The 115,343-nt window shown below is 32.3% G+C and carries 95 protein-coding genes, 6 tRNA genes, 1 pseudogene and 1 CRISPR repeat array (2 of these 103 only partly in view); of the genes and pseudogenes, 46 read left to right on the forward strand and 56 right to left on the reverse strand.

Annotated features, from left to right (window positions below):
• From IMCC3317_RS11635 to IMCC3317_RS11665, 7 genes are all read right to left on the reverse strand, one after another.
• Window positions 1-1,880, reverse strand: partial view of a peptidylprolyl isomerase gene (locus IMCC3317_RS11635; RefSeq protein WP_160129670.1) — the 5' portion only. It extends 223 nt beyond the left edge of the window; the window shows 1,880 of its 2,103 coding nt (coding positions 1-1,880); the start codon lies at window positions 1,878-1,880; the stop codon falls past the left edge of the window.
• 97 nt (window positions 1,881-1,977) lie between these two features.
• Window positions 1,978-3,252, reverse strand: a complete 1,275-nt coding sequence (locus tag IMCC3317_RS11640; protein ID WP_160129671.1) for a hemolysin family protein — start codon at window positions 3,250-3,252, stop codon at window positions 1,978-1,980.
• Window positions 3,253-3,444, reverse strand: a complete 192-nt coding sequence (locus IMCC3317_RS11645) for a hypothetical protein (RefSeq protein ID WP_160129672.1) — start codon at window positions 3,442-3,444, stop codon at window positions 3,253-3,255. It abuts the gene before it with no gap.
• Window positions 3,445-3,475: 31 nt separating this feature from the next.
• On the reverse strand, window positions 3,476-4,048 hold the full coding sequence (lptC, locus tag IMCC3317_RS11650; protein ID WP_160129673.1) for an LPS export ABC transporter periplasmic protein LptC: 573 nt from the start codon (window positions 4,046-4,048) through the stop codon (window positions 3,476-3,478).
• Between the two features lies 1 nt (window position 4,049).
• Complete coding sequence (locus tag IMCC3317_RS11655; protein WP_160129674.1) at window positions 4,050-5,432, reverse strand: hypothetical protein; 1,383 nt, start codon at window positions 5,430-5,432, stop codon at window positions 4,050-4,052.
• Window positions 5,433-5,451: 19 nt separating this feature from the next.
• The gene (locus tag IMCC3317_RS11660; protein ID WP_160129675.1) at window positions 5,452-6,765 is read right to left on the reverse strand and encodes an outer membrane protein transport protein; all 1,314 of its coding nucleotides are present in this window, start codon (window positions 6,763-6,765) and stop codon (window positions 5,452-5,454) included.
• On the reverse strand, window positions 6,758-7,495 hold the full coding sequence (locus tag IMCC3317_RS11665) for a type III pantothenate kinase (protein WP_160129676.1): 738 nt from the start codon (window positions 7,493-7,495) through the stop codon (window positions 6,758-6,760). Before IMCC3317_RS11665 ends, IMCC3317_RS11660 begins: the two co-directional genes overlap by 8 nt.
• A gap of 98 nt (window positions 7,496-7,593) precedes the next feature.
• Here IMCC3317_RS11665 and IMCC3317_RS11670 point away from each other — a divergent pair.
• A tRNA-Phe gene (locus IMCC3317_RS11670) sits at window positions 7,594-7,666 on the forward strand.
• 99 nt (window positions 7,667-7,765) lie between these two features.
• Here IMCC3317_RS11670 and IMCC3317_RS11675 read toward each other — a convergent pair.
• The 4 genes from IMCC3317_RS11675 to IMCC3317_RS11690 form a co-directional block, all read right to left on the reverse strand.
• Window positions 7,766-8,518, reverse strand: a complete 753-nt coding sequence (locus IMCC3317_RS11675; protein ID WP_160129677.1) for a LytR/AlgR family response regulator transcription factor — start codon at window positions 8,516-8,518, stop codon at window positions 7,766-7,768.
• Between the two features lie 25 nt (window positions 8,519-8,543).
• Window positions 8,544-10,493 carry a tetratricopeptide repeat-containing sensor histidine kinase gene (locus IMCC3317_RS11680; protein ID WP_160129678.1) on the reverse strand — a complete coding sequence of 650 codons (1,950 nt, stop codon included), beginning with the start codon at window positions 10,491-10,493 and terminating at the stop codon, window positions 8,544-8,546.
• Window positions 10,494-10,736: 243 nt separating this feature from the next.
• Window positions 10,737-12,932 (reverse strand): T9SS type A sorting domain-containing protein, encoded by a 2,196-nt coding sequence (locus IMCC3317_RS11685; RefSeq protein ID WP_160129679.1) that lies wholly within the window; start codon window positions 12,930-12,932, stop codon window positions 10,737-10,739.
• Between the two features lie 294 nt (window positions 12,933-13,226).
• On the reverse strand, window positions 13,227-14,240 hold the full coding sequence (locus tag IMCC3317_RS11690; RefSeq protein ID WP_160129680.1) for a helix-turn-helix transcriptional regulator: 1,014 nt from the start codon (window positions 14,238-14,240) through the stop codon (window positions 13,227-13,229).
• Window positions 14,241-14,405: 165 nt separating this feature from the next.
• Between IMCC3317_RS11690 and IMCC3317_RS11695 the strand changes: the two genes are divergently transcribed.
• The 21 genes from IMCC3317_RS11695 to IMCC3317_RS11795 all read left to right on the forward strand — a co-directional run bounded on the left by IMCC3317_RS11695 (window position 14,406) and on the right by IMCC3317_RS11795 (window position 33,319).
• Entirely contained in the window at window positions 14,406-14,702 is a 297-nt protein-coding gene (locus IMCC3317_RS11695) for a phage repressor protein (RefSeq protein ID WP_160129681.1), read from the forward strand.
• A 283-nt stretch (window positions 14,703-14,985) separates the two neighbouring features.
• Window positions 14,986-16,389 carry an RtcB family protein gene (locus IMCC3317_RS11700; protein WP_174805953.1) on the forward strand — a complete coding sequence of 468 codons (1,404 nt, stop codon included), beginning with the start codon at window positions 14,986-14,988 and terminating at the stop codon, window positions 16,387-16,389.
• Between the two features lie 203 nt (window positions 16,390-16,592).
• Window positions 16,593-16,865, forward strand: a complete 273-nt coding sequence (locus IMCC3317_RS11705; protein WP_160129682.1) for a hypothetical protein — start codon at window positions 16,593-16,595, stop codon at window positions 16,863-16,865.
• A gap of 80 nt (window positions 16,866-16,945) precedes the next feature.
• Window positions 16,946-17,656, forward strand: coding sequence for a hypothetical protein (locus IMCC3317_RS11710; protein WP_160129683.1), 711 nt, complete (start codon window positions 16,946-16,948; stop codon window positions 17,654-17,656).
• On the forward strand, window positions 17,643-19,010 hold the full coding sequence (locus IMCC3317_RS11715; RefSeq protein ID WP_160129684.1) for an SDR family oxidoreductase: 1,368 nt from the start codon (window positions 17,643-17,645) through the stop codon (window positions 19,008-19,010). The genes IMCC3317_RS11710 and IMCC3317_RS11715 overlap by 14 nt, the downstream gene beginning before the upstream one ends.
• Window positions 19,011-19,039: 29 nt before the next feature.
• A tRNA-Met gene (locus IMCC3317_RS11720) sits at window positions 19,040-19,110 on the forward strand.
• Window positions 19,111-19,128: 18 nt separating this feature from the next.
• Window positions 19,129-19,201, forward strand: a tRNA-Asp gene (locus IMCC3317_RS11725).
• Between the two features lie 749 nt (window positions 19,202-19,950).
• A tRNA-Cys gene (locus IMCC3317_RS11730) sits at window positions 19,951-20,023 on the forward strand.
• 59 nt (window positions 20,024-20,082) lie between these two features.
• A tRNA-Asp gene (locus IMCC3317_RS11735) sits at window positions 20,083-20,154 on the forward strand.
• Window positions 20,155-20,304: 150 nt separating this feature from the next.
• Window positions 20,305-20,378: transfer RNA gene (locus IMCC3317_RS11740), tRNA-Leu, on the forward strand.
• A gap of 634 nt (window positions 20,379-21,012) precedes the next feature.
• The gene (locus IMCC3317_RS11745; RefSeq protein ID WP_160129685.1) at window positions 21,013-23,583 is read left to right on the forward strand and encodes a T9SS sorting signal type C domain-containing protein; all 2,571 of its coding nucleotides are present in this window, start codon (window positions 21,013-21,015) and stop codon (window positions 23,581-23,583) included.
• Between the two features lie 415 nt (window positions 23,584-23,998).
• Window positions 23,999-24,334 (forward strand): arsenosugar biosynthesis-associated peroxidase-like protein, encoded by a 336-nt coding sequence (locus IMCC3317_RS11750; protein ID WP_160129686.1) that lies wholly within the window; start codon window positions 23,999-24,001, stop codon window positions 24,332-24,334.
• Between the two features lie 141 nt (window positions 24,335-24,475).
• Entirely contained in the window at window positions 24,476-25,531 is a 1,056-nt protein-coding gene (gene arsS / locus IMCC3317_RS11755; RefSeq protein WP_160129687.1) for an arsenosugar biosynthesis radical SAM (seleno)protein ArsS, read from the forward strand.
• 178 nt (window positions 25,532-25,709) lie between these two features.
• Entirely contained in the window at window positions 25,710-26,231 is a 522-nt protein-coding gene (locus IMCC3317_RS11760) for a rhodanese-like domain-containing protein (RefSeq protein WP_160129688.1), read from the forward strand.
• Window positions 26,232-26,233: 2 nt separating this feature from the next.
• Window positions 26,234-26,848: a TIGR04282 family arsenosugar biosynthesis glycosyltransferase gene (locus tag IMCC3317_RS11765; RefSeq protein ID WP_160129689.1), complete on the forward strand. Its 615-nt coding sequence runs from the start codon at window positions 26,234-26,236 to the stop codon at window positions 26,846-26,848.
• Window positions 26,849-26,869: 21 nt separating this feature from the next.
• A complete protein-coding gene (locus IMCC3317_RS11770; RefSeq protein ID WP_160129690.1) occupies window positions 26,870-27,682 on the forward strand; it encodes a purine-nucleoside phosphorylase in 813 nt (270 codons plus the stop codon).
• Between the two features lie 337 nt (window positions 27,683-28,019).
• The gene (gene arsM / locus IMCC3317_RS11775; protein WP_160129691.1) at window positions 28,020-28,988 is read left to right on the forward strand and encodes an arsenosugar biosynthesis arsenite methyltransferase ArsM; all 969 of its coding nucleotides are present in this window, start codon (window positions 28,020-28,022) and stop codon (window positions 28,986-28,988) included.
• A gap of 319 nt (window positions 28,989-29,307) precedes the next feature.
• Complete coding sequence (locus IMCC3317_RS11780) at window positions 29,308-30,735, forward strand: hypothetical protein (RefSeq protein ID WP_160129692.1); 1,428 nt, start codon at window positions 29,308-29,310, stop codon at window positions 30,733-30,735.
• 3 nt (window positions 30,736-30,738) lie between these two features.
• Window positions 30,739-31,617 carry a sterol desaturase family protein gene (locus IMCC3317_RS11785; protein ID WP_160129693.1) on the forward strand — a complete coding sequence of 293 codons (879 nt, stop codon included), beginning with the start codon at window positions 30,739-30,741 and terminating at the stop codon, window positions 31,615-31,617.
• Between the two features lie 7 nt (window positions 31,618-31,624).
• Window positions 31,625-32,440, forward strand: coding sequence for a DUF547 domain-containing protein (locus tag IMCC3317_RS11790; RefSeq protein ID WP_160129694.1), 816 nt, complete (start codon window positions 31,625-31,627; stop codon window positions 32,438-32,440).
• Window positions 32,441-32,542: 102 nt separating this feature from the next.
• Window positions 32,543-33,319, forward strand: coding sequence for a TIGR04283 family arsenosugar biosynthesis glycosyltransferase (locus IMCC3317_RS11795; protein WP_160129695.1), 777 nt, complete (start codon window positions 32,543-32,545; stop codon window positions 33,317-33,319).
• A gap of 230 nt (window positions 33,320-33,549) precedes the next feature.
• On the opposite strand, the gene IMCC3317_RS11800 is transcribed toward IMCC3317_RS11795, so the two are convergent.
• The 7 genes from IMCC3317_RS11800 to IMCC3317_RS11830 all read right to left on the reverse strand — a co-directional run bounded on the left by IMCC3317_RS11800 (window position 33,550) and on the right by IMCC3317_RS11830 (window position 39,884).
• Window positions 33,550-34,173: a hypothetical protein gene (locus IMCC3317_RS11800; protein WP_160129696.1), complete on the reverse strand. Its 624-nt coding sequence runs from the start codon at window positions 34,171-34,173 to the stop codon at window positions 33,550-33,552.
• Window positions 34,163-34,666, reverse strand: a complete 504-nt coding sequence (locus IMCC3317_RS11805) for an RNA polymerase sigma factor (protein ID WP_160129697.1) — start codon at window positions 34,664-34,666, stop codon at window positions 34,163-34,165. The genes IMCC3317_RS11800 and IMCC3317_RS11805 overlap by 11 nt, the downstream gene beginning before the upstream one ends.
• A gap of 282 nt (window positions 34,667-34,948) precedes the next feature.
• Complete coding sequence (locus tag IMCC3317_RS11810; RefSeq protein ID WP_160129698.1) at window positions 34,949-35,800, reverse strand: TraB/GumN family protein; 852 nt, start codon at window positions 35,798-35,800, stop codon at window positions 34,949-34,951.
• A 184-nt stretch (window positions 35,801-35,984) separates the two neighbouring features.
• Window positions 35,985-36,425: a RidA family protein gene (locus IMCC3317_RS11815; RefSeq protein WP_160129699.1), complete on the reverse strand. Its 441-nt coding sequence runs from the start codon at window positions 36,423-36,425 to the stop codon at window positions 35,985-35,987.
• Window positions 36,426-36,657: 232 nt separating this feature from the next.
• Window positions 36,658-37,917: a BamA/TamA family outer membrane protein gene (locus IMCC3317_RS11820; RefSeq protein WP_160129700.1), complete on the reverse strand. Its 1,260-nt coding sequence runs from the start codon at window positions 37,915-37,917 to the stop codon at window positions 36,658-36,660.
• Window positions 37,918-37,921: 4 nt separating this feature from the next.
• Window positions 37,922-38,926, reverse strand: a complete 1,005-nt coding sequence (locus tag IMCC3317_RS11825; protein WP_160129701.1) for a glycoside hydrolase family 113 — start codon at window positions 38,924-38,926, stop codon at window positions 37,922-37,924.
• 37 nt (window positions 38,927-38,963) lie between these two features.
• Complete coding sequence (locus IMCC3317_RS11830) at window positions 38,964-39,884, reverse strand: hypothetical protein (protein ID WP_160129702.1); 921 nt, start codon at window positions 39,882-39,884, stop codon at window positions 38,964-38,966.
• 379 nt (window positions 39,885-40,263) lie between these two features.
• Here IMCC3317_RS11830 and IMCC3317_RS11835 point away from each other — a divergent pair, with 379 nt between their 5' ends.
• From IMCC3317_RS11835 to IMCC3317_RS11860, 6 genes are all read left to right on the forward strand, one after another.
• Window positions 40,264-41,604 (forward strand): NAD(P)/FAD-dependent oxidoreductase, encoded by a 1,341-nt coding sequence (locus tag IMCC3317_RS11835; protein ID WP_160129703.1) that lies wholly within the window; start codon window positions 40,264-40,266, stop codon window positions 41,602-41,604.
• 24 nt (window positions 41,605-41,628) lie between these two features.
• Entirely contained in the window at window positions 41,629-43,485 is a 1,857-nt protein-coding gene (locus IMCC3317_RS11840) for a 4Fe-4S binding protein (RefSeq protein ID WP_160129704.1), read from the forward strand.
• Window positions 43,486-43,709: 224 nt separating this feature from the next.
• On the forward strand, window positions 43,710-44,396 hold the full coding sequence (locus IMCC3317_RS11845) for a glycosyltransferase family 2 protein (RefSeq protein ID WP_160129705.1): 687 nt from the start codon (window positions 43,710-43,712) through the stop codon (window positions 44,394-44,396).
• The gene (locus IMCC3317_RS11850) at window positions 44,397-45,902 is read left to right on the forward strand and encodes a cellulose synthase family protein (RefSeq protein ID WP_160129706.1); all 1,506 of its coding nucleotides are present in this window, start codon (window positions 44,397-44,399) and stop codon (window positions 45,900-45,902) included. It begins immediately after the preceding gene.
• Window positions 45,903-45,943: 41 nt separating this feature from the next.
• A complete protein-coding gene (locus tag IMCC3317_RS11855; protein ID WP_228054784.1) occupies window positions 45,944-47,299 on the forward strand; it encodes a mannosyltransferase in 1,356 nt (451 codons plus the stop codon).
• A 93-nt stretch (window positions 47,300-47,392) separates the two neighbouring features.
• Window positions 47,393-48,112 carry a hypothetical protein gene (locus IMCC3317_RS11860; RefSeq protein WP_160129708.1) on the forward strand — a complete coding sequence of 240 codons (720 nt, stop codon included), beginning with the start codon at window positions 47,393-47,395 and terminating at the stop codon, window positions 48,110-48,112.
• On the opposite strand, the gene yidD is transcribed toward IMCC3317_RS11860, so the two are convergent.
• From yidD to IMCC3317_RS11885, 5 genes are all read right to left on the reverse strand, one after another.
• A complete protein-coding gene (gene yidD / locus IMCC3317_RS11865; protein ID WP_160129709.1) occupies window positions 48,107-48,388 on the reverse strand; it encodes a membrane protein insertion efficiency factor YidD in 282 nt (93 codons plus the stop codon). The two genes, IMCC3317_RS11860 and yidD, sit on opposite strands and share 6 nt — an antisense overlap.
• Window positions 48,388-48,618, reverse strand: a complete 231-nt coding sequence (locus IMCC3317_RS11870; RefSeq protein WP_160129710.1) for a hypothetical protein — start codon at window positions 48,616-48,618, stop codon at window positions 48,388-48,390. Before IMCC3317_RS11870 ends, yidD begins: the two co-directional genes overlap by 1 nt.
• Before the next feature lie 200 nt (window positions 48,619-48,818).
• Window positions 48,819-49,484, reverse strand: a complete 666-nt coding sequence (locus IMCC3317_RS11875) for a DNA-binding response regulator (RefSeq protein WP_160129711.1) — start codon at window positions 49,482-49,484, stop codon at window positions 48,819-48,821.
• 10 nt (window positions 49,485-49,494) lie between these two features.
• Complete coding sequence (locus IMCC3317_RS11880) at window positions 49,495-51,330, reverse strand: ATP-binding protein (protein WP_160129712.1); 1,836 nt, start codon at window positions 51,328-51,330, stop codon at window positions 49,495-49,497.
• A 151-nt stretch (window positions 51,331-51,481) separates the two neighbouring features.
• Entirely contained in the window at window positions 51,482-51,646 is a 165-nt protein-coding gene (locus tag IMCC3317_RS11885) for a hypothetical protein (protein ID WP_160129713.1), read from the reverse strand.
• A 385-nt stretch (window positions 51,647-52,031) separates the two neighbouring features.
• Between IMCC3317_RS11885 and IMCC3317_RS11890 the strand changes: the two genes are divergently transcribed.
• Complete coding sequence (locus IMCC3317_RS11890; RefSeq protein ID WP_160129714.1) at window positions 52,032-52,490, forward strand: hypothetical protein; 459 nt, start codon at window positions 52,032-52,034, stop codon at window positions 52,488-52,490.
• Between the two features lie 219 nt (window positions 52,491-52,709).
• Here IMCC3317_RS11890 and IMCC3317_RS11895 read toward each other — a convergent pair whose 3' ends face one another.
• From IMCC3317_RS11895 to IMCC3317_RS11920, 6 genes are all read right to left on the reverse strand, one after another.
• The gene (locus IMCC3317_RS11895) at window positions 52,710-53,696 is read right to left on the reverse strand and encodes a pseudouridine synthase (protein ID WP_160129715.1); all 987 of its coding nucleotides are present in this window, start codon (window positions 53,694-53,696) and stop codon (window positions 52,710-52,712) included.
• A gap of 277 nt (window positions 53,697-53,973) precedes the next feature.
• Window positions 53,974-54,930, reverse strand: coding sequence for a carbon-nitrogen hydrolase family protein (locus IMCC3317_RS11900; RefSeq protein WP_160129716.1), 957 nt, complete (start codon window positions 54,928-54,930; stop codon window positions 53,974-53,976).
• A 91-nt stretch (window positions 54,931-55,021) separates the two neighbouring features.
• Window positions 55,022-55,936: a geranylgeranylglycerol-phosphate geranylgeranyltransferase gene (locus tag IMCC3317_RS11905; protein ID WP_160129717.1), complete on the reverse strand. Its 915-nt coding sequence runs from the start codon at window positions 55,934-55,936 to the stop codon at window positions 55,022-55,024.
• Between the two features lie 13 nt (window positions 55,937-55,949).
• The gene (locus IMCC3317_RS11910; protein ID WP_160129718.1) at window positions 55,950-56,879 is read right to left on the reverse strand and encodes a mevalonate kinase family protein; all 930 of its coding nucleotides are present in this window, start codon (window positions 56,877-56,879) and stop codon (window positions 55,950-55,952) included.
• 47 nt (window positions 56,880-56,926) lie between these two features.
• A complete protein-coding gene (locus IMCC3317_RS11915; RefSeq protein WP_160129719.1) occupies window positions 56,927-58,009 on the reverse strand; it encodes a diphosphomevalonate/mevalonate 3,5-bisphosphate decarboxylase family protein in 1,083 nt (360 codons plus the stop codon).
• Window positions 58,010-58,364: 355 nt separating this feature from the next.
• A complete protein-coding gene (locus tag IMCC3317_RS11920; protein ID WP_160129720.1) occupies window positions 58,365-59,576 on the reverse strand; it encodes a BaiN/RdsA family NAD(P)/FAD-dependent oxidoreductase in 1,212 nt (403 codons plus the stop codon).
• A gap of 267 nt (window positions 59,577-59,843) precedes the next feature.
• Between IMCC3317_RS11920 and IMCC3317_RS11925 the strand changes: the two genes are divergently transcribed.
• The 4 genes from IMCC3317_RS11925 (at window position 59,844) to IMCC3317_RS11940 (ending at window position 62,530) form a co-directional block, all read left to right on the forward strand.
• On the forward strand, window positions 59,844-60,701 hold the full coding sequence (locus IMCC3317_RS11925; RefSeq protein WP_228054786.1) for a hypothetical protein: 858 nt from the start codon (window positions 59,844-59,846) through the stop codon (window positions 60,699-60,701).
• A gap of 76 nt (window positions 60,702-60,777) precedes the next feature.
• Window positions 60,778-61,416 carry a GH25 family lysozyme gene (locus IMCC3317_RS11930; protein WP_160129721.1) on the forward strand — a complete coding sequence of 213 codons (639 nt, stop codon included), beginning with the start codon at window positions 60,778-60,780 and terminating at the stop codon, window positions 61,414-61,416.
• A 57-nt stretch (window positions 61,417-61,473) separates the two neighbouring features.
• Entirely contained in the window at window positions 61,474-62,214 is a 741-nt protein-coding gene (gene rluF, locus IMCC3317_RS11935; RefSeq protein ID WP_160129722.1) for a 23S rRNA pseudouridine(2604) synthase RluF, read from the forward strand.
• A gap of 103 nt (window positions 62,215-62,317) precedes the next feature.
• Window positions 62,318-62,530 carry a hypothetical protein gene (locus tag IMCC3317_RS11940; protein ID WP_160129723.1) on the forward strand — a complete coding sequence of 71 codons (213 nt, stop codon included), beginning with the start codon at window positions 62,318-62,320 and terminating at the stop codon, window positions 62,528-62,530.
• Between the two features lie 51 nt (window positions 62,531-62,581).
• Here the strand turns inward: IMCC3317_RS11940 and IMCC3317_RS11945 are convergent, their stop codons facing one another.
• From IMCC3317_RS11945 to IMCC3317_RS12020, 17 genes are all read right to left on the reverse strand, one after another.
• Entirely contained in the window at window positions 62,582-63,304 is a 723-nt protein-coding gene (locus tag IMCC3317_RS11945; RefSeq protein WP_160129724.1) for a LytR/AlgR family response regulator transcription factor, read from the reverse strand.
• 12 nt (window positions 63,305-63,316) lie between these two features.
• Window positions 63,317-64,378 carry a sensor histidine kinase gene (locus IMCC3317_RS11950; RefSeq protein ID WP_160129725.1) on the reverse strand — a complete coding sequence of 354 codons (1,062 nt, stop codon included), beginning with the start codon at window positions 64,376-64,378 and terminating at the stop codon, window positions 63,317-63,319.
• A gap of 79 nt (window positions 64,379-64,457) precedes the next feature.
• Window positions 64,458-65,858 (reverse strand): alpha/beta hydrolase family protein, encoded by a 1,401-nt coding sequence (locus IMCC3317_RS11955; protein ID WP_160129726.1) that lies wholly within the window; start codon window positions 65,856-65,858, stop codon window positions 64,458-64,460.
• 267 nt (window positions 65,859-66,125) lie between these two features.
• A complete protein-coding gene (locus IMCC3317_RS11960) occupies window positions 66,126-67,475 on the reverse strand; it encodes a tyrosine-type recombinase/integrase (RefSeq protein ID WP_160129727.1) in 1,350 nt (449 codons plus the stop codon).
• Window positions 67,476-68,701: 1,226 nt separating this feature from the next.
• A CRISPR array of direct repeats spans window positions 68,702-71,549; the repeat unit is 46 nt; unit sequence GTTGTGAATTGCTTTCAAATTGTATTTTTACGTGAGGAATCACAAG.
• A gap of 110 nt (window positions 71,550-71,659) precedes the next feature.
• Window positions 71,660-72,004, reverse strand: a complete 345-nt coding sequence (gene cas2, locus IMCC3317_RS11965; RefSeq protein WP_160129728.1) for a CRISPR-associated endonuclease Cas2 — start codon at window positions 72,002-72,004, stop codon at window positions 71,660-71,662.
• A gap of 12 nt (window positions 72,005-72,016) precedes the next feature.
• Window positions 72,017-72,907, reverse strand: a complete 891-nt coding sequence (cas1, locus tag IMCC3317_RS11970) for a type II CRISPR-associated endonuclease Cas1 (RefSeq protein ID WP_160129729.1) — start codon at window positions 72,905-72,907, stop codon at window positions 72,017-72,019.
• A gap of 11 nt (window positions 72,908-72,918) precedes the next feature.
• The gene (gene cas9 / locus IMCC3317_RS11975; protein ID WP_160129730.1) at window positions 72,919-77,316 is read right to left on the reverse strand and encodes a type II CRISPR RNA-guided endonuclease Cas9; all 4,398 of its coding nucleotides are present in this window, start codon (window positions 77,314-77,316) and stop codon (window positions 72,919-72,921) included.
• A gap of 685 nt (window positions 77,317-78,001) precedes the next feature.
• Window positions 78,002-78,151: a hypothetical protein gene (locus IMCC3317_RS23205; protein WP_170293848.1), complete on the reverse strand. Its 150-nt coding sequence runs from the start codon at window positions 78,149-78,151 to the stop codon at window positions 78,002-78,004.
• A 95-nt stretch (window positions 78,152-78,246) separates the two neighbouring features.
• Window positions 78,247-79,152 (reverse strand): hypothetical protein, encoded by a 906-nt coding sequence (locus tag IMCC3317_RS11980; protein WP_160129731.1) that lies wholly within the window; start codon window positions 79,150-79,152, stop codon window positions 78,247-78,249.
• Between the two features lie 4 nt (window positions 79,153-79,156).
• Window positions 79,157-80,422 carry an ABC transporter permease gene (locus IMCC3317_RS11985; RefSeq protein ID WP_160129732.1) on the reverse strand — a complete coding sequence of 422 codons (1,266 nt, stop codon included), beginning with the start codon at window positions 80,420-80,422 and terminating at the stop codon, window positions 79,157-79,159.
• 3 nt (window positions 80,423-80,425) lie between these two features.
• Entirely contained in the window at window positions 80,426-80,818 is a 393-nt protein-coding gene (locus tag IMCC3317_RS11990) for a hypothetical protein (RefSeq protein WP_160129733.1), read from the reverse strand.
• 260 nt (window positions 80,819-81,078) lie between these two features.
• The gene (locus tag IMCC3317_RS11995; RefSeq protein ID WP_160129734.1) at window positions 81,079-81,456 is read right to left on the reverse strand and encodes a hypothetical protein; all 378 of its coding nucleotides are present in this window, start codon (window positions 81,454-81,456) and stop codon (window positions 81,079-81,081) included.
• 38 nt (window positions 81,457-81,494) lie between these two features.
• Window positions 81,495-82,049 carry a hypothetical protein gene (locus tag IMCC3317_RS12000; RefSeq protein WP_160129735.1) on the reverse strand — a complete coding sequence of 185 codons (555 nt, stop codon included), beginning with the start codon at window positions 82,047-82,049 and terminating at the stop codon, window positions 81,495-81,497.
• Between the two features lie 10 nt (window positions 82,050-82,059).
• Window positions 82,060-82,266 carry a hypothetical protein gene (locus IMCC3317_RS12005; protein WP_160129736.1) on the reverse strand — a complete coding sequence of 69 codons (207 nt, stop codon included), beginning with the start codon at window positions 82,264-82,266 and terminating at the stop codon, window positions 82,060-82,062.
• 97 nt (window positions 82,267-82,363) lie between these two features.
• On the reverse strand, window positions 82,364-83,032 hold the full coding sequence (locus IMCC3317_RS12010) for a helix-turn-helix domain-containing protein (protein ID WP_160129737.1): 669 nt from the start codon (window positions 83,030-83,032) through the stop codon (window positions 82,364-82,366).
• 10 nt (window positions 83,033-83,042) lie between these two features.
• Window positions 83,043-84,725: a tetratricopeptide repeat-containing sensor histidine kinase gene (locus IMCC3317_RS12015; RefSeq protein ID WP_160129738.1), complete on the reverse strand. Its 1,683-nt coding sequence runs from the start codon at window positions 84,723-84,725 to the stop codon at window positions 83,043-83,045.
• Window positions 84,726-84,756: 31 nt separating this feature from the next.
• Window positions 84,757-84,933, reverse strand: a complete 177-nt coding sequence (locus IMCC3317_RS12020) for a hypothetical protein (protein ID WP_160129739.1) — start codon at window positions 84,931-84,933, stop codon at window positions 84,757-84,759.
• A gap of 371 nt (window positions 84,934-85,304) precedes the next feature.
• On the opposite strand from IMCC3317_RS12020, the gene IMCC3317_RS12025 reads away from it, so the two are divergent.
• Window positions 85,305-86,030 carry a hypothetical protein gene (locus tag IMCC3317_RS12025; protein WP_160129740.1) on the forward strand — a complete coding sequence of 242 codons (726 nt, stop codon included), beginning with the start codon at window positions 85,305-85,307 and terminating at the stop codon, window positions 86,028-86,030.
• A gap of 17 nt (window positions 86,031-86,047) precedes the next feature.
• Window positions 86,048-86,941, forward strand: a complete 894-nt coding sequence (locus IMCC3317_RS12030) for a tetratricopeptide repeat protein (protein ID WP_160129741.1) — start codon at window positions 86,048-86,050, stop codon at window positions 86,939-86,941.
• 1,067 nt (window positions 86,942-88,008) lie between these two features.
• On the opposite strand, the gene IMCC3317_RS12035 is transcribed toward IMCC3317_RS12030, so the two are convergent.
• From IMCC3317_RS12035 to IMCC3317_RS12045, 3 genes are all read right to left on the reverse strand, one after another.
• Window positions 88,009-88,755, reverse strand: coding sequence for a helix-turn-helix domain-containing protein (locus tag IMCC3317_RS12035; protein WP_160129742.1), 747 nt, complete (start codon window positions 88,753-88,755; stop codon window positions 88,009-88,011).
• Between the two features lie 758 nt (window positions 88,756-89,513).
• Window positions 89,514-91,412 (reverse strand): hypothetical protein, encoded by a 1,899-nt coding sequence (locus IMCC3317_RS12040; protein ID WP_160129743.1) that lies wholly within the window; start codon window positions 91,410-91,412, stop codon window positions 89,514-89,516.
• Window positions 91,413-91,629: 217 nt separating this feature from the next.
• A complete protein-coding gene (locus IMCC3317_RS12045) occupies window positions 91,630-91,917 on the reverse strand; it encodes a hypothetical protein (RefSeq protein ID WP_160129744.1) in 288 nt (95 codons plus the stop codon).
• A 278-nt stretch (window positions 91,918-92,195) separates the two neighbouring features.
• On the opposite strand from IMCC3317_RS12045, the gene IMCC3317_RS12050 reads away from it, so the two are divergent.
• From IMCC3317_RS12050 to IMCC3317_RS12080, 7 genes and pseudogenes are all read left to right on the forward strand, one after another.
• Window positions 92,196-93,896 (forward strand): helix-turn-helix domain-containing protein, encoded by a 1,701-nt coding sequence (locus tag IMCC3317_RS12050; protein WP_160129745.1) that lies wholly within the window; start codon window positions 92,196-92,198, stop codon window positions 93,894-93,896.
• A 136-nt stretch (window positions 93,897-94,032) separates the two neighbouring features.
• Window positions 94,033-94,224, forward strand: a complete 192-nt coding sequence (locus IMCC3317_RS12055) for a hypothetical protein (RefSeq protein ID WP_160129746.1) — start codon at window positions 94,033-94,035, stop codon at window positions 94,222-94,224.
• 17 nt (window positions 94,225-94,241) lie between these two features.
• A complete protein-coding gene (locus tag IMCC3317_RS12060) occupies window positions 94,242-95,906 on the forward strand; it encodes a S8 family serine peptidase (protein ID WP_160129747.1) in 1,665 nt (554 codons plus the stop codon).
• Window positions 95,907-95,910: 4 nt separating this feature from the next.
• Window positions 95,911-96,711, forward strand: coding sequence for a M23 family metallopeptidase (locus tag IMCC3317_RS12065; RefSeq protein ID WP_160129748.1), 801 nt, complete (start codon window positions 95,911-95,913; stop codon window positions 96,709-96,711).
• Window positions 96,712-96,760: 49 nt separating this feature from the next.
• Complete coding sequence (locus IMCC3317_RS12070) at window positions 96,761-97,069, forward strand: hypothetical protein (RefSeq protein WP_160129749.1); 309 nt, start codon at window positions 96,761-96,763, stop codon at window positions 97,067-97,069.
• Window positions 97,070-97,113: 44 nt separating this feature from the next.
• Window positions 97,114-98,004 (forward strand): annotated as a pseudogene (locus tag IMCC3317_RS12075) (IS256 family transposase, variant Zn-binding type); the annotation flags it as partial.
• Window positions 98,005-99,604: 1,600 nt separating this feature from the next.
• Window positions 99,605-102,262 (forward strand): N-6 DNA methylase, encoded by a 2,658-nt coding sequence (locus tag IMCC3317_RS12080; protein ID WP_160129750.1) that lies wholly within the window; start codon window positions 99,605-99,607, stop codon window positions 102,260-102,262.
• Window positions 102,263-102,264: 2 nt separating this feature from the next.
• On the opposite strand, the gene IMCC3317_RS12085 is transcribed toward IMCC3317_RS12080, so the two are convergent.
• From IMCC3317_RS12085 to IMCC3317_RS12100, 4 genes are all read right to left on the reverse strand, one after another.
• Window positions 102,265-102,504 carry a hypothetical protein gene (locus tag IMCC3317_RS12085; protein WP_160129751.1) on the reverse strand — a complete coding sequence of 80 codons (240 nt, stop codon included), beginning with the start codon at window positions 102,502-102,504 and terminating at the stop codon, window positions 102,265-102,267.
• A gap of 306 nt (window positions 102,505-102,810) precedes the next feature.
• The gene (locus IMCC3317_RS12090; RefSeq protein WP_160129752.1) at window positions 102,811-103,491 is read right to left on the reverse strand and encodes a DUF6090 family protein; all 681 of its coding nucleotides are present in this window, start codon (window positions 103,489-103,491) and stop codon (window positions 102,811-102,813) included.
• 42 nt (window positions 103,492-103,533) lie between these two features.
• Entirely contained in the window at window positions 103,534-107,223 is a 3,690-nt protein-coding gene (locus tag IMCC3317_RS12095) for a metallophosphoesterase (RefSeq protein ID WP_160129753.1), read from the reverse strand.
• A 318-nt stretch (window positions 107,224-107,541) separates the two neighbouring features.
• Window positions 107,542-107,799 (reverse strand): glutaredoxin family protein, encoded by a 258-nt coding sequence (locus tag IMCC3317_RS12100; protein ID WP_160129754.1) that lies wholly within the window; start codon window positions 107,797-107,799, stop codon window positions 107,542-107,544.
• A 147-nt stretch (window positions 107,800-107,946) separates the two neighbouring features.
• Between IMCC3317_RS12100 and IMCC3317_RS12105 the strand changes: the two genes are divergently transcribed.
• Entirely contained in the window at window positions 107,947-109,176 is a 1,230-nt protein-coding gene (locus IMCC3317_RS12105) for a Pycsar system effector family protein (RefSeq protein WP_160129755.1), read from the forward strand.
• Between the two features lie 97 nt (window positions 109,177-109,273).
• Here the strand turns inward: IMCC3317_RS12105 and IMCC3317_RS12110 are convergent, their stop codons facing one another.
• Entirely contained in the window at window positions 109,274-111,649 is a 2,376-nt protein-coding gene (locus IMCC3317_RS12110; RefSeq protein ID WP_160129756.1) for a GAF domain-containing protein, read from the reverse strand.
• 130 nt (window positions 111,650-111,779) lie between these two features.
• Here IMCC3317_RS12110 and IMCC3317_RS12115 point away from each other — a divergent pair, with 130 nt between their 5' ends.
• The 3 genes from IMCC3317_RS12115 to IMCC3317_RS12125 all read left to right on the forward strand — a co-directional run bounded on the left by IMCC3317_RS12115 (window position 111,780) and on the right by IMCC3317_RS12125 (window position 114,147).
• Entirely contained in the window at window positions 111,780-112,682 is a 903-nt protein-coding gene (locus IMCC3317_RS12115; protein ID WP_160129757.1) for a metallophosphoesterase family protein, read from the forward strand.
• Window positions 112,683-113,217: 535 nt separating this feature from the next.
• Entirely contained in the window at window positions 113,218-113,439 is a 222-nt protein-coding gene (locus tag IMCC3317_RS12120) for a hypothetical protein (RefSeq protein WP_160129758.1), read from the forward strand.
• 87 nt (window positions 113,440-113,526) lie between these two features.
• Window positions 113,527-114,147, forward strand: coding sequence for a hypothetical protein (locus IMCC3317_RS12125; protein WP_160129759.1), 621 nt, complete (start codon window positions 113,527-113,529; stop codon window positions 114,145-114,147).
• Between the two features lie 3 nt (window positions 114,148-114,150).
• Here the strand turns inward: IMCC3317_RS12125 and IMCC3317_RS12130 are convergent, their stop codons facing one another.
• Together IMCC3317_RS12130 and IMCC3317_RS12135 are read right to left on the reverse strand one after the other, a co-directional pair.
• Window positions 114,151-114,486 carry a 2Fe-2S iron-sulfur cluster-binding protein gene (locus IMCC3317_RS12130; protein WP_160129760.1) on the reverse strand — a complete coding sequence of 112 codons (336 nt, stop codon included), beginning with the start codon at window positions 114,484-114,486 and terminating at the stop codon, window positions 114,151-114,153.
• 434 nt (window positions 114,487-114,920) lie between these two features.
• A protein-coding gene (locus IMCC3317_RS12135) for an NAD(P)/FAD-dependent oxidoreductase (protein ID WP_160129761.1) crosses the window boundary here: on the reverse strand, window positions 114,921-115,343 show its 3' end. It continues 633 nt past the right edge of the window; 423 of the gene's 1,056 nt are visible here — the last part of the coding sequence; its start codon lies off the right edge, out of view — the gene reads right to left on this strand; the stop codon is at window positions 114,921-114,923.

Raw genomic sequence — 115,343 nt, forward strand, 5'->3', positions numbered from 1 at the left:
GCTCCAACTACTTTTCGCTCTTCACCTGCTCCAGGAATAATTGGCGCTACCATTGATAATGAAGTCGCTTGTTGTGCCGTTTTACCATTTGCTGCTGCAAGTGCATCTAATGTAGTTGCTGAGTTGTTAGCTTTAATCATTTCAGCTTTTTTCTCGTTTCTTAGAATCGAAATTACTGTTCCTGATGCTTCTTCTACTGATATTGTTCCTGCCGCATGTTTTGCAGTTATTTGTACGATGATGAATCCACTTCCTACTGGGAAACGTCTGATGTCACCAACTTTGGTATCTTCTTCAAATGTCCAACGTACAACTTGACGCTGTTCTTGCAAACCAGAGATTCCTGTATCCAATTCTTTCATTTTGAATACTGGATTTACTTTGTAGTTGTTTGTTGTTGCTACTTCTACAAATGCGTCATCAGATTTTCCTGCTTCAGATTCAAATTTTGAAGAAGTTGTAAATAAGTCATCTATTGTTTGAGCAGTTATTTCTACTTCTTTATTGATTGTTGCAAGTTTTACTACTTTTTGCTGATTTTTTTGTTCTTGAATTTCAATAACGTGGAATCCAAAAGGAGATTCTACAACGCCTATTGCGCCAACTTCTTTTTCGAATACGAAATCTTTGAATGTTGGTGTTAATCCTGTATTGCTATTAAACCAACCTAAATCTCCACCTTTATCTTTAGAAGTGTCATCAGACATTACTTTTGCGATATCAGCAAATTTAGATTTGCTTCTTTTTATAATCGTTAAGATACTATCCGCTTGTTTTTTTGCTTGTTCTTTTGTTTTTGCTAAACTTGGGTCAGATCCTGCTGAACCTGCAAAACGAATCAAAATGTGTCTGCTTTTTACAGAATCTGGTAATTGTTTCGTTTCAACCAATTTAGAAATTTTGTATTGATTCCCAACTTTATAAGGTCCAAATACATCTCCAACTTCCATTCCCATTACATTTTCTGCAATTTCTGCAGGCAATTGGCTTTTGTATGTAAACTTTACAACTTCGGTTGTTTCTGTGTTTTCATTTACGAATGCAGTAGCATCTTCAGCTTCTGCAAATCCTTCTTTGAAATTGTTCACAGTTTTTTTCACTTCGTCTTCGTCAGATTTTGAAGGCGTTTCTGGAAAGTATACATATTGAATGTCTCTTGATTCTTTTACTGCAAATCTTGATTTGTGATTGTCAATATATTTTTGAACATCACTTTTTCTGATTTCAACCAATGAATCTACAATTGAAGTATATGGAATTTGCACATATTTGAACGTTACTTTGTCGTTCTCTGCACGATATGCCAATTCACCTTCTTTCACGGTTGCTATTGAACCTGCTTGCACTAAATTATAATACAAAGCTTTTTTAGCTTCTCTAATTACATACTGTTCTGTAGCGATCCAATTTTGATATTCAGCTTTTTTAGCATCATCATTATTTTTGGTAGCTTCAAGATTGTTGATATATTCTCTCAACTTTCCTTCAACAAAAACACCCGATTCATCTTTGAATTGTTCGCTGTTTATAATTTGAGGACTTGTAATAAGGATATTCCAGATTTGATCTTTTTCTATCGTAATCCCTAATTCGTCTAATTGTTGTGTAATTAGTACGTTTCGCACTTCTTCATCCCAAATAGTATTTGCTACTTGCATCGTAGTTTGACTACCTCTAGAAATTGCCATACCACGTTCTACTTGGTTTTGGAAGTTTCTTAAAGGAATACTCTCTCCGTTTACAGTTCCTATTTCGTTTGGTAATTTTTGTCCACTATCGTTGTTATTAAATACATCCGAAATTACGAAAGCAAATAAAGCCAATCCAATGATTAGGATAAGGACTAATGTACGTTGTCTAATTTTTGCAAGAATTGCCATTTATGTTCTAATTTTATGAAATTCAGTGGGCGAAAGTACAATTTCCTGTCAAATAATAAAAGAAGAACCACGTATTAATTCGTTTATTTTAGGGATTTTAATCTTCTGATAGAATTTCTAATTGAATCGTATCTATTTTTGTGTTAGAAACTTCAACAATTGTAAACTTTAAATTGTCAATGATAATAACCTCATCTTTTTCAGGAATTTCCTCCGTTACGCCTACTATTAAACCACCTAAAGTCTCGTAGTTTTCACTATTAATAAGGTTGAGTTTGTAGGTTTCATTGATATAATCTACTTCTAATCGCGCAGAAAATAAATATTCGTTTTCGCTAATGCGTTTTTCGAGTAATGCAGTCACATCATGTTCGTCTTCTATTTCTCCAAATAATTCTTCTACAATGTCTTCTACGGTCACAATTCCGGAAGTTCCGCCATATTCATCCAACACAACTGCAATACTTTTATGCTTTTTTGTCAATACGTTTAATACGTCATTAGCCAACATTGCTTCTGGCACAAATACAACAGGTAATACAATGCTACGAATGGTTTTTGGTTTTTTGAAGAGTTCAAACGAATGTACATATCCGATAATATCGTCAATGTTCGTTTTGTAAACCAATACTTTAGAATATCCTGTTTCGGAGAAGAGTTTGGCTAAGCTTTTAGTAGTTTCTCGAAGTTCTATGGCAACGATTTCCGTTCTTGGAATCATTACTTCACGCGTTTTTACGGCGGAAAATTCAAGTGCATTTTGAAATATTTGAATTTCTGAGTCTATATCTTCATCTTGGTGTTTGGCTTCCATTTGCTCGGTAATATAATCACCAAGTTCTATTTTACTGAATTCCAATTGCACTTCATCTCCTTCTGTTTTGAAAAATTTTCGCAGCACAACATTCGAAATCCACATTACAAATTCTGAGATCACCCAAAATAGTTGATAGAAAATGTAAGCAGGCAATGCCAAAAACTTGAGCAGTTTGTTTGCGTATATCTGAAAGAATACTTTTGGCAAAAATTCTGCCGTAAATAATATTACCAACGTTGAAATGATGGTTTGAAAAAGCAATTCATAGTCGGACGTAATGTATTGATTTAGCCAAGTTTCATGAACCCAATTTACGACCAATTCGCCCATAAAAAAACCATAGATTACTAATGCGACATTGTTTCCAACAAGCATTGTTGCAATGAATTTAGAAGGCCTTAAGGTAAGTCGTTTTAAGATTTTAGCAAGAATTCCATCTTGCTTTTTCTCTAATTCGATGTGAATTTTGTTCGCGGAAACGTACGCAATTTCCATTCCGGAGAAGAAAGCTGAAAACAGTAATGCCGTTATAATAATAAGCAACTGTGCGTCCATTTATTCTTGTTTTTTTCGCTCTTCAAATTTTTTACCGTAATGTCTTCTAAAGAAAAACATAAATAGTGAAACTACGGCAAACCCGATAAATATGTAAGATTCTGTCCCATCATTCCACAATTCTATTATTTTATAAATAGATAATGCAGCTATAATGAGGTATACGTATTGTGTATAGCTTAAAATTTTCACAGCTTTTGATTTTGTTAGTTTGTGTTACTTTTTATTTGTCTTTTTCCTCAATTGGAATTGTACTGTCATAGATTTCATGTGCATCTATTATGGTCAAATTCTTATTGAAATCGATTCCGTTGGTTCCTTGTAATAATACGCCGTGTTCGTTACTCCACTTGAATTCTCTTTCAGTAAAAATCCATTCTTTGTCTTGATCCCAATACAATTGTGGCGCTTCTAAGACGTTTCCGTCATGCGTGGTTAATACCACATTTCCTTGTAAATCTACTAATCTTGTGTCACTATACAAAATTGCATAGTCTGAAGTTACAACACTTTTGTTATTATTCTCGTCAAAAAAGTTTAAAATTATTCCATTTGGAAATTCCATGAATGGAAATTTTTGATTCGAAAAATCTTTATTGTAAGGACTTCTAAGCGTAGATTTTACTTTTCCAGAGTCCGTATATACTAAAAACATATTTTCAGCTTCACCAACAGGAAAACGCTTTGTATATGAAAGCTTTTGGATTTCACTATAGTTGTCCTGACATGAAAAAATCATTGTCACAGCAAACGCTATGACAATGATTTGTAAAATATGTTTTGTATGTTGTTTCATTTTATAAACTTGGAACTCGAACGCTTCCACCAATCCAACAGTTCAATGGAATTGATTCTCCTCCTTTGTATCCTTTAGTAAAGATTTGAGACTTGCTTGGCGCAGATTGCATGTACGAACTTACCGTTCTGTTTGCAATACTACTTAATGATGGATCAACTTGTCCAGCTTTTCTTGCCATTTCAGCAGCTTTCCAATAACCAGCTCTTTTTGTGAACTCATCATTTCCACATTGGTTTACACTTGAAGCGTATAGTTGTGCAATTTTTAAGTACGCACTTCCTAATGATGGATTGTTTTGAACAGCTTCTAAATAATATTGTCTTGCTTTTGATTTCTGACCACTTTTCTTAGCCTTGTCAGCAATTTTATATAGTAACTTTCCTTTTCTAATAGGATCAGTTTCCATACTCAAAGATAATTTTAAGTACTCATCAGCTTTCGCTGTATTTCCTTTTTTTGCATAGATTCCAGACAAGTATCTTTTAGAGTTTGCAGATGGCTCTAAAGCATCAACTGCTTCTACTAATTCTACGAATAATGGATCTTCATCACATCCTTTAGAATCTAATCTTCCTGCTGCTCTTTTTAACCAAAGTGAATTGTTTCTATTTTGGTCAAAGTTTTTTCTAAATAATGGAATTAAGGTTTCACAAGTAGATTCTCTTTCTATTAAAGATTCCATATTTCCTGAGAAGATGGCAATTGCGTTTATGTTTGTATCTGCAATTCTTTCACTTCTTTTTTCTTTAGAAGATAATTCTTCACCAGCATCTATTTTCTTGATGATTTCATTTTTCGTAATAGCCAATCTTTCACTTTCAGATTCAAACTTTTCAGTTAATTCTTCGTACTTCTCAATTAAGTTTTCCAATTGTATTCCTTTGTTTCCTGATTTATACATATTATAGTATAATTCAAAATACAAGTATAATGATTTTGGATTATTGAAGTTTACTAAGTCTGTTTTGAAAGCTTTATCAAATACATCATATTGTTCTTTTTCAGAACCAATTTTGTATTCAATCATTAAGTTTCCAATATCAGATAAGATATCACCGTCTTTCGTTTTGTCAGGAACATTTGCCAATCTATCTTTATATAATTGGATTAATTCTTGAGCTTCTGCTTTTTTTGCAGCTTCTGTAGTTGCGTTTTTTATGTTGTCTTTATAGATTCTTTCTCCATATGCATAAATTGCGGAGTTAATCGTTGGACAATTCTTTCTCAATTCAGCAAGTTGTGGTGCTGCATCTTTATAATTTTTCGCCTTTACATTTTCTGCAAATAAAGACAATTTTGTTTGACAGTCTTGAGCATTTAAAGTTGTGAAACTCGTCATTGCAAACAATCCAGCAATAAATAATGTAATTGTATTCTTCATGTCTTTAGTATTTTATTGTTTAATTATATTTTCTTTTAATAAACCATTTATCATTCAGTGATAAACTTAAGTGGAAGTTTGCATAATTTTCTTTGATCAGTCCTGAGTCAGTAGTTCCTCTTTTTCCGAACTCAAAACCAACATTCAAATTTGATAATGATCGTCCCACAGGTAATCCTAGTCCAAAAGATATGCCAAAGTCGTTTATGTTTTCGTTACGCACCATTATTCCTGAGTCTTCATATCGAATTCCTGCTCTATATGTAACTCGTTCCCAATAACTTGTGAAAGAATTGTATTTTGGAATATAAAATCCTCCAATTGCTAATTTTGATCCGTTATCGTAGTTTACGTTTTCAATAGTTGTGAAATCATTTCCGAAATCACTATTATGTAGCAGCGTATATTCTAATCCTGCAAACCACTTGTTTTTTTGCCCTAGTCCAGCTCCAAAAGCTAATTTTGTTGGAAGTGCAAGTTCTGTTTTTCTTTTATCTCCTAATTCAATCTCGTCTATTTGTCCTGAGCTAATAATTGCGCCGCCAGTTCCAGAAATGTTTAATGCTGATAATTGACGTGAGTTTGTTGAATTAATATTAGATTTTGGCGAAAACGTAAGTGATGTTGTCAACGATAGTTTTTCGTTAAATTTTGTTTTGTAGTAAGCACCTAAGTTAAAACTAAGTCCGCTAAGTTTAGATTCATCATTAGAACGTGTTCCATAATTTAATGTTCTTACAAACTGACCTTCGTCATTTAATTCACCTAAAAATTCTGTGTTTTGATTTTTAATGTTACCAAAGTTGTAGTTTGCTGTGGCTCCAAGAGAGAATTTTTTGGTTATTTTATATCCTAATGATAGGAATACGGAGTTCAATCCGCCTTCTCCTTCGTATTGTGCAAATTTGTTTGGCGCAGAAGCAATTCCTGTCTCGCCAATTCCTTCAAAATTATATCCTACCGAACTGAAAGGCAACACTCCAAACCCAATACCCATTTTTTTAGAAATTGGAAATCCTATCGCTAAATAGTCTAAAGCAGACGACGAACCTTTGTCAGTTCCTGCTGAACTTTTCAACTTTAGTTGGCTATAACTTGCTCCAAGCGTATACGTTGTGAATTTTAAATTTCCAAACGCCGCTGGATTCTGTAGGTTTAAATGAATACTATCTGAATAGACACTCATTCCTGCCATACTTCGGTTTTCTGATGTTCCTTTGAACTTCAAGTCTCCAATTCCTAAGAACGAATACGGGGAAGATGTTCCTTGCTGTGCAATACTTATTTGACAGAAAAACAACAAAATTGATACTCCTAAAAACTTTCTAATCATTATATCTATTATATTCTAAAATATTATTCAATCCTTCTAACAAGAATTTCGAATTGGCAAATATGGTATTTTTTAACCTTTTAGCCAAGAAATTAGTGTCGCCGCCTGTTAAAATAACTGTTAAATGTGCAAATTGTCCTTTATATCGCTCAATTACGCCATCAATTTCGGTAATTACACCTAAAGTTACTCCGGAGTGAATTGCATTTTCAGTTGAGTTTCCAATGTAATTTTCCGGCATTTTTGGTTCCAATAAGGGAAGATTTGCCGTTAAAAGGTTCAAAGTTTTGTATCTAAGTTGTATTCCTGGCGAAATTGCGCCACCTAAATATGTTTCGTCGCTGGTTTTAAAATCGTATGTAATGCAAGTTCCTGCATCAATGACAAGCACATTGGTTTTTGGATATTGTGTTACCGCGGCAACAACTAATGCAATACGATCTACACCTAAAGTTTCTGGCGTAGCATACTTATTCTCAAAAGGCACGTTGGTTTCATGCGTAAGCTTCCTAACTTTTATTGCTAAGTTTTCTAAAAATTGTTGTGTATCATCAGACAGCTTTGTTACTGAAGAAGTGATGATTTGATCAATTTCTGGGAACGTTTCCAAACTTTTTTTAATTTTTTTTTGAAATACTTCTTTCTTGAAGCTTTCATGAGACAGCATTTTATCTCCCTGAAAAACAGCAACTTTTACATATGTATTTCCTGCATCTACAATTAAATTCATACTATATTTTAAACATTGCAAAAGTAAGAAACGTTTTTTTTGCAAAATAGTTTTGTGAAGTTTAAAAAACGCTTATATTTGCATCCGCATTTGGCAATGGTGCCTTAGCTCAGTTGGTAGAGCAAAGGACTGAAAATCCTTGTGTCCCTGGTTCGATTCCTGGAGGCACCACTAAAAAAATGTTAACCCTTGATAGACACTGTCTTTTCAAGGGTTTTTTGTTTTGTAGTTTTTTTTTAGAAAAGTTATTTTAAAGAAGTTCAATCTATTTCAAAAGAAACTTCCAATAAGTGCTAAAAATTCTTCTTTTTTATCTCTGGCAATAGGAATCGTTTTATTATTGTCTAAAACTACATGCAAACCATCTTTTTTTACAACTTCACTCATGAATTTCAGATTGATTAAATAGGAACGATGCGTTCGATAAAAAATAGGCTTATCTTCTAATTGTTGCGCAAAATACTTGAGTGTTTTACTTATAAGTCGCGGTTTGCTGTTTTTTAAATATACTTTCGTATACACGCCATCTGCTTCAAAAAATATGATATCATCATACGAAACAAACATAATTCCTTTTGGAACTTCAAGCGCAATTTTGTTTAAGGAAATCTGATTGAATATTTTTTCAATTCCATTCAATTTTTCGACAATATTGTTCTTTTTAATAGCGGTTTGCGCTTTTGAAACTGCATTTTTTAATTCCGCATCATCAATTGGTTTTAATAAATAATCAATAGCTTCAATTTTAAAAGCTTCAATTGCATATTTGTTGTATGCAGTTGTAAAAATAATTTGAAATGTGATGTTTTCTTTTTTGAAGAAATGCAGTATTTCCAATCCTGAATATTCAGGCATTTCAATGTCTAGAAATACAATATCTGGTTTACATCTTTTAATAATTTCTACGCCTGATAGTAAATCAGCAGCTTCTTGAATTTCCGTAATTTCCGGACATTCTTCTACCAATAACGTTCGCAATACGTTTCTTGCCTTCTTTTCATCATCAATCAATATAGCTTTCATACGTGTTTTCTTTTATTTCTAGAAATCAAACTGTCAACGGAATTTTAATGCAAACAATTGTTCCTACTACTTCCTTATCAACACTTAAAATATCGTTTATTTGCAGTTCTATTGGATGATTTCTCGTTTTGTTGAGCAATTCAATCCGTTTGTCATTCGCTTCACTAGAAAACGATTTTGGCTTGAATAGTTTTCTGCTATTGATTTCCGCAGAAGCTTCTCGCCCAATTCCGTTGTCTTTTATCGTGCAAAGTAAAAATTTTCCTGTTGCATCTAACTCAAATGAAATGTGTAATTGTTTGTTTTCTTTTCGATGTAATAAACCATGTTTTATAGCATTTTCTACGTACGGCTGCACTAAAAATGATGGCAACTGAATCGTTTCTGCATTTGTAATATCTGCGGATTCAATTTCATATGTAAATGAATCTTCAAAACGTGCTTTTTCGAGTTCTAAATAGAGTTCTAACGCTGTTAATTCTTCCATTAAACTTACACTATCTTGCTGACTGTGTTCTAAATACATTCGAATTAATCGTGAAAATTTGACTAAATACGTTCTTGCCAATTTTTGTTCATTCTGAATGATATAATCTTGAATCGAATTCAACGCATTGAAGATAAAATGCGGATTCATTTGACTCCGCAAGGTTTTGATTTCAGATTTTCGATATTGCTTTTCTAAGGTCAATCGCTTTTGTGTTTCTTGCAATTCTAACGCTAATAATTCTTCTTTCTTTTTCACTTTCATTCTACTGTAATATAAAAGTGCCGCCGCAATTAATAAGAATAAAGCAATGACAGAAAAGATTAATAAATAGGAGTTTCGCTGACTTGTTAAGTTGCTTATTTCTAGTTTTTTCTCTAATAGTTCTCTATCATTTTTTAATTGATTTACTTTGTATTTTGCATCTAAATCTTTGATGACTTGCGCTTCTTCATTTTCAGCGAGTTTTTCTTTCAATCCATTGAAAAGCTCTAAATATTCCAATGCTTTTTTGGAGTTTCCTAAATCTCTATGTATTTGATACATATAATTATACGTCTCCATTTCTTTCTTTTCAAAAGCATTTTCTTTGGTGTACGCAATAGCTTTCTCTCCTTGCGCAATAGCTTTTGCAAAATCTCCTTGTTTGTAATAGTTATTTGTTAAATTAGAAAACACATCTGCTTTAATACTTGGAATATTGAGTTTCTCTAATAATTCTAATGTTTTTAAATAATTTATATTAGAAGTTTCATAATCATCAATGTCAGAATACACATGTCCTAATCCCGAATAGTTGACCAATTCTACATGCAAATAATTGGCTTGTTCAGCATATGCTATACTTTTTTTATGTGCACTAATTGATTTTTCAGAATCTTTCAAAGCTGAATAACTACTCCCAATATTGTTATATACCAATGCTAAATTCCGAATGTCTTTTTTCTTTTCCAATAACGGAATTACCTCTAAAAAATAACTAAGTGCTGGCTCAAAATTTTCATCATTGAAAAAAGCACCACCTAAGGTTACTGTAATTTTCCAAGTAAGATCGTCCAATTGTAATCTTTTAGAAATTTCAAGTGCTTTTTCACCATAAATAGCCGTAGAATCTGCCAACATCTGAGTCGCATATATTCCACTATAACCAGCGTACGCTTGCGCAATGACTGTATCGTTTTTTAAATTTTGTCCTAAAAGCAATAATTCAGCGGAATATATTTTTGCTTTTTTAAAATCAGATTTCAACCGATTTGCCGTCGCAAGATTATTTAGTGGTGCTACATAATCACGCTCATTTTTTGTCACCTTATAAATACTGCACGATTTCACAAAAAGCAGAATTGCTTCGTCTGGTTTTCCTTGACAAAGTAAGTTTCTCCCAAGCACATTAGTTGCATACGCTTCTATATTTACATCGTTTAAAAGTTTGGATTTTTGCAAAAGAATGTTCGCAATAGAATCAGAAGCACTGATGGACCTGCACATATATTTTGTGGCAAGTTTTTGTAAGCTATCTGTTGAAACTTCTTGCTGTTGCGAAAAAAGGATTTGCACACTCAAAAAACAAAAAAGGGAAAGAAAAAATGTTCTCATAAACTGGTTGATTATTGGCTTAATTTTGTTAAATATATCTTTTCTTTTGGAAACAATATAACTTTCAATACGAAAGTCATGTAAAGCCAAACTACTTACAATAGTTTGGCTTTGATTGGTGTGATATAATATATATTATTGCTTTAAGAAACGTTTTACACCAACTTCTCCATTTTCTTTATAGAGCTTTAAAATGTACATTCCGCTAGCCAAATGATGTGTGTCAATTTGATTTTGAGAAGACTCCATTACTTTCTGCCCAACATAATTATAAACTTCTATATTTTTAATTTCACCTTCAATTTTAATATGCAATTGGTTTTTTACAGGATTTGGATAGATTGTAAACGAAGCCAAATTATATGCTTCTTGAACACCTAATATTGAAGAACCAAATTCGTAAACACCCATATCAACATCGGTATTGAATATACGCTGATTTCCTAAAAAATCTTCTGTTATTTCGGCAGGCACTTTTATATTATCTCCAGTATTTATTGCTGGCGAACCAGTTTGAAGCGTTAAATCGTTATTTGCTGCATCTGTAAATAAAGGATCTGCATCTGAAACGGCTACTTTATCTGCGGCAGCAATATTTGAAAAATTATCTTCTCCGATAGAATTGTAAACTTTCCTAATATTTGGTACCGGATCTGAGTTTACTCTTCCCAAAGAAAGCGGCGCAGTACTTGTATTTGATGTATTGTTATAAAATATACTGTTTGAAACTTCTATTCTCACATCAATTCCTCTGAATTTACTAACGCCCAAAACAGCTCTTTCTGTAATAGCTCCTGTTGCTGTTAATTGATTGTTTGCAAAGGTAGAATTGATTACTTTTGTGTTAAATCGTGCGCCATACGTAATACCACGCAACCAAACAACTCCTGCCAATCCTGTACTTGAACCGTTATCTTTTACTTGATCGCCATCAAATATGCAATTGATAATGTTTAATCGAACCCATTTTGTGTAATTTGCTCTCGCATAAATTGAAGAACCATAACGTGATACATTTTCTTGAAAACGTGTGTTTGTAAATTCCATCAAACTATTGAGCGTTGTCATATTAAGATTTATAACTCCAGCGCCACCATTTACAGCTGCATTTTTTTCAATAATACATTTATCAATATACAATTCCGTCACTTCTCTATCTACAAAAATTCCGCCGCCAACTGCATTTTCTCCAGTACTTGCATCTGCTTGTCCTGAAGTTATAGTAATTCCATCCAAACGTACTTTATTTCCTAAAACTTCTACAACATGATATACATTTTCAGTTCTATTAAATCCTGAAAAATCAACTCCAGTATCATCTTGATTTACATCGCCTGAAAATATTGTTGGATATAAATTAACATCACGATCCGCTAAATTTGTTTCAGTTCCTTGAAAACCTCCGTAAATTTTTGCTCCGCTAGGAATTTGAAAAGAATCATTTCTTGAAACACCTGGAATATAGGTTCCTTGCGCTACCCAAATATCTCCAAAAGTAAAATTGTCCATTGCTGTTGACAAATTTGTATACGCATTTGCCCAAGTGGTTCCATCGTTTGCGCCTGTAGCATTTGCATTTACGTAGGTTCTTTTCTCCGTGTATTCTGTTGCTAGTGCGTCAATTTCGCCCGAAGTTAATGATCTTTCATAAAAACGAACGTCATCAATATAGTTAAGATATTTTGTAGTAGTTGGAGCAATAACCAAACTTGCGCCATTAAAAAATTGAGGAACAGTTCCGGAAGCTGCCATTGTTCCTGACATCGCTGTAAGTAGTTCACCATCAAGATAAAAATTAATTTCTAAATTGTTATTTGTTGTATTGAGTTCGCCCGTAATTAAAATATGATGCCAACCGCCATCAAAATAATGGTTTACAAGTTCTTGTCTATTTATATCAACATTAAAACCATTTGTGGTGTTTTGACCTCGCGCATCAAACTTTAATAATCCTGAATTTCCATCGGTACTTTGTGTCAAACGAAAACCGCGTCCGCCAGCGCCATACATTTGTAAAACGGCTCTATTTGCGCCAGCTGCATTTGGAGATTTTATCCAAAAACTCAATCCGAAATCTGTTAAGTTTGAAGCTGGTGTTTGTCCGCCAGTGTATTGAATTCCATTAAGTTTTACAGCAGCAGTTGCAAAAGCGTCTCTGTCCGCTTCTTGGGTAACGCCGCTTCCCGATTGTGCCAAATCTCCAGTTCCTGGATTCGCTTCATTTATAACGCTTCCATTCGTAAAAAGGTAACGCATTGTTTCGTCGGTAGGGATTTGTGCTGATATAAAAGAAAACACAAAAAGAGATGCAATAAGTAATTTTGACTTCATAATAATTTGTTGTTAGTTTACAAAGACAAAACTGCTCATTATCAACACACAACAAGGCTTTTACTTAGTGAATGGTTGGAAAATCTTAGTGAACTGTAAATTTTAGACAACCTGTTATACCAAATAAACTTCAGAATGACTGATTAAATTCGTTTCTATTTCCTTTATATTTCAATATGAAATATAACCGTAACGAATGCTATGCTTATATTTTGTATTTCATCTAAAGAAAATATAATTCAAATTTCTTATCAATCATCTTAAAATTCATTTGGTATTACTAAAAACAAAAAGCTATTCTTCATACTTTTTTACAGCATCTTGCAACTTTCGCCGAATGCGTTTGCGCAATATTCTAGGTTTTAACACTTCAATTGCGTCGCCAAAACCGAGAATTAAACGTTCCAATTCAAAATTAATATGAACACATAATTTTATAGTTACGCTTCCGTCTTTGGCAGTTTCTAAAACTTCTTGCGTAGTATGAAAAGGTTTCGTAGTTACATATGGCGCGTTACTTCTTTCTATCTTTAAGATAACTTCTTGAATGTGTTTTTCGTCCAAAACAGTTACACCAATAGTATTTTTATAAAAATCATCGCCGTTAAAATTTTCATTTCTGTATGGAATATCTAAATCGTAATCTACTTTATGAATTCGATCTAAAGCAAAAGTGGAAATGTGCGGTTTATTTCCAGTTACGCCAACTAAAAACCAACGATTATTAAATTCTTTCAAAATAAACGGATGAAAAACAATTTGGGAAGCATTTCTCGCTTTAAATGATTTATAGGTAATTCGCAATACAATTTTCTTCAAAATGGCTTGATACAACAAATCTAAATGCTCCAATCCTTTTAAATTTTCATTTTTGTCTAAATGAATAATGGAAGCTTGATGCGTTTTTTCCGTATACACTTTATCTTCCAATCGCTGAATAATGCCGCCTAATTCAGAAAACAGCGAGAAATCCTTGAACTGTTTTAGCATTTCTACGGTTTCCGACAATACGTTCATGTCGTTTTCCGTCAGCGGAATATCTGTAATCGAAAAATCTTCATCTTCGTATTTATAAAACTTCCGATCGTATACAATAATTGGCGCATTGTAACCCAATTTATCACTTCGCATCATTTGAATATCTAACTGAATTGTTCTGCGACTTACGTTAATTTCGCGTCCTTCATATTCGTGCAAAACGTCTGAACACGCTTCAATCAAATCGTTCAATGTCCATTGTCTGTAGTTATTTTGCAAACATTTGTCAATGGTTTTATAACGAATTAATGCGTTTTTATTAATTGCCATTTTTTTGTATTTGGTGTGAAAATAGAAAAAATTCATCAAGTGCGTAAAAAGATTGCGCACTTCTTTTCTTTATTTGGAAAAGTTCATTGAAAATACTTTTGAAAGAAGTTTTAAAAAAATATGTGTGTCAATAATGATGCACATAATTTTTATAAACAATATATTATGAATTGGAAAATTCAAAAACTACTTGATGGAGAAACCATCATTTCAAAAGAACCTGGCAATTCTATGTTGCCACTTTTAAAATCGAAGCAACCTGTAAAGTTGCAACCTATTTCTTGGGAAGATTGTGAAGTTGGAGATATCGTTTTTTGTAAAGTTCGCAGCAATGTATTTACACATTTAGTGAAAGGAAAAAACGAAAAACGCGGATTACAAATTGGAAACAATCGCGGTAGAATTAACGGATGGACAAAAAATGTATATGGGAAAGTAATAGAGATATTACCGATGTCATAGACATTCTTCACTTTATAAAAAATCACATATTCAACGGTATAAAACGTCATTCTGAACTTGATTCAGAATCTCATTATCAGTAGCTTTTTGTGTGAAGCTGAATCAAGTTCAGCTTGACGAAAAAATAACCTAAAAAAATAAATAATTTAACTACGCAAAATGATTGCGCAGCACCATAACATATTTGTATCGGAATCATAAATAAGTCATTTGATAATGACAAAAAAAAGTACTCCGCTGAATATTGAAGTCAGCGGAGTTCGATTTAAAAAACAAAGAAATCATGAAAGAACAAATTCAAATCACTGGACATACATTAATCGAATTAGGTTTTAAACCTAAAAAATGGTTTAAAGATGCAATCATTTATATCAATGAAAATCAATTGCAACATAATGAAATGCTTACGTATTTGGAACAATTCAAATTGGATCCTGAAATAGAATTACACTCAACTCCAGTTGCGTTTGCCATCAACATAAAAGCTGAAAATGAAGTGGAAGAAAAAAATGTAGGTGACGTTATTAAAACAATGGAAACGTTAATGAAAACGCCAACATTAGTCAACGGATCTATTATGCCAGATGCGTGTCCAACAGGCGGAAACGGTGTCATTCCTGTTGGCGGAGTTGCCGTTGCAAAAAATGCGATTCATCCAGGAATGCACAGCGCAGATATTTGTTGTTCTGTAATGTTGACCGATTTCGGAAATGCAAATCCGCAAGAAGTTTTAGACGCCGCGCATAGTATTACACATTTTGGTCCTGGCGGAAGAGATAGAGATACACAATTTAGATTTCCAATGGATTTATTAGCCGAAATAGAAGCAAATAAATTCTTAAACGATCAAAAATGTATTTCGGCAGCGCGTTCTCATTTAGGAACGCAAGGCGATGGAAATCATTTTTTATTCATCGGAACGTCTAAAAAAACTGGAAATACGATGATGGTTACACATCACGGAAGTAGAGGTTTTGGCGCGAATTTATATAAAAAAGGAATGAAAGTAGCGGAACAATTCAGACAAGAATTATCGCCACAAACCTTAAAACATAATGCTTGGATTCCTTTTGATACAGAAGAAGGACAAAATTATTGGGAAGCATTGCAAATTGTGCGTAAATGGACTAAGAAAAACCATGAATGTATTCACGATGCAACCTTAGAAAAGTTAGGAATTGAAAAAGAAAACAGATACTGGAACGAACATAACTTTGTATTCAAAGATGGCGATTTATTTTACCATGCAAAAGGTGCAACGCCGTTAGATAAAAAGTTTATGCCCGATATTACTGGACCACGATTAATTCCGTTAAACATGTCCGAACCTGTATTAATTGTAGAAGGAAAAACAACCGAATCTAATTTAGGTTTTGCACCACATGGAGCTGGAAGAAACGTAAGCAGAACGCAACATAGAAAAAGCAAAAAAGGAACAATTAAAGAAATATTTGATGAAGAAACCAAAGGTTTAGATGTTCGTTTTTTCTCTGAAGCAATTGACATTACCGAATTGCCTTCTGCCTATAAAAATGCCGAAACGGTTAGAAATCAAATGACCGAATTCGGTTTGGGAGAAGTTATTGATGAAGTCATGCCTTTTGGTTGTATTATGGCTGGGAATGTTGGAAAAAATCCACCTTGGAGGCGTAGAAAAAAGAATAGAAACAATGAAAATTCTAAATAATTTAGGAGCTATTACAGTGGTTATTTTACTTTTAGTATTGGTATCTCCAATCTTAATTGGTTTAATAATCATATTTGTTCCTTTTGCGATAATTGGTGGTTTTCTTTTACAGAAGAAAATGCAAACGAGAATTCAAATATGCTTTAGAAATTAACAATGGAAAAATTTTCTTTCTATATGGCGAATATCATGAATTTGACTTCTTGACTTATTTCGAAACACATCATTCAGAAATTATCTGTTTGCAGATTCCAAATCGTTCTATTGATGATTTATTTATAGATCATTTGATGCAAGGTAGAAAGCCGAAAAGTTTACCTAAATTGGTGAAAATAGATGGCAATAATTTACTTGTAAAAGAACATTACAATTCGTTCAAGCATTGTATTAGAAGAACAAATAATACGAATCGCTTTTTTGAATTGATAGAAAGTTCTATTCAAAATTTAGAAAAACCACCTTATAAAGAGGTGTGATATGGTAAGACACATTGTAAACAAACATATTCCACAAAAAAATGTAATTTACTCAACTATTAGTTAATCATACCAAACTTGTGAACACATTACAAAACATAGCATATTCCTGTAAAAACTACCTTTCTGACGATTGGAAAGCGAAATATGGCACGTTTTTACAAAATGAACATTTGTCTTTGCTTGCGCGAAATGTCTCAGCATTATATGAAAATGATGTGGAGAAATTTCATGGGAAGCCTAACTTTGAAGAAGAAATAATTCCAGATATTAAAGAAGCGTTTTCTATCTTTAAAGAACAATTTCGAGTATTTAAAAAGTATTATTTTGAAGAGAATCACTTAACGCGAAAAGCATTTGCAACTGCGTTGGAAAAAACATCGTTTGCAAACATTTTGATACTTTCTGGACAACGATTAACCTCAGCAAGTATGCAAGATGAAAACGCAATTCCGCCATTGCGACACGATTTACTAAAACATAGTTTTGAATTGCACAATGCCCAAATTTCTAAAGCGGTTCGTGCTTGGGAAAAACATGCGCAACGCTCTTCGGAAAGTTTTTGGGGAACGGTAAAAGGAAATGCTGAAGACAAGGAAGTTAAAGTCAAAAAACTTATTGAACACATTCTAAAACATAAAACATGGTGGAATGTTTTTACACATTATAAACACGATTTAGTGTATGAAATTCGAATTCCAAGCGGTCACGGAATTCGTTGGAAAAAAGAAAATTTAGAACTCATTGGATTTTTAGAACCTTTTGAAGAGTACGATTATGGAAGAAAATGAATCAACATACACGTTTACAAAAGAAGAATGGGAAACTTGCCTAAAGGTTTTGCATGCATTGAAAGAAAATCCGTTGGAGAATCCAGATAATCAACAATTTGGAACGTTGATTACGAAGATTTCTAAAAAGGCGAAAAAATCGAATCGAAAAGATTCTTTTTCGACAAAAAAACAAGAAGATTTAAAGACAATTCTGAATAGTGAAATTTCTAAAAAGGCATTGGAAAATACAACAGTTTATCAAGATGCTACAGAAACTTCACAATCGTTTACAAAATTGAATGTTCCTAGAAATTGTTATTGCTGTAATACTTCATATTCGTTTGCGCATTCGTTCTATAACCGATTGTGTCCAAAATGCGCAGAACTCAATTACGCAAACCGTTTCAAAGAAATTGATTTAACAAATCGCAACATAATTTTAACTGGCGGACGCGTAAAAATTGGTTATGCAACTGCGTTAAAAATGTTACGAGCAAACGCACATGTAACAGTTACAACACGTTTTCCTGCAAGCGCATTAGATTTGTTTCGTCAAGAAAAAGATTATGCAACCTGGAAAGATAATTTAGTCATTTATGGATTAGATTTACGAAATTTAAAAGCCGTTGAAAATTTCATTACGTATTATAAAAACACACATACAACACTCGATATTCTCATCAATAATGCAGCGCAAACCATAAAATATACCGATCAATATTATACGCCATTAATTGCAAAAGAGCAACAATTAGCATTTGGCTTTTCGGAACAAAAAAACTTATTTACAAACGAAACGCCTGTGGCAACTGTGAACTTATTAGAAAATCATGTTGAGAAAAGCTATTTAGAACTCAATCGATTTGGGCAACCAATTGACAATCGAACTAAAAATAGTTGGAATGCTACGTTGGAAGAAATTTCGATGCAAGAATTAATTGAAGTTAACTTAATCAATCAGATTTCTCCATATTTTTTGATTAAAGAATTGTTGCCATTATTGAAAAAATCAACATTCAAGAATAAGCATATTATCAATGTTACTTCTTCCGAAGGACAATTTAGTTACGACAATAAAACCATGTTTCATCCGCATACAAATATGACCAAAGCAGCATTGAACATGATGACATTAACATCGGCTAAAACTTTTGAAAAAGATCATATTTACATGAATGCCGTTGATGTTGGTTGGGTTTCGACTGGCGCGCGCGAAACCTTGCGAAAAAAGCAGTTTGAAAAAGGGTACATTCCGCCACTTGATCCTGTTGATGGTGCTTCGAGAATTGTACATCCGATTTATGAAATTGAAAAAAACAATACTATATTTACAGGAAAGTTGCTTAAAAACTACGCTGTTGTAGATTGGTAAACAGCTATATATAAAATATTGAAAAGCAAAGATTGATGGTTTAACTGGAAGAACACCTGGATCATCTCTGGAAGTGTGAGTTCGAATCTCGCTCAGTCTTTGCTCAAAAAAAACGGCAACAGTAGTAGCTCAATTGGAAGAGTGCCTGCCTGTCACGCAGGAAGTTGCGGGTTCGAATCTCGCTTACTGTTGCTTATTTTGATTAGAACAATTATAAATAAACCCTCATATTTGGAAGGAACCTATTAAAAATTACATATTTGCCACACTAATGATAAAAAGTTATGTACATATAGCTGCTATTTGTCTGCAAAGTCAAGACAAAAATCGCGAAATGGTTGAACCGTTTTTGCGAAACAGGATGCTTTATGTATATTTTTATGAGTGAGTTTTAATATGAAATAACACAAAAACTATAAATACAACAAGCGTCCAAGAAATTGGGCGCTTTTTTTATGAAATAAATTTAAAAAATGATCAACGCATAATCAAATAGAAAAATAAAAGATTGAAACGAAAAACAATTGAGAGACAGACAGTTGGTGAAAAGTTCAGTATCCGTAAGAAACGGACAGGAATTCCTATGTCTAAAAATAAATATAACTAGTTGATTATCAATAATTTAAATTAAAAAAAGATTTGTGTATTCAAAAAATAGTTTTCATATTTGCAACGTCAAAAATAATAAAAGAGACATCATGAAATATAGTATACATCACATATCTGATCTAACCAGTTGCCTTCGTTCGCCGAAGCGTTGGAACCAGTTTTTACAAGAACTGACAGGAGCTATTGTGTATATATACAAACGGGAGAATTATAAAGATATGTTACGCTAATCGTAACTATGAACACACTTTATAAAAGCATCTCCCGAAAACGAGATGCTTTTTTTGTGGTTTATATTTTGGTGGCTCAAGAAGCTGTTAAATATCGCAATGACAAGGTGGCTGAATGGTGAAGGCAACAGTCTGCAAAACTGTTTTCTATGAGTTCGAATCTCATCCTTGTCTCAATGATTGTATAGTATCAAACTTGTTTGAATTGTATATAATCCAATTTACCACAAAATAGTATCGTGACTCAATGGTAGAGTGCTCGACTGTCTCTCGAGAAGTTGCGGGTTCAAATCCCGTCGGTACTGCAAAACTGAGAAGATAAAATAGAAAAATTAAAGCTTTTTCTATACATAAATTAAAAATGCTCCGTTCGTCTAACGGCTAGGACACCTGCCTTTCGAGCAAAAGATAAAGGTTGGTCCGAGGCATGCTCGGAATCTTACGGAGTACAAATTGCAGGAATGGCGGAACTGGTATACGCGGCTGTCTTAGAAACAGTCTTTTGAGAGTTCGAATCTCTCTTCCTGTACAAAATGCAATCTTGAAAGGAGTGCAATAAGTTTATGGTGTAATGGATAGCACATTGGTTTACGAAGCCAAGAGTATAGAGCCTGTGCTGAACTTGATTCAGTATTCGAATCCTATTAGACTTGCAAAAGAAAAGAAACATAGTTTAATTTTTAAAATAGTGGATTTTTATTCCAAAGATGCAAGTGAGAATCTTGCTGTTTCTGAAACTTTTTAAAAATAAAAAATAAGCATTCAAAATACATATCACTATGTTTTTAAATCCGGTCTCATTATCGTTATACCAAAACGGTTTTGAGACTATTTAATTTAAAATATCACGTATAAAAATCGCATCATTAATTTTTTTTATATATCTATTTGCGAAAAATGATGAACTTGAAAAATACTACAATTGACATCAATCAAGGTTTTCAGGATTTAAAAGGGAAATGATATTGAATTTTCAGGAAATCAAATGTCAACTCTAAACAAACAAATTTGGTTGAACTTCTTTAAAATAGACTAAAAACTAATTACGGTTTTCTCGTTAATCGCCCATTATTAGTATAATGAGTAGTATGTGAGTAGTGTTTTTTCATTTAATGTGATATTCCTTGTTTTATATTTACTTAAAATTAATTTAAAATTTTAGCATGAAAAAAATCTACTTAATTACATTCCTGTTAGTCTCAGCAGTTATGTATTCACAATCAAAAATTGATTGGACAAAAATGAATGATAACCCAGACGCTACTTTTTATCAAGTACAAGAAAACTTCAATAATTACTGGGAAAATAAAACACCCGAAAGAGGTAAAGGTTATAAACCTTTTAAACGCTGGGAAGATTATATGGCACCAAGAGTGTATCCTTCTGGAGATATGTCTTTACCTACCACAACTTACGATAACTATATGAGGTGGCAATTAACCAACGCTAATTCAATTCAGAAATCTTCTGCAGCAGTAACAAGTAACTGGGCACAGCTTGGCCCAATAGGTCCAGCAGCGGGTCCTTCTCCTTATACAACTACTGGAGCAGGGCGTGTAAATTTTTTATACTTTGATCCAACAAATACAAATACAATGTATGTGGGCGCACCAGATGGAGGTTTATGGAAATCAACCAATGGCGGAACATCTTGGACAACAAACACTGATTTTTTAACAATTATTGGATGTTCCAGTTTGGCAATTGATCCTACCAATACACAAATAATGTATTTGGCAACTGGTGACTTAGAAGGAAATAGAAATAGTATTGGTATATTAAAATCTATAGATGGAGGTGCTACTTGGAATCCTACTGGTTTAGTAATAGATGCATCTAGCAGTTGGAAACTATCTAAGTTATTAATGGATCCAAGTGATTCTTCAAGAATGATTGTTGCTAGTAACGTAGGTATATGGAGAACTTCAGATGGATGGGCAACGAGCACATTTTCTAGTTTAAATGGTGATTTCCCAGTTTTAAAAGATATGGAATTTAAGCCTGGACTATTAAATGCTAATACCGTATATGCTTCTGGTGATAAATTATATAAATCAACTGATTTTGGAGTAAATTGGTCACAAATTACAACAGGTATACCGACCTCCGGAGTTTCACGTATTGCACTAGCAGTAACTGCCGGAAATGATGCGTATGTATATGCGATTATTGGTAAGTCAAGTGACCAATCTTATATGGGAACTTATCGTTCTACAGATAGTGGTGATACTTTTTCAACGATGTCTACAACACCTAACTTATTAGCTTATGCAGCAGATGGTTCAGATACTGGAGGACAAGCGTCATATGACTTATCAATTGTAGCATCACCTACAGATGCTGACAATATAACCATTGGTGGTGTAAATCACTGGAGATCTTTTAATGGAGGTGCAACATGGCAAAATACATCCGTATGGGATTCTGGTGAGATTCATGCAGATATACATGAAATTACATATTTACCAGGTAGTTCTTCAACAATGTTTTCTTGTAACGATGGTGGTTTGTTTAGATCTGTTGATAACGGAAATGCTTGGACAGACATTAGCGGAAATTTAGCCATTGGGCAAGTTGTAAAGTTAGGATTGTCTAGTAATAATCCAAATGGAATTGTAGCAGGTGAGCAAGATAATGGTACTATACTAAATACAACAACCATTAATGATTGGTATGCTATCAATGGTGGTGATGGTGGTGAATGTTTTATCGATTATACGAATAACGATATAGTGTATGTGCAATATGTTGAAGGTAAATATGGTCGTACATTAGATGGTGGACTGTCGGCAACTACTCCAATTCAAACAGGACTTCCAACTGGTATAGATTTCTATAGCCCTTTTAAAATGCATCCTACAGTTAACACAACAATTTATTCTGGTGGTACACCAACGTTATATACTTCTACTAACCAAGGAGACAATTGGTCAGCATTAGGAACTTCATCGGGTACAGGAAGTGTTAAAGATTTTGTTGTAGCTCCAAGTGACCCAACGGTTATTTATACAGTTCAAACAGATGCTATCTCTAAATCAACTGATTCTGGAACTTCATTCTCAAATGTTACAGGAACACTACCAACAACAGTTGCGTTTTCTAGTATAACAGTTTCTACTACAGATGCTAATAAAGTTTGGATTACCTATTCTGGTTATAATGCTCCTAATAAAGTATTCAAATCTACAGATGGTGGTTCATCATGGACTAATATTTCAACAGGATTACCAAACTTACCAATGAATACTCTTGTATATAGAAATGGAGGAATTGCTGATGAAATCTATGTTGGAGCAGATGTTGGTGTGTTTATTATTAACAATAATGCAACCTCATGGCAACCATATATGACAAATTTACCGCATGCAGCTGTAAGAGATTTAGAGATTTTTTACGGAACAACACCAGCTTTATTAAGAGCAGGAACATATGGTAGAGGAGTTTGGGAAACTGAAGTTAATTCTCAAACTTTAGGAATAGATGACATAGTTAGTGTTAGTAATGATAATGAAGTATTGATTTCTATAAACAATGAATCTTTAGAAATAAAATCTTCTATTCACAACATAGAAAAAGTTGTTGTATACGATGTACTAGGTAAGAAAGTGTTTGAAAAAAAGGCAATCAATGCTACTACATTACATATGACATCTCTATATAGAAGTCAGCGCATTTTATTTGTGAAAACTTTACTGTCTGATGGTGGTATTGTTGTAAAGAAAATTCTGTTTTAATATTTTTTAAGCATTTATTAATAATCAAGTCCTAATGCGTAAGTGTTAGGACTTTTTTTATATCGTTAGTTTGAAAAACACAATTCCTACAATCAAAACTTCATAACAAGGGTTATTTCCCCTTTTAAATCTAAGGTATTCCCTAGTATACACTATTATAGAAACGTTTAATTTTATTCCTTAAAAGTTCGAGGAAAATAATCTGATTATAAATGTGTTTATGAATAGAGGTTGTAGTCATTCGTAATTAATCAAACACATGGAATCTTCGAACTTCCAAAAATCCTGAGTCTAGCACTCGGGATTTTTATATTTCTTCTATTTCTATGTAAAGTTTTGGAAAAATTCTCGTCTGAATGCAGACTGTTTGTTTTTACGTATTTTTGCAAATCTCAAACACAAACAAGCTTATAACATGGACAAATCATATTACGACCCAAGAGACTTAAAAAAATTCGGATCTATCACAGATTGGAGTGAAGAACTTGGGAATAAATTCTTTGACTATTACGGTAAAGTCTTTGAAGAAGGCGCTTTAACACCACGCGAAAAATCATTAATTGCATTGGCAGTTGCACATACCGAACAATGTCCGTATTGCATTGATGCCTACACAAAAGATGGCTTACAACGCGGAATTACTAAAGAAGAAATGATGGAAGCAATTCATGTTGGTGCTGCCATAAAAAGTGGCGCAACATTGGTACATGGCGTGCAAATGATGAATAAAGTGAATAAGTTGGAAATGTGAGCAGGCTGTTGGTTTTGCTATGCAAAACCTTACAGATCGCTTATCCTGAGCGGAGTCGAAGGATCTATTAAATGTTTATTTCTTTAATCTTAAAAAAATTGTAAATCCTATCATATTATTAGGAAAAAATAAAAACAATACATGGCGACAAAGTCCCTACAAAAAAGAGAAAGTGAACTTGCAAATAGTAACCGACAATTGGAAATTCTGTCAAACGGAATCTTTCAAAGTGGCGAATTACCAACGTTTGCAAACAAAATAAAAGAGACAAATCAATTTCCCCTTAAACCCAAAACGATTGAAATATTACAAATCAATTTGGGCTATATGTGCAATCAAGTTTGTTCACATTGTCATGTAGATGCTGGTCCGGATAGAAAGGAAATCATGACGCGCGAAACGATGCAGCAATGTTTGGATGTAATTAAAAAAACTGGCGCACATACACTCGATCTGACTGGCGGAGCTCCAGAAATGAATCCAGATTTTCGTTGGTTTGTGGAAGAAGCTTCCAAAGTTGGTGTAAAAGATTTCATTGTTCGATCAAACTTAACAATCATTCGTGCAAACAAAAAATATTACGACTTGCCTGAATTTTTTAAAAAACACAACGTTCATGTCGTTTCTTCCATGCCGCATTGGACACGTGGAAAAACAGACAAACAACGTGGCGACGGAGTTTTTGACAAATCAATAAAAGCATTACAAGAACTCAACGCCGTTGGTTACGGAATTCCAGGAAGTTCATTACGTTTGGACTTAGTGTACAATCCGTCAGGAGCATTTTTGCCAGGCGATCAAGTTGCGATGGAAAAAGAGTTTAAAAAAGCATTATTTGACGATTTTGACATTCAATTTCACAACCTATTTGCCATTACGAATTTGCCAATAAGTCGTTTCTTGGATTACCTTATTGCTTCTGAAAACTACGAAGATTACATGTATTCGTTGGTAGAAGCATTCAATCCTGGCGCGGTTGCAAATGTTATGTGTACCAACACAATTTCTGTAAGTTGGGACGGTTGGTTATACGATTGCGATTTCAATCAAATGCTCGATTTAAAAGTCGCTAGCAAATCGCAACACATCTCAGAATACAACGAAGAAGAATTAAGCAAAAGAACTATAATTATCTCACAACATTGTTACGGTTGTACGGCTGGCGCAGGAAGCAGTTGTCAAGGAACAGTTGCTTAAATATCAATAGTACAAATTAGACATTGTAGAATTACTCAATCTCGATACAAAATTCTTTCAGAATTCCACTCGATCTGACGCAATTCTAAATCAAAAAACGTCAATTCGAGTGTTTTTTTATCAAAAAAAATGTATCGAGAATAGTTTTTTGAATGCTTTAAATTTAATTCGAAATTAAATGAAAAACATATTCTATATCATCATTCTTTTATGTTTCGCTTTCGCGAATGGACAATCGGCGTTAGACAGTCTATTACTAAAAGAAAACAAACAATCCGTTCCATATATCACAGTTGCCGAACTGGTAAAAAAGAAAAATTTCGTACTGCTTGATAGTCGTGAAAAAGTAGAATTTGAAACAAGCCACATTAAAAATGCAAGTTTTGTTGGCTATGACAAATTCAAACTGAAAAAAATAAAAAACCTACTTCCAAAAGATAAAAATGAACCAATTGTTGTGTATTGTTCCTTAGGAATTCGCTCTGAAGATATTGCCGAAAAGCTTCAAAAAGCAGGTTATACCAACGTATACAATCTATACGGCGGAATTTTCGAATGGAAAAACAAAGACAATCCAGTTATTGATACCAAAGGAAACGAGACCGAAAATGTTCACACTTTTGATGAAAATTGGAGCATTTGGCTCAAAAAAGGTATCAAAATCTACGAAAAAGAAAAATCTAAAAAAGACAAGCAATAAACATGCGAAAAAATTCAACGCTTCTCATGACGTTTACACGAAATCCTGAACTCGGAAAAGTAAAAACGCGCTTGGCAAAAGGTATTGGCGAAAAAGCTGCTTTAGAAGTTTACATCAAACTTTTAGAACATACCGAAAGCGTACTTCGAAAAATAAAAACAGACAAATGTATTTGGTATTCGGTATCGGTTAGAGAAAATGATCTTTGGAGTGATAAATCGTATCAAAAAAAGAAACAAATTGGTACTGATTTAGGAGAACGAATGTTACATGCATTTCAAGATGCTTTCCAAAACAACTACGAAAAAGTAATTATCATTGGAAGCGATTTATTCGATTTACAACCTAAACACATTGAACAAGCGATTGAAGCTTTAGACACTAACGATGTTGTAATTGGTCCTGCACAAGATGGCGGATACTATTTATTAGGCATGAAAACATTGCACGAAAAAGCGTTTGTACCTAAAAATTGGGGAACTGAAACGGTTTTGGCAGACACGCTAAACGATTTAGACAACCAAACAATTCACTTACTAGAAACATTAAACGATATAGATCACGCAGAAGATTTAGTACCTTACGAAACATTTAAAAAATACCTACATAAAAAGTAGACCTAATAAATTGAAACATTCATGTTAAAACACATCACAGAAACTACAGAATATTTAGTAAATAAAGGATTTGACAAACCAGAAATCGGGATTGTTCTCGGAACTGGTTTAGGAAAACTCATTGATGATATCGAAATCATTGCGGAAGTACATTATAACAATATTCCACATTTTCCATTGGCAACCGTAGAATTCCACACAGGAAAACTCGTTTATGGAATGTTGGCTGGAAAAAAAGTAATTGTCATGCAAGGGCGTTTTCATTTATATGAAGGTTACGATTTTATAGACATTACGTATCCAATTCGCATCATGCACAAATTAGGAATCAAAAATCTTTTGGTTTCAAATGCTGCTGGCGCAATTAATTTAGATTACAAAAAAGGTGACATTATGATTATTGACGATCATATCAACTTACAAGGCGGATCGCCATTAGCATTCAAAGGCGTTAGTCAATTTGGCGAACGTTTTGCAGATATGAGCGCGCCGTATGACGCAGAAATGATTGCAAAAGTGGAAGAAATTGCCGCAGATAAAAATATCAAAATACAAAAAGGAGTCTACGCAAGTGTTGTAGGTCCACAATTGGAAACACGTGCAGAATATAGAATGCTCAAAATAATTGGCGCAGATGCTGTCGGAATGAGTACAGTTCCTGAGGTTATTGTAGCAAATCATTTAAACGTTCCTTGTTTGGCGGTTTCTGTCTTAACAGACGAATGCGATCCTGAGAATTTAGCGCCTGTAAATATTGCCGAAATCATAGAAATTGCAGGACAAACAGAACCAAAAATGATTACACTTTTTAGTGAATTGATTAAAACATTGTAAATTATTTGGGCGTGTCCTCCGAAAAAAATCGGAGGTCGCGCCTTCGCTAGTCGCTTTTGCTCGCGCACTCACAAAGAGCTCCAACAATAGCTCAGTCACTCACGCAAAAAATAGTATTGAGATATTAGTATTGAGAATTGAGAATTGAGAAAATAAAAGTTTAGGAGTTTATAAGTTGAAGAGTTTAATAAAAAAACGAATCAACAAAAAACAAATTAACAAGTAATGAGTTATGAGTTATGAGTTATGAGTTATGAAAAAACAGAATTAAAATCAAGTTGACAAAACAAATCAACAAAAAACAAACAAACAAACAAACAAACAGATCAACAAAAACATGAGTTATTTAGATACTACACATGACGTTTATAAAGAAGCAGCTTTAACACCTGATGTTGGACTTTGCTGTACAACAAATCCAATTTGGGAATTACCAGGTTTAAAGATTCCAAGAATCATGCAGGAAATGAATTATGGTTGCGGAAGCACGGTTCATGCGCGTGATTTAACCAACAATCCGACCATGTTATATGTTGGCGTTGGTGGCGGAATGGAATTGTTGCAATTTGCCTATTTCAATCGTCAAAAAAATGGCGTTATTGGTTTGGATGTCGTAGACGAAATGTTAGAAGCTTCTCGCAAAAATTTTGAAGAAGCAGAAGCGCAAAACGATTGGTTTAAAAGTGAATTTGTCGATCTTAGAAAAGGTGACGCGCTCAACTTACCTGTAGACGATAATAGTATTGATGTTGCAGCGCAAAATTGTTTATTCAATATCTTTAAAACTGAAGATTTAAAAAAGGCTATTGCCGAAATGTATCGTGTGTTAAAACCAAATGGAAAACTTGTAATGAGCGATCCAACGTGTGAACAACCAATGAACGAAACACTTCGTAATGATGATCGTTTACGCGCTTTGTGTTTAAGTGGAAGCTTGCCAATTGCGGAATATGTGAAAATGTTGACAGATGCAGGTTTTGGAACGATTGAAATTCGCGCTCGTAAACCATATCGTATTTTAGATCCGAAAAATTATCCAACAGACGAATTGATTTATATTGAATCTATTGAAGTTGCCGCAATTAAAGATCCAATGCCAGCTGATGGACCTTGTATTTTCACAGGGAAAGCAGCCATTTATTTTGGTGCGGAAAACCATTTTGATGACGAAAAAGGACATATTTTAGTAAAAAATCAGCCAATTGCAATTTGTGACAAAACAGCTGGAGATTTAGCTTCTTTAGGTAGAGACGATGTTTTTATTTCAGATTCTACGTATCATTATGATGGTGGCGGATGTTGTTAGACAGAAAATAGTATTGAGAATTTAGTATTGAGAAATTTTTCAATCATTTAATCTTTCAGTTTATGGAATCTCAAATCGTCACTTCGAGTGATTTTCTGTCACGTTGAGCATTATTGAAATCAAAATATATTTTGATTGAAGATACCTAGCGAAGCTATCGAAATGGATAGAAAATTGTATCGAGAAGTGCTTTCAATTATTTGAAAATTCATAATACTATACAAACACCACATTTCACGCATTGAAATGTGGTGTTTACGTATTGGTTGTTTTTTAAACGTACAAAAGCACTTAGTTTTGTGAAACAAATCAACATACAATGAAAACATTTCTATCTGTATTTTCCTGTTTAATTTTTTCCATGATAATGGTTGGACAAACAGTTTCTATTGAAGAAAAAAAATCACAAATAAAATATTTAGAAAGAGAAGAAGCAGATCAGTATACACTTTCAAAAAAAGGATTTACAGCTGTTTATGAACACAAAAAAACTTATTACAGTATAAACGAACGATTCAAATTGTACCGGAGAAAAATAGTTGCAGATGTAACAAAAAATCAATCTTCAAACAAACCATTAAATCTAGAAAATATTTCTGAAATACGTACTTACGATTTTGACAAATTGCAACATAAAAAATTCACCGCCTACAAAGGTGATTTCAAATATGAGTTGTATCAATTCAATAAAGAATTTTTCATGTTGGAAGTTTTCTATAATTATTCAGAAAATGATATTAAAAAAGACTGGAAGTATTATTCATCAGAATTAGTACCATTCGAATTCATTCAATTAAAAGACAAGAAAAAAATTCTGACACTTATTAGTCATACACATTTGAATTATATCGTTCCAAAAAAAGATACGTTAGAATTAAAAATTTGGACACGTTACCAAGCAAAAGGATTTGTTCCGCTTAACTTTTCCGAAACGCAATCATATACACCAACATACGATAGTAAAAAGCTATATTTAATAAGTAGTCATCTTCATCAACTTGGTAACTATTATCATATTATAACTGAAAAAGGAAAGAAACGTTTGTACAATTATCGTGGAGAAGATGTGTTACAAAAAAGGTATGATTCTATTGTATTGAGCAATTTTATTATTGGTTTCAAAGGAAAAAAGTACGACGTTTACAATCAAACATTCAAAAAGTTAAAGCTTCCAAAATTACAAGCTGTTCATCTTGACAGAAGTAATCGATACAATTTACAAGTCATTCAAAACAATGAATTAAGAAGTATTCCATTATCAAATGATACTTCTGAAAAGTATGTTGTGACAAATCCTACGCCGCCATTTATGCCAACATTAAACATGGAAATAGCGTATAAAATAGAAGATCGCGCTACTGAATATGCATTCATTAGTGAATTTACGCTTGATACTTTAACGATTCCTAAAAACAATATAAAAGATATTTATTTTCTTAAAAATCGAAAGAAAAAAATTGTCACGGATACTGAAATCTATATAATTGCTGAACTTACAAATGGTAATTTTAATTTATTCGATTTTAGAAAACCAAACACAAATTTACTCGTGTCTATGAGTGAAATTGAGCATATTGGCGGTTTCATCCGTTTCAAAAAAGACAACTTATACGGATATTTTAAAATTCACACGAAAGGTCGCTACATAAAACTCGACCATTTTCAAGGATTTTTTGCACGTTTTGAATTGCCCAACGGAAAGAAAGGTTGGCTCGATAGAAACGGAAAAGAATACTTAAATTTGTAGTCTATGGAAAAGTATCTCGAAATCATCAAACAATCATACAATGACTATTGGAATTATTTTCAAGGTCAAGTGTTTTTTCAAAATTGGGAAAACTATTTTTATGGCTTAATTGTGATTTCGTTGCTTGTTTGGGTTTTGGAAATCATCTTTCCTTGGCGGAAAAATCAATCGATCTTTCGAAAAGATTTTTGGTTAGATACATTTTATATGTTCTTCAACTTTTTCATTTTCAACCTCATTATTTTTATTGCACTTTCTAATACAGTCGCCGCTTTTTTTAATGACATTTTAGGAATGATTGGTGTATCAATTCAAAGTTTTCAACTGTTTGATGTAGACAATTTACCAAAATGGCTTGGCTTACTAATTTTCTTTGTCGTTGCAGATTTTGTACAATGGAATACACACAGAATGTTACACAGAGTTAATTTCCTTTGGAACTTCCACAAAGTACATCATTCCGTAAAAGAAATGGGTTTTGCGGCGCATTTACGCTATCATTGGATGGAAACCGTTGTGTACAAATCAATGTTGTACATTCCGATGGCGATTATTGGTGGATTTAGTGTGAATGATGTTGCATTTGTATATTTCTTTACGATTGCTGTCGGACATTTGAATCATGCAAATTTAGGTTGGGATTATGGGATATTGAAGTACGTTTTCAACAACCCGAAAATGCACATTTGGCATCATAGCAAAAAACTTCCTGTAAGGTTTGGCGTCAATTTCGGACTGACTTTAAGTATTTGGGATTATCTATTCAAAACGAATTACATTCCTAAAAACGGACGCGATATTGAACTTGGTTTTACAAATGATGAATCGTTTCCACAAGATTTTTTACAACAAGAAATTTATCCTATCAACTTAAAAAAATAAATAACAAATGAAACACCTATTACTACTTATTGGAGCATTTTTTGTATTTGCATGTTACGCGAATAAAACTGCGGTTAAAGAAAATTCAACTATTAATACTATTGATACTACACAAAAAGAAACTGTGACGGACACTAGCGTATCTGCAACAGCAGAAACAGTTGCTGTCAAACCTAAAACGGTTGTAAATCATGAAGCTTGGACTGCATTATTAAAAAAACATGTGACGAAAACAGGAAAGGTAAATTATCAAGGATTTCGTGAAGATGCTGACCGACTGAAAGCATATATAAAAAGTTTGAGCAAACAAATTCCAACAAAAAGTTGGACAAAAGATGAAAAATTAGCCTATTGGATTAACGCGTATAACGCGATGACAGTTGATTTGATTTTAAAGAATTATCCGCTAGAAAGCATTAAAAATATTGACAATCCTTGGAAACAAGAGTTGTGGACATTAGAAGGAAAAGAATATGATTTGAATACAATAGAACATAAAATTCTTCGCAAAATGAACGAACCAAGAATGCATTTTGCTATTAATTGTGCTTCATTTTCATGTCCGCCATTATTAAATAAGGCGTTTACTGCGGAAAATATGGATGCGCAATTAACACACGTAACCAAAACCTTTTTAGCCGATTCTAAACGAAATACAATAACTCAAAACAAGGTTGAAATTTCAAAAATTTTCAAATGGTTTTCAAGTGATTTCAAAGAAAATGGTTCACTAATAGATTTTTTAAACAAATACAGCGCTGTAAAAATCAGCAAAGATGCTGATGTTGATTACAAAGAGTACGATTGGACTTTGAATGAATAGTACACTTCGACAAACTCAGTGCAACGCTTCGACAAACTCAGTGTAAAATTTCGCAGATTCAACAAATAAAATCATCAAGCAATAATTCACGTATAAAAAGAAATGAAGCCCTATAAAATTTCTATTATTATACCAATTCTCAACGAAGCCGAGAACATTATTTCGCTCTTACAAATCTTGTTGGAACGCATGAAACATGCGCATCATGAAATTTTATTGATCGATGGCGGCAGCACTGATACTACTGTAAAAATTACAACTGATTTTATTTCCAAACTTCACTCACAAAACAATACTTCTCAAAAAAGATGTGTTGACAAACTGTTTGAAACAGAAAATTCTCAAACACACATACAACTCTTTAAATCACCAAAAGGTCGTGCAAAACAAATGAATTTTGGCGCGCAATATGCAACAGGAGAAATCTTGTATTTTTTGCATGCAGATACATTTCCACCAAAACATTTTGACAAATTTATTCTTCAAAAAGTAAAAGAAGGATCTTTAGCAGGTTGTTTTCGTTTAAAATTTGATTATCCACATCCTGTGTTGTTGGTTTCACAGTTTTTCACACGTTTCAATAGAAGTTGGTGTCGCGGTGGCGATCAATCTTTATTTATTCAGAAATCACTTTTTGAAACATTAAACGGTTACGATGAAAGTTATGCAATTTATGAAGATTGTGAATTTATCAATCGTTTGTATGAAAACGATCAATTTACCATCATTCCAAAAAGTGTAAAAACGTCTGCCCGAAAATATCGCGAACAAGGAACTTGGAGGTTACAATATCATTTTGCAGTAATTCATATCAAAAAATCAAAAGGAGCTTCACCAGAACAATTGTATACATATTATAAAAAGCATGTAGCTTCTTAGACTCGCTTCGCTTTTAGATTTGCTTAGACTTTTTTTATAGGCAGTTAATAAAAAAAGTGCTTCTCTATACAATTTTCTATCGAAAATTACTCCAATTGATGTTTCAGTTACCCAAGCCAGCAAGATTAAAAAAACTTTGAATCATTGAATTGAGCGAAGCGAAAAATTGAAACGGCCAAAAAACCTTGAATCATTGAATTTTTGAATCATTGAATTGAGCGAAGCGAAAATCACTCTTCCATTTGCACCAAAATATCTTCTAATTTTTTAACATGAAAGCCATATAATTTATCTGCCCATTTTACAGTAATCCAATAAATAATTACGCCTGAAAGCAAATATCCAAAAATGACAAGTAGTAAAGTCGTCGTTGACATTTTTAGTAAAAACCATTCTGAAAACCAATCCTTTCCACCATTAACTGTTCCCATAAAAATAGTTGCCATCGAAATTGGCAACAATAACGAACCTGCAATAATTCCGGTTTTATACACTTCCATCGTTAATTTTATATCGTGAATAAAGTTTAAAATCGTTTGCTTAGTTTGCTGTCCAACATTGGAATTTCGGCGTAAAAACCAAATCATTTTTGCTAAATATCCAAGTGTCATTAAACTTGTGATAAACATGAAAATGAAGTAAACGGCTCGTGGCAATTCATACATTTTCACCACAAAAGGAAACGAGAAAAATAGCACGATACAAGCTAGTTGCACTATGATTTCGCCTTTCATCGTTTTGCGAATTTGTGCAATTGGCAGCTTGCTTTCCTTTAAGTTTTCTAAACTTATTGGCAACTGAAAACCTTCTTGATTTTCGTCGTCCATAAGTGCTTTTATTTTATCAAAATCCATCTGATTGTTCTTTTATAATTTCTTGTATTTTCTTCTTAGTTCTGTTCAGTTTTACGCGAACATTTACTGGTGACATTCCTAAATTCTTTGCAATTTCTTCTCCAGAAAATCCTTCAATAAATTGAAATATGAGTGCTTTTTCTATTTTATTTAATTGATGTACAGCTTTATAAAAAGTTGCCAATTGTTCTTCTTTTTCATTAGAATAATCTTCCTGTGTTAATTGAACGTGTTCGGGCATTTTATAACTATCTGGTTTCCGCTTTTCTTTCTTAAAAAATACAATTGCCGTATTCAAAGCAACACGATACATCCAACTAGAAAATTGACTTTTCCCATTAAATGATTTCAAAGATTTCCACAACTGCAAAATGATTTCTTGTACCAAATCCTCTCGGTCAATCGCATCTTCAAAATAGATGCGAGAAACCTTATGGATTATGCCTTTATGAGTAGCAATTGCTTTTAGAAATTCTTGTTCGGTTAGTTCCAATGAATACTTATTTTTGACTTCAATTCGACATCTCGAATGTTTATTTACTTTTCGTAGTTTGCCTTTTCTGAAGTATAGAAAAGTTTTTACGTTAAAAATTTTCGAAACCTTGGAGAAAATTTAGTAAAAGCTTTTCGGTTTTAATTTTCCTTTGAAAACTAAAAATACCTGCCAGAAAAAGTGCCTTTTCTTTTGTTTCTGTTTTCTTTGGGCAAGCAAAGAAAATGAAAAACTAACAATACATTGCTTAATTATGTTGAATTATTAAAACCTTTCTACATTCTAATGTACAGGAGTTACTTTATAACCTTGCTTTCGCAACAATTCAATCACGCCATTTTCGCCTGGCAAATGTGCGGCTCCAACAGCAAATAAGTTGGATTGTTTTTGCATCATTTCTGGCATTAGCTTTATCCAATTTGTATTCCGAAAAGTCAACATCCAATATTCAGCATTTTTGTTAAAAAAACGTTCGTCAAGCATACTGTCATATATGCTACTTATTTCTTCATTTTTATAAAATGTTATCATATTTTGAAACAGCGTTTTATATTCCTCGTTTAATTCAATTTGCTGCCATAAAAAGTCTTTCGGATATGCTTTTGCGAAGAAATCCAATTGACCGTTTAAAGTTTCTAATCCTGCGACTCTTTTGTTTTTAGCTTTCGCTAGCATCAACAATTCAGCTTCATACATTTTTTTCGCAGTACAGGGCAAACCTTGCTGAATTAATAATGAGTAAACGGTCATTAAACTGTAATTATCAACCATTTGTAACGATATATTTAGTTCTTTTTGCAATAAATTATCTAAATATGTTTGTCGTTCTTTAGATAGTTTTTCACTCAATTTTCCAGAAGACATCATCTTTTTTTGAGATTCCATTAAAGCTTTTGTATCTGACATATCTACTTCCATAACTAAATTTTCAGTTTCATTAAAAGCTTTAGTTACCTTTTCAGGAATTGAGAAATCATCTTCACACATAATATGAATCGTTCCTAAAAGATAAGATGGTTTTGCTAAGTCTTTGTGTTCAATTTTCCACAATACAGAATTTTCAAGTTTTTGGTCTTGTGCATTTCCGATGAAACTACACATAACAAAAGCGATAAGAATATATAATTTTTTCATGTTTTTTGTTTTTCATAATGCTGAATTTATTTCAGCATCTCATTTACTTATTTCAGGATTATAGTAGATACTATCGATCAATTAATATCTATTTGCTCCGTAAGTATCAACTTTGAAAATATGTTACAAAAAAATGAATACTATTTTTTAAATACTAGAATTACAGTATCTTGAATTTGTTTTTTTATTTCGCAGCAATCACATCAATTTCAATTTTAGCATTCGCTGCCAATCCGCCAACAGCAAAAGTTGTGCGTGCAGGTTTGTTAGGAAAGTATTGCACATACACACTATTAAAGTCCTTAAAATCATTGATATCTGCTAAAATCACAGTACATTTTACGACACGATCAAGTGAAGAATTATGTTGCGCTAAAACCGCTTTTATGTTTTCCAATACTTGTTTGGTTTCTGCTTTAATTCCACCAGAAACCAACACGCCTTTTTTATGATCTTTCCCAATTTGACCCGATAAAAACAATAAATTTTCAGTTTCTACAGCGTCACTAAATGGTGTATTCTGTCGTTCTGCTAAGTGTGAAGCATGAAATGTGATGTCTTTTTTATTGGTTTGACAACTGATTAAAATTAATAGAAATATAAAAGCGGATAGAATTGATTTCATTGTGATGGGTTTTGGGTTTTGGGTTTTGGGTTTTGGGTTTTCAAAATTATAGAATTTCTGTCTTCATTTCGATATTCAAGACAATAAAATTCGTGAATTCGTGGCGAAATATTTCTTGCTGTCATTCCATACTTGTTAAGGAATCTACTTTGAATACGAAAAAATTACTGCTTTACTACAGCTTCAATCAATGTTCGGTTTTCTTAGCATGAGATTCCCACTTTCGTGGGAATTAGAAATACTGACCAATTCCAAAAACAATTCCACTACTTGAATCTTTCGTGATTCCATATCCGTAATCGATTCGAAAAGTGGCGTTAAAGATTCGTTTGTGAATAAAGCGTAAACCAATTCCTGGATAGATTCTGAGGTTTTCACTATTTGCAAAATCACTAAAAGTTCCGCCTGGATTTCGCCAAGTTCCTACATCTATAAACGTGTTTCCTTGTAAAATAAACCACCCTTTTTCATATAATGTGTGACGATATTCTGTGTTCAAAACCATACTTGCAGTTCCACGATCAATGAGATTTCCAACACCTCGAATATTCAAATTATTATCTACTGAAAAAGGCGCAAACGGACTTGCACTGTTAGACGCAACACCAAATCGGAAGCGGTTTGCCCAATTTCCTTTTTCGCCAACGCGCTTGAAATACATAAAATCACTCCAACCAATTAAGAAGTTATCTTGAAAACTATTTTCACTAGTTACATATTGAAAATAGAATGTGTTTTTTATGCCTTCAATGTATTGATACTCGTAGTCTAAATTATTATATTCATAAGCAAACTTAAGTAGAAACTTGTCCAATGCTAAACTTTGCGGAATCTCGTCAGAAGTTAATCCATTAAGGTAATTATACTTTTCAGAGAACACATTTGCACCAAACTGTATGCGGTGTTTAAAGTTAATTTGATACAACAACAACGCTTCAAACGAAGTATTACTGTATTTATAATTTGCCGAACCTTCATCAAAATATAATGGTTCTTCGCTTGTCCAATTCTGATGATTTAGCGCAATTCCAAAATTCCGTGTAAACAAATTTGGCATGCGCAAATTGATTCCGTAAGAGTCAAATCCGTTGTTTTGGTAAAATCCGCCAAAAGCGATATTTCTTCCCAAAAAATTATAATCATACAACCCAACTTTATACGCAACTTGCTCATTTGTAGTTGTCCAAACATTCACATTTGGAATCAACGTGAAGTTTTCTTCTATATTAAAAAATACATTATAGCGATTATCTTCCGAAAGAAATACTTGGTAATTCGCATGCGAAACACCAGCCAAACGTTTCAATAAAACTACATCTTGTTCAAGCTGAAGCGAATCTAAAACATCGCCATTTCGAACGCTTACATATTTTTTTAAGAAACCAACTTTGTTCTTTTTTTGTCCTTGAAATTTTACATCAGCAACCACATCATTTTGTGCAATTCCTTGAAAACATAAACTTAAAAAAAGAATCGTGAAGAATGTTTTCATGTATTTATTGATGTAATTTATAGTTTTCTCGAACTACGTTTTCCGCAGGTTTGTTTTGTGGTGTGAATTGATGATTTTCCAATCCACCCGATTTTTCATAGTGATGAAACCATTTCCAGATGAATCCGCCAGCAAACCAATCTTCTTTCCAAAACTCATTATACATTGCTTGCAAGGCGATTTCTTGTGCTTTTAAATTTAGCACTTTTCCTTTTCTGCTGGAATCCCAAGGTTCTTTTGCGGTATATTCCATACTTCGATAGCCATATTCTGTAAACAGCACTTTTCTGTCTAGCTTTTTTGATAAAGCGATCATTTTATTTTTGTGCAATTGCCAACCTATTTGTAATGTTTCTAATGTTGGTGTTTTTTCTTCGCTTAACGGAAAGTACGCATCAACTCCGATAAAATCTAATTCGCTCCAAAACGGAACTTTGTCAAACGAATCCCAGTTTTCGGCATACGTTAATTTTCCTTTATATACTTTTTTCACCTTCGTGATGAGTTCCTTCCAGAATGCTGGTCGTGCAGCTACAAACTTGTGCAATTCAGTTCCGATACAATACATTTCTGCATTGATTTCGGCAGCCAAATGTGCATATTCTAAGATGAAACTTTCATACGAAGTTTCAAACTGTTTCCAAGTTTCTTCGGATTCCATAGCAATGAAACCCGTAAATTCACCATTCCAAACCCAAATTTGCGGTTTTATCATGATTTTAATGTTGTTCTTCTGCAACAACTCCGCATATTGCTTCGCTCCTTTTCTCGTTTCGCCAAACCATTGTCTGTCCGTATTATGAATAACTTCTGGAGCCGTTAATTGCTTCATAAATCCGAAAGGCATAATCGCGGCGTAATTTGCGTTGACTTTTACAACAGGATTCACATGTGTTTGATCAATCTCGTTTGGAGCCGCTACAAAACTGACGCCATTTATTTTTTTAGTCTGACTTGTGCATGAAAATTGCAACAAGCCAAAAAATATACATAAAAGTCTAAATTTCATCCGTGCTTTTTTTTAGACTTCTAATGTACTATTTTAATTAAAAAATTGCTCTTAATCCTATGCTAAAAGTTTGTCCTAAACCTTGAAAACTGTTTCCTCTGACAAATTTATCAAAAGATGCTTCTAGGTTTAAAACATCGTTTAGTTGGTATTTACTTCCAATTCCCACGGAAGTGGAATTTTGAGAAAAATTATTCCCTAAATCAATCAAAAATGCTTGTTTCGTATTTAGATAAACCATTGATTTCTGCGTTGGAAAGTAACTTAAAAATACACCAAGTGGCAAAAACAAACTGTTGTTTGCAAAACGTTCGCCTACATTAGAATCCACATCTGCTTCTTCTCTTTTTTCTCCAAAGTTGAATCCGAAATCAGCTTGTGTAAATACTTGCCATTTATCTTGTCCGAATGTTTTATCGTAGAAGAATTTAGTCTCCCAAAACACACTTCTTTTGTCTAAATAAGGAGCATTTGCTTTGTCTTTAAAAATCGGTAAATAGATAGAACTCGTAAATGAAAAGTTTGAAATATTTTTGAAAGGTTGCACTCTAATTGAAGGCGCAATCGTTGTTAATCCGCTTCTTGCCGAGTTATTATCTTCAAATTTAAAAACGTCTAAAGCGCCTGCGCCACCAAAAGTATTGGAGCGAACTTGAAAGATAAATCCAATGTTGATTCTTCTATTTTTACTAATTCCTGTGTAAATCTCAGTTGTGTTTGTAAAAAATGTTTCTCGTGGAATATCAACAGAAGTACTTCCTGCATTTGTACGTTCAGTTTGTGTGTAAATACTATTGAAAAATTTAATATCCCATTGTCCTTTTTTCAATAATTTGGAAGGTGTATATTCTTGAATATTACTCTTTTCATCTGTGGTTTCATCGTCTGAATCTTGTGCAAAAGAGACGCTAGTAAATAGTAATGTAAGTGCAATTGCAAATAGGTTTTTGGTTTTCATGTTGGTTTGTTTGTTTGTGTATTTGTTTTTTGTTCGAAGTATTCTCAAAACGTCTTTGCGAGAGTTTTGAAAAAACTTGCGGCAATCTGTTTCTCGATAAACAGATTATTTCGTCGTCTTTTCCACATAATAACGGTTTATTTCATAATCATGTTTAAGTCCAGAAAAAGTAAAGGAACTTACAATTTTGCAAGGATATTTTTCATCTCAAGCGTAAAACAAATTATAGCTTTTTGAAAATCCTTACAAAACACTTTTAATTTATACTTATTCTAAATCCGCTGTCTCAATATAAGTTCTTAACTTTAATCACGACAGAACCTCTGACACAAACCAATTCTTGCACAAGCGGGAAATCTTAAAAATCAATCGCATTCTTATGGAACATATTGTAATTATAGGTAATGGAATTTCTGGCGTTACGGCAGCCAGACATATTCGAAAACTTTCCGATAAAAGAATTACTATCGTATCTGCTGAAACGGATTATTTTTTCTCGCGCACAGCGTTAATGTACGTGTACATGGGACATATGAAGTTTGAACATACGCAACCTTATGAAAATTGGTTTTGGGAAAAGAATCGCATCGAACTGAAAAAAGGCTTTGTAAAACAAGTAAAAGATGCTTCTAAAGAACTCGTTTTTGCAAGTGGAGAAACCATGAAATATGACAAACTTATTATCGCGACAGGATCTAAACCGAACAAATTTGGTTGGGCTGGACAAGATTTGGATGGCGTTATGGGAATGTATCACAAACAAGATTTAGAGAATTTAGAGAAATATGCGCCAAATAAAGAAGTTTGTAAACGTGCTGTAATTGTTGGCGGCGGATTGATTGGAATTGAACTCGCAGAAATGCTTCAAAGTAGAGATATTCCAGTCACTTTTTTAGTTCGAGAAGATAGTTTTTGGAGTGGCGTTTTGCCTGCGGAAGAATCGGAAATGATTAACCGACATATTAAGGAACATCATATTGATTTACGCTTAGGCGTTAATTTACAAGAAATAAAATCTGACGAAAGTGGAAAAGTGAAATCCATTATTATCAAAGAAACTGGCGAAGAAATTCCGTGTACAGTTGTCGGATTAACGGCTGGAGTTACTCCAAATATAGATTTCCTAAAAGATTCAAATATTGAACTCGGTCGTGGCGTAAAAGTGAATCGTCGCCTGGAAACGAACGTGAAAGATATTTACGCAATTGGCGATTGTGCCGAACAACATGAAGCAATTGACCAACGCAGACCAATTGAAGCGGTTTGGTATACAGGTAGAATGATGGGCGAAACCTTAGCGCAAACATTGTGTGGAAACCCTAGAGATTATAATCCTGGACATTGGTTCAATTCTGCGAAGTTTCTAGATATTGAATATCAAACGTACGGTTGGGTTTGGGCGCAACCAAAGGAAAATGAAGCGCGTTTTTATTGGGAACATAAAGGCGGAAAAAAATGTATTCATATCAATTATGATAAAAATACCAACGAATTTATAGGAATTAATACGTTCGGAATTCGCATGCGTCACATCAGTTTTGACAAGTGGTTGAATGAAAAACGTTCCGTTGAATACGTTTTGGAACATTTAGCAAATGCTAATTTTGATCCTGAATTTTACAAATTGCACGAAAAAGAAATTGTGGCAAAATTCAATCAAGAAAATAACACCAACATTCAACTCAAAAAGAAAAGCTGGAAACGTATTTTTAGTCACTAATCACCTCATTTTAAAAACCATACTATGAAATTCATTCGAATTGCAGGACTCTATATATTCATCGGATCGGTGTTGTTGTTTATCGCAACCTTATTCATGGGAAATTACACGTTATCACAAACTTCTATTGAAAAAACGTTTGACGGAAAAGATGCTAAAGTAACCGAAACGTTTATCGCTGTTGCGAAAGAAAACGGCGTGTTGGACAAAACATATAACGATCAATTTTCGTTTATAAATGATGTAAAAGGATTATTTGACAAACACAACGAAAAAATTACGCAAGCTGTTGCTGAAGAAAAAGGAATTACGTCTACTCAAACAAAGAAAATTATTAATGATGCCACTCAAGGTGGAAGTGTCTCGTATACAAAAGATGTTTTAGAGAAAAATTTAGCAGAAGCAGAAGTTACATCTCTTGACAAAGCTACAAATTGGATGTACAGTCCGAAGAAAACGTACGATTCTGCGGAAGCATTTCAAAAGGATTTAAAAACTAAGATTTCAGAAATTAATAAAAATAAAGCTAAAGATTTTTTATTGTACGATAATAAATATGCACGATTCAACATTACAGAACGTGCCGCAACAGGAATCATTGCAGACAACAAAGCACTCTTTTTATTCCTAACTTTTGGTTTGGGAATTATTGGTTCGTTAATGTTTATCATTTCAAGATTATTCTTAAAGCCAATTCCTGGAATTAAAAACAACGGAATTTACTTAAACAATGCTACAAATCGTGGTTGGGTTGGAATTGTAGTTTTCGGATTCTTAGTATCGTTTTACGTATTATTATATTTTCATCCATACATTATTTCAAATTGGACAAATATTCTCGATCCCGTAAAAAGTATTTTCATTGAAAACGGCTCGGCTTCGCAATGGTTTTTATATGGAATTTTATACACGGTTTCTATGACTGTGATGGGAATTCGGATGTTTATCAAATATCGACACAATCAATATCAAGTTGTGCGAACGGCGAGTGTATTATTTTTCCAAATTATATTTGCGTTTCTTTTAGTAGAGATTTTACCATTATTCGATTTACCAGGTGTCGATTTAAAAAACGCTTGGCCATTAGATTATAATTTCTTGACAGATTGGAATGTGAAAAACTACTTAGATTCAGGTCATTTAGGAAAGTTCATGTTCTTTTGGGGCTTTATTCTTTCTATCGTTGTCGTACCATTGTTAGTTTATATTTACGGAAAACGTTGGTATTGCTCGTGGGTTTGTGGTTGTGGTGGATTAGCGGAAACGCTTGGAGATCCGTATCGTCAATTATCTGACAAGCGTTTGATTGCTTGGAAAATAGAACGTTGGTTGTTGTATCCAATTTTAATTTTTGCCATTGTCATGACTGTTGTTGTCGGTTACAATACTTATAATATTGTTGTAACTCCAGAACTTGCAAACGATCATACTTTTTTAGGAATCAACGCGTATGCAATTAATGAATGGTATGGTTTCTTTATCGGATCTATCTTTGCTGGCGTAATCGGAACCGGATTTTACCCACTTCTAGGAAATAGAACTTGGTGTCGTTTTGGTTGTCCGTTAGCCGCTTACATGGGACTTATTCAACGTTTTAAATCTAAGTTTAGAATTACCACAAATGGCGGACAATGTATTTCATGTGGAAATTGTTCTACGTATTGCGAACAAGGAATTGACGTTCGCGCATATGCACAGAAAGGACAAAATATTGTGCGTGCTTCTTGTGTTGGTTGCGGCGTTTGTAGCGCAGTTTGCCCAAGAGGAGTTTTAAAATTAGAAAACGGAAATGATGATGGCGCAACGCGTCACGAAGTTCCTGAAGTAATTTTAGGAAACGATATGGATTTGTTTGAAATGCTTGAAGAGAGTAAGAAGTAAGCTGGTTGCTGGTTGCTGGTTATTTATTGTTGAAAAAAACTCATTTCTAATTAATTTTAAATGCTAAATTTTGAATGTTGAATTAAAAAGCTCAAATTGTCAATTCAAAATTCAACATAAAAGCCAAAGGCTAAAAAAGCAAACAGCCAAAAGCAAACAGCCAAAAGCAAACAGCCAAGAGCAAACAGCCAAGAGCCAAGAAGCCAAGAGTCAAACAAAAATATATGATCATTAAAGTCATCATTCCTGCATATAATGAAGCGGATTCTATTGCAAATGTTATTCAGGAAATCCCCAAAAATGTTAGTGAAATTATTGTGGTAAGCAATAATTCAACCGACAACACAGAAATTAACGCAAAAGCGGCTGGCGCAACCGTTTTGAAAGAATCACAAAGAGGTTATGGATATGCTTGTTTAAAAGGAATGGAATACATTTTTAATCAAAATGAAAAGCCCGATATTTTAGTGTTTTTGGATGGCGATTATTCAGATTATCCAGAAGAATTGACAAAAATAGTCGCGCCAATTATTGAAGATAATATTGATTTTGTCATTGGTGCACGCGTGAAATCGTTGCGAGAAAATGGTTCTATGACGCCGCAACAAGTATTTGGAAATTGGCTCGCAACGTTTTTAATGAAGTTGTTTTTTGGTGCAAAATTTACCGATTTAGGACCTTTTAGAGCCATTAAATATGACAAGCTTCTGAACTTAAACATGGAAGATAAAACCTATGGTTGGACCGTGGAAATGCAGCTCAAAGCATTGAAACAGAAACTCTCGTATGTAGAAGTTCCTGTGAAATATAAAAAGAGAATTGGCGTCTCAAAAGTTTCTGGAACCGTAAAAGGTTCTATATTTGCTGGCGTGAAAATTTTAGGTTGGATTTTTAAATATAGTTTTAAGTAGATGGAGTTTGATGCAGAATTTTTTAAGCTAGCGTTGTCGTTTTTCATAATGGCAATATATTCTATTGCGCTTATACTTATCTTACTATATAGCTTGGCGCAATTGAACTTGCTAGTCAATTATTTGAGAGCAAAAAAGAATGTAGATACTTCTCCGCGTTTTGATTTAAACAAGTCAAACGAAGTTCCGTATGTAACAATTCAGCTTCCTGTGTACAACGAATTGTACGTCATGGAACGCTTGTTGGACAATATTGCTGAGATCGATTATCCAACAGAAAAACTAGAAATTCAAGTCTTAGATGATTCTACGGACGAATCTGTGATTTCTACTGCAGCACAAATTAAAAGATTACAAGCAAAAGGACTTGATATTACACATATTTGCCGAAAAGATAGAACGGGTTTTAAAGCTGGCGCGCTAAAAGATGGTTTGGTAGCAGCAAAAGGAGATTTTATCGCCATTTTTGATGCAGATTTTCTTCCGAAAGAAGATTGGTTGAAACAAACAATTCCATATTTTAAAGATAAAAAAATCGGCGTTGTACAAACACGTTGGGGACATATTAACCGCGATTATTCGTTGTTAACAAAGATTCAGGCATTCGCGCTTGACGCACATTTTACGTTGGAACAAGTTGGACGAAATTCCCAAGGACATTTTATCAACTTTAACGGAACCGCAGGAATTTGGCGCAAAACCTGCATTATTGACGCTGGAAATTGGGAAGGCGATACACTCACAGAAGATTTAGATTTGAGTTACCGCGCGCAGTTGAAAAACTGGAAATTCAAGTATTTAGAAGATGTAGAAACGCCTGCCGAATTGCCCGTAGTTATTAGCGCGGCACGTACGCAACAATTCCGCTGGAATAAAGGTGGCGCGGAGAATTTTAGAAAAATGTTTAAGCGTGTTATTTTCTCTAAAAACATATCATTAAAAACAAAAATTCACGGAGTTTTACACTTACTCAACAGTACTATGTTTTTAAATGTTTTGATTGTTGGCGTGTTAAGTATTCCGATGTTGTACATAAAAAACACATACGGACATTTAGAAATTTACTTTACAGTTTCAAGTTTTTTCATCATTAGTACGATCATATTTTTTGTATGTTTTTGGTTTCCGTTCAAACGTGTACAAGGCGGCGGATTTATGAATTTTGTAGATTATATCAAGATGTTTTTTACCTTTTTCTCTGTCGCGATGGGATTTTCAGTACACAATTCTATTGCTGTTATGGAAGGACATTTAGGGAAAAAAAGTGAATTTGTACGAACGCCAAAATTCAACATAAAAACACTAAAAGATTCTTGGAAAAACAATAAATATATCAAAAAGAATGTGTCAGGAAATACAATTATTGAAGCTATTTTAATGGTATATTTCTTATTCGGAATGTACAGCGCATATCCGTTAAATGACTTCGGATTGTTTCCGTTTCACTTAATGTTATTCTTAGGTTTTGCCTTTGTATTTTTTAACTCTATTCGTTCAAAAGCGTGATCGCTTCCGCGATAAAATATCATAAATTCTCTATCATACTTGTGTTCATTAGCGCCTTTGTATATTACTACATTGGGTATCCGTTGGTGCGAACTGATGTCACAATTTTAATCACATTATATAGTGTCGTTTTTTTAAGTTTTTTCGGATTGATCCGATTAGAAAAGCAACACTTTTTTACCCTTGCGGGAATTGCCATCGTTTTCCGATTGGTCTTTTTGGGAAGCATTCCGAACTTATCACAAGATTTTTACCGCTTTATTTGGGACGGAAGAATGCTGGTAGAAGGCTGGAATCCGTATTTATATTTACCAAACGATTTGATGGCTTCTGGAACTGCGCCAATTGCGGAAGCGCAGGAATTATTCAACGGAATGGGCGATTTGAGTGCGTCGCATTATACCAATTATCCGCCAATAAATCAGTTGTGTTTCGCTTTCGCTGGATTTTTCTCTGGGAACAATATTTTAGGTTCTGTGGTAATTTTGCGAATTTTAATCATTCTCGCAGATATTGGAACGTTGTATTTCGGCAAGAAACTACTTGAAAATTTAGGTTTACCTATCAAAAATATTTGGTTGTATATCTTGAATCCTTTCATTATTATTGAACTCACAGGAAATTTACATTTTGAAGGCGTGATGATTTTCTTTTTCATTTGGAGTTTGTATTTGCTACAAAAAGGATCTTGGAAATGGACAGCTGTATTGTTAGCTTTTTCTGTTTCTGTGAAGTTAATTCCGTTGTTGTTTTTGCCACTGTTTTTTCAATGGTTTGCCAAACACAAAGTATCTGAAATCAGCAAAATTACGTTTCAAACCGTTTGGAAAGGAATCCTAAAATTAATTGCTTTTTACAGTATTGTTATTGCAACAATTATCATTTTATTTTTACCATTTCTCTCTGAACAATTCATTTCAAATTATAAAGAAACTGTCGGATTATGGTTTCAGAATTTTGAATTCAACGCAAGTATTTATTATATCGCACGTTGGATTGGCTTCAAAATTGTCGGTTGGAATATGATTAAAGATATTGGGAAAATTACACCAATAATTGTATTAATTTTTGTCACAGGAATAAGTCTTTTTAGAAATAATAAAGATTTCCAAAAAATGATTTCAGCATTATTATTTGGACTTTCGTTTTACTTTTTTACAACCACAACAATGCATCCTTGGTATTTGGCAACGTTATTAATTTTGAGTGTTTTTACCAATTACCGATTTACCGTCGTTTGGTCATTCATGATTATTTTTAGTTACACAGCATATCGGAATGAAAGTTATGCCGAAAACTTAGGTTTTGTTGCCTTGGAATATGTTGTTGTGTATGGATTTTTGATCTATGAAATCTTCAAACAATACACAAAAAAACCTGGTATTCAGACTTCTTAACGGCAATTTTCAGATGACTTTCTTCATTAAATAGTCAAAAAAAACCACATTTTTTCAGTATTTTTATAGTTAGAACCAATTTATTATACCATTATGAAATCATTACGACTGTTACCAATCGCGTTATTATTACTTTTTAGCACCTCCATATTTGCTCAATCTAGCGGCGCACCGAGAGAGTTTGAAAGTACTTCTCAGATATACGATCATCTTCGAAAATTATTAAACACAAAAGAAAAAGAGCCTTATAAAATTGATTGGGATAATGTAAAAGGAAGTCCGTATTTATATGAAAATTATAAAATGGCGCAATTTTATATCGGCGATAAATCGTATGGAACTATTATGATGCGTTTAAATACGTATTCAAATGAAGTTGAATTGTTACCGCACGACGGACAAGAAATGGAAGCGTTGATGAAAGTTGATGGTTCTAGAGTTGTGTTTGAAGGAAAAACGTTAGAATTGTTTACCTATAAAGACGAAGAAGGATTTGAAAAGAAAGCCTATTTTTTAGTGTTAAACGATGAAAAAAACGTGCAGTTATTGTTGAGAAAGAAGTGTAAATTTTCTCCAAATGAAAAAGCTCCAACAAGGAATCAGGCAGATAGAGCTGCAAAATTTACACAATATGATTATTATTATATTGTAAAAAATGGCGAACCAATTTTAGTTGAAACTAAGAAAAAAGCTGTTGTAAAGTTATTTCCTGAGAAAGAAAGCGAAATTAAAAAGTATATCAAATCAGAAAAATTAAAGCTGAAAAAAGAAAAAGATTTCGCAAAATTGATTGATTATGTTGCGACTTTATAGGAGGAATCTTTCTGAAATATCTTCTTGATCTAAAATTTCGTTGTTTCTAAGTTTAATTTGCACCTTTTGATCAATAGGATTTATAAATGTCTCATATCCGTAACGGCAATTTTTATACCTATATTTAAAAGCATAAAGACCAGCGATAAAACCATCTTTCGTCGCTGTTTGATATACATAATTTGAGCAAGATTGCTTAAAAATGCATTTTCGCCTTTTTGATTTTGGTATAATTAGCCAATAAGATTTTATTATAAATAGTAGAAAATACTTCATTATTTATTAAATACAATCATTTGTCGAGTCGTTGTATATCCTGGTTTTGCTCCTAATCCAAAACAACCTGCTTCAGGATGCACAACAGTAGTTACACTTTCTAAACTAATATATTTCCAACCTTGATCGGAATAGTTTTTAATAATATTTTCCAATTGATTTGAAACATGATTTGATGATTCTTGACTTACATTTACTGTTGGCACGAACGGCACTACTTTATATTCCATTATTTTTTGTTTTATATTCAAACTTATTCATAATAAAAACTAGTTCTTTACGGTTTTCCGTATGTGCAGTTAAATTCATAAAACATTCCTCCATTTTTGGAGTTTAAATCACATACAGTAAGTTTGGTGAAATTGTTCTATTATGAATGTTAACGCTGTATAGAAACCGATTTAGTATAAGAGAAAGTTCTCTATGTTTATTAAATAAGTCCTAAATCTTTTGCATTGGCAATTAAGTGAATTGCATTATTTGCTTTAAAATAGATTTTCAATTTACTCAATCGTTTTTCAATAGAGCTCAGGCTATTTGGCGAAATGCTACGGCCTTTTAAGTCTGCTGCAATTTCATCTTGGTTCATTCCTCTGGAAAGCAATTTGAGCAAACTGATATCGTAATCATCGATTTCCATATCTTTTTTAGCACTCAATGCATTTTTCACCTTTGTAGAAAGATGTTTTTTACCATTGGAAACTGTTTTTATGGCTTTTATTAATTCTTTTAAACTCTTGCGACCTTTACATACATACGCGTCAATATCGTATTCATTGAAGAGTCTGCGCACGCATTGTAATTTATCTTCCACAGAATACACAATTACTTTTAGGTCTGGTTGTTCTTTCTTCAACTTGATGAGCAACTCTTCTCCGGAAGCTAATTTTTGTTTCCTATAATCTTTTACAAAAGACAAATCTGTAATGAGTAATTCATACGGTTCTTCATCTTTTCGTGCTCTTTTTGCTTTCAAATCTGCATCATCGCAATATTGAGCTCTATCAATCGTCGGGATTTCCAATTCGGAAAGTGCTGTGAGGACACCTGTGTTGATGTCGTCCATATCTTCGGCTATTAAAACTTTAGTAAACATAGGCTATATATCATACTGGAACATTAATATTAAACTTACACCCATTGTGAAGTTCTGTATCAAAAGTAAGTTTTCCTTTAATTGCATGAATACGGTTTTCCGCATTTTGTAAACCATTTTTTGAAATTTCTTCGTCAAAGCCTTTCCCATTATCTGTATATTGAATGAATAACTCTTTGTTCTTTTTTTCAACGGAAACCATTACCAATGCGGCATTGCTGTGTTTTTTTGTATTGGTTAATAGTTCTTGCAAAACTCTATAAATTGTTATTTTTATATGAGAAGAAATTCCTTTCCAAATATCAATATCATACTTTTTTAATATTACATTTACTTCTTCAGATTGATAACTTCTGAACAAATTACTCAATTCTTCAGGGAAATTTTTGCCTGTTTCCACACTGCTATTTTGCTTTGAAATATCTCTTGCATTGTTATAAATAATGTCTAATTTATCTAAAACATTATCTTTATCTGGATCTGAAGTTTCCAATCTTGACATCAAATTATGAATATCATTGGCGAGTTCGTCGTGTACTTTTGTAGCAATTCGGACTTCGGTAGCTTGTGCCGTTTTTATTTTTTCAACTTTGTGACGACGTTTTATTTTTTGGTAGATGAAGAAAGTAACGACTAATAAAATTAGTAGTATGAGTAGTAAAATTAAATTTTGGTTGCGAGCCTGAGCTGCATTTTTATCAGAAATAATTTTAGCTTTATCAGAAGCTATTCTTTTCTTTTCAGAGGTATCTAAATCAAATCGTTCATTCGCATATAAATAACTCAAATTTTCTTTGTTTACTTCTATCTGCTTTCTGATTTTTACATAATTAGTGAAATCTCCATCTTCATGTTTTATATGAATTTTCACTTCTAATGCTTCAAAAACAGATGTTGGGTTTCCTGTCTTTTTTGCATTTTTTAAAGCTTCAATAGCATATTTCAATGATTTACTTTCGTTAATTTCACTATAAAGTTGAGCCAACTTGAGTTGTACAGAAAATAATGCAGATGTTTTTTTTATCGAAAAAAAATAAGAAAGTGCATTTTGCAACAATGAATCCGATTTTTTATTAAAACCATTTTTAAGAAATAGTGTGTGGGCTAAATTAGCGTTGACACGTTTAGTTTCTAGCGTATCATTTTTTTCATCAACTAATAGCTCTTCATAAATAATAATAGCCTTATCATATTGCTCTAACTCTTTAAAAATGTTTGCTTTCGTATTCTTAAATTTTCTGATATTGAGTATTCCAATCTTGCTTCTAGATGCTGAATCTTTTGCCATTGCCAATGCTTGATTTAAACGCTGTTCAGCAATTTTTAATCTTCCTGTTTCTTTAGAAGCAACAGCTAATGCATAATAAAGTCCACTCAAAGACTTCAAATTATTAGTAGATTCTAAATATTGTAATCCGTCTAAAGCTGACAATTGACTAGCACCTAAATTCCCTATCTTTTTTTGAAGATTAGCTATATTCAATAAAAGCTTTCCTGCATTTATGGTATCATTAATTTCTAAATATAATTTTTTTGATGTCGAGTATTTCTCAAAAGCTTCCTCATATTCTTCGTTATTGTAGAGAATGGTTCCCTGAATTTGTTTTGCAGAAGCCATCCAAAGTGTATCATTCCTCATTTCTGACATATCATACCATTTTTGAAGATACTTAGCTGTAAAATCTTTATTCCCTACTTTTTTATAGTTTTGATATTGCATAAAATATCCATATTGTACATAAGAAGAGTCTTTCAATCGAACTGCTATTTCCAGTGCTTTACCTTGACATACTATTGCGCTGTCATAGACACCTCTATTTCTTAGATCAGCTATCTTATTTTTCAAATTAGTAATTTCTGGATTCCTTATTTCCTTATGTTTTACAACAGATTCACAAGCACTTAGTACTAATAAAAGTATCGTAAACAAAAAGAAGGATGTCACTGGTAGTAGTTTCATCCTCCTAAAATAGTAAAAATATGATTATAATTAAAGATTAATCTCCAGTAGGTAGTACTACATCAGGCACAACTTCTCCATCATCGCCTTCAGTTGCTAGCTGTTCAAATTGTATTTCTTCTTCTGCTATTGAGTTCGGTGTACAAGAAAATATTGCCCCATTGAGGAAAACCGTAAGTATTATTAAGATAAATTTTTTCATTTTGTTTAGAATTTAAAATTGGACATAGGTGTTGCTGTCCGAGAAATACTCAGGTGTTTATTGCAGCAACACAGTGAAATAGAAAAGGCGCCGTTTTCTAGTGTTTTCAGGAAGTGTGAGATAATTGCAGGTAGTTTGACTACTTCCAAAAAAGCCATCCTATTGCTTCTTATCTCAAGAATCAACCAAGTTTAAATGCAGAGATCAAATTGATTTAAGCCTCAGTTATGAAATGTTTCTGAAGCAAATTAAGGGAAGAATCACGGGAATGAACGGAAAGTTTAAGGAAGGATTTAGGAAAGTTATTTCCATAAAATTTCCCTGTTTTTATATAAAATTCTATTGGTGTTTTGGCAATGAGAAGAGAAACCTAAAACTATAAGTAATGCATAAAGATTTAGTATTAAATGCTTTTAAAAAAGCGAGAAGAGAAGTAAAAGAAGCAACTGGAGTCAACATGTCTGTCACTGGGCTTTCGAAACAAATTTCAGATTATATGATGGAAGAATGCCGTTTTCAGTATCATGAAAAAAGCTTACGAAATAAATACAATATTGCAGTTAAAGATGAACTGATAGAACTCAAAAGTTCGGTAGCAAACTGCCTTTGTTGTTATCTTGGCTATGAGAATTATGCCGAATTCATTCTCAAAAACAATCGTCAAGAAGCTGATATAAAAACCGTTGAAAAAGTGTTTGTTACAGATAAAATAAAGGAAGATTTTAGAGTTAAGAAAGAACCATCAATGGGAGAAAAATTAAAGATTATCATCAACAAAAATAAAGTTACGCTGATTTTTTTACTCGTTATTTTTATTGATGTTTTTCAGATTGTAAATGATTAATAACCAACACCGAACGGTTTGGAATTATAACTATTATGTAGAAGTTATATTGAGTGTAGAAAAGTATGGAAGTGAAGAATTAGAGTTCTTCACCAATTTTCCTTGCATACAAAAGTGATAGAAATATTAAAGAAAATTACGCCGAATATGGCTTGGGAATATAGTTGTGATTCAAATTAAAGCAAAAAAAAAACCTCCCAAAATTGAGAGGCTTTATTTTTATGAATTTTTCAAATTGACAATTTCTTGAGCTGTCAAATGTCGCCAATTACTTCGCGGTAAATCTTTCTTCGTCAATCCCGCAAAAACTACACGATCTAAACGAGCAACAGTATACGATAAATACTCAAAGATTGCTTTTACCAAACCATTACTTCCTGAACTCAATTTAATGCCTACTTCACGTTTTGTAGCTCCTTGAATCCAAGAAATCTCATCTACTTTATGTACTTCTCCTCGGATGTTGACACCATCTTTTATTTTGTTGAAGTCAGTCTGAGTCAAGTTTTTATCCAATTCTACATGATAGATTTTTCGAACTCTCTCATGCGGATCTGTTAATCTTCTTGCCAATTCTCCATCATTGGTAAACAATAACAATCCTGTAGTTTGTCGCTCCAATCGTCCAACAGGAACAATTCTCGATTTTGTAGCCATTGCCACTAAATCCATCACCGTTTTACGATCTTTTTCGTCTTTTGTAGTTACCAAAAACCCTTTTGGCTTATTCAATAAAATATATTCTATTTTTTCAGGTGAAATAACTCTTCCATCAAATCGAACTTCATCGTTCAACAATACCTTGTAGCCCATTTCTGTGACCACTTTACCGTTTACAGTAACACTTCCAATGGAAATATGCATATCTGCTTCACGTCGTGAACAAATTCCCGAATTTGCAATATATTTATTCAAGCGAATCTCATTCGGATTGCTTGGAGATTTAGGTTTTGTCGCTGCTCTCTTTCTGTAAATTGGCTTTTTCCCGTCAAAAGGTTTCTTTCCTTCAACAGCTTCTCTTTCTTCGGAAGATTTATTCTTATCGTTAGATTTTTTTCCTTGAAAAGTTTTCTTCCCATCTGTAGCTTTTTTTGGATCAAAAGATTTCTTTCCATCAAAAGATTTCTTCTTATCAAAAGGCTTTTTTCCTCCAGTATTCTTCCCGCTCGGTTTGACTCTACTTTTACCTTGTCGCTCTCTTGCCATTTTAAATTATGCTATAAAATTTTTGCAAAGATACTTTTTAATTTATGATAAACGAATCTAGAATGAATTATTCGTTTTTATGTTATAAAATTAGTTAGTTCGTTCAAAATAAAACACATACAATCTTTGAACTCATATTAAATTTGTGTTTTTATAGAATATCTAAAAATACCAAGTTGAAGTAGAAAAGGTACAAGATCACGCTATTCAGCGAGATTAGTTCAACTTACAATTTGCGGTGCGTCTTTCTGACTTCTCAAAATTGAGTTTCACTAACCTATTCTCTAATCTTAATAGTGCTTTGGCGTTCTCTATTCACGGTTAACTGTGTCACATCTGGACGCGAATAATGTCCGACAGCGTCAAAATTTTGGCGTTCTTCCAACACACGATTAAAATCTAACGTTGCAATTATCAAGCCTTCTTTATGTAAAACTGGTGCTACTAACCATTCGCCATCTGGACTCGCAATACACGATCCGCCATTTGCCATTTCGTCTGGAATAGTATTTAAAATTTCTTCCAAATGTGGAATAGTGTCTGGAATGTCTTTTTTGTGCATCAAACTAGAAACTGAAATCACATACGAACGTGATTCGCGCGCAATAAATCGGGTAATGTCTTTGGTATTTACTTCGCTTCCAGGCCAAACTGCAATGTGTAAATTTTCGCCCATTCCATACAAAGCGGCTCTTGGTAACGGCATCCAATTTTCCCAACAATTCAATCCGCCAAGGGTAAAATCTTTCAATGAATGCACACGTAAACCATTTCCGTCGCCACTTGCCCACGTTAAGCGTTCTTCATATGTTGGCATCAGTTTTCTGTGCATCGATTCAATGCTTCCTTCTTGATTTATATACGCCAACGAGCAATAAATACTGTGTCCGCCTCTATCTGCTGCGCGTTCCATCAATCCTAAATAAATAGCAATAGAATGTTGTTTTGCTAAGTTACAAATTTCATCTAAATCGCCTTTTTCAACTTGAACTGAATTTTTGACATAATGTGCATGAATTTCTTTTTGTGTGGTAGAATTAAATTCAGCACCATTTGTATGAGAAACCCAAAAAGGATATCCTGGTAATAACGCTTCTCCAAAAACAATGAGTTCACAATTTTCTTGACTTGCGTCGAGAATTTGCTTTTTTATTTTTTCTAATGTTTTCGATTTATCTAACCAAACAGGAGCAATTTGCGCCAACGCGACTTTTAATTCATTTGAAGATGACATACCTTTAGATTTGTTACAAATTACCAATTTTCAAGAAGAAAAACGCACTTCAAATTCGCTTTAACAATTTTGAATCATTCTCAAGATTTTATCACAAAACATTCGTAATTTTATCCAGAATCACATCTATATTTAACAGAGGAATACTGAAAACACCTGCAACAATGATGAATTTTAAAATGTTGTGTAATAAAAGGTATTGTGATTTTGATGACGCTCTGTAAAGAACTATTATTGAATATATTAACAGCAAAATACTTCCATAAAAGTAAAAACGCATATAGCCTGTATCGTATTGAGAAATTAGAAAAATCGTGACCAAAATTGCAATTGTAGTAAACGAAGTAATGAATCCTTTGGACACTTTTTCGCCGTAAATGATTGGAATTGTTTTGTAATCTTGTGCTAAATCGCCTTTGATGTTTTCTAAATCTTTGATGAATTCACGAATTAGAATTAATAGAAATAGAAAAGCCGCGTGTACAAAAATGACGCTGCTTAAATTTCTGTAATAAATAAAAACCGCAAAGAAAGGTGTAATTGCCAACATGGCTGAAGTAAGATTTCCTAAAAGCGGAATCTTTTTCATTTTGTGGGAATAAAACCAAATCCCGAAAATGTATGCCGAAAAGAATACAATTGCATTAATTGATACAAAACTGGCAATGGCTACCGAAATAAAATTCAAGGTGAAATACGCTGCAATTTTTGTGCGTTGACTTACCAAACGATCCAACATCGATTTCCTAGGTCTGTTGATTAAATCTTTTTCGGCATCGTAAAAATTATTGATAATATATCCTGCGGCAATCGCAACTGCGGAAGCTAAAATTAAAGCTAATAAATTTCTGTCAAGGACAATCTGTGTAAAGCCTATTTTTGGTGCTAAAATATACCTAGCTGCCAAATATTGTGCTATTACGATGATGAGAATATTATAACCTCTTACAACGGAAAACAAGCTGAAGAGTTTGTAGTAAAAAAGCTTGCGTTTTCTAGATAACATTGGTAGCTAAACTTTAGAAGTTATAGACTACTTCCAGTTTGTAATCTTTTAATGTTTCTTTTGTTTTTTGAATATTTTGTGTGAATCCTAAAATGTATCCGCCACCGCCAGAACCACAAAGTTTTAAGTAGTAATCGTTGGTGTCAATTCCTTGTTTCCAAAGTGAATGAAATTGTTGTGGAATCATTGGTTTAAAGTTGTTGAAAACTACTTTTGATAATGATTTTAAGTTTCCAAATAACGATTTTATATCGCCTTTTAAGAAATCTTCCACACACGAATCTGTATGTTTTATGAATTGATCTTTTAGCATTTTACGGAAACCTTCTTGCTTCATGCTTTCCATGAAAATGTTTACCATTGGCGCAGTTTCGCCTGTAATTCCACTATCTAATAAAAATACAGCTCCAGTTCCTGCTTCGTTTTGCGAAGGAATTCCTGTTGGCTCAATGTTGTCTTTGGAATTGATTAAGATTGGTAAACTTAAGTAACTATTTAGTGGATCTAATCCAGAACTTTTTCCGTGGAAAAACGATTCCATTTCACCAAAAATCACTTTGAGTTTTAGTAACTTTTCTCGCGTTAAGTTTTCTAAAACCGTGATTTTATCATGTGCATATTTATCATAAAAAGAAGCCACTAACGCGCCAGAACTTCCGACTCCATATCCTTGCGGAATTGAAGAATCAAAGTACATTCCTTTTTCTAAATTACTTTTTAGCACTTCAATGTCAAACGTAACAAGTTCGGCATCTAACGCTTCTAAATGGTTTGCAAACTTTTGTAAACTTTCGTTGGATTTTTTTGCTTCCGCAGAAAGATTTTCGTCAATTTTTAATGCGCCTTTATAGAAATTATAAGGAATTGATAATCCTTTTGAATCTTTGATGATTCCGTATTCTCCAAAGAGTAAAATTTTAGAATAGAAAAGAGGTCCTTTCATTTATTATTAGTATTTGACTTGATTTGAGGCTTTTAATAGATGTAAAATTAAGCTTTTTTCGCTCCAAAACCTATTCTGTCGCAAATGTGGTGTCCATTTTGGCAAAATTTCACCAATTCTTGTTGAATGAATGGATATACTTTATCTTTTTCATTTTCAGGATATAACACATGAACATTCGCACCAGCATCTAAAGTAAAGCAAATATGCGTTCCAGATTCTTGTCTAAATTTCCAAATACGATTGATGATTTCCAACGTATTTGGCTTCATCAAAATGAAATATGGCATCGACGTCATCATCATTGCATGAAGCGTTAATGCTTCGCTTTCTACGATTGCGATAAATTGATCCAAATCTCCATCAGCTAAAACCGATTGCATTTTTGTCAAATTTTCATGCGCTTGCGCGAAACGTTGTTGTGAAAACGGATGATTGTGCATTAAATTGTGTCCAACTGTACTGCTGACTTGCTTTTCGCCTTTATCAACCAATAAAATTGTATCGTGAAAGTTCTTGAAAATTTCGTGTACTTTATATGGATATTTGATTGCGAATAAGTCGTTACTTCCAATTGTATCTTCATGTTTTCCCCAAACGATTAAATCGCCTTCTATGCTTCTACTTGCGCTTCCTGAACCTAAACGTGCTAAAAATGATGTTTTTTTGTTAAAATCTTCTTCTGTCATTGTTGGATTCAACTCTTTTTCCAAACTCATAAAACACAACGCCAACGCGCTCATTCCAGATGCTGAAGAGGCAATTCCGCTACTGTGTGGAAACGAATTTGAAGTTTCAATCGTAAAATGATAGTTTTTTAAAAATGGTAGATATTTTAAAATTCGTTCTAAAAAGGTATTGATTTTTGGTTTGAAATCGTCCTTTTGTTTTCCTTCAAAAAATAACTCAAAAGAAAAATCATCTTGGTTTCCTTCACGTTTTTTATAGGTTAACGTTGTGACTGTTGCACACGCATCAAGTGTAAAACTGATCGAAGGATTTTGCGGAATTTGATCTTCTTTTTTTCCCCAATATTTAATGAGTGCAATATTACTTGGCGATTTCCAAGTGACGCTTCCATTGTCAATACTTTCGGTATATTTTTTTGGTAGAAATGTTGCTATTTCCATGTACGATTTTAAAATTTAGGCAAAGATACGATTTTTGAAAATTGAAGGATTCAAGGATTGGAAAGATTAAAAAATTATGGCTTTTAGCTTCTTGCCTTTAGCTCTTAGCATCAAACAATACGCTACGTCACTTCGAGTAATTTTCATAGTGAAACGAAGAAAATTGTATCGAGAAGTATTTTGTTAGTTCATGTGAAGCTGAATCAAGTTCAGCTTGACGAAATAATCTAATAGTAAAATTTTAGTTTAAAAGTTGAAAGGTCTATAAGTTTATCCAATGTGTAATTAATTCACATACTAAAATACCAAAGCAAAGCGTGTCCAATATTCTAAGAGCGATAGCGATACCAAAAATCTAATCAAAAATCCGATTTGCAATAATATAACTTCCCGTCCAAGCATTTTGAAAGTTAAACCCGCCAGTAATGGCATCAATATTTAGAATTTCGCCTGCAAAGTATAGATTTGTTTGCTTGCGACTTTCAAAGGTTTTGAAATTAACTTCTTTCAGATCGATTCCGCCAGCAGTGACAAATTCTTCTTTAAAGGTGCTTTTTCCGTTCACATTGAAAATAGCTTCTGTGAGTTGACTCGCCAATTGTTCGGTTTGTTGCTTATTTAAATCTGCCCAACGCGTATCATCTTTAATTCCAGCAGCGTTTATAATTCGGTGCCACAAACGTTTTGGCAATTCAAATGGATTGTTTTTTTGAACCGTTTTTTTAGCTAATTCTATTTTGAAGTCTTTGATGTTTTCTAAACAAGCTGCTTTATCAACATCATCTAACCAATTGACTTTTATTTGAAAGTTATAGTTTTTATCTGCCAATATTCGTGCGCCCCAAGCGGAAAGTTTTAAAATTCCGGGTCCGCTCATTCCCCAATGTGTGATGAGTAATGGACCGTTTGATTCCAGTTTTGTATCCACAACTTTTACACTTGCTTGCGTTGCAATTCCGAGTAAATCTTTAATTCTGGCATCTTTTATATTGAACGTAAATAATGACGGAACCGCAGGAACAATGGAATGTCCGAGTGTTTCAAGCATTTTCCACATTTTAGGATTGCTTCCTGTCGTTAACACCACATTTTCGGCTTCCAGCATTCCTTGACTTGTTTCTATCTGCCACAATTCGTCAACTTTGGAAATGTTTTTTACTGCATGATTTGTTCTGAAATCAACTTTATATTTTTTTGCTTCACTCAGAAAACAATCAATTATCGTTTGTGAAGAGTTTGACACAGGAAATATTCTGCCATCGTCTTCTATTTTGAGTTCTACGCCACGTTCTTCAAACCAAGCCATTGTGTCGCCACAACAGAATTGATGAAAAGGTCCTAACATTTCTTTTTCGCCTCTTGGATAGTATTTTACTAAATCTTTCGGATCAAAACATGCATGTGTTACATTACATCTTCCGCCGCCAGAAACTCGAACTTTCGTTAGAAAATCTTTTCCTCTTTCTAAAATTACAACAGATTTTTCAGGATGCTTTTCGGCAACATTTATTGCTGTGAAAAATCCTGCTGCGCCGCCGCCAATTATGAGAATGTCTATGGTTTGCATTTTTTTAGGTGTTAGGTATTAGGTCGCTTCGCTCCTTTGTTTTTTTGTTGATTTGTTGATTCGTTGATTTGTTGATTTGTTTTCCGTGATTTCTGACTTTTAACTCATCACTTTTAACTTTTTGTTCGTTATTCAAAAGAAATACTTTTTAATTTAACATTCAACATTTACAATTCAAAATTTAACAAAAGTCTTAAACTCTTCTTAATTGACGCGCAAAATTTTATGTTCCGTACTGAAATTCTTATTTTTACAAAAAAACAATTTATGCTATTAACATTTTTCAAACGCTTAACTATTATTCTACTTTTTACGAATTGTACCGTTAATTATGGTCAATTGAAACTTGTTGGAAATTTACCAAGTGATTTACAAGAAGTTTCTGGAGTTGAAACTATTCCTAATTCTGATAAGTTCTGGATGGTAAATGATGGCGGAAATCATCCTAGAATGTATGTCGTGAACGCAACAGGAAAGATTGAGAAAACACTTCAAATTGAAGGAAAGAATGAAGATTGGGAAGATTTAACGAAAGATAAAGCTGGAAACGTATATATTGGCGATTTTGGAAATAATAATAACCGAAGAAAAGATTTAAAAATTTATATCTTGGCAGCAAACGATTTGAATCACGGGAAAAATATTCTTCCGTCTACAATTGAGTTTTCATTTCCGAATCAAAAGAAATTTCCACCAAAAAAGAAAGATAGATATTTTGATGTAGAATCATTTTTTCATCTGAATGGATATTTATATTTATTCACAAAAAGTCGTGTAAAAAAAGACTACGGACGCACTAATTTGTATAAGATTCCTGCAAAATCAGGAAAACATGAAGCTGAGTTTATCAGCACTTTTAATTCTTGTGAAGATTTTGATTGTGCTATAACTTCTGCGGCAATTAGTCCAAATGGAAAGAAAGTAGTTTTGTTATCTCATGAAACCATTTTGCAGTTTACCAACTTTAAAGATGATGATTTTTTAGGTGGAAAAATGACTAAATTCGATTTAGATCACAAGTCACAAAAAGAAGGTATTTGCTTTAAAGACAATAATACGGTTTATATTACTGATGAAAGATCGCGTGGAAAAGGGCGAAATTTATACGTATTTACACTTGATTAATAACTGATTTTTATTTTTTGTGTTATTTTTCTGTAACTTGGTTAATCTATAAGATTTATTAACCAAACCTATCATTATGTCTACACAACTAAAAGGAATTGACATTTCGTTTAATCAAGGGAATTTAATCGATTCTATTGATACAAGCAACACCGATTTATCTTTTGTAATTTGCAAAGCTTCTGGCGGAATTACAATTCAAGATCCTGATTTTGCAACTAACTGGAAAACAATTCCTGAAAAAGGATTTATAAGAGGCACGTATCATTTTTATTATACGAATGATGCGCCACAGTTACAAGCAAACAACTTTTTCTCAGTTGTAGGTGCTGATTTTCCTTCCGATGCTTTACCACCAATTGTCGATTTTGAAGGCGGAAGTATAAAAACCGAAAATCATAGCCAAATTATCGAAGATTTATTATCGTTCTTGAATATTATACAACAAAAATACAATCGCATTCCTGTTATTTATACGAATCAAAATACAGGCGATAGTTATTTAAATGACTCTAGGTTTTCCAAATATCCGCTTTGGGTTTCAAATCCTACGACTGCTTCATCTCCAAAAATGCCTAGTACATGGACTGATTGGATAATGTGGCAATATAGTTTTAGCGGAACTATTAATGGAACCACCGTTGATGAAGATTATTTTAATGGAGATTTGAATGCTTTGAAACAATTTATTAGTCAAAGTTCGAGTTCAAGCTAAGTATATCAAATACAAGCTATTTATTTTCGTTAGCTTTGCAGACTGAAAGGATTTTAAATGAGTGAACCACAATTAACAAGAATCAACAAATTTTTAAGTGAAGCTGGCTACTGTTCGCGCAGAGCTGCCGATAAACTTATTGAACAACGACGCGTTACTATTAACGGCGTTGTGCCAGAAATGGGAACTAAAATTGCGCCTGACGATGAAGTTCATGTTGACGGAAAGTTGATTTCTGAGCCAAAAGAGAAACCTGTGTATTTAGCGTTTAATAAACCCGTTGGGATTGTGTGTACGACAGATGCTAAAGTGGAGAAAGATAATATTATTGATTATATTAATTATCCAACACGTATTTTTCCTATCGGACGTTTAGATAAACCAAGTGAAGGTTTGATTTTCTTAACAAGTGATGGCGATATCGTGAATAAAATTCTGCGTGCGCGAAATAATCATGAGAAAGAATATGAAGTACGAGTGAATCGTGCGCTTACAGATGATTTTATCCAGAAAATGGGCGACGGAATTCCAATTTTAGGAACGCTTACGCGACAATGTAAAGTGGAAAAACTGACAAGCTTTACGTTTTCTATTGTGTTGACTCAAGGCCTAAATCGTCAAATACGTAGAATGTGCGAGTATTTGGATTATAATGTTGTAAAATTAAAACGTACGCGTATTATGCATATTTCGTTGGATGTTCCTGTTGGAGAATGGCGACATTTAACCGAAGAGGAATTACAAGGAATTCATGATTCTACCGACGATTCTTCTAAAACGCATCTTGATAAAACATAATTTTGATTACATCTTTTTGTAATTAATTTTGAAAAAAATAAAAATTTCGGGTAACAAAATCTCTTCATGTGAACTGATAGGTATAATCACAAAACTTAGAATCATGAAAAAAAGAAATTTCAAAACATTAAGCCTTAACAAAAGATCAATTTCTAACTTAAAATTTACTGTAATTGGTGGTCGCGCTAATAAAACAGCAGATGTTAAAGATTGTCCAGACAACACATTAGCAAAAGATTGCGAATCTTTAGGCGCATGCCCTGATTCATTTTGGTGCCAAGCATCTCCAGTAGGATCTGATGAACCAGTAGCATAATTTATATGTAAAAAAATGGAGAAGCCTGACGTTTGTTAGGCTTTTTTTTGTTTAAAAACCAAGAATTTCTTTGAATTTATATGATTGTCTTCGAGAGATTTCTATTTCTTGATCGGAGTTTTTTATCGTTACTTTTAATTTTCCATTAAACCACGGAATTACTTTATCAACATGCGTAAGATTGATGATTTGTTGACGGTTTGCTCTGAAAAAAGTTGCTGCTGGCAATTTTGCTTCTATTTGGTTGAGCGATTTGTAGATTAATGGTTTGTTGCTTTCAAAATACACACGCGTGTAGTTCCCAACTATTTCAAATATTGCAATTTCTGAAATTTGAATCAGCCAACAGTTTTCACCTTCTTTGATAAATATTTGTCGGTGTAATTCAAATGGTTTTTCGTCGGTTGTTTCTTTTTCTATGGTTGAGATGACTTTTTCTATTGTTTTAGAAAATCGATCTTGATTGATGGGTTTTAGCAAGTAATCAAACGCATTGTATTCAAACGATTTTATAGCATATTCGTCATACGCCGTTGTGAAAATAGTGAGCGGAACATTGTCTAACATTTCCAGTAATTCAAACCCATTTTTTTCAGGCATATTAATGTCCAAAAATAATACTTTTGGTTGCGTTTCGTTGATGAGTTCGTACGCTTTGTCTACATTTTCAGCTTCGCCAACTAATGCAATTTGCGGATGTTTTTTTAGAAGTTCTTTGAGTTCATTCCGCGCTAAGCGAGAATCTTCTACAATAATTGCTGTGATATTTTCCATAGATATATCATTTTAATTTACTGGTATTTGAATGATGGCGTGTACTTCATTTTCTACTTCTTTTAGCGTAAAGCTTGCTTCATTTCCATAGAGTAATTCCAACCGTTTTTTTATGTTGTTTAATCCTATTCGGGTAGAATCTGTGTCCGTTTGCAACGTTCCTGTATTGTTGACTTGCAAGATTATTTTTTCGTTATTATCTGTAACAATCAACGTAATTTTTCCACCATTTTTCTGGTTAGAAATGCCGTGTTTTATTGCATTTTCTACCAACATTTGCAATACCATCGGCGGAATTTTTATTTGTAATAAGTTTGCATCTACTTGTTTTGAATACTGCAACCGATCTTCTAATTGTATTTTGGACAACGCAACATAATTATCTACAATTTCCAATTCCTGTTCTATTTGAATAGCATCAACTTTGTCCATATTTAGCGAATAGCGCAACATATCCGAAAGTCGTGTGAGCATTTCTCTTGATTTTTCTACATCTTCCAACATTAAACCGCGAATGTTGTTTAAACTATTGAACATAAAATGCGGATTCAGTTGTCCTTTTAAGGTATTTAATTGCGAATCTTTTAAGGCTGTTTCTAGTTTTAATCGATCAATTTTATTTTTTCGTAAACGCGCCAAAGATTTAACTCCTACATAAAAAATTGTCCATAAGAATATAAAAACAGACACATTTAACCCTGTTAAAAAGATTTCCAATGTAGAAATTTCGGCTGACTTTTCATTGATATATATGAACATGTAATGCGCGCTAACTATCAATATCACTATAAAGGTTAATACTATGAGTGCATATGCTACAAAGGCTTTTCCGTAGTTTTTAGAATTTTGATTTGCAATGAAGTCAATTCGTTTTAGATAATTTCTAAATAATGTTGTCAGCGTAATTGCTAAGAACATAAAGATCAATCCTTCAAAGAAAAAATAAATGGCTTTACTTTTTTCTTCTGGTACGATAAGGATTTTTGACCAAACATTGGCAGTAGTCAAAAATCCCCAACCTAGAAACTGTAAAATCCAGAAAGTGTATGTATTTATTTTGGTTGAAGTTGCCATGTGTTTTTTTAACTAATGTCTAAAATATTAAAATGCGCTTTCTCAACTATGAAAAAGCGCATTTTTTATTGATTGATGATTAAAATCGAGCATTAATCCATTCAGAAACATAGTTCAATGCTACTGGAGCAAAGGTTTCTTCTATTTTAGCGTATTCGCTTAAAGCACCAGTTTCTGAAGTTTGAAATAAATGATTTAAGTCTTTAAATTGTTTGATGGTTACATCGCTGTTATTTTTTAATCCTTTTTCAATTGCATTCAGGTTTAATGCTGGCAATACCTGAAAATCTTTTTCACCATTTACGGCTAATATAGGACACGTTACTTTTTTCAATGACGTTTGCGGATTGTATCCTAAAAATGCGCGCATCCACGGAGAAGTAATCATTTTTAATTGTCCTTTTAATGCAGTATCGGTTAGCTCTCGTTGCGCTTTTTCAGATGTCATTTTTCCTTTTAATTCCTGAAATAATGCTGCGATTTTTTCTTTTGATGCTTCTCCTTTATAGTCTGCGCAGATGTCATATATTTTTGCAGAGATTTCTTGAGAGATTGCAATGTCACTTGCTGGATAATCTTCTAATTCTGCTGCTTTTTTTCCTTGCGTTAATAGGATTTCTTTTCCAGAAACTCCTGGTCCAGCCAACAATACACAGAATGCTACATTTTTGTTTCTTGCCGCTACAATTGGCGCGATGAGTCCGCCTTCACTGTGTCCAACCAATCCAATCTTGTTTACGTCAACTACGTCGTTTCGTGTTTGCAAATATGTCATTGCCGCTTCTACATCTGACGCAAAGTCAAAAGAAGTTGCTACTGAAAAGTCACCTTCAGATTTTGCTGTTCCTCTGTCATCGTAACGTAATACTGCAATTCCTTGTCGTGTTAAATGATCTGATAATACTAAGAATGTTTTGTGTCCAAGTAATTCTTGATCTCTATTTTGTGCTCCAGAACCTGTAATGAGAATGACTACTGGCGGATTTTTCACGTCTTTAGGTAACGTTAATGTTCCTGCAAATTTGATGTTTCCTGCGGTTGCATTTTTAAAAGTTACTTCTTCTGAAACGTACGGATATGGTTTTTTAGGTTCTTGTGGTTTGTCTTTTTTGACGTTTTTTTCTCCTTTTATTAAGTCTAGCGGATATTCTTGTCCACCTTGCTTAAAGATTCCTTTGAAAGTTTCGTCCGTAAACGTTGCCGTGTATTCAATTCCTGATTGAGTTTGAAGAATGATTAATTCGTTATCTTTAAATGTAGTTCCGTTTGTTGGAATTCCAAAAGCATTTTGCATCGGACTGTCCATTGTGGTTGTGTAAGTTCCATCAGTTTCTGAAATGTTAAACGCCAAAGGAAGTTCCATTCCTTGTATTTTTAACTCGCCTTTCCAAGTTCCTGAGATTTCTTGTGCTGACGCGATTACGGTTGCTAAAAAGAATGCTAATTTGAATACGAGTCTGAATATTGTTGTTAATTGCATGTCTGTTGTTTTTTGATTACGATGTAAATGTATTCCATTTTTATATGTCTACATCGTAAAATATGACGAACGGAAAATTGAATGTGGTGAGTGGTTTTTTGGTTGCTGGTTGCTGGTTGCTGGTTGCTGGTTGCTAGTTCTTTTATTGGTTTTTGATAAAATTATTTTCAGACTCCTTATTTACAAGGACTTACACTTATTTTCTTAAAATTATACTTTCTTGATTTTCATGGGAGTACCGCCAAAGAGTACCGTTTTACTATTTTTTTAATCTTCAAATATATCTAATTCTTTAATTGCTTTGTCTACGATTCGCTCGTCAATATAGTGCTTTTTTAATACTGTATCTGTCGCATGCGAAGATAGACGTTTTGCATCTCCTTTCAAAGTTGATGATAGATATGTTAGGTATGTTTTTCTTAGGCATTTAAACTGTAATTCTCTACCTGTGCTTAATTGCTTGTAAAAATGTGAGAATCCTAATGATAAAGCATCATTCATTGATTTGATGGATGAATCCGTTCTTTTATCGGGATTTAGAATATATCTATCTTTTCCTTTGTTGATATCATAACGCAGACGATATAGTATATTTTTTAGACTTTTCGTTACAGGGATAATCTTCGGTGGCACATCTGTATTGAATCGTTCTCCTTTCTTTCTCTTTACTTTTAAATTGGGAACTTCAATATAAACAGGTTCGCCATCTTTTTCGCGAATCATATTCCATTTGAGTCCGACAACTTCTTCTCGTCTACCACCTGTATGCAATCCTAGTTCTAAAGCATCTTTTAAATATAACTTATACCTATTTCGTTTATATTTTCCTTGAATTTCAATTCCGTTTTCGGGTTTTATGATTTTTAATAGATTTTTAAATTCTTCTTTCGTGATGGTGTCACGTTTTACAATGACTGGAATCATTCGCACCTTTTCAAAGGGGTTCTTCATGTCAATATTAAATCTGTCAATCGCCCAGCTTAGGAACGCTTTTAAAGCGCTCATTTTTCCATTGTAGGTGTTGCCTTTGTAATTCTTATCTACTAATAGATAATCATGGAATAAACCGACATGCATGTCATTGATACGATTAACAATAAATAACTTCTTATTGATATTATGCTTTGCAAGTGCTTCATTGAATATTTTTAAACAGTTTACAATTTCATTTTTTCGCCCGTCCGATAATGTGTTTTTTTGATGTTCGGGAACATCTATATTGTCTAAAAAATCAATATACCGTAGTTGTACATCAAATAAGTAGTGTCGATTTCTTATTTCAATCGGTTGTCCTAAACCTTGTAATTCCGATTTGAATTCTTTTTCAAAATCAATCGCTTGAATTACCGCATCTGCATAATTTGTAGCATCATGGGTTCTGCTCGCTTTTCGTCCATCACTTCCAGGAACGTGCAAGCGTGATTTGTACCGATGCTTTTCAAAGTTTTTGCAGATAGAATAATTTTTACCTGTTTCGCCACACGTAGGTTCTTCTTTTACTGTTTTACTGTTTCGTAAAGTTGTTTTTCGTGTCCATGAAAAATGCTTTTTACATACATGACAGTAAATAAAGAGTCCTTTGTGTTTGTTGTTAGGCATGTGTTTTCGTTTTGCCATAAAGTTTTCTCCTTTTTTAATTTTAATTGCGTTATTGAATCTGATTGGGATAGGAAGTAATTCATATAATGTTTTTATGATATTACTATGCTAATCACTACTATGCGATACTCTCTAAAGCATCTCATAAACAAAGATTTGAAATAGTAGCCAAATATCATTTGTTAACTTTTGGTGCTTGTACAAATGAAATGTGTTATAAATCTAAAAATCAGACGTTTAATTTTTACAAAGTGTACCAATCCAAGCTGAGTTATAAATTGATTTTCTTTTTAAATAGATTTTTTTCATTTGGGATTGCACTACTATTCACTAAATCGAGATACTCTCTAAAGTATCATAGGTGTAAAGATTTGAATAAAATCCGGACTATCATTTGTAAAATTTTGTGCAGTGTACGTGGATTGTAAGAAGAAATTGTAGGAGATTTGAAAAACAGGTGTTATTTTGATTAAATACAAGTGAAATTTAGGTTTTGATAGACATAAAAGATAAATATTTTGAAAATTATCTGCATTTTAACAAATATTTTCTGATTTGCTTTTTTTTTAAAATCTGTTCATCGCTTAGTGGTAAGCTAAAAAGAAAACAAATAAAAAATTGATCTCTTTATAAAAGTTTGAAAATATTCTATTGAAAGTGTATTTATCACTTAGTGATTTGCTGAAAAATCCAACTCATTACTTAGCGATAAGCTGAAAATGAAAAAGAAAAAAATTGATTGACCTCTTTATAAAAAGTTTGCAGACCTCCCGTTGAAAATATTCTTATCACTTAGTAATTTGCTAAAAAATCCAACTCATTACTTAGCGATAAGCTGAAAATGAAAAAGAAAAAAATTGATTGACCTCTTTATAAAAAGTTTGCAGACCTCCCGTTGAAAATATTCTCATCACTTAGTGATTACTCAAAAATTCAACTCATCGCTTAACGATAAGCTGAAAAAAATGAAAAAAACGGATTGATCTCTTAGTAAAAAGTTTGTGAATCTCCCATTGAAAATATTCTCATCACTTAGTGATAAGCTGTAGACCCATCCTAAAACATTCCGAAATCTAAGTTTTCCATCAAAGATATTATATCTTTTGGGGAATACTTAGAAAACAATTCTGAATTACTTGAAGCATGTTAAATTTTATTATAATCTTTTAAATGCAAAAGATATGTAATCATATTTATCAAAAACTTACTATTTCAATCAAATCAGTTTTTTGTATATTTAATTCGATTCAGAGTACTCTCAAATTGTATTTTTACGTGAGGAATCACAAGCACAAAAAGTGCTGGAGCATTACGTGAGACGTTGTGAATTGCTTTCAAATTGTATTTTTACGTGAGGAATCACAAGATCAATCACTTGATCTTATGTCAGTCGATAGTTGTGAATTGCTTTCAAATTGTATTTTTACGTGAGGAATCACAAGCACTTAAAATAATGGATAATGAGTACGCCCGTTGTGAATTGCTTTCAAATTGTATTTTTACGTGAGGAATCACAAGAAAAATCACTAAAATAATGAGCGATATTATGTTGTGAATTGCTTTCAAATTGTATTTTTACGTGAGGAATCACAAGGAAAAGCTTTAGAGGCTGCCGAAGTAGATAGTTGTGAATTGCTTTCAAATTGTATTTTTACGTGAGGAATCACAAGTCTCAATATCTCAATGTATCGTTGTGAATTGCTTTCAAATTGTATTTTTACGTGAGGAATCACAAGAGATGGATATAGATGGACAATCGAGAACAGGTTGTGAATTGCTTTCAAATTGTATTTTTACGTGAGGAATCACAAGCTATACAAAGAACAAAAAGCACACGTTTTAGTTGTGAATTGCTTTCAAATTGTATTTTTACGTGAGGAATCACAAGAGAAGCACAGGATAAACTGTTTGAGGAATAGTTGTGAATTGCTTTCAAATTGTATTTTTACGTGAGGAATCACAAGGAGATGATGAAGAATAATAAGGTAGCGATAGTTGTGAATTGCTTTCAAATTGTATTTTTACGTGAGGAATCACAAGATTATGATAATGGTGTGCAGACAGGGATTAGTTGTGAATTGCTTTCAAATTGTATTTTTACGTGAGGAATCACAAGTAATATGGAGGGGTTGGCTGTTAAGACTTAGTTGTGAATTGCTTTCAAATTGTATTTTTACGTGAGGAATCACAAGATTTGGTTCTTCTATGACTGACGAGCAGGCGTTGTGAATTGCTTTCAAATTGTATTTTTACGTGAGGAATCACAAGAGAAAGACACTTCAAAAGTGGACGTTCCCAGTTGTGAATTGCTTTCAAATTGTATTTTTACGTGAGGAATCACAAGAAAGATGAGCAAAAGGAACTTGATGATATTGTTGTGAATTGCTTTCAAATTGTATTTTTACGTGAGGAATCACAAGTTTTTATTGGTGCTTTATCTTTTGAAAGTAGTTGTGAATTGCTTTCAAATTGTATTTTTACGTGAGGAATCACAAGTTTCATTGCGAATTATGTAAACCGCTACGGGTTGTGAATTGCTTTCAAATTGTATTTTTACGTGAGGAATCACAAGTTAAATTGTGTGAAGTATTAGAAGTAGAACGTTGTGAATTGCTTTCAAATTGTATTTTTACGTGAGGAATCACAAGGTTTGGTGGATATAATGTTATTAACTCCGCGTTGTGAATTGCTTTCAAATTGTATTTTTACGTGAGGAATCACAAGCAATATTTGTGTCGTTGTTCTCATTACCTTGTTGTGAATTGCTTTCAAATTGTATTTTTACGTGAGGAATCACAAGTACATGCCAATTACCAACAGGGTTACCCGTGTTGTGAATTGCTTTCAAATTGTATTTTTACGTGAGGAATCACAAGTAAAAGTACCGCTTAATCGAATACTAAACAGTTGTGAATTGCTTTCAAATTGTATTTTTACGTGAGGAATCACAAGATACATGATAGAGGAACTGATGCAGAAGGTGTTGTGAATTGCTTTCAAATTGTATTTTTACGTGAGGAATCACAAGAATCATATAAATCTGACGGTGTTTCCAGATGTTGTGAATTGCTTTCAAATTGTATTTTTACGTGAGGAATCACAAGATTCAAGCCAAAACTTAACTCGCCGATTTGGTTGTGAATTGCTTTCAAATTGTATTTTTACGTGAGGAATCACAAGCGTAGCTTAGGTTTGCGCCAGCTTCATAACGTTGTGAATTGCTTTCAAATTGTATTTTTACGTGAGGAATCACAAGATGAGTGTGAATTTGTGCAAGTAGGAGGGCGTTGTGAATTGCTTTCAAATTGTATTTTTACGTGAGGAATCACAAGTCTGTATAAGGTTGCCAAGTGTGTTTTGCGGTTGTGAATTGCTTTCAAATTGTATTTTTACGTGAGGAATCACAAGACGGTGGTATAATTGCTTTTATTAGTAGAGGTTGTGAATTGCTTTCAAATTGTATTTTTACGTGAGGAATCACAAGAAAAAATAACGTTCATTTGTCCAACAACGGGTTGTGAATTGCTTTCAAATTGTATTTTTACGTGAGGAATCACAAGAGTCGTTTTCAATATCCATTGATAATATCTGTTGTGAATTGCTTTCAAATTGTATTTTTACGTGAGGAATCACAAGAAGTTTTAAGTTCTGCATTTAACCAACCTAGTTGTGAATTGCTTTCAAATTGTATTTTTACGTGAGGAATCACAAGACAGGCATGTAAAGCTTTGATTGATAAGGAGTTGTGAATTGCTTTCAAATTGTATTTTTACGTGAGGAATCACAAGTAAATATTAAAAATAGAGTCTCTTTTGGATGTTGTGAATTGCTTTCAAATTGTATTTTTACGTGAGGAATCACAAGAAATTAATAAATTCCTGTCAAAAGATATTAGTTGTGAATTGCTTTCAAATTGTATTTTTACGTGAGGAATCACAAGGTTGCACTTAGGAATCAACTCGTATCTGGGGTTGTGAATTGCTTTCAAATTGTATTTTTACGTGAGGAATCACAAGATAATGTCGTCACGCATTGGACATGTTAGCGTTGTGAATTGCTTTCAAATTGTATTTTTACGTGAGGAATCACAAGGTCAATCCCGAAATGTTGAGTAAAATCAATACTTCGGGATTACTTTTTAGGAATTGAAAAATACACTTTCTTTGAACTGCTTTTTTGAATCATGATGTATTTTTTGAATCCTAAAACAGTTCTAATTGCTGAACAGGTTGTGGAACTTCGATAGGTTTTACACCATGAAAGAGTTCCATATTGCCAAATTGTTTATCCGTGATTTCTAAAATACACACTTTTCCATATTTGGGTAATATACTCTTGACTCGTTTTGTGTGAACCTTGGCATTTTCTCTACTTGGACAATGACGTAGATATATGGAAAATTGAAACATCGTAAATCCATCATCAATAAGTTTTTTCCGAAATTGCGATGCTGCTCTTCGTTCTTTTTTGGTTTCCGTCGGTAAATCAAAGAATACTAATACCCACATAATTCTATATGCATTAAAACGATTTGTATCTGATAACATATCATAGTAGTATTAATCAAGTGTTGGGTATTTTATTTGTCGTAGTTCGCCCTCATAACATTTGTATAAACTAGCTGTTGTAGTTGTTACTGCAACCATTAATGGGCGTTCTACTCCATCAATCCAAACATCTTGCGTTGCAATATTTAACATATATGCTTTGCATTCTTTAGTCAGTTTTTCGGGAACTCCATATTGAGAAATATAATTGTACACCATTTTATCTACAAAAGGTCGGTACGGCTCCATAATATCATCTGCTAGGCAATACGGATTGTACTTGTTGCGATGAAAAATACCCAAAACGGGTAGTAATCCACTCGATACTAACGCTCTTGCAACAATACTTCGAAGTACTGCATATCCAAAGTTTAATAAATTATTAGGGGAATTTCCAAAGCGTTCTCTGGTAAAATTTTCAAATAAATATTTCCAATGGTGTTGCGCTGCTTTTGCTTCACAATTAGTAGTGTCACCACTTTTTACATGTTGCCAATATAAATCCATTTGTTCATATGGCTTATCATTCATTTTTAATAGTGCCTGTTGATTTTTGATTTTTTGCTCTATGGTTTGCTTCCATAATTGTTTTTTTAAAGGTTCGGAAGCTTCCAATTGATGCTTTATACGATCTGAATGTTCAGTATGCCCATACAGCGGTAACATCATGGCAAAAGGTAAATGATGCGCATCACAACTTACGACAGCTACATTATTCCCTTGAAGTTTCAATAGTAATTGATTGCTCAAAGTAATTTGATAATGATCTAACATTAAAAGTGCCATATCCTCAATGGGAACTGTGCCTTTAATACTTTTATCTTCAGGATTTTCTACTACTAATTGTTTTTGTTTGAGTCTTAAATAAGCGGGGGAACCAATATAAATTGTACGCTTTATCATGACTTTTTATTTTACGGGTTGTTTTTTAATATATGTGTGACATTTCCAAGACGATCAACTTGTAATTTCCAGCAGCGTTCTTTAATCATTTGACCTTCAATATCTTTTTCTGACTTATTTGTACTTCCAAATTCTCCTATCTTAGATTTAGCATCATATTTTTTTATTAATGATGATATTTGATTTTTAATAAAGTGACATTCAGAGCCTGTGCTACTTACCATTTTATAAATTCTGTTTACTTGCGCTTTGGATAGCAATGAAAAATTTATCATACTAGAATTTTCTAATTCTTCATCTGTGGGCACATATACCAAATCATTTGGCGAAAGTGAAAATAAAAACGCTCCTTTTTTAGTATTTACAGGAACAAGTGTTCGTTGCTCTTTTGGTAAGTTAGCGACTTGTTTTTGATGCTCAATAACTTCATTTAAAGGAACTGTTTCATATACTCGTTTTTGCTTGTCTTTATTCCAATACATTGCAAAAAATAAATTCGTTCCTTTTGCAGCTTCTACAAACTTTTTTGATTTTGGCGATTTTGCATCTTCTGAAATTTGAAAACGACTTCCTATTTCATACAAACGTACTTTGTATATCGGATGATGGTTTTTACCATTATTTAATACTATAATATTTTTATTAAGTTCCTCAATACCATTTGCATCAAAAGCTAGATCAAAACGTTCTTTCCCGTTTTCTTCCGTGTAATTTTTAAGATGATTTTCCAGTATTTTTTGAATACTTTCATCGGTAATAGCTTCGATGTGTTTTCTTTTGGTAATAGCAGAAAGTGGCGTTCGAATAGCCGTTGCTATTTTATTTTTCGGAACTTCAATATGTTTCACTTCTCCATACACAGATTCCTTGTGCATAGGTTTGCGAATTGCCCAATTACTACCTTTAGTTTGCTTAACCAATTCTTTTTTGTAGTTTCCTTCTTTTAAAACCCATTGCCAAGTTTTATTGTTTGTTTTATTAATAACTCGTACGTTTTGTTTAAAACTCACAATGGTTTGTTCTAAGGTGTTTTTTGTATCAATGGTGAAAGTAGTCCAGGGACTTATAAAATGTTTTGTATAATTACCTTGTTCATTTTTTATGAGTAAACCTTTACGCAATTCGTGTTTCTTATTCTCATTAGCTAATGAATTCAAATATTGAATATGTTTACGATGTGTACAAGCCACTACCAAAGCATCTAAAGCGTGATGTCTGTGATCGATTCGTTTTTTATTGAATCCTTTTATAATTTCTTCGGGAACTTGTATTCTATACGCATTAATAGTATCGTCCCAAAAACCATAATCTTGAGAATTTGTTAAATCATTCATGCGCTGAAAACGTGGCGCAATGATTTCATTCCACTTATCGTATAATCCCCAATCGTGTTTTAATTTTGAAGTAATTGCTCCCGTAACAGGAAGTAAATGTTTAGAAGTCGCTTCTTTTTCATCATCTTCTCTCACAACATTACTTAACAAACCCTTAATGAGTTTACTGATATACCTACTGTCATTAAGTTGTCTGTTTATAAAACCTTCTGGAATTTCTTCACTTAATAAATTTTTAAGCTTCGTTCTATTGCTTTTAAAGTATTTTTCACAATGTGTTTCAAAATTCTCCTTTGATAAAATAGAAACGTGTTTTCCTTGTCCTATATCAACTTTTTCAGTTCCGTGTTTTTTAATGAATTCAAATGCTGTTTGATTGTCTTTGAGTTGATTGACTTCGCTTTCACAAATGACTTTATTACTCATTGAATTATCAAAATAACGTGATTGCGGAATGATATGTTCTATTTGATAATCCGTTGTGAATAATTTACTTAAAGGAATCATTTTTCCCGTATATGGAGAAATATAACCTTGTTCTAACCAAAGTTTATATTTGCTAATTTCATTTTTAGTTGGCGATGAGTTTCTGCGAATTTTTAGCACATCTTGCTCACTTAATTTGGTATATAATACATTCGGATTTTGTGCTACACCTTCTTCATAAATTTTCAATATTTCTTGTTGACTAGGCGAATAGGGTTTAATATCATTAATACCATTATTTTTTAGTTCTTGAAGTAAGTTTCGTATCCGTTGGTTGGTATTTTCATTCTCGATATTTTGTTTTGAGATACGTTCTCGTTTCTTTTTATCATTTTTCATTTCACGCCCTAATTCTACATGAATTTCATCAAAAAATGATTCGTTTCCACTTCCGTAATAGTTCCAAATATCTTTTACCACTCGTAATGTTTCCGTAACTACTTGCTCTACAATTGGGTTACGTAAACTGTGTTGTTTGAAATCATTTAAAAATTTGTCAATCGCATTTGGCGTTTTCCATTGCGTAATAATGCTCGCTTCTGAATGTCTATTATATACGGCATAACACGCTTGATAAGTGTTGAGTCCTTTTAACGGGTTTTGATTTTTGAAGTTTAAAAAACTTTTAAGTACTTGTTTTGGAATGTCATCATCTTTGATATTTTCAATTTTCTCTTTATCAAAATCAATCGTTTCAAGTCGTTCTATGATTGAAGCAATACGTTTTTTTGTGTCGTTAGAAATCTTTATTTCATTCCAATACTTACCAATTTGCATCAGCGGCAATAGCTTCTTAATTGCCTTTTCAGAATATGCTCCATATTCATTTTTAAATGGAGGGAATTTTGCAAAATTTTCTACAAAAGAAGCTTCATCAAGATTATATGTATTTGCAAACTTTTTCAACGCTTGCTCATATTCGTTTTTATCTTTTACAGAATAAATAATATGCCATAAATGGTATTGCGTTTCGTAACTTAAAAAAGTAGAAACATCTTTTGAGTTGACAACTTTTTTTAAACGTGATATAAATTGTGCCTTTGTAGGCATTGCAGGATATTTTTTATCCTCAACATAATTCCAACGAAATACATCTTTTTCCTTTTTATCAATTAATTTTTTAGAAACTAAAAATTGAATGATATGTTTTTGTTCTACTTCTTTTTTTTGTGATAAAAAGTTATACAACTCAATCCAATCATCTTCTGAAGCAAAAAATTGTAAAGTAACATCTATATCAACGTTTTCTTTTTTATAAATTTTTAAGTTTCGTAAAAATTGCCATAATCGAAATTCTTCAAATAAAGGGTTCGATTTTGAAATGCTTTTTAAAGGTTCATGAACTACGATTTCTTTTTCAATTCCATTGAGCGTCACTTTTTTCTTGTATTTCCTAACTTCATAAGCGCAGTTGGAAATCGTCGATTTTTTACTTTTTAAGGGTCGTTGGTAAAAGATGATGTCATCTAAAAATAAATAGCTAAAATCTTTACCTTTTATATTTTGTTGATGTGCTTCATTTCTTGGGTACAATTCTTCTACACAAGCCGTATATCGTTTTTTGTCATTTAGTTCTGGATGATGTTTTACTTGCTCTTGTAATATGGTAAGAAGTTCTTTTTTATAATACTTACGTTCGATGGTTTTAATAAGTTTTCCACGTATTTTTTGAATAGGGTTGTCACGTAAAGTATCATAAATATAAGTACCAATCGTTTTGTTTGAAGCGTCAATGTCTTGTTGTGTTTTTGTTTTAATTGCAATCCAATCTTTTTCAGAATCAACAGCTTTAAAGGTTCTTTTTATTTCTCCGTTTTTAAGGATAGTTGTTGTAACGATAAATTCTTTGATTTTGTTTTCCCAATCAGATGGTTTTGTGGTTTGACGATCATACGCCCAATCATTTTCAAAAATAACATCATACAGTTTATTTCCTTTCACTTCTTCTCCAGAATCAATAACGGTTTTCACTTTGAGTGAAACAAATTCTTTTGTTTTATCATCTTCAGTATCTTCTTCTCCTCTTAATTGGTAATACCCACGTTTTTGATTGAAGTTTAAAAGAATCCACGAAAGTTCTTCTTTGGTTATTTTTTGTGTTAATGCTTTCTTACGTAGATAGTAAATAGTCCAATCTAATGGAATTTTAGTGATTTTATTGTGAGATTCAAAATCAGCAATCATTTCATGAAAGCTATCCATAAAAACAAATTCATGCGTACCATGCTCGTTTTTACGATAATTCAATTTCACCTCCGTATGGTTTTTAAATTGACCAAAATGCTTTTCAAAATCGATTGCACTAACGTAATGTTCGGGTAAAAAATTCAAAATATTTAATACTCTATGCAAGCGTTCTCTACGTAAAACATTGCGTTGAAAAAGTTTTCGAGTGCTTCTGTAACCAGTTCGTTCGGCAGTTTGTGAATGTGATTGTCCTGCATCAAAATTTCCTAAAATATCTTGACTCATGGGAATAATTCTGCTTCCAACGCCTATTATTTGCCCTTGTTTCTGTTCAAAATTTTGTGCTGTTAATGCCCAACCAATTGAGTTTGTACCTAAGTCCAATCCTAGAATTTTTTTCATGTATAATGATTTTCGATAAAAATGAATTAAAAATAACAATATTCCTTACGGAAAACCACATTTCAAGTTGTAAATTTTTTCCGTACATTTGAAGTATACAAATTGAAAGCAATTCACAATAAGGATTATTCCGTTGTGAAAACATTCAAAGCGGCATCTACGATGTCGCTTTTTCTTTTTATTAAAGTTTTAGAGAATATATCAACCATAAGCAACATAACGAAATGAAGTGACATTTGTTGATTCCTTATTATATTAGTTCAGAAAACTAACTAAATTCAATATGCAAAAAGTAGTATAAAAAAAACTTGAAAGAGTGATTTCAAACTTATCAAGAAGCAAAAAATTACAACCTATAAGGGAGTTTTAGGGAAATGGAATGCAACATTATTTTATATCGCTCTAAAAAATGACTTATTGTTTTACCAATGCGAAAACTGCTTATAATATAGTCCTCCCCGAAATTAAATTGACTAATTTGTTTAAGGACACTTTATATGCTCAATTGAGTTATGACGGAATCATCATAACGTTTTTTTATTTGGATTCTATAATAGTAAATCTAAATTTTTATTCAACAGATAATGATAAAAAAATAGGTTTTCAAAATCAAAGTCTTAAAAAAATAAAGCTTTAAAACTTACACTAACCCATAAAATGTATGTGCTTTTAACATGGTGTATTTTTAATTTTTACAACCATTTTTATCACACGTAATTCTGCTACTACTACTTACCCAGTGATCTGAATGTTTAGTTGTGTCAACGCCACATCCTGTCGTTCCTCCTTTACTTCCGCTGTGTACTACTCCCGTTGGAGTATGCTTTACTGCCATGATTTTATTTTTTTAATGTTATACACTACAAACTTACCTCCATTAGCAATTAAAACCTCGTGGAAAAACACAACGTTTATGACTTAACTTTCTCGTTATTGAAGAATAAAATCTTTTATAATTTTATCCATATTAGAAGGTAATATTGCTGTTTTAATTTCAGATTGACCTACTTTCATTTGGCGAAACCAATCGTTCCAATATTTATGAATAACATCTTCTTCGTATGGATTTTTTTTATCAGGATTAATTCCTAAAACAAGAATTTCAAGTTGTGCTAAATTTTCATTCGCTGCTATAAAACCAAAGTTTTGAGCAGTCAACTTTTCTTTCCAGTTTTTGTCATTTAATTTATTTTGCCTAATTAACTGTGGCGTTAAATAGGAAGTTAGATGATCTTCTTTTAATTGTGTATTCTTATGATAAATATAACCATCAGTGAGTATGATTAGTATATTTCTATGATCTTCAAGTATGCAAAAATCGTTTATTTTATTTTTGAAAAATCGCCACGTATCCGATCCTACATAGGCATTGTCTTTAATGGCTAATTCATAAATTTTTGCAGGCTTTGTTGCATAGGCTTGTTTCATTTCTTCTAATAAATCCAAAGAAACATTACTTCGGTTAATTTCATACCGTAATGATTGAGAAAGTGCGTTTATATTTTGGTTTCCTGGCTCTGGATCAAAATACAATTGTATTTTATCATTTATACTGCGTACTTTCTTGTTTTGTAGATGTGTAATAAAAGCTTCAGAAACTGACTTAATATACGCAACATCTCTTTTGTAAAAATCCATTGTAGAATTTGGATATTTCTCAGGATTAATTCTATCCGATAAGTCCAAAAGAAGGCTAATATTGAGATTTTTATTTTCTGCTGAAACTATTTTAGTAGTATTGGTTTTTACCTCTTTTTTATCTTCTTTTGATTCTTCTTTGCATGATACCAAACACAAAATTACAATAGCTGCGAGTCTTAGTACTATTTTTTTCATCCTATTAATTTTTGGTAAATACTAGATGTTGATACTCCATATTTTCCTTTAGCTGTAATTCTTGTAAATGTGTATTAGACACATCTTCACAACGTTGTTTTAATTCATTTTTTTCTTTTGAAGGAAGTGCTATTTCTGCATTTATTGCCTGATACCATCCTTCTTTGTACTGATAATGATAATGCAGATATTCTTTTACAGGAAAGATGAATCCGTTGATTTTGGATTGAAGTTCAGAGATACTTCCATTGATCGCTGTGATTTCATGTTTTATGGTATCAATTTTTTTGACCAACTCATTTTTCTTCTCTACCTCGTTCTTTATTTCTTCTTTTTTGTTTCTGATAAAGGCTCTTATTTTATCGACGTTTTCATGTTCTTTCATCACAAAATCGAAGACTAAACCCCAAATAATGTAGACCACAAAACCTGCAAAAATGATTCCCCAAAAATTTACACTTTCTAAAGCTATGGAAAGCGAAAAAGTTTCTCCAAGCACTCTTTCAAAATTGAACATTTTCTTTTCTATCGAATAAGCTAAAATGATGTCAAACAAAAAAGTAAGTATAAATAACGCACCAAGCTTCACAAAAGACATTGCTTTTTTATTTTTTTGAAACATGTGAATAAGATATCCTAATCCCATGAATACAAAAGGAATTGTTCCGACAAATAACGCTTCAAGCCATCCGTCTGAAACTGCCTTGCCTAACGCATTCCCATCAAATATAGCGGCAGTCAGACTATCACTTTCAAAGTTTTTGAAAAATGCCGAATAGGAAGCAGATATGTAAAACACAAACAAGTATACTGTAATTGGTAAAAGCAATGACAATCCAATATAAAACTGAGCTTTGGGACGCTTATCCGTATCAATTCCATACTTTTCTGGACTTTGCTTTACATTGACCATTTCATACTTATGTTCATCAATATTTTGGATGTTTTTTTGTTTTTGATCTTCATAAATAGAAATAGCAGTTTCCCGTTTTTTGAGTTCAGTCTGTTGCTTTTCTTGTGCTTCAATGTAAGGTTGTTTTAATATTTTTTGTTCATTTAATTGCTTGCGACAAAGGTTTTCAAAACTGTTGTATAAATTTTTTAAGCCTACGCCGAATGTTATAGCACCTCCCGAAGCTTTTATAGATGAACCATAACCACTCTGATAGTAAGTGATTCTTATTTGTTCTCTAGCTTCTTCTGTGTTTTCTTCATCTAATTTAGAAGCCGTTTTATTCTTTAATTTGAATAAGTTTTTTATGGAATTCATAGCTTAGGAATTAATTGCATTAATAATTACCTCTTTTTTCACATTCTTTTTGGCGCAGTCTAACAGATAATCAACTATTTCGGTAATATTTTCCTCTAAGAACTCAAACTTTCTACAATACTTTTTTAAGGTAATGTATTCGTCTTCGGTGACTTTTTTATCAGCCCAAACCATAAGTGCTAAATCATATAAATATGAGATTCTTTCTTCTAAAGATTCAGGGATGGAAGCATCATGAGAAGGATTCAATAAGATATGATCTAATTGTTCTTTTGAAATTCCTCTTTCTTCTGCAAATCGATACAACATTTGTAATTCAAGAATATCAAAATCGTCATCTACAAAAGCTATTTGATAGAGTCGTAAGAAATGGCTTTTTAATTCGTTTGTTATCATTTAGAATAAATTTTATAAGATTAACAATTACATTCGTCTCTATCTACATAGGTTTTATTGTCATTACTGTTATAATAATAACAACCGCCTTCTGGACCTTTCCAAAGTTGATTACCATTATGAAACCCACATTTTATATCTGCAACAGTTCGATTTACTGTTTCTGCCGTATCATCTGAACTTGTGCAAGATGAAAAGCATGCAAAACATAATGCAACTACTATTATTTTTTTAAATTTTTAATTTTTTTAGATTTTTAATTAATGTTGATAGCACTTACCACTTATATTTTTTGTTTTTCGTTTGCATCTTCTTCCAGATTTTGTCTGTCCAGAACATTGCACAGAAGAACTTCTTTTAGTTGAAGTTGTTTTTTCATGTTTTGGTTTACTGGAAATTGTTTGAGAGATAGAGTCATTAACTTTCGTATTCTTAGATGTCGGTTTACATACTTTACAAGCTTTGTAACCAAGAGAAATAGCTTTGTCAATCTTTATTTCTTTTTTTGAATACTTTAAGTATTTACAATAAGACTTATGATACTTTTCACCTGTTTTAGTAGTGTAAACTGTTTGCGATACTGCATTTGAAGTTGTCAAAAGAAATAACGTAAAAACTATATAACAAAGTTGTTTCATGACTATTTCGAAGTAAAAAAAATATGTGAATCGATGATTTATTGTTGTTTCAAGAAGATAATTTTCTCTTTACCTAGTTTAAATGCATTTACTAAAGGTTCATAAGTTTTAAAAAATATTGTGCTATCACTTCCTGAATCTAATTTCATATACCACACAATTTTGTTTTTATTCACATAGTAGCCGATTTGTAATCTGTCATCACTTATGAATTTATTTTCCAAGTAGTCAGCCTTTGTTAAAATATCTTGAGCGGCTTGTGTTTGTAAAGCAACTAAGGCTTTTTGAATTTCAACGATGTCTTCATATGCAATTGAAGATGTCACTGAATTGTATTTGCCTTTATTTGAAATTTGAAGAAAGTATTTGATTTCACTTCCTGATATTATTTTTCTGATTTTTGACTCACAATTACTATAAGTAGATTTTACACTTGGTAAATTAAAGTCTTCAAACTTGATAATAATACCTTTTTTAGAAACGAAATCCAGCATTTTAGATTCCTTAGATTCTTGGGTTTGACTTAATACTAATGTACTTGTCAATACAGTAATTAGTAAGATTACTATTTTTAGATTTTTCAATTTTTTCAATTTTTTAGTTTTAAGAAGTGTGACAAGGTTCTGAACAATGTTTGCAACCATTAACTTGATCGTAATGATTTTTAGCCGTACTTACAGCTCCACCGCAAGTATAGAATTTGCCTAAAGGAATTCTATTTTTCTCCATAGGCAGCCAATAACATCCAGATTCATGAACTTCATGATCGCCATTGGATTGTGCGTTTTTGTTTACGTAATAATCTTTCATTTTATTATCTTTTTAAGTTTAATTATTCAAACTTAATCTGATTATGAATCAATCACTTGTGGAAAACCACGATAGGGAAAAATAAAAGGGAAAGTAATTAGATAAGATCTAAACTTTGGGCAAGATAAATGAGTTGTGAAGTTGTCGTAGCATTAAAATTATCTCGAAGTCTACTCAGTCGATCTTCTATGGAGCGTCTACTATTTGGCGAAATATTTTTAGATTTAAAATACTCAGCAATATCATCCTGCTTATAACCGTTTGCCACTAATTGAAGTAATTGTTTTTCAAAATCGTCCAGTTGAAAGACATGTTTTTGTTCTAATGAAGCTTTAGCAATAGGACATACATATATTTGTCCTTTATTGATTGCGAGTATAGCGTTATGAAGTTCTTTTAAGCCATGAAGTCCTTTACAGACATACCCATCTACTTTGATTTCTTCTAACAATTGTTTAATAACACTTTGTTGATTTTTAACAGAAAAGGCAATGATTTTTATAGTCGACTGTATCCGTTTTACTTCTGCAATAAGTTCTTCTCCTGTATTAATTTTGGGATTTGTAGTCGCTGCTATAAATGATAAATCACTAATAAGAAGGTCAAAAGGTTCTTCATCTTGAATGGCTCTTTTTATTTTTATTAGTGCGCCATCGCAAGATTGTGAAGATATAACCGTTTTAAATCCTAAATCATTTAACTTGGACATTAAACCTAAGTTAATACTATCTGTATCTTCAACTACTAAAATCTTTTTAAATACCATGTTATAAGTTTTATGCGACAAATCGTATTTCTACTTTAAATCCTTCGTTTGGATTGGTATCAAATGTAATAGTTCCCTTCATCTCATCTATGCGGTTTTCCACATTACGAAGACCATTTTTAGATATGTGCGTTGCTACTGCTCCTTTTCCGTTGTCAACATATTTTACAACAATATAGCGTTTGTATTTAGTAAAAGTAACTGCCACCAAAGATGCTTCACTATGCTTTTTCATGTTAGTGAATAATTCTTGAAGTATTCTGTAAAGTTGTTCTTTGCTTATGGGCGTAACAGATTCCCAAAAAGCGACTGTGATTTCATTGGTAACAATTTTAGTAGTCGCATTTCCGAAAGAATTTAACAAATTGAGTAATTCGTCTTTATAACCTATTCCTGTATCAATGTTGGTATACTTTTTTGAAATATCTCTTGCTTTTATATAGATATCATTTAGGTCGTTTAATACCTTTAATCCTTCTTTTTCCAATAAAAAAGCTGGATTATATTGTATCTGATTCATTAAGTAAAAAATATCATTCCCCAACTCATCATGTACTTTTTTTGATAGTTCTTTTTCGGTTTTGTGAACTTGTTGGATTGTGTGGCGTTTATTTCTGTTTCGTTGTATAATGATAAAAAAGATGGCAATTACTAAAATGATACCTCCTAAAAACTTATATATTAAAGTTCTGCGCTTTTCAATCACATTATTAAGTTCACTTTCTAAGGTTCTTTTTTCAGATTCAGACTTATCATATCTGTAAATAGCAAATTTATTTTCTTCTAATGTTTTAATATCTGAAATACTATCATTTAATCGTTTATACTCTTTTGCGTAAGAATAATTAGAAAATTCCACAAGTAGTCCTAGAGCGTCTTCTCTAAAGGAAGGTGTATTGACTTCTTTACTCATGTTAAAAGCTTTCATAGCATATAATTCAGCTAACGAATTATTTTGATAATCTTTATAATGTATTGCCAATTGCTTGTAGCTTGAGTATAAACCCTTCTTGTCATTTAATTTCTCACGCAGTTCTAAACCCTTTTTTAAAAATTCTAATCCTTTTAATTTTCTTAATTTAGAATATGCAAAACCCAAATTATCAAATACTCTAGCTATTTCAATAGAATCTGTCAGTTTTGGAAGTAAATTATATGCTGTTAATAAGTCTTTTTCGGAATTTTCATATTCTTCAAAATCTTTATAAATGTTAGATTTATTATTTAAAATAACTACACTATCCTTAGCTATTTTTGCTTTTTGTAAAGCTCTATCATACAACTCTATTGATTTCTCTTTATTTTTTAGGTCTCTATAAATATTCCCCAATAAAATAAAACTAGATTTCTGGTAGTAATCTCTAAGTTCAGAAGATTCAAACTGTTCAATGTTGTCAAGTATGTAAACTAAAAGATTTTCGCTTTCTATATAGTTTCCAATCTTTTTTTCTATACTAGCCACATCATACTTATGATATAGAACAAAAGGGTTATCCTTTTCTATTCCATCTATTTTCTTCCTAAAAAACGTATTCGCTTTTCTTAGGTCATCAACTGTATTTGAATTTTTAACTAATTCTTGATAATATGTAACACTATCCATTTCAACTTGTCCATACACGCTAGTCGTAGCAAAGAACAAGCAGAAAATAAAGCCAACAAAAAAGAGGAATGAAGTTCTATTACTTTTCATTCCTCTAAAGTACTAAATTTATTGTAAGATATTAACCTCCAATTCCATCTTCTGGTGGTGGCGGTGGTGGCGGTGGCGGTAATTCGCCTTCATCACCACAACATGCTTGAATAGTATTGACATTTGTTTCATTTAATGCTTCTGGAGTACACGATTGAAACCCAATAATGTGGAAAACCACGAGCATAACTAAATATATTTTCTTCATTTTGTTTTGTTTAAAAAATTGATACTAGTGTGGCTGTCCGAGGTTGAAATTCAGATGTTTTTGCAGACGAGCCGCACACTAAAAAATTGGGAGACGTCTCTCCGATTTTGGGAAGTGGAAGCGTTAAGACTAAAGAAGTAAAATCACTTCCCGTGTGTCATACGACTCTAGCCTAAAGCTTCATTTAAAATGTAATGTCGTAAACCTTATTGCGAGTAAGGCATCATTGAATTCTGAAGCAAATGAACAAACAAAATGAAGGAATACTATCAACACAAATTGCTCAAAACCTTAACAAACATGTATATACATACATGTAGAAAGTATGTGCAATTCATGTTGCATTTATGAGAAAGACTAACATCAACTTTATGAAAGAAATACTATTTCAAGAAGCCTTTAAAAAAGCAGAACGACAAAGTGGTAGCACTACTAAAAATGGACTAGCAACACATTTAGAACAGGTGTTTGACGAAAGTCTGGATTTTAGAGTGAATAAGATTACGTTCTCTCGCTACTTTGAGCAGTTTGTGGAAAATAAAGAAGGAAGTGAAACAAACCCAAAAACAGATTTATTGAATAAAATTTCAGAATACATAGGTTATGACTGTTATGAAGATTTTGTAAAAAAGAATGAAATACATAAACCGTCTGATCTCTCTATTGGTATAAGTAAAGAGTCATCAACTATTAGTATTCTATTAAAATTCAAATACTATTTTATTGTTGCATTTATTTTAATAACTACCTATACAATTTTTGAACTTACAGAACAACGTTGGATGATTTGGAGTGAAACTGAATTTATAGAAGTGGATTTTGATTTGGAAAAATATGATCTCAATCAGTTAAAAATATATGATGAAAAGAAAATCAAAGATTTTAAAAAAATAATTGCAGTTTGTGATTCAACAGAATTTTATAAACCTGATGGAAGTGCTAATATATGGTATCAAAAAAATCACAATAAAGAACATGAATATTTTACAGCTACTGGCATTCATCCTGAGACAGGAAAGACACTTAGACCTATTACGAAGCTCATAGTGAAAAAGTATATCTGTTCTAAAGACTCATTAACTGCCCAAAATAAATAATTATAAAACATTACAAAATGACAAAAAAGAAAAGCGGAAAAGGGTGTTTAATTGTAATTGGCATCTTTTTTATGATAGGATTTATTGGAAGCTTACTACCAAAAGCAGAAGGCGATATCTATGCTGAAGCGAAATCGAAATATACATATAGTGAATATACCGAAGCGTTAACTTTAATTAATGAAGCTATTATTAGAGATAGTACAAATTCTGAATATTATGAACTTCGTGGAAAAATACTTTATAAATTACAAGATACTATTCATAGTAAAGAAGATTTTAAAAAGACTCTTTTTTTTGCTACAACCGACTCTATAAAAGATAGTAGAATCAAAGAACTAATTGCATGGGATATACAACATGGAAAGGAAGAAGAAGCCAAGGAATTACTTCAAAAAGAAATTCAATTATATAAGACAGATTCATTACAACATATTGAAGTTGTTGAGTATGCAGCTAGAAAATATTTAGAAATTGGAGATACACTCGAAACTATAAACCTCTACAAACAACTTAATGAAGAATATAAACATAGCGGTAAATTCAGCAACAAGCTTGGAATTTTATATTCACAGATGCAGAAAAACAAAAATGCTTTGGCTGAATTTAAAAAAGCTGTTGAAATAGAACCTAATAACGATCAGTTTTTATACAACTTAGGTATTAGTTATCTAAATATTGGAAGTAAGCGAAGAGCTAAACCGTATTTAAAAAAAGCTGCGGAATTAGGGAATAGTGATGCCTGCCGAGAATACAGAGAATTATCGGCAAAGACACACTATTATCAACGAACAAAATGCTGTGACGGCACTACAAGTTCTGCAAGTGGTCGTGGCGCATGTTCTCATCATAGAGGTGTTTGTGGAATTGTTAATATTCCATATAAAGTTTATACAATAGAATGCCATTAAAATTTTGAATAATTAATCATAAAAATAAAAACATAAAAAAAGTAATTGGAATTGTAATCACAATAATTAGTTTTATAATGAATTCATATGGAGTTGTATTATTGGCAGCATCTGAATTTGATAAAATGAGAATTCTTCAGAGAAATGATTTAAAATCAGCAGGTTTTATCGTATTATTTATAAGTATAATTCTCTTCATTATTGGCTTGTTTCTTATCTCATCAAAATCAAGAAAATATAGAAAAATGGAAATGGAACTTTCTAATCTGAAATATGTTAATAAAAATTAATGCACACTAAAAAAGTAAAAGTTTTCTAATTATATTTCAATAAGAAATGCTGCACAGTAACAAAAAACCTCGAACGTTACTTCGAGGTGTTCTCATTCAGAATAATTTTAGTTTTACGATAACATTCTGAAAAAAACTGGTAATTTTAAAACTGATAAAGTTATATGTACGTCACATATAGAGCTACCACCACAAAAAGGACTATAAATACAATTGCAGTCAAAAAACCTATAATGAAACCTTTTAAGAATTGTAATTTTGTTTTCCCGCATAGGCGAGAATCTCTTTTTTCTTCCCACATAAACAGAAATTTATTTTGTATTATATTCGTTCTCATAATTTATGATAACAAAGCGACTAGGTACAACCAACATCGATCAAACCTAGTACCGCCTTGCCTGTCTAAAAACAACAAAGAATTTAGACATTTTATTCCCGTGAAAACGGGAAAAGGATTGTTACTCAACCCAATCATAACATACCGATTATAATACTTGAAGCTTACACAAATATTACTTAACCCAAAACTTTAAAAAAGAAAGCTATATTTCGGTATGTTAATCCCTAGTTCCCGTGCAGGCGGGAATCTCATTTTATTCCATATCATTATCAAAGCGACATACATATCGTAGAACAGCTTTGTATAGTTTTATAATATGATAGCCTACAAAAATGTAGCACCCTATCTGTAAAGCTTTAAGGGTATATATCATAAAAACCCACCAAGTCAAGGCATTTGAAGTTGTTGAAATAATAGTATCGTTCATTACGTATATTTTAGTTGCTTATTGCATGATGGGATTGTTTTAAAAAATTAGAAACAGTTTTACCAGTTCTTTTTTGAAATGCTTTAGAAAAAGATTCTGCGGTACTAAAACCCGATTCTTTTGCCATAGCTTTTACTGTATACTTTCTGTAACGTGCATTATTTTTTAATTCTGAAAGGCTATATTGAATTCGTAAATCATTGATATAACTTCGAAACGATTTCAACTTATGTGTATTAATCACTTTTGATAAATACTTTGTGTTAGTCTTTATCTTCTTCGCGAAATCGTGTAATGTAATCTTTGAAATCAAGAAACCTCTCTCTATTTCAAACGCTTGAAGATTCTCTAAAATAGCAGCAACAATAGTTTCATCAATTTCAATGTATGCGTTGTGATTCTTTTCTTTATTATTTTTTTGACGACTTTTTTCCAACAAAGACACAATTTTTTCAAGTCGCTTATCGCCTCGTTTATTAAAGAAGCACAAAACCCCAAACATCAATACTAATAACAATGTAATACCTGCCAATATGTAATATCGAATTTCAAATATTGCTTGTTTTTGTGTCAATGCCGCGACCAATTCTTCATATTTTTCTGACACTTGTAAACTATCAATCACTTGATTTGATACTACGCTTGATGACAACTCAGTTTCTAATAGCGTGCGTATAGGTTGCTCATTTGCGTCTACATTCCAAACACACAAGGTGAATACGCAGACAGCAAAAACGATGTTATATATAAATTTCATTGTGGTATGTGTTATTGTTTACTAGTACTTGTTTTAAATTAGTGAATCAGCTTCATTAAACCGTGTGTTTTTATACTTAGTGTAGCACAGTTTAGCAATAATGAAAACCACTAGTACACTAATTATAACTAGGATGATTTGTACTGCAAACATGCTTACACTGAATTCTTGAATTTTTGTTTCCATTGTGTTTTGTAGGTTAATAAAAGCCATGCGTATAGCTGGCTATGCTAATCAAAGCATGGCTTTTAAGGGTAATTATGAAAAAAAAATGAAACTGTTTAGTGTTTCTTTTTACGGGAAAAAATGTTTTTCATATCTAATAATCAAAAGATGTTTTTGAAATTTCTTTTTCAATTAACAGATAAAAAGTTGTAAATGTTATTGTTGTAAAAATAATAAAAAGCACATATCCTAGTAAATGTAATGAATAACCAATGCTAGTAGTTCCTATCACTAGTGCTATAAACAATATCGATAGAATAATAGTACGGTATAGTTTACTAACTTTCAACTTAGCCATTAAATAATATAGTCCCGAAATTACTATCCACAATACTAAATAAAATAGGATATATTTTATATTTAAAAGATCAGATACAAACTCACTTTCTAGTTTGGTTATGTTCATTTCTTCTTTAGCTAAATATTTAGGATATAGTGAAAATAAAGTCACATTTAGTATGTTCGTTAAAAGACTCATTATTGCTGAGACTTTCAAAATTTGGATTGCACTTTTTATCATATTATATAATTTATTATTGTAAACAGTCTAACTCATCAATTGAGATTTCTCCTCTCAATACTTTTTTGATTTTCTCCCAAGTTGGTCGGTATGTTTCTTTAGGAGTTAACTCTACATTTCCTCCATTTTCATAAACGAATGTGCTAAACTTTTCTTGAAAACTTTCCCAAAGTGCATCCGAACCAAAAAATGCAACATCGTTTGGAATTGGCGAATTTGCTATTGCATAATCCAAGCCATTTTTCATTCTATCAACTGCTCTTGTATAGAAAATATAACTTCCCCAATTAGTTTGAGTAAACCCAAAGTCTCTAACTCCAGAAACAGGATGTGTGCCATCCCACGGGGTTCGTAATGTTATGACAGTAAAATTAGAATCAGAATAATCACTAACAATTACAGTGCCTTCATCTATTGGTATTGCAATTGTCAAAAGAGCTGTTAACGGGTCATCCGAATTCCATAAATCGGTATCGTCAATAGAGAAATTACCGAAGTCTTCTACAACTGGACTAAATACTGCCCAACTATTATCGATAAAGGAATTTATATTTAATCTAAAATATCTTAAAAGTTCTTCGGGTGTATAAGCTACATTTGTTAATGGGTTAATAGGTAAAGATGTTATTTCAACTGGAAAATAGTCCATATTAACTAAATGCCCTTTTGCATTTTCTATGGTCTGTATATCATAATCAGTAAAATAAGTAGTGTGCTGATTATCAATTGCATGAACTCTATTAAACACACTTGGCTGTGCAGTGTGTGATGCTAGTTGTTGCCATTTTTCTAATTCAGAACAAGGTACTTCAATAAGTCCAAAGGGTCTATCTTCTAAGAGGTCTTCCACTCGTTCTCTGATATAATCTTCAAAAGTTAAGTTAGGATTAGCCATCATTGCTTCGATAGCTTCTTCCACAAAGTTCTGTGAGCTTTCATCGCATCCAACATTTTTTAAATAAATACTCATAGCCGTAGAAGAACTTCTATTTTCTTGTAACCATATTAGCATTTCTTGTGATAAACGTGGATTAAATGAATTCCCATTCATACAATCACTAATTATTTGTGATGGACTTAATATAGGAGAAGTTATTACTCGATCATCATTGTCGTTACTAGGTGTTGTATTACCGCCACCAGTAGTTGACCCAGTAGGACTAGCAGGATTTTGTGTACCATCATCATTTGCGCTACTAGTTCCTCCATTAGGACAATCAATTTCTATGACAGTATATGTGTCACATTGTGTTATTCCCTCTTCGTCATCGTGTTGACAAGCATTTTGTACATTTCCGTTTGTTGAATAAATAAAAGTATCTCCTGTATCGGGTGTAATGTGATATACAGTATATGTGTGCGTACATGGTAATGCGTTTTCGCCTACTACATCTGATAAATTTACTGCAATAGATTCATACGTTATCTCATGTGGTGTACGTACATGTTGAGTTAACAAAAACTCTTGTTGTTGCGAAGCTGTAAAATGATACGTTACCAAACTAGCTTCATAATCATCTGTAATTGCATTGTACGAGAATACTAAATTTTCCAAAGCACTACCAGTATTGTTTTCACGACTTATTTGAAAGGTGTACGAATGTGAATCATTTTCGGTACTTTCCACAAACTTCACAGCGTCAGTAGCAATAGTAAAGTTATACGTTTCGTTGTACACGCTTTCGGCTGAACTACTAGATTGTAACGTTGCTAAACTTCTCATTTGGTTACTTAGTTTTGTATTGACTTCCACTTCTTGCATGGACAATACACTAGATTTAAAAGGAAATTCTTTTTGCAAAGCTTCCGCTTGCTGTGTTTCATTTATAGCATCATCATGTTGACAATTAGTCAATGACACTACAAGTGTCAAGACACATAAAACTTGGAATAATTTTCTTACTCTTTTCATTTTGGTTATTATTTTTAATACACCTACTCGTACGTTTTTCGGTTTCCACGACTGTTTTTAAAGTGATTAGTTACACTCCATAAACATTTGCCGTGATACGTATTAAAAAAATACTTATCTTTGATTTCCTAAGTTCAAGTAGGCAAATGTCTATTTGTTTATTTATAGACTCCTGTTTTTACGGGAGTTTTTTTATTTCTTTATGCTTCATCAAAAGTTAGATGGCTTCCAAACATTTACTACAAAACGTTATACCTAATATCTGATTTCTTTTTTTAACAGTATGTTTTGTTTCTTCTTGGGTTCTCATACACAGTTCCATAATAGCATTTTCAATTTCTTCATTTTCGTTAAGACCATTAAATACATTTCGTATCATAGATGTTCCATACGCTGTACCTTTTCGGTTGGTTATTTTTTTCTGTTTTAAAATTTTTAGCACACTTTCTGTGTAATGATATCCTAAAACCTTTTTGAGTTTTGTACGTTGTTCTTTGAGTATCATACGGTCATTTGTTCTTCAGTTTGTAATTTCAATACTTATAAAACTTTCTAATGTAATATGTGCTTTTTTTGATTATTAAAATTAATCCACTACTTTAGGTGTCAGATTTTTTTGATTATGTAAATGTAAGTCAGTTATATATATTATTCAAGTTTTAGATTTCTACATTCATTCATTATAGAAATCTATATTCACTCATTGTAGAATAGAAAAATTAATTTAAAAACATGGTTATCAATACATTATAATCTATTTAAGTTCATAAGATTTATAGCACTATGAATAAGTTTAAAACAAGCATAAAAGTATTTTTTTTCGCCTTTTTTTCAATTTCTGTATATTCCCAACAATTAGAAATAGATACACTCAAAAACAAAAGCTTTAAAGAATTAAGAAATATATTCTATAAAAGCTTTAATAACAATAAGAATGAGGTTGCAAGTAGCATCGCTCGTTATACTCTGGAAAGTGCAAAAACAAAAAAAGATTCTGTAAATATTATAAATGCTTACATTAGATTGTCCAGAGTTAATGAAAATATAGAGATTCTAGGAATTAAATATATAGATAGTAGTATATATGTTTCCAAGAGAAGTTTAAATGAAGAGTTATTAGCAGAAAGCTATTATTTTAAGGGTAAACTTTATGAAAATTTAAACAAATATAATTTAGCTTTAAATTACTACTTCAAATCAAGTAGTACGTATAATAAAATTAATGATTTTGATTCTTATTATATGATCCAAGATATGATTGGGCAATTAAAATTAAGGGTTAAAGATACTATTAGCGCATTAAAAATAATGAAAAAGGGTGCTGATTATCAACGTGAAAATATGTTAAAAAAAGGAGATAACACTGAATACATCATCAGTTTACATAGCCTTTCTATTGCTTACTCATCGAATAATTTAATAGATTCTTCTTCACAAATTAATAAAGAAGGATATAATTTGGCTAAAAATAATGAGTATATAAATGAGTTAATCTTTACCCATTTAGAAGGTGGGAATGAATATGCAAAAAAAAACTATAATGCTTCTAAGGATAGTTTAATTAAGTCTTTAGTCTATCTAACTAAGGAAGATGTATACAACCTATCTTATGCCTATTTTTATCTAGGGAAGATATATTCTTTAAATGATAATAAGGAACAGGCTGTGTATTACTTTAAAAAAGTTGATAGTATTTTTGAAGATGTAAATTTTATCATGACCAAACCAAGGGATGCGTATGATGAATTGATAGATTATTATAAAAATAAAAATGATTTAGAAAGCCAATTATATTACACAAATCGACTTTTAAAAGTTGATAGCATATTGGATAAGGAGTATAAAGGCTTAATAACAAAGTTTCATGAAAATCATAGTTCTCGTTTGCTTGAAGAAAATGCGAAAGATAAGAGCAAATATTTAACTCGTACATATTTAGCAATCTTTTTAGCAGTAGCTTTACTTCTAATTATTTTGAAAACAGTATACAATAAAAAAAATAATGAAAAACGATACCTTGAAATTATAGAGTTTTTAAAAACTGAAAAGAATTATCTTCAATCTAAAGATGATATCAAAAACAATAAATCAATAAAAAACAAATCTAATGACCTTGATATTAGTGAGAGTATTATAGAAAATATTTTGGCACAGTTAGAGGTGTTTGAAAAAAGTGAGAGGTATTTAAAGCCAATTTCAAACATTCGTGATTTTTCTAAAGAGATTGATACCAATTACAGGTATTTATCGAAAGTCATAAACCATTATAAAAGTAAGAACTTTCAAAAATATGTAAATGATTTACGGGTAAACTACGTCATTAAGAGGCTTCAGAAAGATGAAAAAATTAGAAAATATAAAATTAGAGCAATAGCAGAAGAAGTAGGTTTTACAAATACGGAATCATTTACCAAAGCTTTTAAAGAATTAACGGGTCTTAATGTCTCTTTTTATGTAAAAAAATTAAATAATGTAAGTAGCTGATTTTAAAACTGTTAAAATAAAATTGATTTCTATAATGAGTGAATGTAGAAACCAACTTAATGTTTTTTGCAAGTTCAAGCTGTCAGAATTTATATATTTGCATTGCATAATAAATTTAACACTTAAATAAAAAACAATGAAATCTAAAAAACAAAAAACGTTAAGTTTTACAAAAACTAAAATTGTTGATTTATCTTTAACTACAAAATTATTAGGAAGAGGAGGAGATGGAGAGGAAATTGGGCAGTCTTTGAAAACAAAAATGAAGAGATATTGTAAAAGTGATAATATCTATTGCAATAGAGACCCAAATGAGCCTACAAATTAATCAAATATTTATCTTATATGCTTTTAAAATGTTTAACTGTAATTATCACTTTAAGCTTATTATTAATAAGTTGTAATGCTACTGAAAAATCGTATCGAAAATTAATAGTTGATAAATCTTATTTTAAAAAGAATTTATCTGAACAAGATTTAAACGATTATTGGTACTACAAAGATATACTGGATGATTCTATTCCAGGAATAAGTATTGAGAAAGCATATAAGAAAATTTTAAATGAAAAAGAAAGTGACAATATAATTGTTGCAATTATTGATTCAGAAATTGACATTGATAATGAAGATTTAAAAAATCAAATATGGGTAAACGTTAATGAAATTCAAAATAATAATATAGACGATGATAAAAACGGCTATATTGATGATATTAATGGATGGAATTACGTTGGTAGTAAAGTTGGAGATTCTATTTTTTATAGTAGTTTATCTAGCACTAGGTTATTAAAAAAATATGATTCAGTTTATAAAGATATAGATGAAAAATTCATTCCTCAAAACGAAATAGATTCCTTATATCTAACTGCGAAAAAAAGTTACGATTCTGAGTTAAAAAAAAGAAATTCAGAAATTGAAATGTGTCAACGAATGCTGAAAAGATATGAAGATGCTGATATTATTTTAAAACAGTTATTCAATGGGAAATATAATTCTGAACAAGTAGACTCGCTTAAAGTAATTATCACAAAAAGTGATAGCTTATTTCATCATGTAGGTGCTATGAGTTATTATATGAAATATGATTATTCTCCGAAATCATTAAATGAAGATATAAAAAGAGAAAAGAATGCTATAAAAACCTTGTTAGGGTTTCGTCATAATGATAGATTGCTCACAAATGATGACTCTAATGATTTAAAAGATTTTCCTTATGGTAATAATAATGTTCAAGGAACAAAGAAAGTAAACCACGGAACAAAAGTAGCTTCTTTGATAGCGGCTAAAAGAGATAATAATATTGGTATTGATGGTGTAAATGATAATGTTAAATTAATGACTTTGAGTATATCAACCTCTGGAGATGAATTTGATAAAGATATTGCCTTAGCAATTCGGTATGCGGTAGATAATAATGCGAAAATCATTAATATGAGTATAGGTAAACCGTTTTCCTTAAACGAAAAATGGGTTATTGATGCGATTAAGTACGCAGAAATGAAAGATGTTTTGATAATATCTTCAGCAGGTAATAGTGCTTTGGATTTAGATTTTGAAAATGATTTCCCAAACGATACTTATAATAGTAAGGAAATTAGCAACAACTTCATAAAAGTAAGTGGTTCTACATATTCCATCGATAAGACGCTAATATCTGATTATACAAATTACAGCAAAAAAATAGTAGATATTTCTGCTCCAGCAGATTATATTAAGATAATCAAAAGACAGGGAGTTGATTTTGATTATGGCACATCTTATTCGTCTGCGCTAGTTACAGGTGTATCATCTTTAATCCGTTCCTATTATCCAAACTTAACCGCCGCAGAAGTAAAACAGATTATTATGGAATCGGGTGTTTCGTATGATATTATGGTAAATAAACCAACAGAAAGCGAAGAAAAAGAACTTGTTCCATTCAGTTCTCTTTCCAAATCGGGAAAAATAGTGAATGCCTATAATGCGTTACTTATGGCAGAAGAAGTTTCCAAAAAGAAGAAGAAAAAATAAAACAATGAAATCAATATTATTCATATCAATATTATTATTTAGCGGTATTTGTATTTCTCAAAGCCCAATTGAATCGACCAGTAAATCAATGGTTGGGAAAGTTAAGATTTTTGGCGTAAATAACACATCTCTGACATATTCAGTTGAATTCAAATTAAAAGGTACAGGCTGTAAACCAAGCAAACCACTTCCTTTGACAATCGTGATGCCACCTAAAGCAAACATTGAGTTATTTGACCTATTTCCTGTTGAAAACAAAAAATGGAAATGTACTACTAATTACACATATGTTGTCGGCAACATTAATGCAAAACACAATGACGATTATGTATATGATTTGCCATATGCAAAGGGCAGTTCCTTTATCGTTCATCAAGGCTACAATGGTTCATTTTCGCATAAAGGGCAATATTTTTTAGATTTTACAATGCCTGTAAATACTCCTATTCACGCTATTAGAGATGGCGTAGTGATAAAAGTAAAAAAAGATTCAAAAAAAGGATGTCCAACAATATCCTGTGTAAATGATGGAAATTATGTTTGGATAGAACATGATGACGGAACAATTGCCGAATATGCGCATCTAAGATATAGAGGTACAGCTTTGAAATTAGGAAACCGAGTTAAGAAAGGACAAAAAATTGCATTTAGTGGCAACACAGGGTTCTCACAAGCACCACATTTACACATGGGCGTTTTCATTAATCAAATTAATGGAGAAAGAACAACCATTCCAATTAAGTTCAATGTTGGGAATGAAAAAGTTGTTGAACTCAAAAAGGGAGATACTTACGTAAAACAGTAAATTATTCTGAACTAAGAAAATTTCTATTGTGAAAATTTAGTGGTGAATTATGAAAATACGATATATATTATTTCTACTTATTGTACTTACGAGTTGTGCAACAAAACCAACCGCAAAGCTTTCCAAAAAAGAACTATTCAAAAAGCTTTCTGATGGTTTTATAATTCAGAAGCTTCCCGATTGGGAATTTCATGGTTTTCACGGTGTTTTAAACTACACACCAACAGAATTAATGACAATTGGTCAAGAATATATTTATAATGGTATTATTGCTTACAAACGTGAGTTGAAAAACGAAAAATTAGGCGTAATAGACAAAATGGTTGCTAAAAACCCTGTTAGAGCTTATATTAACTAGCTTTGGAGCAAATCAAAGGTTTTGAATAAAAAAAATGCACTTATTGTAACAGCTCCATAACCAAAAAGTATGGAGTCAGAAACGGAAAACAACGATATAAATGTCTAGCCTGTGGCAGGTTTTTTAAAGGCGGTAAATTTATAATTCCAGCTATAATCTGGGATGAATACAGCAAAGGCAAACAGACTTATTTTCAGCTTGCTCAAAAGTATGGATGCTCTAAGAGAACCATCCAGCGTAAAATAGACTTGCACATTGTTTCTATACCTGAGAAAATACCCAAAAAAGTTATCGTTTTAATGGACACAACCTATTGGGGTAGGAGTTTTGGATTGATGTTATTTAAGGATGCCCATACTAAGGAAAATCTACTTTGGTATTATGTACGTTCGGAAACAAACGCACTCTATTTACAAGGCGTCAATCACCTCAAATCAAAAGGATATACCATAGTTGCAATTGTCTGTGATGGAAGAAAAGGACTTATACGTGTATTCAAGGATTTACCTGTACAGCTTTGCCAGTTTCATCAGGTTGCAACTATACGAAGGTACATAACCAAAAATCCAAAAATGTCTGCCTCTATTGAGCTTAAGGAACTTGTGAGCCTATTAAAGCAGACAGATAGAGAATCTTTTGAAGGTGGTTTAACGTTATGGTTTTTGAAATGGGAACTCTTCTTAAATGAGCGTACAACAAACCCAGAGACTGGGAAAAGTCATTATACTCATAAAAGATTGAGAAGTGCTTATAGGAGCCTAAATACAAACATGAAATGGTTATTTACTTGGTATGATAATTACGAGTTGAATATACCTAACACAACGAATATGATTGATGGACATTTTTCAGATTTGAAGAACAAATTAAGAAACCATAATGGCTTAACAAAACAAAGAAAAATCAAGTTTATAAATGAGTTTTTAAAGGCATAATGCCCTCTAAAAAGACATAAAAAAAGAAGCCTAGAAAGGCTTCTTAAATCGACTTTTTTGTCGGGCATCCAATGTATCCCTATCGGGTTGCTCTCCAGCAGAGCCCGTTTCTGTTTTGTTGGATAATGTGAAGATATTAACTACTGTTGAAAATAAAAAAATAGCCCTAAAAAACAGCAACCGTTTTGTCCACATGAAAAAGATTACATTAAATTAGCAACCATTTTGTCTATTACATCAAAAAAAAAATCAAGTTTATAAATGAGTTTTTAAAGGCATAATGCCCTCTAAAAAGACATAAAAAAAGAAGCCTAGAAAGGCTTCTTAAATCGACTTTTTTGTCGGGCATCCAATGTATCCCTATCGGGTTGCTCTCCAGCAGAGCCCGTTTCTGTTTTGTTGGATAATGTGAAGATATTAACTACTGTTGAAAATAAAAAAATAGCCCTAAAAAACAGCAACCGTTTTGTCCACATGAAAAAGATTACATTAAATTAGCAACCATTTTGTCTATTACATCAAAAAAGATTACATTAAATTAGCAACCATTTTGTCTATTACATCAAAAATTACCATCTATTGTTGATGATTATATTAAAAAGCGAAAAATCTATAACGAAATTATCAAGCTTCAAAAGGTCAGAGAGCAAACCAAGTATGGAGAAAGTATTGTTGTCATTTACACTTCTGTTATTAACAACATTGAATATAAATCTATCTGTCAATTCTATACATATAATAAAACACTCTACTACGTTAGTTTTTCTGCGAAGTCAAAGTTTTTTGATTTTTTTGTCAATGATGCCATTCACATGATGAAAACATTTACAATCACAGAATAGTTCCAATTATTTCACTTATCGTAAAACTAAAATTATTCTGAATTTTAAAAGCTTCAATTGTCATGATTGAAGCTTTTGAGTTTTTCTTCATTACTGAGATTATAAATCCATTTATAAAAAAATAGAATTCATTGTTTAGTGACCGATTTAATGTTCTAGTCAATTTTCAATGTATCGTTTAGCGATGAGTATGTTTTTAATATAGTACCTACAAACTTTTTATTAATAGATCAATCAATTTTTTTCATTTTCTTTTAAACTTATCACTAAGCGATAAACGGATTTAAAAAGAGTAAATCAGAAATTGTTTGTTAAAAAGTAACTAATTTTCAAAATATGTATCATTTACCTCTATCAAACTCTAAATTTCACTTCTATTTAATCAAAATAATCCTTCTTTTTTAAACCTCCTACAATTTCTTCCTACAATCCACGTGCCATGACCAAAATTTTACAAATGATATTCCAATTTCGCTTCGTAGCTTAGTGTTTTCAAACACTAAGCAAAAAAAGAGTATATAATGTTGTGTTGAAATAAATACAGGAAAATGGAATTTTGGTTCTAATTTTTGTCGTTAAAGCATTTTTATTTTAATCAAACAATATTTAAAAATTCAATGTTTACTCGTCATTTGAGCGTAAATTTTATATCAAATTAAAAATGCAACTACGTTTATTGTACCAAGTATCAAAAGTGAACAAATGATATTTCAATCATGCTTTTTAGCTTAGTGTTTTAAACACTAAGAAATTAATATATGAATGTACACGTAATACACAACACAGCTAAAAACGGAATCGAAATCGTATTCTCTAATCCTATTGCAAAAGAATTAATCTTATTTCTACAAAAACTAGGTTTCAAGCATTTCTTTAAAGACGAAACAAAATGGTATGCCGATTATCATCCTGCGTATATCCGTTTTGCTAATGATCTTAAAAAAGCAATAGAAAGTGATACTGACTGGAACGCTATTACAATTGCTCCATCTTTTAAAGCATCTGAATTTTTTATTGAAAAATTAAAGTTTTGTATTGTAGAAATTCGCTTCAAAAAGAAAGATTATTTTATAAAAGATGAGTATCTAGTTTTTGAAAACTATAAACGAATTGCTACAATCATTGCAGAACGTTTTGCTTTAAAGCATTTTGGAACTCATTTTGATTCAATTACTATATACCCACGTAACTATAAAACAAAAGCGAAAGATTTATTTGATCTGGGTGCAATTATAGGCTTAGATGCCAAAGGTCAATTTTTGCCTGTTGAACTCCCGCCCTCTTTATGGGAATATACTACGGATCATGAAGATGAGAGCATCAATGAAGATTCAACTGAAGTTATTACTGTTGACAAAACACATAAATTTAATAACACAGGCATTTTGGAAAATCAACCTGATTTTGACCAATTACTGATTTTAGAAATCATCGACAAATTAGTATCAATTGAACAGACAACCAAGGTTACAGACACACGACTTATTCAAACGTTAATCACTGAAATTGAAGAAGCTTCAACTATTAATTTTGATGCACTTCGACTGGATAAACTCAAATATATCATTCGATTGTATAAAGAATGGTTTGAAGATTTCCCAAATTGCTTTAAGGCAAGTGTAGCTATCGCAATTCGTCCATTGATAGCGTTTACAAATGAAAGTTTTGAAATAAAGTCTTTTGCTACCAATCTTGTCTTTAATACATATCAAGTAGCTAATGTACTTGTTCCACTATATGCGCATGAATGTTTTCAGAAAGGTTTAATTTCCTTACAACAAATCCCGAAGCTTAAAATTCAGTTTCCATATCTATTTGAGGTAACTATTGAAACGCTTCATAAGTTGTCTGAATTTGAACTTTTTGAACTATCACAGCTTAAAAATTATAGCGATTTGGGTATTAATATCAATTCTCGTGAACTTGATAGACATTGGCAAATCAATGGTTTTGATATTTTTAAAAGGCTAGACTATCCTGCTGATTTACAATATCCTTATGTGAGTTTAATTAAAGGATATATTTCTGTGCAAACACTTGAACAAATTTTAGATAATGACAAACAATCATATCGTTGGCTATATCTGATGCAGAACTTTAGACCTATTGCTGATCTTACTATCGGAATTGATAGTATTGATAGAAAAATAAAGAAACTATCAGAAAAGTTAGGCGATTTAAAAAAAGGAAAAGGTTTAACTGATATTCCATATACCAAGCTTCTCAAAAAACGTGAAAATACACAAGAAAAAATAAACGCTTTGTTTGAATCAAAAAAATGTATTGAAGTCTACATTGAGAATATGCTTTCCAAGCAACTTGACGAAAATGATTTTATTGATACCGACGTTGCAATTAACGAACCGAAAATTCCTAAATTTTACTTCGATAGCTTTGTTGCAGGAATGAGTCTACTATACTATAAACATAAAAAGCCTACACTTTCACAAATTGAAAATTTAAGTACATCAAAGAAATTTCCAAATAAGGAAACACTTGGAGAAGCTATCGAATTAAGCACCATCGATCATTTTAGAAGTGTCTATCGTCATGCGAATGAAAACTACGTTTGGATAGATGGGATGCGAAACTTTTGGAAAAACTTACAATTTGACAGAAGCTTTACTAATGATAAACAGCGGTTTGAGCATAGTCAAATTCTGCCTTTACCTGTTGCTATGATGATTGCTAGGTATTTACAAATGAAAGAAGCTACTTCTATTTTCGATCCAACCGCAGGTAGTGGTAATTTATTAGTCGGGGCAAATGAACGTGTTACTCATGCAAACGAATTGTGTAAGTTAAAAAGAAAGTCTCTCAAGTTTTCAAATTTCAATGAAATAACTAATTACGATCCTACTTCACCTTATCCTAAAGAAATGCACAAATCTTTTGATATTGTCGTGTGTAATCCACCATTACTAAAATCAACGAAAACCAAAAATGAAAAACTAGATATTATTGAAGAGCATTTAGACAATGCACATTTTATGGCAGATACTTTTCAAGTACAAGAGTTAATTTCTGCACTTGCGCTATTAACTATGAAAGATGATGGAAAAGCTGTTATAGTTGTAAATACACATATTGTATTTGATGAAAAAGGGAGAATAAAACATAAAAGAGAATTTTTGAATTGGCTGTGCAAGCATTACAATATTCGTGACATTATCAATTTAGATACGGCTATCATCACAAAAGATGAAAATAAGAAACAGAAAAAAATGCTGATTCTTATTGATGGACGAAAAGAGAAACCATCATACAATACACCAACAAAAGAAAACCAACCACACCTAGCTGATGTGATTGGTTCTTTTTATGACCTTTGGGAACGTTTCAAGAGAAATCAACTACCAAGTATAGATGTTATGATTGAACAGCTTCAAATTGCAGTAAAACAAAATGAAGCATGAATTTATTGACTACGTGCTTTACGTAAGTTTTTTGTTGCTCTAATTAGTTCTGCATAGCCATTTACAAAATATTTCGATACTTTCAATATTCCATAGATTGCTATACCACAAATGACTAATTTTGTAACTGGATGCTTTAAAACCTTTTTCTTATCTATTAATGGTTTGGTTGACTTTGGAATTGAATTCAAATCCAAACCATCTAAAATAGATTTTCTTTTTGTTTGTTTATTTTTTATCATTTTTCATGTAATTTTGTTAGAAATTCATAGAAAAACTGATAATCATTTGACGGTATATTTATATTCAAAAATTTAATTTTTGAATGCTGAAAAATCAAGTAGAAATATAGCAATTTAAGGGTGTTATAAGAGTACCGTTTCAGAGTACCGAAAAGCATAGAAATGAACCCTTTTTCGGACTCCTTATTTTGTAAATAACTGGAAATCAAGCACCCAAAAATTAACCAACTGCTGGTTGCTGGTTAATTTATTTTTTTTGTTGATTTGTTGATTTGTTTTTTTGTTTTTTTGGGTTTTAAAAACACATTATTCTTTCCGTTTTTCTATTTCTTCCAAAATCACTTCCGCTTGTTCTTTGAACTTTTTTAATTCTGGCAAAAACACTTTGTAGGTTACAAAATATACGCTTGCAACTCTATTTTTATAATCAGGATCCGTAATTGCATATTCAATAAATTCTTGACTTCCTTTCATTGAGATTAGATCTGCCCACCATTCGTAATTTTTTTTGTAATGTGAATAGTTTTCTTGAAAATCATTTGCTCGCAAATCATCATCTATTTTAATTTCGCGCAAACGTTCTGTATAAAAAGCAATAATTTGTGTTGGCAAACTATCCTGAAAATTATCTATATTGAAATCTGTTAGTTGATTGTAACCGCGTTTATTAAACGTTATTTCGGGAAATCCTATGGTTAAGTATGTCAATTGTGGATTCAGTAAATATTCTATCCGCGTTACAGAATCATTTAGTATTTTAGAATATAACGGAGCTGCTGTTTTATAAAAACTTTGGATTTTATCTATTTCTTCAAGATCATTGTTCAAATCATTCGTAATACTATTGTAAATATTGGCGAGTTGTTGTTTTTCTTTTCGACTTTCATTCCAATTATTTAATGAAACTGCAATGAGAATCCCAATCACAACTAAGACAATTTCACCAATTGCGTATGCGAGATAGTTTCCAATTTTTTTATTTTTCAAGAGCTTTCTTCTTTGATTTCTAAATAATTTCATACCCGTTTTTTAAAATCCAAATCCAAGACCGAAAGCAAATCGTGGTCCATCTTCTGAATTGAATAACGACAGATTAGCCGTAAGCACATCGGCTCCGTTTAACCAAATTCCGCCACCAACAGATGTATTCCATTTCTTAGATGGATCGCCATCAGCCCAAACTCTACCATAATCAAATCCTCCAAAGAGTCCGATAGTTAATGGCACTAATTCTGTTTTTACTTTGCGAACATTCCAACGAATGTCTGTTGTTTGTACAAACGCGCTTTTCCCTGTAAAACGCTGATTTCGGAAACCTCTCAATCCTGTGTTAGCGCCCAAAGTTGCTCCTTGATAGAATTCAAATTCGTCACCAAAGTTAACGTGTCCACGCAGTTTTGTAGCCAATACCAGTCGTCCGCTTGAAATTAATCGGTGATCTATAGTAAATTCTGGAATTACATATCCAAATCCTTTGGAAGTACTTACGTTATTTTTGTATCCAGTTTCTAAACTTACTTCCATTCCCATTGTTGGAAACGCTTGGTTATCTCTGTTTTCAAAATGATATTTTGCGTTGACACCATAGAAATCTTGTTGGTCAAATACAGTAGAGTTTGCTGGTAAGTTTTGATCCAAGAAACGTCCTGGAGAGCGTTCTATTTCATTACTTTCATATACCAAACCTGCGCGTAAACTTCCGCCTAATTGTCCACGCCAAACTAATGCTGGTGTAAATTTTAATGTTCTTATTTTAACACGATTGTAATCTAAATTCGCGTCTAATCCGTCATCATCATCTGCATTCGCGTTTGAACTATTGTTCCCAAATCCGAAGAAGTTAACTGCATAATTTGGACTAGTGAAATCTACACCAAGTAATAAGTTCCATCGTCCAATAACGTTATTGAATTCTCCTAAGTAACCAACATCAAATCCACTCGTAGCAAAGTAATACGCTGCTCTAAAACTATGGCGCGAAGTGTACGGATTTCGTGCAAAACCATAGTTGGTTCGCATTGCCGAAAAACCTACTTTCATTCCATCATCTGGATTAAATCCTAGCGATGGAAGCAATTGTGTTGTTCCGTTTTTTAGTTTTTTATAATCGTACACATTGGTTTCGTAATTGTCTGTTAAGACTTTGTGTCCTTCACCTGTTTTAATGGTGTTTTTCTTTGATTTGTAATCGTAATAGGTGACTTTATCACCGTTTTTAATATCGTATGTATCATTATTTTGTCCACCAATTAAACGTACCTTGATCAAATTTCTTCCATATCCTGATACGTGAAAAACATCATCATCATCTAATGCGTAAATCCAAATTTCTTCAGTTTCACTTCTGTCATATATACGTTCATGGAAAATATCTTTCTTTTCTCCACCTTTAATTCTATATGCAGTTACTTTTGTTTGACCGTTAATCATACGCTTAACGTCGAACCAATCATCTTTATTTGTTCCTTTAATGACAGCAAGATTATTGATAACTTTGTAATAACGATCAGAAATTGCTTGTAGATTTTTAAGTCTTCCTTTTAGATACATTATGATTTTCTCCATAGATTCATCACGTACCTCTTCCGGAAATGCTAAGAATGCTTTTTCAATAACTTCATCCGTCAAACCATCTTGAATCGCTTTTACTTGCGCGTCCCAAACATCTTTCCCGGATTGCTGAATTATTTCCATATCAAGCGGATATGGTTCTACATTCATACCTTTTACATCCTTTATGTCTTTATCATAGCTAAGTAATAATCGTGCTGTTGGAATAACTGTTGTGGCAACTCCTAATACAAAACCATCCGACATTTTTGAAAATGCCTGATCTCTATCTCGCGGAAGCGGACGAAATACTCTTTTTCCGTTTTCTTTAAATTCTATCCAACGCCATTGATCTTGGTGTCTGTCCCAATCGCCAATAAGCATATCAAATAAACGTGCTCTTATGTAAGATGCTTCATCAACAACAATGTCTTCATCTTTGTGTAATTTTTTTATGAAGTCGTCTGTACTTTCCAATTCATTTTGATACCCAAAACTTGCTTTGTCGCTATGACCTTCCGAAGTATGTTCTTCTATCATATACAATTCGTCCCCAAAATCTTCATTAAATTGTCCTAATGCATTTTGTTTAGGCACATAATACAATACTGGATTTGTGTGATATATTCCAACTGCATCTGCCAAAGGTCCTACGGCAAAAGGTGCGTATGGATGTGCTCCTGAAAACACATCTAATATTAAATCTTCTGTAACAGTATCATCAAATTGCCCTTTTATGTATTGATCTTTAAAAAGTACGGCTTGTAAGTAGCGTAATGCTTGTTTTCTGAGTGCGCGCATTACGTATTGTGTTCCGTTTTTGTCTTCTAATCGCAATGATTTTGATTGATTTCCTCCGCCCATTCGTACAGGTTTCAATCCGCCAAAAAGCGTGTCTAAGTCTACCGTTGGTGCTTTTACAGGCGTACTATATTGTTTTCGATACCGATCGCCCCATAAAAATTTATAAAAATTAGATTTATCTGTTTCTTCTTTGGTATAAACAGATGCTAATACTTCTTCTGGAAATGTTTCTGGATATATAGTTTTCACTTCTCTCGCATCAGCTCTTTTTACTTCCGTTTCAAATACAATTTTATTCTCGGTTGCCGAATAGAAACGCACAAAGGAAGATCCATCTTTAAAAACGTCTAAGCGCGCATATCCATTTGTTCCATATGAAAATTGTCCGCCACCAACATTTCGAGTTCCAGATATTTTTGAGCCTGAACCACTTATAATTTGACGTAAATTGTCTTCTACAATGTATTGTAAACTGTGTTCGTGTCCAGAAACAAAAATGACCTTATCGTTTACCTGTGCAAGCGCAATGATGCGTTTTCTTAATTCATTATAGCGTTTGTTAGACATATCAACATTTGCTGTTCCGCTTGTGGAGCGGATTAAGTTTTTCAAAGATCCCAATATTGGAACTGGCGACATGTGCGTATTAAAAGTATATTGTCCGTCATGTGGACCATTTGTGTACATCGGATGATGCAAGGCAACAATGGTAGTTTTTCCACGTGCTTTTTTGACTAAGCTACTAAATTCTTCTAAAAATTTTGTTCTGGTTTTAATATCACAATCGTCATTTATTGTTGGATGATTGTTCCAATTTACAATATACCATTGCGTATCAATTGTGATAAGTTCAATTTCGTCATTGACATGAATTTTTTCAATAGGACAGCCGTTTTCTGGTAGAAATGAGTCTTTTCCAAGAATGTTTTCTATAAATTTTTCTTGTCGTTTTAATCCTTGCAAACTATTGTTATACCAATCATGATTCCCAGGAATGAAGATTGTATTTCCTTTAAAGTTTTTAGTAATTGCTGTTTGCACTTCCAATTGATGCGTGGCAAACTCTCTTCCTTTAGCTGACTTTTTTGGCAAACCAGATGGATATATATTATCACCTAAAAAGATGGCTGTACTATTTTTGGAAGCTTTTTCTAAATCTTTTTCTAACATTTTTAACGCAATAGATGTTCCGCCTGAAGGTGAATTACCAGCATCACCTATAAGGTAAAACGAATGATCTATTTCCTTATCTGCTGGAAATTTATATTCTTCCAAGTTATTTGCATACTGCGCTTCAAACGTTGCGCATGCGCTAACGCACAGAATACTAACAGCTACTACAAAATATTGTAACGATTTTATCATGAACTAAATTTTTGCTAAAGATAACAATTCACTATTTAATATATTGACTCAAAAATTTTAATGTATTGACTCATATGATTCATAGTTTTCAAGAAAGTGAATCACTTTTTCTTGCGGCATTTCGCATGGTTTTAAGATTTCACGCAGATTTGTAATATAATAGTTGAGACTTATGAAGTTATTTCCACCTAATTCTTCTGCATATATTTTGTAACTATTTCCATGATTGAATTCACTTTTTGTGACACCATATTTTTTTATCGGAATACTTTACTTCTGAATAGCCAATTGGTAATTTTTGAATTCTTTTTAGTAGTTTCATTTGATGAGTTTGAGCAACCAATTTTCAAGTTCGTCCTTGCGTGGATTTCTGAGTTTTTTGTTTCCAATAGTAATTGTAGGGAAATTTAGTTTTCTATTTTCATATAAATTTCGCAGTTCTTCTGCGTGTTCTTCGCTTTCTTCTACATCTAGAAATTGATATGGAAAACCCGTTGCGCTCAAAACTTCTTTGTAATAAATTGTTTTGTGACAACTTTCAGTTCCGTATAATTTTATTTTAGGAATATTTTTCACACTAAACTAGTCGTTTTTATAGTGTAAGCTTACATCATGATAAATGTGAAAATTTTTATAAATAAACAGACTAATTTTGAGGTTTTCCCGTTCTTTGATGAACATTGCTGAAAGTTTAGTATTTTTACTCAAATTAAAGAAATCTTTATGGATACTCTTATTGTTGAAGTTGAAAAGTATGTTGTAGAATATCTTAATAAAAATGTAGATAAATCATATGTATATCACAACTTAACACACACAAAGTCAGTCGTAAGCAAAACGAAAGAACTTATTAAAGGACTTGAAATTAAAGAACCACAAGCACAACAATTGATTATTGCCGCTTGGTTTCATGACGTTGGTTATGTTGATGGAGTTGTGGATCATGAAGAAAGAAGTGCGCGTATTGCCACTGATTTTCTTAACAAACACAAGGCTTCAGAAAGTGATATTGAAGCAATTAGCAACTTGATTCTAGTAACAAAAGTAGAACAGAAACCTAAAAACTTACTAGAACAAATTATTTGTGATGCAGATTGTGGACATATTGGAAGCAAAAATTTTGAAGATGTAACAGAGTTGCTTCGTAAAGAAATTGAATTAACCCAAAACGAATCAATTTCAGAATCGGCTTGGCTTAAAGAAAATATCAACTTTTTATCTGAACGCCACAAATTTCATACACCATACGCTGCAAAAAATTGGCAAAAGCGAAAAGGAAAGAATCTTGCCAAATTATTGAAATCCAAGAATAAGGTTTCAAGAGAAGTTACAAAACTGAAACAGAAAAAAGCAGAATTAAAGTTTAAGAAAACAAAAGTTGATACTCCTGAACGCGGAATTGAAACCATGTTTCGTGTCACACTAAAAAACCATATAGAACTTAGTAACATTGCTGATACGAAAGCCAACATACTATTATCGGTAAATGCCATTATTATCTCATTGGTATTATCAACATTGGTTTCTAAGTTAGATCAAGCAGATAATGCGCATTTAATTATTCCTACAGTTGTGTTTACATTGTTTACCGTAGTTTCTATGGTTTTGTCTATTTTGGCAACACGACCAAATGTAACTGAAGGAAAATTTGACAAAAAAGATGTTGAGAATAAAAATGTAAACTTGTTATTTTTTGGAAACTTTCACAAAATGAGTTTGCCCGATTTTGAATGGGCGATTGGTGAAGTGATGAAAGATAAAGATTATTTGTATTCGTCTCTTACGAAAGATTTATACTTTTTAGGAAAAGTGTTGGATAGAAAATATAAAATTCTACGATTGACATATTTAGTTTTTATGGTAGGAATTATAATATCTGTAATTGCATTTGGTATTGCGTTTGCGATGCGACCAGAAACACTTGCCGAAATAATTCCTGATATTGGATCATAATATAAAAAGCCTTCTAAATCAACTTTAGAAGGCTTTTTTTAATAGTTAGCGTACGTCTTTATTTTTAACTCAAAAAGCGCAGCGGTTTTACATCTTTTTACGCTTTCATTCCTTGCATAAGTTCATCAATAGTCATGGACGATTTTTCATTAAAATCATCTTGATAAATGACTTCCACGCGCAACGCTCGTAAACCTGAAACGCCTTGCAAATCTTCAATTTCTAGTTTTTCAAGCGTTCCAAAATAGTTTTTAGCTTGCATATATTTGATATATTTCATGTATTCAAGCGCATCTTTATCTTGTGAATATACAATGGCGATTTTCCCAGGAATCGTTAATCGATCTGTAGTATTTTTTATATTGGCTTTATCAATTCGTTTTTTAATGATTTCATAGCGAATATTATACGCGCCATCTACATCAAATTGCTTTTCATCCATTCGGAATTTTATCGCTAACGGACTGCTATGTACTAATATTAAAGACGCAACTTCTAAATCGTGATCCATTTCTTTCCGAGCAGTATGCGCCACTTGCTCCATTTCGTACATGTTTTGCAATTGCCATAAACGTAAATTGTACAAATAGAGTTTATGAAAGGTTTTATCTCTCACCAACGATTTCCCAATGTACATGTTGTACTCAACGCCATCTGTTTTGTAACGTTCAAAATAGTGCGGAAACATGGCTTGCGCATCTTCTTGTTTTTTGTCTAAATAATTTGACAATCTTTTATTCAGAATATTTACGCTGTCTTCATAGGCTTTTCGCTTGTCGTATACAACTTTTAAGTTTTCGTCCAAACTGTTGAAATATTCCTTAATTAATAACGTAAGTTTCGAATTTTTCGCTCTTAAATGATTGAATACTGGATAGATATCTTTCTTAAAAAATTGTAAAATTCCTATTTCGTCACCCGCTTTTAAACCATCTTCTGTTTCCGTTAAATAAGTTTCAACTCTAAAAATTAACTCTTCATAAATAGGTAAATGATCTTGTTGCAAAGCAGCTTCTAATACTTTGATTGCTAATTGCAATTGAGTTGTTAAATCTTCTTTTATCGCCTCATTACGTGCTAACGAAGAACCTTTAATATCGCTTTGTCCAAATAATGGATATACATCTTCGAACACAATATCTTCAATCATAGGGTTTTCCACTTGCTCCGATAATTTGTACTGATATTTCTCTGCAGCAGCATAAAAACGCCACTTTACAGAAGGATGAATAGACGTATATTGTTCTTGAATTGTGGCTTCTAATACGTTTTGAAAATCTTCAGAAGCACGCGAAACCGCAGCTTCAAACACAGGAATAATATCTCTTAATTTTTGTTGATTTACAGAATTTAACTCGTACGCTCTTGGCGAAGCAATTTCTAAAACCGCCAAATCTCTTCCTTTAGAAGCAATAATCGGAATTAGAATAATACTTTGAATTCCTTGCGCTTTCAGTCGTTTATAAAATCCGTTTTCACCTGAAGTTTGTCTGTAACGTTCCAAATCGGAAATTGCAATTTCTTCTTTTTTATTAAAAATATTTTCGACAACTCCTTGACAGAAAAATTCAGCGCAAGCGACTTCTTCATCATTTTTAAACAGTAAACTATCTGATCGTTTTATATGACTTCTGTACGTGTCTTTTTCAATACTTCCATATACTGAAAAACCAAGTTTTAAATCCTTTATATTAAAGAATTCACTTAAATTTTTACGCAATGAAGGCACTAAATCATCATCACTTCTTAGTAAATTTTCACGTATCGATGATAATGTTTCATCAAAAGTTACATCAAATAAGTTCATGATTCCAAAACCTTTGAAAACGTAGCTATCAAGCGGAAATTTTTGTTTCCAAACTTCTAAATTATCGTAATTATCTAATAATAAACGAACATCTTCTTCCGTTATTTTAGGCGCATTTTCTGTTGGAATTACTTGGCAGAAATCGCCATTAAAGGCAACTCTATAATGTTTGGTTATGCCTAAATTTTTATCTGGAATATCAAAATAGTAAGGACGTTTCAAATCGATTGTATAACCATAACATATATTCAAAATCATGACACAAGCGTGCAAATACAACTCTTTTTCTGCTAAATTTCGTGCGGTAAAATCATATTCATCTCCAGCATCTTTTAAAATTGTTTTAAGTCGATTTGAATATTTGAATGATTGAAATGAAAATGGAATTGTTGCCACTTTAATTTCATTATCGGTAAGGATTTCAGGAAATATTCCTTCCAAAACCAAGTCAATTTGCTCCTCATATTTTGCCAGTTTTGAAAAATCTGTAAAACCTTCTCGCAACTCAGGATATTTGCTTAAATATTGAATGATTTCTTTGGCAGATTTGTGATACGGATGATTTTCATCTTCTGCAAATCTATCGTAGTGAGCTATTACTTGATCAAAGCTAATGACAAGTTGAAGTGGTAATTTTAAATCGTTGTGTTCAGTTTTCATATCCATAATCATAACTCTTTAGTCTACAAAGATACTGAATCTTACAAAATGTCTTAATATCACTACTATTGTTAATAGCATATATACTTTCGTTTGTTCGTTTATTTTCACGATATTTAGCTTGAAAAATAACCGCATGTCTTCACAAACTCGTTTAACGAACGCCTATAAAAAAGCGCTTAAAATTCCTTTTAATCAATCTTCAAAATTTATTTTGTTTAGTGATTGTCATCGTGGCGATAATAGTTTTGCTGATGATTTTGCAAATAATAGAAACATCTATTTTCATGCGCTGAAACAATATTACAAAGATGGTTTTTCATATTGCGAACTCGGCGATGGTGACGAATTGTGGGAAAATTTAGGTTTTAAATCAATTTTCTCAGCACATAAAAATGTGTATATGATTATGAAAGCGTTTCATGAAGCGAATCGGTTGCACTTAATTTGGGGAAATCATGACATGGTGTATCGCAATGAAAAATATGTAAAAAAACATTTATCCACGTATTTTGATCCAAAAACAGGCACTGACAAACCTTTATTTACCGATCTGAAATATCATGAAGGAATTGTGTTGCAACACACAGAAACGAAGCAGGAAATTTTTCTCACACACGGACATCAAGCCGATTGGTGGAATTATATTTTTTGGAAATGGAGTCGTTTTATGGTGCGTGCTTTATGGAAACCACTTCAAATTATTGGCATTCATGATCCTACGAGTCCTGCGAAAAACTACAAGAATCTAAGAAAAGTTGAGCGAAAAATTAAAAAGTGGATTACCGCTAATCATAATTTAATTACGGTAACAGGACATACACATCGCCCACGATTTCCAAATCCTACGGATGAAATTTCTTTTTTCAACGATGGAAGTTGCGTACATCCAAGAAGTGTTACAGGAATTGAGATTGAAAACAACGAAATTACCTTGATAAAATGGTATACTTCTACAACCGATGAAGGCGTTTTGAAAATTGAACGTGAAGTGTTGGAAGGTCCGAGGAAATTGGCGGATTATAAGAGTTCTTTTTAGACTTCTTAGACTTGCTTAGATTTTTGGACGTATTAGATTTTGGTGTTGGGTTTTTGGGTTTGTTTGTTTGTTGATTCGGTTATTCGTTATTCGTTATTCGTTATTCGTTATTCGTTATTCGTTATTCGTTATTCGAAAAAAAACTTTTACATTTAATATTTAGCGTTTTACATTTTTAATTTTCATGGAAACGTCATTACGAACGCTAGTGAAGTGCTTGTGCTGAGCTAAGTCGAAGTAATCTGTTTGTGGATAATTGCTATGGTTGTTTGATTACGTCACACTGAACTTTTATGCTGAGCGGAGTCGAAGTATGATTCAGTGTCATACAAGTTGCTTAATTGTAATTCAATAGCAAATCAAGTTTTTTACATTAAAAACTGTAACTAAAACACATTTTCTACTGAAAATTACCAAGCATTTCACATCATAAAACACTTGATTATCAACATGTTCGCTATACCGAACACCACTTTCCAATAAAATCATTTACTTTAGATATTCGTATTAGAAAAGAAATTTAAAGCTATTTTTTATGGTAGAAAAAGAAGAAATAACACAAGCGCAAAAAGAATTATTAGAACTGTTACAACATTCAGAAGCAACCGATTATTTTGACTCTTTGAAAAAAGTTCATTTTTTAGGAACGTATTGCGTACAACCTGAAATGGTAGAACTAGAAGCTTCTTCGTATGTACATAATTTGTTAGATGCTGTTCAGAAGATTGCTTTGGAGAGTGATTTTAGAAAACTATAAAAATTGTAATCTTTATTATCCTAAATTGTTAATTCAATATTTTATACCTACTTTTAATGAAAGTTTACAATTACAAATTATAGAAATATGGTACGAAATCTATTATTAGGAATAGCAATCTTATTAACAATATCTTGCGAATCCAATCATGCTAATTTTGAAGGTTATTGGGTTGATGAAGAGAGTGAGAGCGATGAAATATTGATTACAAAAAATGGAAGTAATTATATTTTTGAAAATGGAAATCGTAAATATCCTGCACAAATAAAAGATGAATTATTAGAGATTAGCACTTCTACACCAACAAAAGCTACCATAGATGATAATGATGTTTTAATAGTTCGAGGTAGAGAATATATCAGAATTGAAAAGGCAACTAGACCACGTTTTTTTGGTCGATGGAAGTTTTCTTATTATGAAAATCCCTCAACTAAGGAAAAAGAAATGTTTGGAGCTCCAGAATTCTTAATTATCTATAAAAATAAAAGAGGCCTATTATCTATTCAATATGATGGATCTCCACATTTTCCTCAGAAATATGAAGATGTTCGATATAAAAATGGTATTATACATTATAATTTAAGGTATAAAAGTGAGATAAGTTGGGAAAGAACAAATAATAAAAAATTTATTCTTGTAGATGATGATAAAATTAGTACGCAACAAGACTTTTCTCCTTTTAATATTATTTTAGAAAGAGTAAGATAAACCCTAACTCTCAGGCGCCAACTCAACTTCCAAACCATCCATTTCTGGTGTCATTTGAATTTGGCAACCAAGTCTACTATTATCTTCTACGTGAAACGCTTCAGCAAGCATCATATCTTCGTCAACGCTCATTTCGGGTAGTATATGATCCGATTTTACATAACATTGACACGAAGCACACATTGCCATTCCGCCACAAATTCCAATCGTTCCTTCAGGTGCTAATTCGTATGAACGTACAATTTCCATGAGGTTCATTGCCATGTCAGTTGGCGCTTGTACTTCGTGCACAATGCCTTCTCGGTCTGTTATTTTTATGGTAATATCTACTTGTGACATTTTTGATTAACGATTTTCGATTAACGATTGTTGATGTTAGATTTGTGATTCCTAGTTATTCTCGATAGCTCCACTGAGTTTATCGAAGTGCAATTTGTTTTTACAAAAAATCACTCGAATTGACATATTGCTTTACTGCGTCATTACGAACGATAGTGAAGTAATCTGTTGATCGAAAGACAGATTGCCACAACTTTTTTCTATTTCTGCTTACGCCAAATATAAAAAACTTTCGCAATGACGTTTTTTGAATTCGAATTTCGTCAAATTGAATAACTTCTTTACTTTGCTAAGTCTTTACGAGGAGTTTGCGACGAAGTAATCTGTTGATTAAAGTAACAGATTGCCACGATTTTTACAAAATCTCGCAATGACGTTTTTCAAACTCAAACTTAGGTAATTGAGTGAAATTCTGAAAGAATTTTGTATCGAAATTAATTTATCGCTTTTACAACTGCTTTTGGTGCTTCTTTTCGAGTTCCGTCAAAACCATCAATTCCGCTTACAGTTGTATATTTCATTACGTATTTTTTGTCTGGAAAAATCCGTTGGTATGCACTTTGACACATTAACGTTGCTTCATGAAATCCACAAAGAATCAACTTTAATTTCCCTGGATATGTATTGACATCGCCAATAGCATATACTCCTGGAATGTTTGTTTGATAATCTAATGTATTGTCAACTTTAATGGCGTTTTTCTCAATCTCTAATCCCCAATCTCCAATTGGACCTAATTTTGGTGCCAATCCAAATAATGGAATGAAATGATCGGTTTCATATATAAAAGATTTTTCTCCTTTTTTAGAAACCTCAACACCTGTAACTTTATCTTCTCCATGAATTCCTGTGATTTC

Origin of the sequence: Kordia antarctica (genome assembly GCF_009901525.1) — a bacterium.
In the GTDB taxonomy this organism is placed as follows: domain Bacteria; phylum Bacteroidota; class Bacteroidia; order Flavobacteriales; family Flavobacteriaceae; genus Kordia; species Kordia antarctica.

Coding starts and splice junctions, on each gene's coding strand:
- IMCC3317_RS11640 (WP_160129671.1), bottom strand. CDS start 3,252: ATGGACGCACAGTTGCTTATTATTATAACGGCATTACTGTTTTCAGCT.
- lptC (WP_160129673.1), bottom strand. CDS start 4,048: ATGAAACAACATACAAAACATATTTTACAAATCATTGTCATAGCGTTT.
- IMCC3317_RS11655 (WP_160129674.1), bottom strand. CDS start 5,432: ATGAAGAATACAATTACATTATTTATTGCTGGATTGTTTGCAATGACG.
- IMCC3317_RS11660 (WP_160129675.1), bottom strand. CDS start 6,765: ATGATTAGAAAGTTTTTAGGAGTATCAATTTTGTTGTTTTTCTGTCAA.
- IMCC3317_RS11665 (WP_160129676.1), bottom strand. CDS start 7,495: ATGAATTTAATTGTAGATGCAGGAAATACATATGTAAAAGTTGCTGTT.
- IMCC3317_RS11675 (WP_160129677.1), bottom strand. CDS start 8,518: ATGAAAGCTATATTGATTGATGATGAAAAGAAGGCAAGAAACGTATTG.
- IMCC3317_RS11680 (WP_160129678.1), bottom strand. CDS start 10,493: ATGTGCAGGTCCATCAGTGCTTCTGATTCTATTGCGAACATTCTTTTG.
- IMCC3317_RS11685 (WP_160129679.1), bottom strand. CDS start 12,932: ATGAAGTCAAAATTACTTATTGCATCTCTTTTTGTGTTTTCTTTTATA.
- IMCC3317_RS11690 (WP_160129680.1), bottom strand. CDS start 14,240: ATGGCAATTAATAAAAACGCATTAATTCGTTATAAAACCATTGACAAA.
- IMCC3317_RS11695 (WP_160129681.1), top strand. CDS start 14,406: ATGAATTGGAAAATTCAAAAACTACTTGATGGAGAAACCATCATTTCA.
- IMCC3317_RS11700 (WP_174805953.1), top strand. CDS start 14,986: ATGAAAGAACAAATTCAAATCACTGGACATACATTAATCGAATTAGGT.
- IMCC3317_RS11715 (WP_160129684.1), top strand. CDS start 17,643: ATGGAAGAAAATGAATCAACATACACGTTTACAAAAGAAGAATGGGAA.
- IMCC3317_RS11745 (WP_160129685.1), top strand. CDS start 21,013: ATGAAAAAAATCTACTTAATTACATTCCTGTTAGTCTCAGCAGTTATG.
- IMCC3317_RS11750 (WP_160129686.1), top strand. CDS start 23,999: ATGGACAAATCATATTACGACCCAAGAGACTTAAAAAAATTCGGATCT.
- arsS (WP_160129687.1), top strand. CDS start 24,476: ATGGCGACAAAGTCCCTACAAAAAAGAGAAAGTGAACTTGCAAATAGT.
- IMCC3317_RS11760 (WP_160129688.1), top strand. CDS start 25,710: ATGAAAAACATATTCTATATCATCATTCTTTTATGTTTCGCTTTCGCG.
- IMCC3317_RS11765 (WP_160129689.1), top strand. CDS start 26,234: ATGCGAAAAAATTCAACGCTTCTCATGACGTTTACACGAAATCCTGAA.
- IMCC3317_RS11770 (WP_160129690.1), top strand. CDS start 26,870: ATGTTAAAACACATCACAGAAACTACAGAATATTTAGTAAATAAAGGA.
- arsM (WP_160129691.1), top strand. CDS start 28,020: ATGAGTTATTTAGATACTACACATGACGTTTATAAAGAAGCAGCTTTA.
- IMCC3317_RS11780 (WP_160129692.1), top strand. CDS start 29,308: ATGAAAACATTTCTATCTGTATTTTCCTGTTTAATTTTTTCCATGATA.
- IMCC3317_RS11785 (WP_160129693.1), top strand. CDS start 30,739: ATGGAAAAGTATCTCGAAATCATCAAACAATCATACAATGACTATTGG.
- IMCC3317_RS11790 (WP_160129694.1), top strand. CDS start 31,625: ATGAAACACCTATTACTACTTATTGGAGCATTTTTTGTATTTGCATGT.
- IMCC3317_RS11795 (WP_160129695.1), top strand. CDS start 32,543: ATGAAGCCCTATAAAATTTCTATTATTATACCAATTCTCAACGAAGCC.
- IMCC3317_RS11800 (WP_160129696.1), bottom strand. CDS start 34,173: ATGGATTTTGATAAAATAAAAGCACTTATGGACGACGAAAATCAAGAA.
- IMCC3317_RS11810 (WP_160129698.1), bottom strand. CDS start 35,800: ATGAAAAAATTATATATTCTTATCGCTTTTGTTATGTGTAGTTTCATC.
- IMCC3317_RS11815 (WP_160129699.1), bottom strand. CDS start 36,425: ATGAAATCAATTCTATCCGCTTTTATATTTCTATTAATTTTAATCAGT.
- IMCC3317_RS11820 (WP_160129700.1), bottom strand. CDS start 37,917: ATGAAAACATTCTTCACGATTCTTTTTTTAAGTTTATGTTTTCAAGGA.
- IMCC3317_RS11825 (WP_160129701.1), bottom strand. CDS start 38,926: ATGAAATTTAGACTTTTATGTATATTTTTTGGCTTGTTGCAATTTTCA.
- IMCC3317_RS11830 (WP_160129702.1), bottom strand. CDS start 39,884: ATGAAAACCAAAAACCTATTTGCAATTGCACTTACATTACTATTTACT.
- IMCC3317_RS11835 (WP_160129703.1), top strand. CDS start 40,264: ATGGAACATATTGTAATTATAGGTAATGGAATTTCTGGCGTTACGGCA.
- IMCC3317_RS11840 (WP_160129704.1), top strand. CDS start 41,629: ATGAAATTCATTCGAATTGCAGGACTCTATATATTCATCGGATCGGTG.
- IMCC3317_RS11845 (WP_160129705.1), top strand. CDS start 43,710: ATGATCATTAAAGTCATCATTCCTGCATATAATGAAGCGGATTCTATT.
- IMCC3317_RS11850 (WP_160129706.1), top strand. CDS start 44,397: ATGGAGTTTGATGCAGAATTTTTTAAGCTAGCGTTGTCGTTTTTCATA.
- IMCC3317_RS11860 (WP_160129708.1), top strand. CDS start 47,393: ATGAAATCATTACGACTGTTACCAATCGCGTTATTATTACTTTTTAGC.
- yidD (WP_160129709.1), bottom strand. CDS start 48,388: ATGAAGTATTTTCTACTATTTATAATAAAATCTTATTGGCTAATTATA.
- IMCC3317_RS11870 (WP_160129710.1), bottom strand. CDS start 48,618: ATGGAATATAAAGTAGTGCCGTTCGTGCCAACAGTAAATGTAAGTCAA.
- IMCC3317_RS11875 (WP_160129711.1), bottom strand. CDS start 49,484: ATGTTTACTAAAGTTTTAATAGCCGAAGATATGGACGACATCAACACA.
- IMCC3317_RS11885 (WP_160129713.1), bottom strand. CDS start 51,646: ATGAAAAAATTTATCTTAATAATACTTACGGTTTTCCTCAATGGGGCA.
- IMCC3317_RS11890 (WP_160129714.1), top strand. CDS start 52,032: ATGCATAAAGATTTAGTATTAAATGCTTTTAAAAAAGCGAGAAGAGAA.
- IMCC3317_RS11895 (WP_160129715.1), bottom strand. CDS start 53,696: ATGGCAAGAGAGCGACAAGGTAAAAGTAGAGTCAAACCGAGCGGGAAG.
- IMCC3317_RS11900 (WP_160129716.1), bottom strand. CDS start 54,930: ATGTCATCTTCAAATGAATTAAAAGTCGCGTTGGCGCAAATTGCTCCT.
- IMCC3317_RS11905 (WP_160129717.1), bottom strand. CDS start 55,936: ATGTTATCTAGAAAACGCAAGCTTTTTTACTACAAACTCTTCAGCTTG.
- IMCC3317_RS11910 (WP_160129718.1), bottom strand. CDS start 56,879: ATGAAAGGACCTCTTTTCTATTCTAAAATTTTACTCTTTGGAGAATAC.
- IMCC3317_RS11915 (WP_160129719.1), bottom strand. CDS start 58,009: ATGGAAATAGCAACATTTCTACCAAAAAAATATACCGAAAGTATTGAC.
- IMCC3317_RS11920 (WP_160129720.1), bottom strand. CDS start 59,576: ATGCAAACCATAGACATTCTCATAATTGGCGGCGGCGCAGCAGGATTT.
- IMCC3317_RS11925 (WP_228054786.1), top strand. CDS start 59,844: ATGCTATTAACATTTTTCAAACGCTTAACTATTATTCTACTTTTTACG.
- IMCC3317_RS11930 (WP_160129721.1), top strand. CDS start 60,778: ATGTCTACACAACTAAAAGGAATTGACATTTCGTTTAATCAAGGGAAT.
- rluF (WP_160129722.1), top strand. CDS start 61,474: ATGAGTGAACCACAATTAACAAGAATCAACAAATTTTTAAGTGAAGCT.
- IMCC3317_RS11940 (WP_160129723.1), top strand. CDS start 62,318: ATGAAAAAAAGAAATTTCAAAACATTAAGCCTTAACAAAAGATCAATT.
- IMCC3317_RS11945 (WP_160129724.1), bottom strand. CDS start 63,304: ATGGAAAATATCACAGCAATTATTGTAGAAGATTCTCGCTTAGCGCGG.
- IMCC3317_RS11950 (WP_160129725.1), bottom strand. CDS start 64,378: ATGGCAACTTCAACCAAAATAAATACATACACTTTCTGGATTTTACAG.
- IMCC3317_RS11955 (WP_160129726.1), bottom strand. CDS start 65,858: ATGCAATTAACAACAATATTCAGACTCGTATTCAAATTAGCATTCTTT.
- IMCC3317_RS11960 (WP_160129727.1), bottom strand. CDS start 67,475: ATGGCAAAACGAAAACACATGCCTAACAACAAACACAAAGGACTCTTT.
- cas2 (WP_160129728.1), bottom strand. CDS start 72,004: ATGTTATCAGATACAAATCGTTTTAATGCATATAGAATTATGTGGGTA.
- cas1 (WP_160129729.1), bottom strand. CDS start 72,907: ATGATAAAGCGTACAATTTATATTGGTTCCCCCGCTTATTTAAGACTC.
- cas9 (WP_160129730.1), bottom strand. CDS start 77,316: ATGAAAAAAATTCTAGGATTGGACTTAGGTACAAACTCAATTGGTTGG.
- IMCC3317_RS23205 (WP_170293848.1), bottom strand. CDS start 78,151: ATGGCAGTAAAGCATACTCCAACGGGAGTAGTACACAGCGGAAGTAAA.
- IMCC3317_RS11980 (WP_160129731.1), bottom strand. CDS start 79,152: ATGAAAAAAATAGTACTAAGACTCGCAGCTATTGTAATTTTGTGTTTG.
- IMCC3317_RS11985 (WP_160129732.1), bottom strand. CDS start 80,422: ATGAATTCCATAAAAAACTTATTCAAATTAAAGAATAAAACGGCTTCT.
- IMCC3317_RS11990 (WP_160129733.1), bottom strand. CDS start 80,818: ATGATAACAAACGAATTAAAAAGCCATTTCTTACGACTCTATCAAATA.
- IMCC3317_RS11995 (WP_160129734.1), bottom strand. CDS start 81,456: ATGAAACAACTTTGTTATATAGTTTTTACGTTATTTCTTTTGACAACT.
- IMCC3317_RS12005 (WP_160129736.1), bottom strand. CDS start 82,266: ATGAAAGATTATTACGTAAACAAAAACGCACAATCCAATGGCGATCAT.
- IMCC3317_RS12010 (WP_160129737.1), bottom strand. CDS start 83,032: ATGGTATTTAAAAAGATTTTAGTAGTTGAAGATACAGATAGTATTAAC.
- IMCC3317_RS12015 (WP_160129738.1), bottom strand. CDS start 84,725: ATGAAAAGTAATAGAACTTCATTCCTCTTTTTTGTTGGCTTTATTTTC.
- IMCC3317_RS12020 (WP_160129739.1), bottom strand. CDS start 84,933: ATGAAGAAAATATATTTAGTTATGCTCGTGGTTTTCCACATTATTGGG.
- IMCC3317_RS12025 (WP_160129740.1), top strand. CDS start 85,305: ATGAAAGAAATACTATTTCAAGAAGCCTTTAAAAAAGCAGAACGACAA.
- IMCC3317_RS12030 (WP_160129741.1), top strand. CDS start 86,048: ATGACAAAAAAGAAAAGCGGAAAAGGGTGTTTAATTGTAATTGGCATC.
- IMCC3317_RS12035 (WP_160129742.1), bottom strand. CDS start 88,755: ATGAAATTTATATATAACATCGTTTTTGCTGTCTGCGTATTCACCTTG.
- IMCC3317_RS12040 (WP_160129743.1), bottom strand. CDS start 91,412: ATGAAAAGAGTAAGAAAATTATTCCAAGTTTTATGTGTCTTGACACTT.
- IMCC3317_RS12045 (WP_160129744.1), bottom strand. CDS start 91,917: ATGATACTCAAAGAACAACGTACAAAACTCAAAAAGGTTTTAGGATAT.
- IMCC3317_RS12050 (WP_160129745.1), top strand. CDS start 92,196: ATGAATAAGTTTAAAACAAGCATAAAAGTATTTTTTTTCGCCTTTTTT.
- IMCC3317_RS12055 (WP_160129746.1), top strand. CDS start 94,033: ATGAAATCTAAAAAACAAAAAACGTTAAGTTTTACAAAAACTAAAATT.
- IMCC3317_RS12060 (WP_160129747.1), top strand. CDS start 94,242: ATGCTTTTAAAATGTTTAACTGTAATTATCACTTTAAGCTTATTATTA.
- IMCC3317_RS12065 (WP_160129748.1), top strand. CDS start 95,911: ATGAAATCAATATTATTCATATCAATATTATTATTTAGCGGTATTTGT.
- IMCC3317_RS12070 (WP_160129749.1), top strand. CDS start 96,761: ATGAAAATACGATATATATTATTTCTACTTATTGTACTTACGAGTTGT.
- IMCC3317_RS12080 (WP_160129750.1), top strand. CDS start 99,605: ATGAATGTACACGTAATACACAACACAGCTAAAAACGGAATCGAAATC.
- IMCC3317_RS12085 (WP_160129751.1), bottom strand. CDS start 102,504: ATGATAAAAAATAAACAAACAAAAAGAAAATCTATTTTAGATGGTTTG.
- IMCC3317_RS12095 (WP_160129753.1), bottom strand. CDS start 107,223: ATGATAAAATCGTTACAATATTTTGTAGTAGCTGTTAGTATTCTGTGC.
- IMCC3317_RS12105 (WP_160129755.1), top strand. CDS start 107,947: ATGGATACTCTTATTGTTGAAGTTGAAAAGTATGTTGTAGAATATCTT.
- IMCC3317_RS12110 (WP_160129756.1), bottom strand. CDS start 111,649: ATGGATATGAAAACTGAACACAACGATTTAAAATTACCACTTCAACTT.
- IMCC3317_RS12115 (WP_160129757.1), top strand. CDS start 111,780: ATGTCTTCACAAACTCGTTTAACGAACGCCTATAAAAAAGCGCTTAAA.
- IMCC3317_RS12120 (WP_160129758.1), top strand. CDS start 113,218: ATGGTAGAAAAAGAAGAAATAACACAAGCGCAAAAAGAATTATTAGAA.
- IMCC3317_RS12125 (WP_160129759.1), top strand. CDS start 113,527: ATGGTACGAAATCTATTATTAGGAATAGCAATCTTATTAACAATATCT.
- IMCC3317_RS12130 (WP_160129760.1), bottom strand. CDS start 114,486: ATGTCACAAGTAGATATTACCATAAAAATAACAGACCGAGAAGGCATT.